Here is a 115,343-nt window from a genome sequence, read left to right on the forward strand (position 1 = left end):
TCCAGCTGGCGCCAGAGATAACGCGAATCTGGAACTATACACAAAAAAATTATTCACTTCAATGACTTAAAGCGTTTTTTATGTAATTTCCGTGGTCTTTTTAAAGGCGTCTACAATCATATCGACGGCTTGGGCGATATTCATTTTCGTCGTATCCACCAACATCGCATCCGGCAATTGTTTCAGGGGTGCTGAAGCGCGTTGCGTGTCACGTAGGTCGCGCTGCCTCAGATCTTCCAGAATCGTATCGTAATCGGCAGTGTCGCCGCGTTGGATGAGTTGATCATAGCGGCGTTGGGCACGGGTCTCAACGCCTGCGGTGAGGAATACTTTTAATGCAGCATCCGGGAAAATGACCGAGCCTATGTCGCGTCCATCTCCCACCAACCCAGGCATTTTCCTGAAATTTCTTTGAGTTTGTAGCAGGGCAGTGCGCACCTCAGGATGTACTGCGACCTCAGAAGCACCTTTACCCATATGTTCGGTGCGAATATGTGGGCTGACATGAACACCATTTAAAAACGCTTCACCGCCCTCAAACTTGATATCCATCGCCGAGACGATGTCTGCCAGTTTAGCTGCGTCTGACCATGACACAGATTGTGTGTGCGCTGCATAAGCCAGCAAGCGATAGAGTGCGCCGGAATCCAGGTAATGAAAGCCAAATACGGCTGCGACACGTTCTGCAACGCTGCCTTTACCGGAAGCGGAAGGGCCATCAATGGCAATCACTGGCCATAAGGGTTGTTCAGTCATAAATTTTGCTTATCGAATACTTAAAAACAATGAATTGGATTGAATAAATAGGGTTTTATATGATGTGCCTAACGATTAAGGAGCACCTCATGATTAAAACATTTTCTTTCGCTATCCTGCATTTCAGCGTGGCCTTTAGCATTGCCTACCTGCTCACCGGCAGCATCCTGATTGGTGGCCTGATGGCGCTGATTGAGCCTGCCATTAATACTGTCGTATTTTATTTCCATGAGCGGGCGTGGAACCACCACCAGCATGGTCATGCCGCCGTTAAAGAGGCGGATGAACATGAGTGGGCTTACGCTGCCTGATTAATGCGCAATACTACTAAATACCTTAAAGTATTCAGGGAAGGTTTTAGCCACGCATTTGGGATCATTGATCGTGACAGGCACACCGGCCAGGCTGATCAATGAAAAGCACATCGCCATGCGGTGGTCATCATAGGTATCGATCACTGCATTTTCAATCAGCTTTGTAGGTGGCGTAATCTCGATAGCGTCAGCCGCTTCTGTGACGGTTGCCCCCACTTTGCGTAATTCTGTCGCCATGGCAGCAATGCGGTCAGTTTCTTTCACACGCCAGCTGGCTATATTGCGCAAGGTGGTTGTGCCTTGCGCAAACACCGCCATCACCGCCAGCGTCATGGCAGCATCAGGGATATGGTTGCAATCCAGGTCAATCGCCTTAAGTGCACCTGTTTTTTCTGCGCGTACATGATTCTCGTCATAGCTGATACGGCCACCCATCAGTTTGGCCGCTTCCGCAAACAGAATGTCGCCCTGAATACTGTGCTGACCAACGCCTTGCACGGTGACATCGCCCGCCAGGATACCTGCCGCAATAAAGTATGAAGCACTCGAGGCATCACCTTCGACGTAAATCTCGCCTGGGGATTGGTAACCAGTAGCAGCTGGAATATGAAAACTTTGCCAGCCATCTCGTTCTACAATGACGCCAAAGCGCTGCATCAGGTTAAGCGTGATTTCAATATAAGGTTTGGAAATCAACTCGCCTACCACTTCAATCGTGGCTGCCTGGCCTGTCATCGGCAATGCCATCAGCAAAGCGGTCAAAAACTGGCTGGAGACATCACCACGGATTTGAATCGGCTGGCTGACATCGAGTGTTGCCGGGGAGATTTGCAGGGGAGGGTAGTGCTCGTTGTCCAAATAACTGATATCGGCCCCTGCTTGCTGAAGTGCTGTGACCAAATCACCAATCGGGCGCTCATGCATGCGCGGTACACCATGTAAATGGTAACTGCCATTTGAAAAAGCCAGTGCTGCTGTCAGCGGCCTGAAGGCTGTGCCAGCGTTGCCAAGAAACAAGTCCGCCTGCTTGTTTGGAAAGTTACCAGCACACCCGGTCACGCGCCAGGCGTTTTCAGCGATGTTTTCCAGCTTAATCCCTAGCGATTGCAGCGCTTCCAGCATGCGTGCAGTGTCATCTGAATCCAGCAAGTCGCGTATCACTGTCACACCGTCAGAAAGCGCTGCCAGCAACAAGGTGCGGTTGGAAATGCTTTTTGAGCCGGGTAGTGTAATCGTGCCGGTGGCTTGTGTGGCGGCAGCTAAATGCAGTTGTTCCATATATATTGAGTCTACTATTGAGTTTTGGATTTAGCCCAGGCATTACGGGCGTTGCTGGCATGTTCAAATAACGCAAACAAACCTTCATCATCATTATTTTCAAGCAATGCCGTCATTTCACTCACCGCTTGTTGATAGGTACTAAGCTCTTGTAATAAGGCCTGTTTATTTGCCAAAGCAATATCACGCCACATTTCAGGATGGCTGCCAGCAATCCGGGTAAAGTCACGGAAGCCACTGGCGGCAAATTTAAACAGTAATTCTGCATTGTCACGCTTGGCTAAATCCTCTACCAGGGCGAATGCCAATAAATGCGGCAAATGGCTGACTGCGGCGAATACACTGTCATGTTCTTCCGGACGCATATTGGACACCAGCGCACCGCAGTTTTGCCATAGCGTAGTCACTTTTTGTACAGCCTCTGTGCTGGTCACACTCGCTGGTGTAAGAATGACGTTTTTGCCTATATATAAATCAGACATTGCCGCAGCTGGGCCGCTTTTTTCAGCCCCGGCGATCGGGTGCCCACCCACAAACTGGTTAAATTTTTCACCCAGTTCGGCCTGGGCATAAGCCATGACATCAGATTTTGTGCTGCCCGCATCGGTGATCACTGTGTGCACAGAAAGATGGGGACGAATAGATTTTAGGATGGCTGGCGTTTGTGCAACAGGCGCTGCGATGAGGACTAAATCTGCATTTTCTAGCGCGCTTGCAACATTCGTTTCTGCAACATCAATCAATCCTAAATGTAATGCTTCCTGCAGGCTTTGATTTGAGCGGCCAACGCCAATTATCTGTGGCGGATTGGGCAGCTTTTTCAGTGCCAAGGCGACTGAACCGCCAATCAATCCCACGCCAAATATTACAATTTTCTTGAACATTCAGGAATTGTATCATGTCATACAAGTGCGTCTGAAGTTTGGCTAGTATGGGTTTCAGGCGTATAATTGAAAGCTTGCTTTGGGGCTGACCAGGTTTCGACGTGGGTTGCAAAGCAGTGCAGGGCATACCGAGGGTTCAGGTTTCCTCGTAAATCCATCTGAAAAAGTATAGTCGCAAACGACGAAACTTACGCTTTAGCCGCTTAATACCGGCTGAACGCTGCCCCGAAGAGTCTCTCGGTCGGGCCGGGTAACCGGCAGCAGCGTCATTTAGAGAGAATCGTGCGTGGTTGGGTTGCTTAATCACGCATTAAATCCAAGGCAACTCGCTTTACCCTTGCTTGCTCGTTGGTGAGTGTACGGTTAAATATAAACAACACAGCTAAGTATGTAGAACTGTCTGTGGAGGGCTTGCGGACGGGGGTTCGATTCCCCCCAGCTCCACCAATCTTAAGTAACTAATGCAGTATATGTCGTCAAAAAACCCGCTCAAGAGCGGGTTTTTTGACGTGTATCCATTCCTCAAAAGTCTGTTTTTAATATACGCGTCAGCGATATTGCATTTTCAAGCGAATACAGAACCTGCGCTTTGCCACCATGCGCAATTGATCAAAAATCATCTGCTTCCAAACAAACCGCGCCCTGATAGTCTGTTCGTCAGTGTCATTGATTTTGAGCTGATTAAGCTGTTTTCGAGGTTTCCTTCTCGTGACGGCAAAAGCATGATGCTTGATACGTTCAAGCTTGTTTGCTGGTGCTGCCAGCGCGCCGGATATCCAGCGATGAAACACCACTGGTTTTACGTTGGCTAGTTTTATCGCTTTTTGCAGATTTAATGTCCCTAAATATTTGCCGATTTTTAAACTCCAATTCAGTGAATGTTGCGTGTGTATTTTCTCAACTCTGCTTTTATTTTGCATGGTTTTATTTTTCATATGATTTCCCTTTTCCTATGATTATTATGACCATAAATTACATTGATAGAAATTAATAACCCATTTAAATCAATACATTAAATAATAAACTTAATGTATTACGACTCTATCAGCGATAGGGCTTTTGTATCAATAGGAATCTTTACTCAGCGCGTGGAAGAAATTTTTTGCAAACTAAATACGTTATAAATTTGTCACAAAAGGAAACCAAGCAAACTGATAGCCATAGAAACAACATGAACCTTACGCATAGCAATGAAGCAAAACTTGTCCAGGACGTAGAAACACTACGCATTCAATTCCCACAAGCAAAAGATTTATATAGAGAAGTCTGCCGACTGATGTTTTTTCGATACGGGATCCAGCCGACCGCGAATAAGCTTTATCAGCTTGTGCGCAAAGGCACCATGTCGATACCTGCGCAGGCAGTAAGTAACTTTTGGTCCGAACTCAGGCTTAAAAACAGGGTGGATATTGAGCACTCTGGTTTGCCGGACAATTTGCGCGAATTCGCTGGCGAAGCCCTTAGTACATTATGGAAATCCGCCCTAGAGGTCGCCAGGCAAAACGTCAAAGAAAAACACTCAGCCATCAATGGCCTGGAAAGCAGTAACAGGCTGGAGTTAGAAAATTGCAAGGCGCAACTCAGGAAGCTGGAGTCGCTCAACATTGAACAGTCTTCAGAGTTGGCCATGCTTAGAAAACAGCTGCAGGAGAGCGAAAAAAGATTCCTGATTGATCATCAGGTATCAGCTACTCACAAAGAATCAGTCAAAACGCTGCAGTATGAGAAATCAGCCTTGGAAGGTTCGCTAAAGAGTATCAATAATGAATTTGATACCGAGCTGAACAAGCTGCATGCTGCCTTGAAGTTTTCAGAAGAACGATTCAGGAAGCTGGAGGCGAAATCATTTCTGGATGTCGACAGGGAGCGGCAGCGTACATATAAGCTGGAATCTGAAATCGCTGAATTAAAAAAAGCATTGCTGACAGAACATGCAGTCAATAAAAGCCAATCAGCCAAGAACCAAAAACTGGTTAATGAGTTACGCGAAAATGTGGGCGTGATCAAAGGGCAATTAAAAGAGTCGCAGCGCCAGCAATTAGTCGCGTCAAACAAGTTAAAGCAAATTGAAAGAAAAAAGGCATTACTTAAATGAGTATGTGCACATGAGACTCTAAATTTAAAACACTTCGCATAATCATTAGCAAGTGCTAAATGCAGGGCTAGAAGCCAGCATAACAGCGCCTGAAAGCATTGCTGTCACTGCTAATAGTGACAAACTAGCGTAGCCTGCCTCTAATAATTTAATTCCGCTTGTAACATCTAATTTTGCCTTTTCCATCAGTTTTAAACTGGTCAATGTATTAGGGTTGCTTTTACCCTTTTTCCAGTTGTTTACCTTCTGCATATCTATATCTAAAGCTTTGCAAAGCTCGTAGTCGCTTTGATACCCGCCTTGGTTTTTTGCCATTTCAAATAATTCATACCCGTTCATAGCTTTTCCTTTCTTAAATCACAATCAAATTATATTTACTAAATATTTATTGACAAGATAAATATTTATTTAGTATATTGCACTTACTAAATATTTATTTATCAGACCGTGCACCTGCCCCCATGGTTCTGTTTATTTCACAGGGGCTATATAAGGGCTTAAATTATGTCAAATCTACTTCAAGTTTTATCAATCGGCCTTCTTGAGTCTGGTAAAAGCCAGCGCGGTACAGAATGGCATCGTCGTATCTTCCAAGTTTATGATTTTGGCTCAAAAGTGGCTGGAAATATCCCTGTATATGGGGAAAAAGAAAAACTCGAAACATATAAAGAGGGCGGCAAGTATGAGCCTGTAATAACAATTAGGGCAGGGGATAACGGTCGCTTGCAGCCATCAATCGTGGATTTAATCCCAGTAAAGGCAGCGTAATAGAAAACAAAAAAGCCAACTGACTGGAATCAATTGGCTTTTTCTAATTTCAACCTTCTCTGATAAGGCCGAAACATGGAAGCAAGTATATACGACAATTTTGACCACTTCAATGATTCCGAGCTTGACCCAAAAGGCCATAGAACTGTTGAAAGTCCTTACGAATTTAAAGTAAAGATAACGACCTTTTTAAACAAAACAGTCGACCTAACTATGAGCCGTATTAAACACATCATTCCAAAGATGCACAGTGATTTAATTCACGGCGAAATCACGACCTACAGTAAGACATTAACGGAAGAAGAAAGGGCTGCTAAAGATGCGGAAAATATTGTTAGGGCTGTCAGGCGTGCTAAACAATCAGTACATTTTGCAATTAGACAAATTGGCGGTGACCACCTTCTTACGCTCACTACGCGTGAAAACATCACAGACCGTGAAACCTTCTTTAAGCACTTTAAAGAGTTTATTAGACTTGTACGCTCAAAGATTCTTGTTAACGGTCAACTTGTTACCGTCCCGCGCAAATCATACGCTTACGTTGCTGTTCCTGAGCTTCAAGAACGTGGTGCTTATCACATGCACTGTGTTGTTGCTGGTCGTCAAGATGTTAAGTTTTTACGTGCTTGTTGGTATGTTGCTCTCGGTGGTTCTGTTAATGATTCATCTGATAATTCGCTTGGCAATATCGACGTTCAATATCGTCAGAAACGCTGGGGTAATACCTCAGAGACATACAGCACCTTCCAGTTGGTACGTTACCTCACAAAATACATTGATAAGGATTTCGAAAAGGACACGGCGCTTGGCAAGCATAGGTATTTAAAAGCTCGCGAAATTCCAAAACCCATTCAATACAGTCAGGTATTAATGTCGTGTAACGCTGGCGGCAAAGACTTTATCGACGCAATGGTCGAGGTATCACAAATTGCTCAATTTATTACAGGGCAACATCCAACACAAATGATTCCATGGAATAGGGGCGAAGACATTTATATCCTCCGTTCAGCCTATGTGGATTAAACCATTAATTGAATTGGCCTTTCTGGCCACTACGCTGGCAGTCGTTTACTGCCGCTTTATTTAAAGGGTGTAATCATGAAAAAAATCAGTTTAGTTTCCTTGTTAATGCTTGTTGCTGCTCAAGCACAAGCTGCTCTGCCAACTGGTGTGACAACTGCTATTGAAGGCGCAACTGCTGACGGTGTAGCACTGGGTGGCGCGTTTTTGGGTATGGCTGTAACTGTGGGCGTTTTGTTCTGGTTGAAACGCAAGGCAGGCTAATCAAAAACTTGACGGGCTTACTTATCAGTAATCCCGTCTTTTTTTAAGGTGATCAGATGAACGAATTTGCAAAACAATTGAATAATGATACTGCCCAAGGTTGGTTGCGCAATATTCTTGATAATATCGAAAAAAACCCGAATTATTTAGAAACAATTTCACCTCTTGAAAAGATCACTTTCACTATGGCGATCGGTTCCCTTGCAATCAAAATTTTGCAAAAAAGCCTTAAATAATGGGCTTTCAACTAAAAGATGTTTGTTATGCAACTGAAGCAATGGCACAAGATGCGCACGCTCAATCGATGCAGCCTGCTTTTGTCGTCAACTCTGAAACAAGCCTTTTCTTCTATCCTGAAAAAGTCTCTGGTTCTTGGTGCATGGGTACTCACACTTTGTCTACTGGTGGCCTTACTCAATGTGCTGCAATCAGCTTTCCTGCTTTTACAACCTGCACAGACCATAGCGACCCAACTGCCCAATTTTTAACTGGGATGGAACTTGGCTCTGCTGTATCCGGTGCGATTGTTATAGCCTTTTTATGGCGCTACTTAAGAGTGAGACATTAATGAATGAACTTGCAAACATTTATCTTTGGGCTGGCTTCCTTATTGTGGTTTTACCTGTTGTCACTCTCACAAAATGAAGCGTCTATTACTGCTTTTCCTCTTATTGGTATGTAGCCAGGTACATGCTGTAACAGTTAAGCCTACCTTCTGGTACAACACAAAAGGCTTAACCTCTTACACTCCTGCCAATGCTGATTCACAATTTTCTACAGTGGATGCTGCCTGTCGCAACTGGTTTGATACTCTCTACGCTAATTCACAAAACCTTGTTTCCGCTAGTGTGAGTAATGCTAGTCCAACCGCCGCTGGTACTTGCTATTTGGTAATGACTGCTAAGTCTTCCGGCGCTGCAACCAACAATAGCCAAGGCATCCAAACTGCGTTTGCTTGCCCTGCAGGATTTACTTTTAATCTAGTAAATACAAATTACGCTCTCTCGACCTGCTCGGCCTCTTCTTGCCCTGCAAGCATGACATCAGTGAACGGTGTGTGCGTCGATGTATGCAACACAAAAAAAGGTAATGATGCGACCATCAATATCAATTGCGCATCATCAAATGCACCATCACTGGTTTGTATGCCTGACAGTTGTGTGGCTCAAATGACTGGTTCGGCTGTCGGCCAAAAGAATGGTTGTTACTTTGGATATGCTTACGGCAAATATAACGGTCAGACCTGTACCGGCCAGCCCAATTCGACTAATTACTCAAACCCAACACAAGCCCCAGTAGAACCTGAACCAAGTCCAGAAACTGACTGTATTAAACAGGGTAAAACCTTTGGTTCTGTTAACGGTGTCACCGTCTGCGTACCAAAGACATCATCCGGCGGTGCGCCAACTACTACCAAGACCGAAACAACTACGACAACTACAAACACGCAAACAAACGGCAATGCCAGCACCAACACTGCGACTACTACAAAGGAAACCACCAAAGACGGTGAAAACATCAAAGAAGTAACTACAAAGCAAAACGCAGATGGCACAAAAACAGAAGAGGTTAAAACCATGCCGGTCGGTGAGTTTTGTGTTCAAAACCCATCACACAGCCTATGTAAGACTGCATCAGAAAAAGAGGAGGAGGGTGCTGACCCTTGCGAAGATAATCCCGACCTTCCCCAATGTATGTCACTCGGTACACCAACTGACGGCGATGCTATAGGTACTGAAACCCGCACTGTCAGCTTCACTGCCGTCGATATCACTTCCGGCGGTTCGTGTCCTCCTGACAAATCATTATCAGTGGCTGGACGGTCACTTACATTTAGCTATTCATGGTTGTGTGAGTACGCCTCCAGTTTTAGACCTTTTATGCTGGCCTTCGCTTACCTATCAGCGGCCATGTTCTTATTCTGGGGTTATAAAGGGGCGCAAACATGATGACTTGGGCGGCATGGATTCTTGGTCTTGTATTACCAATAGCTAAAAAAGTAATGGTTGGCCTTGGCGTTGGCATTCTCACAGTGACAGGCTTTGACCTAGCAATAGGCCAACTCACCAATATGATTAATCAATCGATTGGTGGCACTACGGCTGATATTCTCGGCATTGCGACAATGATGGGTATACCAGAATCAATAGGCATCATACTCGGCGGTGTCTCATCTGCTGCCACAATCATGGCTGTAAAGAGGTTTAACATTTTATGATCACAATCATTACGGGTGTGCCAGGCATGGGGAAAACTGCCTTACTGGTGCAAATGCTTCTAAAGAATGACAAGGCCGCTAACCCGCGGCCTGTTTTTGTTATGGGTATACCAGATCTAAAAATAGAGCACTTCAAAGCGCCGCCAGTGGAAGAGTGGACAGAAAAGCGACAAGATGCCGATGACCCATCTTTAATGCTTGATTACTTCACATTCCCGCCCAACTCCTATTTGGTGCTTGATGAAGCGCAAAGGGTCTATCGGCCACGCGCTGCCGGTACAAAAGTACCTCCGCACGTTTCAGCACTCGAAACGCACCGTCACACTGGTTTAGACATCATCCTGTTAACCCAAAAGCCAAACTTAGTGGACGTGAACGTCAGACACCTCTGCGGCCGCCATATCCATATACGTGATTCAATCATTGGCCGCCGTCTGTATGAATGGCCCGAATATAACGACACGGACAATAAAGCCAATTTAGACGCGGCCATAAAGAGGGCGTTTAAACCTCCTAAAGAATCATTCAAGCATTACAAATCAAGTGAGATGCATACAAAACAACCTAGGCGCTTCCATCAGGTCTGGGTGTATCTGTTTCTGGCCGTCTCATTTTTCGCATATATGAGTTACAAGGCATTCTCAAATATTTATGGAAAGGCAACCGATGAAAAAAGTAAAAGCGTCGAAGTGGTCGAAAAGGGCAAGGCTCCTAATCCGCCTGGACAAACTGGCGGTACAGCGTTACAACAAGGCACCGCCATGGCAGGGCAACGGTCCACCGATAATCCGAAAACCTATTCGGGGCCGGACCCTGCCTTTAATATCTCGAACGAGGTACACCCGTACAGTGGATTCAAGTTTATTTTGGTTGGCCGCGTTGAGGGTAAAGGTAGACAACTTACATACTACAGGCTCGAAAGTGAAGGCTACGGTTTTACGGCCACAAGTAAAGAGCTGGAAGAGTTAGGCTACTCAATCAAGGTTGCTAATCGATGCACTGCTTACCTAATGTATGAGAAGGCGCAAATAGTAGCCATCTGCGCCCTGCCAGAAGCCCCGCAAAAGGCTGAAGTGACTAGTGTGGCATCAGACAGCCCCACGGGGGATATTAGGGGGCGCCAGCCCCTTAATGCAGACAGCATCGATATGGACGCGAGAAGCTGGGATTCTTACCGTGCACCATCGCCAGCCACGAAGTATTAACGCTCTCTGCAAAACAAAGCACCTTTTAGGTGCTTTTTTATCGACCTTTAATTATCTTCAATTGATTACACTTATTAACAATCTATCGTTTCCCAGTGCGACAAGTCGGCAGCGGGCACCGCGGACGGCTGGGCGCTACGTCTGGCGGCCGAGGCCGCCACTAGATTTATATTACGGACGTTTTAGAAAACTAATAAGAAAAAATGCGGTATGAGTTTTGATTTTGAAAGGTTTGTAGATTTGCCCGAATGGTCGGACGAATTGAAAAGTTTGTATTGCGTATTGAGGGTTGAGGCTCGAATGGGTGCTAAACGTCGAAGGTATTACAGACGTGTCGAGAAAGAAAAACTCAGGTTGGCAGAATCTGGGGTATCACAAATAAAAATAGCGGCTGTCTGCCGCTATCTGTCTAACTTTAAAAACTACAAAACGTTACGTGGGATATTGTCCGAAATTGAGCCCCAAATTTCGATAGATTTTCGAGCGGTAGGAGGCTCTCACTTTACGCCTTCCGATTTCGTATAATGTATATTATGTTAAATTGTTGGTGTATCGTAAATAGTAGTCGTATGCGCATTCCCCCTGTTGGGATTTGAGTTACTATCTAGACATATCCATGTCACAAGGTGCTTAAGATGAAAAATGTTTATGTTTGCATTGCTTCCTTGTTTCTAGCGGCATGTACTACGCATCACAGTCACATCACTGCACATCCGCAAGCGCGTGTCAGTCAGTTAACACAGCCTGTGAATATCACGGGTAAAGTTGACCAAGTACTCAGGAGTGGCATTCTGGGAAAAAGTGTGACTAGTACGGTGTTCATTTATTTTGATGATGTGTTGCACATCACCGGAAAATTAGATCGTACTGGCTTTGGTGAACTGCCTGGGATCAGTTATCAGGACAAACGCGTTTCCAGCAGTTGCAACTCGAGGCCGACTGGGCCAAGAACGGCGGAATTAAGTTGCATTGTATTTATTGATAGCCAACGCGTAACGACCTTGGTGATGGATACCAAGAGAAATAAATAATACTTCTGCCTAAACGCCCTATTTTTATGGCGTCTGCCGCTCTAAAAAGATTTAGTTATTAATCAGGCAAGTCTGCATGCTCTTCAAAGATCTCCCTGAAGCGCTCAGCTAGTCTTGCGAAGGCTGCAAGTATCATCGGGTCAAAGTGTTCAGGGCGCGTGCGGCCATCGCCTTTAAGGATGATCTGTAATGCATGGTCATGAGTAAATGCCGGTTTATATGGGCGTTTGCTGCGTAAGGCGTCATATACATCGCTAATCACCATAATCCGTGCAGATAATGGGATGGCTTCCCCTTTCAAGCCATTCGGGTAGCCGGTCCCATTCCAGCGCTCATGGTGATTGAGTGCAATTTCGGCACCCATCATGGTGAAGGGCGAGGTGCTTTTTCCGTGGCCCAGGATGCTGTGTCCCAGGGCAGCATGGGTTTTCATGATTTCCCATTCATCCGGAGTATGGGCACCGGGCTTGAGCAAGATATGGTCAGGTATGCCTATTTTGCCTACATCATGCAAGGGGCTGGCATGGTAAATCGTGTCGATAAAGTCCTGGCTCATGCCTAAATCAGCCGATAGTTCCTTACAGAAAAAAGCAATGCGGTGTATATGGTCGCCGGTTTCCTTGTCGCGAAATTCGGCCGCTCGCAGGATGCTGAACATGGAGTCAAAGTAGCTGGTCAGCAACTGTTCAGTCCGCTCTTCCACTTGCACTTCCAGCGTGCGGCTATAGTTGCTGAGAAAGTCGTTATATTCTTTCAGGCGTAACAGGTTGCGTACCCGGATCCAAAGTTCGGCTCTATCTACCGGCTTGGTGACAAACTCCTCTACCCCACATTGCAAGGCGCGCATTCTTGAGTTTCGGTCTACCAGTGCGGTGATCATAATGATGGGTATCACTTTGGTGGCTTCATTACTTTTCAGCTGTTCGGCCAGTTCAAAGCCATTCAGTACCGGCATCATGGCGTCCAGCAGGATAAGGTCAGGCTGATGCTCATCAATCAGTTCCAGCGCCATTTTGCCATCATGCGCTTGCAAGGTAGCGTAGCCTTCTGAGGTCAGCAGCGTATCGAGATAGGTGCGGTTATTCTCTTCGTCATCGACAATGAGTATGGTCTTGCGCGTGACTTTCATATCCATGGTATCAACCTCTCGCCAGTATTATTTTTATACGTAGATCTGCTTTAAAGTGACATCGTGTTGTTTTAAAGTATGGCATCTATTGTTTCCAGGAATTCTTTGTAGCGGATAGGTTTGGCAATATAGCCATCGCACCCTGCTTTGCGCATTTTCTCTTCGTCGCCTTTCATGGCAAATGCGGTGAGCGCGATGATTTTGATATGGCTGGTCTCACCCTCTTCCTTTAGTATCTGCGCGGCTGTCAGGCCATCCATGCCAGGTAGCTGGATATCCATCAGAATCACTTCTGGTAGCTGGCTGCGCGCAATTTCCAATCCATCCAATGCATTCACGGCTTGCAGAACTTCATGCCCGGAAGTCTCCAGCAACAATTGCGCGAGTTTCATATTGGTCGGGTTGTCTTCGACGATCAGTACTTTTGCCATCTTCGCCTCTAGGTTTTTTCTTTAGGCGCGCGCTTTTTCTTGCCGGCCAGTGCACGATGGACTTCACTGAGGAAGTTGCCATGATTGAATTCAGATTTTTCCAGGACAGCCAGCACGTGCCCTTTCAGGACTTGATGCTCCTGAGGCGTCAGGAATTTGGACGTCACGACAATGATAGGGATTTTCGCCGTGCGTTTATCCAGCTTCAAATTTTCAACCACTTCAAAGCCATTGATTTCCGGCATCATCAAGTCCAGCACGATCAGGTCCGGTTGCTGTAATTTGGCGATATGCGTCGCTTCATTGCCGCCATAGGCGCGCAGCACGGTGTGCCTGGCGTGTTCTAGATAAGAAGAAATGATTTCTACCGCTTTGGGGTCATCATCGACAACCAGCACCTTGGCACCAGGCTGGTTATGCCCTGGTTTGGTAAAGCCCAGCTTGTTCAAGGCTATTTGCAAATCGTCGGCAGAAACCGGTTTTTGCAATACCTGCGCTGCGCCAAGCGATAAACCACGGTTGCTATCGGCCATGATAGAAAGAATCACCACCGGGATATGCGCGAGTTTGGCATCGGTTTTCAGTTTGGTTAAAAATTGCCAGCCGTCCATGCCAGGCAACAAAATATCCAGCGTGATCAAATCTGGCGGATTACCGTCGGCCAATATAGACAGCGCTATTTCGGCAGTGGCCGCACGCGTGACACGACAGTTGTCTGATTCCAGCTGCAGCCTGATCAAATCAGCTGCGCGGTCATCATCTTCCAGCACCAATACGTGCGGTGAATCCGTATGCACAAATTTGCGTATGCTTTCGCCGGTCTGCATGCTGGCTAACGTAGTATCGCCCAAGTTGGTATTGTGTTGCAGCCAGACGGTGAAGGTACTGCCTTTGCCAGGCGTGCTGGTGACTGCCACTGCCCCACTGTGCAGTTCTGCCAGTTTGCGCACCAGGGCCAAGCCTAGCCCGGTACCTTCAAACCGCCGGGAAAGCGTACTTTCTACCTGCACAAAAGGCTGGAAAAGACGGCTGATATCTTGTGCTTCTATGCCTATGCCAGTGTCGGTGATCGATATCTGGATAAACTGGCTGGCGTTGCCTATAGGTGAAAAATGGCTTTGCGGGATATCCCTGGTTTGTTCAAGTACGTTATCCCGCTGCACCAGGCTGGCCTGCAACGTGATCTGGCCGCCCTCTGGCGTAAATTTCACCGCGTTGGATAACAGGTTATAAACGATCTGTTTCACCTTGCGTGAATCCAGCCAGGCATGGCCTAGATCATCTGCCAGGTCAGCCTGCAGCTTGATATGCTGGGTAGAGGCTTTTTCCTTGATGATAGAAAGGCTGTTTTGCAGCAAGCCTTTTACATCTATCATCTCGCCCTCAAGCTCCATGCGGCCGGCTTCAATTTTAGACAGGTCGAGCACATCGTTAATCAATGAAAGCAGGTGTTGCCCGCTTTCAAAAATATCATTGACGTACACTTTCTGTTTATCCGCCAATTGCCCAATCAAACCATCCCGCAGGATCTCTGAAAAGCCAATAATGGCATTCAAAGGCGTGCGCAGTTCATGCGACATGGTCGCCAGGAATTCAGACTTCATCTTGTCTGCTTCCAGTAACTGTTCGTTCTTAAGGCCGATTTCTTCACTGCGCAGATGCAACTGCTCTGCCAGAAGCTTGAGGTCGCCATACTGCTGGATATTATGTAGCGCCACGCCTAATTGCGCCGATAAGCGCTCAATAAAGGTTTGGTCGCGATCTGTGACCGGGCGGCTTGCCGCCAGCACGAGTACCGCCAGGCGTTTTTCCTGGTAAGTGACAGGACAGATAATAATGGCTGCAGGTTTAATAGCGAGCAGCCCTGTCTCTATGGTCAGCGTGGGGAACTCTTCTACGTCGCGCAGTATCAGGGTCTGGTTTTTGTGAATCGCATCACCGATGATGCCATGGCCTAATTTGAATTCATTGAGGATATCTGTAGGCGATGAATGTGTGCTTTCCAGGCGGTAAAAACCGCCCCATTCGTCATAGCCATAAATCGCAGAAACCGGGAAAGCATGATTCCTGGCCAGGATTTCCAGCATGTTAGGCAGGATATGTGCGCGGTCATAATTGGCATTGAACAACCTGAGCACCTCGCTGTGGGTCTGGTCATAAATCGCCGCATTTTTCAGGTCGTATTCAATCTGCTTGAAATCGCTCACATTGCGCGCCACGGTAGATAAGTGCGTAGGCACGCCATTCGCATCTTTGTGTACCACGACCACCTGGGAAACCGGGATAGTGATGCCGGTGCGGCTGATAAAAGCGGTTTCCCCGCCCCACACGCCAGTACTCAATGCCGCAGGGATAGCTTTGTTGTGAATGAGGTCGGTTGCCCAGTCCGGGCGCATACGTGAGATGGCTTGAGTAGCGATGTCTTCATTTTCACCTATCCCCAGGAGTTTGCGCCCGCCTCTGTTCAGGTAAAAATACTCGCCTTGCAGGTTGGCATTGGCGATCAGGTCGGGCGATGCGTCGAGAATATCAGTGAGCCGTTTCTGCTCAGCCGAGGCTTGTTTGCGGATTTTAAGATCGCGCTGGATGCGCCATATCAGTAGCGGAAAAAAGATCAGGATCGCGACCGACATGAAGGTGAACAGAACCAGCAAGTCTTTGGCGTGGTCTTGCTCTAACTTAGTCCTGTCAGTCAGCAGGTTTTGCTCTTCGAGCGACATGGCACTGAATACGCCACGAATCTCGAGCATATCTTCGCGGCGGATGGAGTCCTTGCGCAGGATATCCCTGAGTTTATCGATAGAAACTGCATGCGCAGAATCAATCAGCTGATTAAAGTAGATCAGCCGCCGGTCTATCAGTCTTCTTAATAAGGTGATCTGCTTCTGCTGGAAGCTATTATCTTTGGTGAGTACGGCCAGCTCGGTAATATCTTTTTGCAGGTCGGCCAGAGCAATATCACGGCGATTAATCGAACTGTTGTCACCGGTGAGGAGAAATCCGCGTTGCGAGACTTCCAGCTGGTTGAAGAGTGCCAGGCCTCTATCCAGTTTTGAAATGACTTCGTTGGTGTGGGTGACCCAGCGATTAGTCTCAGAAAAACGCTGCAGGTAGATAATGCTGGTAATGCCTACGATCACCAACAGCGCAAAAAAACTGATGAATCCATAAATAATGATGGATTCCAGCGCCCAGCGCTCTGTACGTTCAGAGCTCATACCGATATAACCTGCTAGCCAGCATTGTGATTCCCTTCTTGTTATTCACATCAAGGATTAATCAGTACAGTTCTTACACCGATTTGAGATTGCGTGTTGCTAAACGTTCAAATACCGCGAAATATTCATGAGGCTGCGCTATGACTGCCATCGGGGATAGTTTTCAACTGCGGTGAAGGCCTTTCAGTAGTGGGCACATCTGAAATACATTTATGCTAATTTATTCGTCCGGCAGTCACCTGTCAATTCTAATTTTTACTTAAATTAAATATTTATCGTTATAAATATTTAATTGTTAATCCAGAGCATGCTTATCAGGCTTCACAACATGAGCGAGCAGGCTGCCTTGGCAGCTTGCCGCGCTTATTTTCCGGGTAATTTGAAGGTCAGGATGCGGTCGCCCTGCTTGAAGCCAAACAGGGAGTTTCCGCCGCTTACTACTGCGATATATTGCTCACCATTGACCTGATAAGTGATGGGGGGCGCATTGACGCCATATTCAGATTGGTAATGCCACAAAGCTTTGCCGTCCTTGCTGGCATAAGCCGTCAAACTACCATTGCCTTCACCGCAGAAAAGCAATCCGCCAGCAGTAGAGAGCACGCCACCTACCAGAGGTTGCTGCGTTTTGTGCTGCCAGGCGATTTTTCCTGTCTGGCTATCAATGGCGCTCAGCAGCCCCCATCTTGCATCATCAGTCGGCTCACTGGCAGCGTAACGCATCGGTTTCTGACCGCTGCTGGCCTCGGTTTCATGCACGGTATATTTGATAGGGCTATGCATCGCGGCGACAAATATTTTATGCTGGCGCTCGTCTACGCTGACAGGTGACCAGTTGGCGCCGCCTAGTATGCCCGGATAAATCACAGTGCCTTCAGGGCCTGGTTTTTTAAACAGGTTATGCTGCGGTACAAAGGCTTCCGATTTGGCGAGAAACTGGCCGGTTGCCCTGTCGTGCACATAGAACCAGCCCGTTTTGCTGGCTTGCCCGACTACCGGAATCGTTTTCCCCTGATGCTGGTAGTGAAACAAGACTGGCGGGCTGGCTAGATCATAGCCCCACAAGTCGTGTGGCACCTGCTGGTAATGCCATTTATAGTGGCCGGTTTCAGTATCCAGCGCGACCAGTGACACGGTATACAGATTGTCACCTGGCCTTGAAACATCATTCATCTGCGGCGATGGATTGCCCGTGCCAAAGTAAAGCGTATTGGTGTCTGCATCAATCGCTGGCGTGCTCCAGGCGGAACCGCCACCAAACCTTGCCGCATCCGGATACGCGTTAAGCGCAGCTTTTTCAGCTGCGATATCCCGCTCGAATACGCTGCCATCCGCCGTTTTGGTGGTGAAACTACCCTCCCAGGCTTTGGCCGGGATCGTATCAAACTGCCAGACCTGGTGGCCGTCATTCACATCAAATGCGGCGAGGAACCCAGGGCGGCCATAACGCCCGGTCACACCGATCACGGCACCTAAAGGCGCATCACTGGTCGGGTTATCAATATGCAATCCATAACCTACGCCAGTGATGCCTATGATGACTTTTTGCTTGTAGACCACGGGCGCCATGGCAATGCCAACGCCGGTGCCGCCAGTGACTTTCCTGGTTTTATTCGGGTCACTGCTATTCAGCGTCGTTTGTTGTTCGGTGTTCACCTGGTTAGCGGCGACATCAATATCCCAAAGCTTTTGCCCGCTACGCGCATCCAGCGCAATGAGCCGCGCATCCACAGTGCCGATAAATACTTTGCCTTCAGACACGGCAACGCCGCGGTTAGCCGGCCCACAGCACATCGGCCAATCGGCTTTGCGGTCATGCGTGTATTTCCATAATTGCTTGCCGCTGGCTGCATCTAAAGCCAATACATGGTTAAACGGCAGGCTGATATACATCACACCATTGACCACAATAGGCGTGGCCTGAAAAGTCGCCTTGACGCCGGTATTGACGGTCCAGGCAGATTGAAGCTGGCTGATATTCTGTTGATTGATTTGCGACAAGGGTGAAAAACGTTGCGCTTGCAGATCCCGGCCATAACTGGCCCAATCGACATTCGCCGATTGGGCAGTGTCTGGTTTGGAGACCTGCGTACAAGCCAGCAACAATGATACTGACGTCAGGCTCAGGTAACTAAATAATTGCCGGATGAAAGGTTTATTCATATTCATAATTATCCAAGGACTATACAGGTGAGTATACATGCGAAATGTGTTTTTGCGTCCAGACGCCATTTGAATCACCACAATATAAAATATATTTCTCACAATGCAACTAAAGGCAGTTTATGATGGACATAAACAACAATTGGTTAATGCGATAATATTTATGAGTTCATCTGCATCTCTTGCCCTGAAAATCGCCGAAAAAGGCTGGTTACCAGATCTACTCATCCGCAAAGGCATACAAAAACTCTGCCAATCCAGATTAGATGAAATCCTGGACAACGATTGCGAAAGCGCACAATCAGCCCTGATTCAATTCATCGAACAGATGCAAACCTCAGACATTGCGCCATTACCTGAAAAAGCCAATGCGCAGCATTATGAAATCCCAGCGGCTTTTTACCAGTATTGCCTGGGCGCCCACCGTAAATACAGCAGTTGTTACTGGCATGTAGAGACCGGAACACTAGATGAAGCCGAACAGCTGGCCTTGTCACAAACCTGCGCCCATGCCCTGATACAAGATGGCCAGCAGATCCTGGAGCTCGGTTGCGGCTGGGGCTCTTTGACCTTGTGGATGGCCCGCCACTACCCGAATGCCACGATTACCGGCGTATCTAACTCAGCTTCGCAACGTGACTATATCTTGCAGCAGGCCAGCCTGCTCGGCCTGGCCAACGTCAATATCATTACCGCAGATATGAATGTGTTTGATACCGAGCAGACCTTTGACCGGATTGTATCGGTAGAGATGTTCGAACACATGCGTAATTACCAGGTGCTGTATGCCAAAGTGGCGCGCTGGCTAAAAGCGGATGGGCTGTTTTTCAAGCATATTTTTGTCCATCGCCACGCCGCGTACGCATTTGATGTCAAAGCAGATGATGACTGGATGAGTCAGTATTTCTTCAGTGGCGGCATGATGCCTAGTGATGATTTGCCACTGTACTTTCAAGATGATTTAAAAATCATTGAAAAATGGCGCTGGAGCGGCAGCCATTATGAGAAAACCGCCAATGCCTGGCTGGAGAACATGGATCAGAATCACGCAGCGCTGACACCAGTGTTGCAAGGCATCTACGGTAAAGCTGATGCCGAGATCTGGCGCCAGCGCTGGCGCATTTTTTTCATGGCCTGTGCCGAACTGTTTGGCTACAACCATGGGCAAACCTGGTGGGTCAGCCATTATTTATTTGCCAAAAAATAAACTTAAATATCAAATATGCCCTCTAATAAATTGATTATATTTAATTTTATTGCTTTCCAGTTGCTTTGGTGGGCATGCGTGCTTTCCGCCAAACCGGGATTGACGCTGACTGTATTTGTCGCCGTTGTGCTCTTCACTGCAGCCCATTTGCAATGGATAGAACGCTGGCAACAGGTTTTGCCTATCTTCATCGCAGCCATGTTGGGTTGCATATTGGACCAAATCGGTTATACCATGGGCTGGGTTGCTTTTGAATACCACCATGCATGGATAAGTCACATTCCATTGTGGATGGTGGCCTTATGGCTGGCATTTGCCACCACCCTGAATGTCAGCATGCGCTGGTTACAGCGCAAACTTGTGCTAGCCGCCGTGCTCGGCGCTATTTTTGGCCCGCTGGCTTATCTGGGCGCCGTGCAATTAGGCGTGGTAAAGCTCCCCTCCCCGATTGCTAGCCTGGCCTGGGTGGCGCTGGAATGGGCCATTGCCATGCCACTGTTGCTTTGGGTCCGCCATGCGTTTAATCACACTGCAAACATAAGGCACACATGATTTATACCTACGCATTGATCGCGATACTGATGTTTGCCTTGAGTGGCTGGCTGCTGAGTTTTGCCACGCATCATTACAGCCATGTCGATAGCATGTGGAGCCTGTTTATGGCGATCACAGCGTATATCAGCGCGATTTTTCTCTATGATCTATCAGCCCGCGGCTGCCTGGTGCTGGCGTTAGTGACATTGTGGGCATTGCGGCTGAGTATTTTCCTCACTTTGCGTAACTGGGGTAAGGAAGATCACCGCTACGACACTATACGCAACAATAATGAACCGCATTTCTGGTTTAAAAGCGTCTACATTATTTTTGGCTTGCAGGCTTTACTGGCCTGGGTGATTTCTTATCCACTGTATGCTGCAGTGACCAGCCAGGCGCCTTTGCAGTGGCTGGATTGGGCCGGTGCATTGTTGTTCGCCCTCGGATTTTACTGGGAAGTGGTCGCAGACTGGCAGCTAACACGCTTTCGCAATCAGCCAGGCGACGACAGCAAAGTACTTAATACCGGGCTTTGGCGTTATAGCCGCCACCCCAACTATTTTGGCGAGTGCCTGATCTGGTGGGGCTTCGCCTTATTTGGCGCCGCGACTGGTGATCATTGGGTATGGCTATCACCCATCATCATGACTATTCTGCTGTTGAAAGTCAGTGGTGTCAGCCTAATGGAAAAGACCATCCATAGCCGGCGCCCCGGTTATGCGGAATATGTCAAAAACACCAATGCTTTTATTCCAGGCATCCCGAAAGCTGGACAGACGCATGAATCGTAAAGGTCAAGCGCTGGGGCTAGTGGCTTTATGGCTAGGCCTGCTGCCTGTAGCACAGGCAAAAGACTGGTCTTTTGAGGTGTGGCTGGACAAACAGAAAATAGGCACCCATACCTTTTCGCTCAACAACCAGCAGTTGCAGAGCCGCGCCAGTTTCGATGTCAAAGTCTTGTTTATCAATGCCTATCGCTACCGGCACCAGGCGGATGAAGCCTGGCAAGACGCATGTTTAAACAGCCTGAAATCGCATACTGAAGAAAACAAAACAGTCACCGATGTCAATGGGCTACTAAAGGATAGGCAATTCGTTATTGATAAACAAGAGGGTAAAAATGCTGAGCAACAAACATTACCTGCGTGCATCATGACTTTTGCTTACTGGAACCCCGCTATTCTCAAACAAACGCGCTTGCTCAACCCGCAAAATGCCGAATACCTGGATGTGACAGTGAGTGACGATGGCGTTAAACCTATCATGGTCAAAGGCCAGGACACGCCTGCCCACCAATATCATCTGCGCGGCCGCTATAAAGGCAAAGACAAGCTAAACATCACATTATGGTATGACCAGCAACAAGATTGGGTGGCGTTAGAATCGGTGACGCCAGAAGGTTATAAAATAATTTATAAGCTCATTTAATCAATATGTTAAAAATTTTAATTAAAGTGATTTGTATGATGACGATATTCGGTCTCACCGCTTGCCAGAATTTGCCGCCTATCCAGACTGTGACCCAGGTGGATGTAGACCGCTTTATGGGTGACTGGTATGTGATTGCGGCTATTCCAACTTTTATGGAGAGTGACCCGTACAACCCTGTCGAACACTATGACAGAAATGCGGACGGCACGATTGCCACCACGTTCACTTTCAACAAAGGTGGGTTTGATGGCAAGTTAAAAGAGTACCACCCGACTGGTTTCGTGGTACCCAACACGGGCAACGCCGAATGGAAAATGCAATTCTTGTGGCCGTTCAAGTCTGAATACCTGATCGCGTATCTCAGCGATGACGCGCAACACACGATTATTGCCAGGAACAAACGTGATTATGTCTGGTTGATGTCGCGGCAGCCTTCGATGGACCAGGCCACGTTTGACAAACATGTCGCAAAAATAAAAGCCATGGGATACGACATCAGCAAGCTGGAAATCTTTCCGCACCTGAATGTTCAACCACCATTAAAACAGCCCCTTTAAAGCAGATGCGCGAGTCTGTGCATGAATCTGCCGAATAAACCAAGCCTGCCCATGCATGAAAAACCCAAGTGAATGAGAGACGCAAGTGATTCAGAAAATAGGTAAGATGCAGCAGCGCGTTTCCGGGTTACTCTGGCGGTTAATCGGCTGGCTGGATAATCGACATTACCAGGCGCCGGCCAGTGCCACCTCAGAAAGCATAGACTGGTGGCGGGTATTGCCATTTGTCGCGCTGCATATCGCGCTGATCGCTTTGTTCTGGGTCGGCTGGAGCGCATTTGCGGTAGGGTTCGCAGTGCTCATGTATGTGTTGCGCATGTTTGCCATCACAGGCTTTTATCATCGTTATTTCGCCCATAAAACCTTTCAAACCTCACGTGCCGGGCAATTTGTCTTTGCCTTGATTGGTGCCACCGCAGTGCAGCGCGGACCACTCTGGTGGGCGTCGCATCATCGCAGCCATCATGTACATGCCGACCAACCGCAAGACATTCATTCGCCGCACCAGCATGGTTTTCTGTGGAGCCACTTAGGCTGGTTTTTGAGCCACGCCAACTTTAAAACTCAGCTTGAGCGCGTGCGCGAGCTGACACGCTTCCGTGAACTCTGCTGGCTGGACAGGTTTGACAGCCTGGTGCCTATTGCACTCGCTGCCGCCATCTATGGCCTGGGTGAATTGCTCAACGCTTATGCGCCGGGCTTACACACCAATGGCTGGCAGTTATTGGTATGGGGTTTCGTGCTTTCCACCATCGCCCTCTACCACGCGACTTTTTGCATCAATTCACTGGCGCATGTCTGGGGCAGCCGGCGTTATGCCACGCGCGACCAAAGCCGTAATAACTGGCTGATTGCCATCTTCACACTCGGTGAGGGATGGCATAACAATCACCATCACTATCCAGGCACGGCGAAACAGGGTTTTTACTGGTGGGAGGTCGATTTCACTTATTATGGGCTGAAAGTATTGGCCGCCCTTGGCCTGATCTGGAATCTCAAGCAAGTGCCGCTGGAAATTCGCAACCAGCATGCAAACGAGGGGCATTAAGCATGGCCTTGAATATCGCCATTATCGGCAGTGGCATTGCCGGTAATACACTGGCCTACCATCTGCATCAACAACACCAGGTCACAGTATTTGAAGCCAACGACTATATTGGTGGCCACACGCATACCCATCAGGTCAGCATCGCCGGCGAAACCCATCTTGTAGACACCGGCTTTATTGTGTTTAACGATAAAACCTACCCCGAGTTTGAGCGTATGCTACGCACCACGGGTGTCGCCTGGCGCGACAGTGACATGAGCTTTAGTGTGCGCAACGAAGTCACCGGGCTGGAATACAACGGTACTTCTATCAACAGCCTGTTCGCGCAAAGGCGAAATTTTCTCTCCCCTGCCTTTTACCGCATGATCCGCGACATTATGCGCTTTAACAAACAGGCACTGGCATTGCTGGCGCCCGGCAATGAAATCACGTTGGGCGAATATTTAGCACAGAACGGCTACTCACCGCAGTTTGTACGCGACTATATTGTCCCTATGGGTGCCGCCATCTGGTCTACCGATGCCGAGCAGATGCTGAACTTCCCTGCCCGCTTTTTTGTGCGATTTTTTCATCATCATGGCATGCTAAGCATCAACGATAGGCCGCAATGGCGCACGATTAAAGGCGGCTCGGCCAATTACCTGGAGAAAATCACTGCTGGCTATCGCCAGCGCATACAACTGAACTGCCCGGTCACCGCCGTGCATAGGGATGTCGATGGTGTCACCCTCACCACAGCACAGGGCAAGCAGCGGTTTGATTATGTCTTTTTTGCTTGTCACAGCGATCAGGCCTTGCGTATCCTGGCCACTGAAGCCACGGCAGCAGAACAGGAAATACTGGGTGCCATCCCCTATCAGGACAACACGGTCTTTCTGCACACGGACGCGACCTTAATGCCCAAACGCAGACTGGCCTGGGCGGCGTGGAATTATCATGTCACCGCCCAGGCGGCTAATAATTCGCAAGCGCCTGGCAAAGTGCAAGTCACCTACAATATGAATATCCTGCAAGGCATACGCTCGGCGCAACCCTTGCTTGTCACACTCAACTACACCGCCGCGATTGATGCGGCCAAAGTCATCAAGAAACTGCATTATCGGCACCCGCTATTCACGCTGGCAGGTGCGCAAGCACAGTTAAGGCATGCAGAAATCAGTGGCCATCACCGCACGGGTTTTGCCGGCGCATACTGGAAAAATGGCTTTCATGAAGACGGCGTGGTCAGTGCACTGGCCGCTATCCAGCACTTCCAGGCAGCAGTTTTATGATTGATAGCGCACCTTCTATCGTCAATCAAAAAATGCCGGGCGAGACAGTCTCAGGTGAAAAGTTACATAGCGCTATTTATACAGGCTGGATCAGTCATCAACGCTTGCAGCCGAAAACGCATGGCTTTCGCTACCAGCTTTTCATGCTTTATCTCGATCTGGAAGAACTTCCTTATTTATTTAAAAATAATAAGTTATGGTCTTATCTTAAACCAAATTGTGCTTACTTCAGACGGCAAGATTACCTGGGGCCGCCTGACCAGCCTTTGGATCAATGCGTGCGTGACCTGGTGGAAACACACACCGGTCATCGTCCGGCAGGCCGCATAGGCTTGCTCACCCATTGTCGCTACTGGGGTATATGCTTTAACCCGGTCAGTTTTTACTACTGCCATGATAGCCAGGGTGAATTGCAGGCCATCGTCAGCCATATCACCAATACACCCTGGAAAGAGCAATTTGCCTATGTGCATGAAGTCAAGCAGGCAAAAGAATTGTTATTCAAACTAGACAAAGACTTTCACGTCTCCCCTTTCATGCCTATGGATATAGACTACCAATGGCAGTTTTCAGCGCCCGCTGACACGCTTAGTGTGCATATGCAAAGCTGGCGGCAGGAGCAAGCCATGTTTTTTGCCACCTTGAAGCTGCAGCGGCAACCCTGGCGGGCCAGTAGCCTGAATCGCATGCTGTTTGGTTACCCGTGGATGACCTTGAAAGTCATTGTTGCCATTTACTGGCAAGCCCTGCGCCTATGGCTCAAAAGAATCCCTTTTTATGCTCACCCAAAACCATACGCCAACCCTGGTGATGAATCATGAATCCAATGCCTACTGTAAAAACGCTACCAGCAGATACCCTGACCAAACCTTTAAAGTCAAAAAGCCGTGCCAAGTGGGTCGCGAAATTGGCTAAAGCCCAGGTACTGAAACGCCTGGCCAGCCTGAAATCAGGTCGGCTGACAGTGATCGATGGCCACGAGCGCCATGAGTTTGGCGATGCGGGCGCGATAGCGACTTCAGCCACCATTACCGTGCATGACCCACGTTTTTATGGCGAAATCGCCTTTGGCGGCAGTATAGGTGCCGGTGAGGCTTATATGCTGGGCTATTGGCAGGCGGATTCCCTGACCAATGTAGTGCGCCTGATGGTACTCAATCAGTCTGTGATGGACACGCTGGAGGGCGGTTACCAGTATTTGAGTAAACCTATCCTCAAAATTTTCCATTGGCTTAACAGTAATAGTGAAGCCGGCAGCCAGAAAAATATCGCCTCGCACTATGACCTGGGCAATGACTTGTTCAAGTTGTTCCTGGACCCGACCATGATGTATTCATCGGCGATATTCGATGATCCAGCCAAGGCTGATACTGGCAGTCTGCAAGCGGCTTCAGAGCGCAAGTTACAGCTGATTTGTGAGAAATTGCAGCTGTCTGCGACAGACCGCGTCATTGAGATAGGCACTGGCTGGGGCGGTTTTGCTATCTACGCTGCTAAACACTACGGCTGCCATGTCACCACGACGACAATCTCTGAACAGCAGTTTGCATTGGCAAAAGAGCGCGTGGCAGCGGCAGGCCTGCAAGACAAAATCGTCTTGCTGAAGCAGGATTACCGCCACCTGCAAGGCCAGTATGACAAGCTGGTATCGATTGAAATGATAGAAGCGGTTGGCCACCAGTTTTACGATACCTATTTCAAAAAAGTCAGTCAGTTGCTTAAATCTGACGGCGTGGCGCTGATACAGGCGATTACCATCAGTGATCAGCGCTACGACAGTGCCATTCGTTCGGTAGATTTTATCCAGCGCTACATCTTTCCTGGCTCGAATATCCCCTCCAATACCGCCATGCTTACCAGCATGACGCGCGCTAGTGATTTACGCCTGGTGGATTTACAGGATATCGGCTTGCATTACGCGACCACTTTGCGCTTGTGGCGGGAAAACTTCTTTGCCAATATCGATGCGGTCAGGCAGTTAGGCTACAGCGATACATTTATCCGTATGTGGGATTTCTACCTGAGCTATTGTGAAGGCGGTTTTGCCGAGTGTGCCTTGGGCGATGTGCATCTGCTGTTGGCCAAACCTGGCTACCGCGCACTTAACAGGGTGTAGCCGCGCAGCAGTCAGCGGGCATGATAAAATTGCCAGCCTATGACTATGCACGCAGCACTGGAGTGGCGCGAGGGCCTGCCCTACTCTACTCAATTTAATGATATTTATTTTTCTGCCAGCCCGGATCAGCCACAGCATGGGCTGGCTGAGACCCGGCATGTTTTTCTGCAGCATAATGATTTACAGCAACGCTGGCAGGCGCTGCCGCCTGATCAGCCCAGTCATTTTGTGATTGTCGAAACCGGTTTCGGCAGCGGCCTGAACTTTCTGGCTGCTTTGCAACTGTGGAGGAAACATGCGCCAGCTTCAGCGCATTTACATTTTCTTAGTATTGAAATCGCCCCGTTTACCCTGCAGGATTTACAGCAGGCACATGCACATTTTCCGGAACTGGCCGAGCTTAGCCAGGCGTTGTGCCAGCAATATCGACTGCTGCAGCCAGGTATCAATCAGTTGGAGTTGCCAGCGTTTTCCACAAGTCTGACTTTGCATATTGCCGACGCGGCACAAGTGTTTCCCGCATTGCATGTGATGGCCGATGCGTGGTTTCTGGACGGTTTTGCGCCATCGAAGAATCCTGAAATGTGGCAGTCACCGTTATTTGACTGCATGGCCAGGTGCTCACGCCAAGGCACCACTTTCGCTACTTTTACCAGTGCCGGCTTTGTACGGCGTGGCTTGCAGGCTGCGGGTTTTATTGCTGAAAAGAAAACTGGCTATGGTGCCAAACGCGAAATGTTAAGTGGCGTGTGGCAATCAGCCGGCATTGAGCAGCAGCCGGCAATGCCTAAAGTGGCAGTGATAGGCGCGGGCATCGCCGGTTGCAGCAGCGCCTGGCACTTAGCCGGGCTAGGTTGCGAGGTGCATGTGTTTGAGCGAGCGGAGAAGGTGGCGCTTGGGGCATCGGGTAATCCACGCGGCATGCTCTACCCAAGGTTAAATGCAGAAAAACCCATGAATGACCAGCTGGCTTTACGTAGCTATAGTTTTAGCTTGCGTCATTATGCAAATCTGGGACTAACTGAAGATGTCTTTAAAGCCTGCGGATTACTGCAATTGGGCGGCAGTGCACGCGAACAAAAGCGAGTGCATAAAGTGGCAGCGCGCTACAGCGATTTAGGTCTGCTCACGCAGGTAGATGCAAGTCAGGCAACGGCATTAGCGGGTGTGACATTAACAACAGACTGCCTGCACTTTGCTGAAGCTGCCTGGGTCAACCCAGGCGAGGCCTGCCAGGTGATGCTGGCGCAAGCCAATATACATGTGCACCTACAACAGGAGATTCAGTCCATCTCCAGGCAAGACACAGGCTGGCAGTTGCAATCTGAGACTCAGGTATATGCAAGATTTGATGCCGTGATTGTGGCCAATGCGGCGGATGCCGCAACATTACTGCCTGACAGCGGTATGTGGCTGAACCCGGTGCGTGGGCAAATGGGCATGATAGCCACACAAGCGGCCTTAGAGCCGCTGAAAACGATTTTATGTGGCGATGGTTACCTGACGCCTTTGCATCAGGGCATGCACGCCATGGGCGCCACGTTTGCCGCAGGCGATGCGGATACCAGCCTGCGTGAAGAGGATAACCAATCAAATTTGAACATGATCAGCAGTCTAAGCCCGCAGTTTGACCAGGCGGGATCTGCAGAAGTGACTTTTGCCCGGGCTTCAAGTCGCTGTGGCTCGCCGGATTATTTACCATATGTTGGGCCATTGCTCCCGATAGCTTCCCTACCCTCAAATACTTCCCCCGGTTTTTCTGATTTGCCCGCCCCACAAGGGTTATACGTGCATGTGGCGCATGGCAGCAAAGGTTTGATGACCGCGCCCTATTGCGCTGCTGTACTGGCCAGGCGCCTGCTGCTTGATGTTGGTTTGCCCTTGCCTCAACTGACTGAAGATAGTTTCTGGGCAGGCCTGCATCCGCAACGTCACCTGTTTAAGCAACTAGGGTGGAAACAGCTGTTGAATCCGTTTAACGAGCAGGTGACATCATGACGCCAGAAATCCAGCGCTTACAGCAGCAATTGGGGCGTGCACCGCAGGATCCGGCCTTGCATTACGAGCTGGGTCGCTGTTACCTGGCACTGAAACAAGCCGAACTCGCACAGCGATCCTTTGCCCAGGCACTGCAGTTGGCTCCCGGCCACCCGCAAATTTTGATGCAACTCGGCAATACGGCCAGCCAGCGTGGTGATGAAGAATTGGCCGCCGATTACTTCAAGCAATCGTTACAACAAGATAACCAGCAAGCGGATGTGCACTTTAACCTGGCAAACAGCTTGCGCAAACTGGGCTTGAATAGCCTAGCCATACAGCATTTCCAGCAGGCATTAGCACTGGATCCGGCGGATGCAGAAACCCATAACAATGTGGGTAATGCCTACAGGGAAACCGGGCAACTTGATCTGGCGGTGGCCGCATATGCGCAAGCGCTTAAACAGAATCCGCAATTACTGCATGCCAAAGTGCACTGGATACACCAGAAGCAGCATATGGCCGACTGGCAAGGCATAGACCACGCCATTGATGAAGTACGCACAGCTTTAAAACAACGGCCACAAGCGCAGATTCCTCCGTTTGCGTTTCTCGCCATGCCTGGCACTAGCAGTGCAGAGCAACTGCAATGTGCGAGTGTGTGGGCGCAGCAACATTACGGGCATATCCAGCCGTTACCCGTGCCAGCTGCCCGCCGCCAAGACCAGAAAATCAGGCTAGCCTATATTTCTTCAGATTTTCGTCAACATCCGTTGGCCTACCTGGTCACCGATGTGATTGCCGCTCACGATCGCAGCCGCTTTGAGGTAAGCCTATATAGCCAGGCCAGGGATGATGGATCAAGCGAGCGCGAGGCTTTTATGTCAGCGGCAGACCACTGGATTGAGATTGCGGCCCTGAATGATGCAGCGGTGGCCGCGCATATACGGGCCGCTGATATTGATTACCTGATAGACCTGACAGGGTTTACGCAAAACAGCCGCAGTGGTGTGGCGGCTTACCGCCCTGCGCGCTGCCATATCAACTGGCTGGGGTATCCGGGCAGTATGGGCGAGGTCAATGGCAACTCCTTGTTTGATGTCATCCTGGTGGATGAGACTGTGCAGCAAGCTCAGTTTTCTGAGCGCACTATCCCCCTGCCTTGTTACCAGCCTAACAATGCGCAACGCCCGCAAGCCGAGGCTGGCACGCGCGCGCAACATGGGTTGCCTGAGCGTGGATTTGTGTTTTGCAGCTTTAACCAGAGCTTTAAAATCACCGCCGACGTGTTTGCCTGCTGGATGCGCATATTGCAGCAAGTGCCGGATAGCGTATTGTGGTTGCAAGCATGTAATCCATGGGCCACCAGCCACCTCAAACAGGCGGCACAGCTGGCAGGCGTACAGCCAGAGCGGCTGATCTTTGCGCCACGTACCAGTGTTAGTCAACATATTGCCCGCCAGCAACATGCAGACCTGATGCTGGACACTAGCCCTTACAATGCACACACCACCGCCAGCGACGCCTTATGGCAAGGCATTCCCTTATTAACCGTGGCTGGTGAGACGTTTCCGGCCCGTGTGAGCGCCAGTCTTTTAAAGCATATTGGCTTGGCGGAATGTATTTGTGATGATTGGGCGCAGCTGGAAAAACAGGCGATTGCACTGGCGAATGCCCCGGCGGCATTACAGGCGCTGCAAATAAAAGTGAAACAACAGGCGAAGATGCTATTTGATCCGCTGACTTTTTGCCAGCAGCTCGAGCAGGTTTATCGCCAGTTATTGCAATAACGCCCTACTCGTTGCTATACCACACCGACAATAATCCGGCAGCCACAATGCACAAGCCGCCGAACATCTCTATCAGCGACATGGTTTCGTTGGCCAGGAAATAAGCAGCGACCGCCGCCACAATCAGCTCAAACATAAATAAAACAGAAGCCTGAATGGCCGGGATCTTGGTGACGCCATATTGCACCAATAAGGTCGCTGATGTGATCATCAGCGCGATGATCAGTAACAAGCTCATGTCGCTGATGCTCACTGAGCGCAGCATGGCAAAGCCAGCCAGCCCCTCCTGCCACAGCAGGACGATCACCGATAAAGAAAATACCCCCAGCCAGACCAACATGGATTTAGTAGCAACGGTGAGATGGGTGGAGAATCGTGTAATCACATTGGTGATCGAGAAGCCTATGCCCGCCGATAAAGCCAGCCAGTCTGAAGTAGATTGCGGCCACGGCAGCCCCCATTGGCCGTCTGTCAGCATCAGCTCTGCCCCGACAAGGGATAATGCGATGGCTAGCAGTTGCGGGCGCTGCCAACGCTCATGCAGCCAGATGCGTGCCAGTAATAATGTCCATAGCGGCGACAGGTAAAACAACAACATGACCCGCATGACTTCACCATCTATGATGGCGAGCACATAGGCCAGGTTGGTCCATCCGGCGACAAGGCTCAGCCAGTAAGCAGATGCTGGCACTTTGGCGATATGTGGATAGCGGCGCCAGAACAGCAGCCCGCCTATCAGCAATGCCAGCCAGAAACTCATCACACTCGATTGCACGCCAGCAATTTCACTGTCATTCAGTAGTCGGTACGGGTACCAGATGAGTCCCCAGCTGATTGCACCGTAAATCAGTGCTGCCAGGGCAAAATATTTTTGCTGATGGGCTTTTTGTTTATGCGCAAGGCTCACTTATAATACAACCCTATGAATCCACATTTAAATTTACTCCAGCCCTACCCTTTTCAGCGTTTGCGTGACTTGTTTGAGGGGATAACGCCGAATCCTGACTTTGCGCCTGTCAACTTGTCCATAGGCGAGCCCAAGCATGCGACACCTGAAATCATTACCCAGGCATTGAGGGAGAATCTGGCCGGGCTAGCCAGCTATCCTACCACAATCGGGGTACCCGCCTTGCGTGTAGCCATCAACGAGTGGTTGCAGCGGCGTTATCAGATCCCGGCACTCAATATCGATAAAGCTATTTTGCCAGTCAATGGTAGCCGTGAGGCCCTATTTGCTTTTGCGCAAGCCGTGGTGGACACCAGCGTGTCTGCGCAACCCGTGGTCATCTCGCCCAACCCTTTTTACCAGATCTATGAAGGCGCCGCTTTTCTGGCAGGCGCGACGCCCTACTTTATCAACACCACCCCGGAAAATGACTATGTCATGGACCTGTCGCAAGTGCCGGTGGAGATACTCAAGCGCACTCAATTAGTGTTTGTTTGCAGCCCAGGCAATCCTTCCGGCAAAGTGATGGATCTACAAGCCTGGAAAACCCTGTTTGAGTTATCTGACCGGTATGGATTTGTGATTGCTTCTGATGAATGCTATTCGGAGATTTACTTTGATGAACTGAATCCGCCTGTGGGTGCTTTGCAAGCCGCCCATCAGTTAGGACGTGATTTTAGCCGTGTGGTCATGTTCAGCTCGTTGTCCAAACGCTCCAACGTGCCTGGCATGCGCTCCGGCTTTGTCGCAGGCGATGCTACCATCGTTGAAAAGTTTGCGCTCTATCGCACTTACCACGGTTGTGCCATGAACCCTGCCGTACAGGCCGCCAGTATCGTGGCGTGGAATGATGAAGCGCATGTGAAACAGAATCGCAGCCTGTATAGCGAGAAATTCAATACGGTCACGCCCTTACTCAAGCAGGTCTGGTCACACACACAGCTGCCTGATGCGGCATTTTACTTGTGGATCAACACGCAAAAAGATGACACGGCTGTTGCCATACAACTCTATAGAGACTTGAATATCACGGTATTGCCCGGTTCTTTCCTGGCGCGTGAAGCACACGGCATCAACCCAGGCGCAGGCTTTATCCGGATGGCATTAGTGGCCTCCACTGAAGAAACCATTGCAGCCGCACACCGTATTGTTGAACACCTGAAATAAAACCAACACTCAAAAACAAAAAAGCCGGATGCTTACGCATACCGGCTTTTTTTACTGCTAGAAAAAATTAAGCAGATTTTCTACGAGCGATAAAACCAATCAGACCCAAACCAACCAACATCAATGCATTGGTTTCTGGCTCTGGTACTGCAGTGATTGTATAGCTACCAGTGTAATCACCACCGCCAAGCAAGTTGAATTTCAATGTGTAGTTACCAGCAGCCAGGTTAGAAGCACTGAAAGTAAATCTGCTCAAATTGAAAATGCTTTGTGGCGCCCAGGTGAACAACTCATCACCATCAACTTCTAATGTAGCGCCAAAAAACAGGCCAGTATTCGCACCATTAAGAACGGTGAAAACAGGATCCAGCACACCAGTCAGATTGAAACTGCCACCCAAATAGGAGATGTCAATTTTCTCAGTTCTGGCTTCTGTTATACCAATGACATCATGACCGCTAAACGTTGTCGTTGTTGCAGATGCCGCGCCCGAAAAGGCTAATGCAGATGCCAGGGCAAATGCATTTACAAATGTAGATACTTTCATATCTTCTCCTCAATTAAAAAATTATTAAAAAAACTCTTTATAAAACGCTTATAAAACAATTGCTTAATACAAATGCTTATTATGAATAATGCGACCTACGTAGTGAGACCCACCCAATCATGGACAAACCCAACAAAAACAGCACAGACATCTCTGGTTCAGGCACTGGCAGTGAAATAGCGTTCGCAGTGAAATTGTAATGACCGCCGTATAATCCGGTTGCGATGCCAGCTATTTTGAACGTATATTCGCCGGCAGATAGAGATGAAGAATCCGTCACCAGGGCACCATCTTCATCATATAAACCGAAATTGAATCCAGCAAGGTCATCCTGAAAGTCATAAATAACGATGGCTTCCTGGTTTTCGCCAAGACTGAAATCCTTGAAGATTTTAGAGATGCTGTAGTCAATACGACTTAAACCAAACAACTCAAAGGTATAGAAATGCTCAAATGAACCCACGCTAGGATTCACATCTAAGTTCACAACACCGTAGTTGAAATCAATCGCTTCAGCATTCGCGCTTGCGGCAAACACCGAAAAAAACAAGCAAAGCGCTAAATTTTTTAGTTTTTTCATCACTACTCCTCGACTCAGCATAAACGGTTTTAATTGCCCGGTTGGACCACCGTTTATCAACTGCTTTTTATATTGTTTTTTTAAATCATGTAGCAATAAATATTCCACAATTTAAATTTAAGGTAATGCATTGATTTTTATATTGTTTTTATTTTTTTCAATGTAAAAATAAATGGCTTAAATTTATTTTATGGCTATTTTGGTGCAAATTGTTTGATTTGGTGCACCCAAAAATACTCAGAACAATTCTCACTACCGGATTATACGTATAAAAAACAAGGATTTGTGAAATATTTATGAAAATGGATAGTATTGAATGTAATTAAATACGAGGGGATATAAATAGAAAATCAGGTTAACTGTCAGAGAAAACAGCTAGCCGGATATCTAGAACTTATCGGCCAGTTCAAAGCTGCTTCCCAGCGCGTCTTTCGCTGATAATAAAGGCTGTGTTTCTATCTGCCAATCGATGGCAAGCGTGGGATCATTCCAGAGTATGCAACGCTCATGCTGCGGCGCATAAAAATCGGTCGTTTTGTACAAAAACTCTGCTGTTTCAGACAAAACGACAAAGCCATGCGCAAACCCTTCGGGCACCCACAGCATTTTTTTGTTTTCATGGCTCAAAACTTCGCCTACCCAGTGACCAAAAGTGGGCGAATTTGATCGCAAATCAACCGCGACATCCAATACCGCCCCTTGCGTCACGCGCACCAGTTTGCCTTGTGGCTGTTGTATTTGATAATGCAAGCCGCGCAAGACGTTTTTTGCCGATTTCGAATGGTTATCCTGTACAAAGCGCGGGCGTAATCCGGTGGCTTCAGCAAAGACGTGCTCATTAAAACTTTCGTAGAAAAATCCCCTGTCATCCCCAAACACTTTCGGTTCAAACACAACAACATCGGCAATAGCAGTTTGATGCGCAATCACTAAAACACCTTCTCATTCACAATCTGTATCAAATACTGTCCATAGCTGTTCTTTTTGTAAAGCTCAGCTTGCTTTAATAACGCTTCGGCAGTGATATACCCCATGCGGAATGCGATTTCTTCAGGACAGGCGATTTTCAGGCCCTGCCGGTTTTCTATGGTTTGGATAAACAGGGAGGCCTCCAGCAACGATTCATGTGTGCCGGTATCCAGCCAGGCGTGTCCACGGCCCATCACTTCGACATTCAGTTGCTGTTGGGCAAGATAATGCTTATTCACATCGGTGATTTCCAGCTCGCCTCTTGGAGAGGGTTTTAAATTCGCAGCAATATCACTGACCTGGTTGTCATAAAAATACAGACCGGTCACGGCATAACGCGATTTTGGTTGCGTCGGCTTCTCCTCCAGGCTGATGGCTTTGCCTGTCGGATCAAATTCAACCACACCATACCGCTCAGGATCATTGACTGGATAAGCAAATACCGTTGCTCCGCTTTCCGAATGATTAGCTTGCTGTAGCGTTGTCGCCAAATCGTGACCATAAAAAATATTGTCGCCCAGCACCAGGGCGCTAGGTGAGTTATCGATAAAGGACTGGCCGATAATAAATGCTTGCGCCAAGCCATCGGGTGAAGGCTGCACGGCATATTGAATATTAATACCCCACTGCGAGCCATCGCCCAGCAACTGCTCGAACCTGGGCGTGTCTTGCGGCGTAGAGATCAGCAAGATATCTGCCACCCCGGACAACATCAGTGTCGTCAGCGGGTAGTAGACCATAGGTTTGTCATAAACCGGGATCAATTGCTTGGAAACCGCCTGCGTGGCCGGATACAGGCGCGTGCCAGACCCCCCCGCCAAAATAATGCCTTTTCTATTTTTTGCCATAATGCGCCCTATAAAATTTGCTGCAACACATGTGCAACGCCCTGTTTCCAGTCAGGTAGGCGTAAATCAAATGTGTGCTGGAACAACGTGGTATCCAACCTTGAGTTAGCCGGACGTTTTGCCGGCACCGGGTAATCTGCGGTTGTGATTGCTTTCACCATGTCTGGTGATACTTTCATTGGTTTACCGAGCTTAATTGCCTGCGCAATCACGAACCGGGCGTATTCGTGCCAGTTCGTCACCCCTGAAGCGACGACATGATACAAGCCATAGGGGAATATTGTGTCCCCAGGCTGTTTGATACGGCCAACTAACTGCGCCGTCACATCTGCCAGCAGTGCGGCTGAGGTCGGTGCGCCAAACTGGTCAGCCACTACACTCAGTGCATCACGCTCACTCGCCAGCTTTAACATGGTTTTTGCAAAGTTGCCGCCATGCGCACCAACGACCCAGCTGGTCCTCATGATCAAACTGCGCGGGCATGCGTTGAGTAAGGCCTGCTCGCCATCTCTTTTGCTGAGGCCGTAGACATTTTGCGGGTTCGTTGCATCAGATTCCTTGTAAAACTGCTCGCCCATGCCCTCGAATACATAGTCAGTCGAGTAATGAAACACAAACGCGCCTGATTTTGCAGCCTCTTCACCCATGATGCGCGGCGCATCGACATTGATTTTCCTGGCCAGGGCTACGTCAGACTCAGCTTTATCCACCGCTGTGTAAGCAGCTGGATTAATGATGCCATCCGGTTTGATCTCTCTAATCAATGCACGCAATGCCGCTTCATCGGCCAGATCACACTCAGCCCGGCCTAGCGCAATCACTTCAGCCAGTGGTGCCAGGCTGCGTTGCAATTCAAACCCAAGCTGGCCGTGACTTCCAGTCAGTAAAAGCTTCATTGATACTGCTTTTCTACCCATTGCCGATATTGGCCGCTGGTGATGTTTTCTACCCAGGATGGATGATCCAGGTACCACTGTACCGTTTTGCGGATACCTGTTTCAAACGTTTCAGCTGGTTTCCAGCCCAGTTCTTTTTCCAGCCTGGTGGCATCGATCGCATAGCGCCTGTCGTGCCCTGGGCGATCTTTGACATAGGTAACCTGCGTGTTGAAGGGCAAGCCATCCGCGCGCGGCTTCAACTCATCCAATATGCTGCAAATGGTATTCACCACCTCAATATTCGGCTTCTCGTTCCAGCCGCCTACATTATACGTTTCACCCAACTGTCCGGCAGAAAGCACACGGCGGATCGCCGTACAGTGATCTTTCACGTACAACCAGTCGCGAATCTGCTGGCCATCGCCATAAATAGGTAATGGCTTACCATTCAAGGCATTATGGATCACCAGCGGGATCAGCTTTTCGGGGAAATGATAGGGACCGTAATTGTTCGAGCAATTCGTGGTGAGCATAGGCAAGCCATAGGTATGGTGATACGCCCGCACCAGATGGTCAGAAGCGGCTTTGGATGCGGAGTATGGGCTGTTTGGTTCGTAACGATTGTGCTCGTTAAACGGCGGGTCGTTCTTGGCTAATGACCCATAGACTTCATCTGTGGAGACATGCAAAAACCTGAAATCTGCTTTTTCATCGCCTTCCAAGGCACTCCAGTAAGCACGCACAGCCTCAAGCAGGTGAAAAGTGCCGACCACATTGGTTTGAATAAAATCTTCAGGGCCATGGATAGAACGGTCTACATGCGACTCTGCAGCAAAATTCAGCACAGCCCTGGGTTGATGTTCGGCCAGCAATCGTTTGACGAGTTCAAAGTCACCAATATCACCTTGCACAAAAATATGGCGAGCATCATTGGCCAGCGATGTCAGGTTATCCAGGTTACCCGCATAAGTCAGTTTGTCCAGGTTCACCACAGGCTCATCCGACTGCGCCAGCCAATCCAATACAAAATTACTGCCGATAAACCCGGCGCCCCCCGTAACAAAAATCATGTAATCAATAACCTTTTTTAAGTGTTCAGATACCAAAAAGGCATATTAGAACGTTTTTGCGATGACGACAATTTTGTTATGAATATTAACCGTGCATCTGGAGCAGCTAACAAGCCAGGATTATGCGAATTTTTTCAGTTGCGCCATGACACTGGCAAGCAATGATTGCGCGGCCAACTGGCTGGTTTCTTCCACATAACACCTGAATTCAGGCGCATTGCCGGAGGGCCGTAAATGTACCACGCTGCCAGATTGCAAGGTCACCCGTAAGCCATCAGTCGTGTCCATATGCGATACCTGCTCTGCAAGTTCCAACGATTGCAACATATCGGCAGGATCAGCCGTCCAGCCAGACAGCAATGCCTTGCTTTTTTCGGTAGGGAAATCCTGCAGGCGGTCACTGGCGGTAAAGCGCTGTGGCAAGGCCGCCACTAATTGTGACAGTGGCTTGCCCTGGGCCTTGACCTGTGCCAGCAAAGTCACCACCGGCAGTACCGCATCGCGGGTTGGCAATGGCTGTAGTGTGGGTGACTGCGGAATATGGCTGCCTAGCAAAAAGCCACCATTCGCTTCAAACCCGGCCACGCTGGTGGCGCCCTCTTTTTGTAATGCTTCCATGCCCGCGATGACAAAAGGTGAGCCTATGCGCGTGCGGGCTACCTGTTGGAAATAACCACTGGCCTCAATTGCGGTATTACAGCTCACAGGCACCGCCAGATGAGAGATCTGCAATGCCTGTGCGGTCAACAAACCCACGATGTCGCCACGCAGCCAGTTACCTTGTTCATCACTGATCAATGGCCGGTCACCATCGCCATCGGTAGAAATAATCGCATCTACCTGATATTGCGCAGCCCAATCCAGGCCGCGTTGCGTATCTTCAGCCGATACCGCTTCAGTATCGATAGGCACGAAGATGTCTGACCGTTCCAGGCAAACAACTTCAGCACCCAAGTCACTCAACAGGCGATGCAGCACATCCCTCGCCACGCTTGAGTGCTGGTAAATCGCCAGCTTTAACCCTGTAAGCGCCTGGTCACCCAATAAATCTTTATAGCGCTGAATATACTCGGCTCTGGCCTGAGGCGTTTCTTCAGGCAAGCTGACGGTAGTTTCGGATAAGGTCTGCAACTCACTGGCCAACATAGCGGCTTCATCAGACTTGGTGATTTCACCATCGGGACGGTAAAACTTGAGGCCGTTGCGGTCAAAAGGAATATGGCTGCCCGTGACCATGATGCCGGGGATCTTACGAGTCTGGGCAAATAAAGCCAAGGCAGGCGTGGGGATAGCCCCACAAAAAATGAGTTCCAACCCAAGTTGCCGCAGCATTTTTGCGCAGGCTTCAGCAATCCGCGGACTACTCGGGCGCAAATCGACCGCAATGGCGACTTGCTTAAATTCAAACGCGCCCTGCACGGTGTTCACAAAAGCCTGGGTGTAAGCGGCACACACCTCATCGGTCATAGCAGCCACCAGGCCACGTGCACCACTGGTACCAAAAGCCACCCCACTCTGCTGCATCACTGTTTGCAAGACTGGCATACCCGACACCTTAACTTCGGCCATAAGTGTCTTCGTAGCGGACGATATCGTCTTCGCCCAGATAACTGCCTGATTGCACCTCAATCAAATGCAATGGCAGTTTGCCCGGGTTTTCCAGCCTGTGGGTAGAACCAATCGGGATGTAGGTAGATTCGTTCTCGGTATACAGCTTGCTCACATCATCAACTGTAATCATTGCCGAACCACTCACCACCACCCAGTGCTCGGCACGGTGATGATGCATTTGTAATGACAATCTCTCGCCTGGTTTCACCATGATGCGTTTTACCTGGAAGCGCTCGCCAATATCAATGCCCTCGTACCAGCCCCAGGGGCGGTATACACGCGGATGCATTTGGTGTTCAGAACGGCCGCTGGCTTTCAAGTGATCGACAATGCTCTTCACATCCTGCGCGCAATCGCGGTGGGCTACTAAAACTGCATCGCCCGTCTCCACAATCAGCAAATCCTCCACGCCCACCGCCGCAACAAAACGGCCTTCAGCACGGATTAAAGTATTTTTCACATCCTTCAGGTAAACATCACCACGCGTCGCATTACCATCTGCATCATTAGGCTGCACGTCCTTCAGCGCAGTCCAGGAGCCAACGTCATTCCAGCCAATACTCGCAGGCACGATGGCCGCCAGCTTGGTTTTTTCCATCACCGCATAATCGATCGAATCCGAAGGCGATTCAGCGAATGACGCCTCGTGTAAACGCACAAAGTCCAAGTCCTTATAGCTTTGCTCAACCGCTTTAGCCACCGCACTAACCATGTTTGGCGCATATTGCGCCAGCTCGCTCAAGAACACGGCTGGTTTAAACAAAAACATGCCGCTGTTCCAGTAAAAATTACCGGCGTCCACATACTGTTGCGCTGTCTCGGCATTCGGCTTCTCTACAAATCGTGCCACATCAAAAGCGCCTTCAGCCCCATTTAAAGCATTACCCGATTGAATATAGCCATAACCAGTTTCAGCGTGTGTAGGCTCAATCCCAAAAGTCACCAGCTTGCCCTGCTCCGCCGCCACGCTGGCTCTACGTACGGCAGCTTCAAAAGCAGCCACATCTGTGATCACATGGTCAGCCGGCAACACCAGCATCAACACATCCTGCTCTTTCAAACTGATGGCTGCCGCAGCAATCGCAGGCGCCGTGTTACGCGCAATCGGCTCCAGCACAATCGATGCCGGGTTTAAATTCACCTGACGCAACTGCTCAGCCACCAAAAAGCGATGGTCATTACCACATACCACAATCGGGTCACTCACATCAGCCCAGCTGGATAACCTGGTCAATGTTTCTTGGAGCATGGTGTTATCAGTCACCAAAGGCAACAGCTGCTTAGGCAATACCGCACGCGAGAGAGGCCACAATCGTGTACCTGAACCACCAGAAAGAACTACGGGAACAATTTTCATTTTAGCCACCACTCAAAATAGTAAAAGAAATCTTTAATACAATAATTAGTTTTTGTTGCGAAGGTATTTCTTTACCTCGAAAAGCAGAGTGACACTCTCTCTGAATTTTGGAATTAATAAAAAGAAAATACTTAATATAACCGACATATAAGTCCAACCTATTAAAAGGTTATAGTTGCCTTGACTTGTTGAATGACTTATCAAATAGTTCGAAATATGTGCCGCTGCGAAATAACAAAAAGCAGTTAACAACGGTCTATAAATCATTTCTTTTACAGGTATGCCAGAATTTTTTAACCAAAAAATTCCATATAACCAATAGACCATTAACGCTAAAGAGTATGCATAAGCAACACCGACTACGCCCGAAAAAAGTCCTAGGGATGTGATCAATATAACCCCTGGTCTGCCTATCGTAACAAGTTTTAAAAGAGACGAAGTCATACCTTTCGTTACATATACTACAAAAACTGTGTGACATAAGACGGTAAAGACACCAGCAAAAGTTAATCCAATAAAAACAGGCACCATTTTTATCCATTGATCCCCCAGAACAAGACTAAATAAAAGTTCTGTTTGACAACTAGCTGCTGCTAAGCCAGCAGTACAAATATGAAAAATGATGTTCTGGCCAAATAGCAGATAACGATTGTATTTACTAATATCTTCAGCGTTCAATCTTGACAACACGGGTACTGCAACCGTTGTAAAAGATCCATTAAATTGATTTATAGGAACCATAAGTAGCTTATTCGCCCTATCAAATATTCCCAAGCTGATTGCTCCAAAATATCGACCTATGAGCATAGAAGGGAGATTGTTAGAGAAGTATGCCAATAGTTGAGTACCAACTAATCCTGCTCCAAATTTGAAAAACTGACTCATTTCCGTGTCTTTAGTTGGAAGGCCTGGTAACCATCGTCCAAAGGCGATATATAGCAATACTTGAACCGATGCTTGACTTAATAGTTGTGCAACGATTGACCAGTAAGAGTAATTTTGATATGCGCAATAAATACCAGTAGCTATACCAACTGAGAAAGCGATAACATCCGTGAAAACTAATTGTTTAAATTTGAGCTCTCGATTTAATTGAGCTTTGTACTGTGCAGAAATGCCATTAAGGATAAAATTCAAGGACATTACTTGAGCAATTAATACAAGTTCGCTACGTCCGTAAAAGGTAGCCAACTCTTCAGAAAAGTTAAAGGAGAGTGTGGCAAATACCAAACCAATTAATACATTAATCCAAAATAAATTACTTATTTGTGATTTGGATATTTTTGCTACTTGAATAGATGCAGTGGCTAATCCAAAGTCTGAAATAATATCGCACACGCCGTATATGGCAACAACCATGGCCACAAGCCCAAAGTCTTCAGGCATTAGCAATCTTGCTAAAACCACGAGATTGATCAGTTGCAAACCAACTTTAAATACTTGCCCCGTCATCATTGTGACGCCACCGCGTGCTGCTTTACCTGATAAGCTCAAATTGTTACACCATATATATAAATGAAGGGGCTGTCCTAAATAACTAGCGATACTTTTTTAACACATTATTTTAAGGGGCAGTCTAATGCTTAATTAGTACATCGCCCAAAGGCCTTCTAGCAGATAATGGAACAACCACATCTTCCTCGGGGTAGCCAATCGCCAAAAATGTCAGAATTCTTTCATTATTTGGAATATTGCCCTGCTCATGTGCTTTGACATCAGTATCTGGATTCACACACCAATTCAGGCAGCAAGACACCATGCCTTGAGATTGTAATGCCAGAATGAAAGCCATAAGGAATAGACCGCCATCCAAATGCGGTTCAAATCTTTCTGTTGAATCAAAAAATGATCCGAGGTCGCAACACATGACTACAAGCATAGGTACTTTGTGGCCAAATCCTGCATTGCCATTCTGTAATGCTAACATTTGGTCAATATCGCCACGCTTGTTATATATGTGAACTTTCCAAGGTTGCCTATTACATGCCGAAGGGCTTAATTGAGCAACTTGGACGGCTCGTTCAACCAATGCCATATCTATAGATTTATCGTCAAAATTTCTGGTGCTACGCCTACTCAATGATAGCTGGTACAGCATTTCAAATGACTGAGCTGGAGGCTTTTCGATAGAAATTGGTGTTTGATATTGAGTAGCAAAATCACGCTCTACCAAAAAATTATTTATTTTTTTTGCGATTGAAGCCGCCTCGGGTTGGGATGCGGAAGTGAGGTTAGCAAATTCCCAGTATGACTTTAGCGTAGCGCATGCGGCTTGATAGATAGGAGCTTCTCTTGGTAGACCAACACTATCCCACTCATTTAAAAGCTCTAATGTTTTTTCTGCAGCGAGGTGACCAAACCATCTTCGGTTTTCAGGAGGTAAGCAAAGCCCTTTTTCAAGTTTATGGAAGTAGAAAATCAGCTCAGAACTCAACTTCCAATAATGAGCGCCTTTACGTTGCCAGCCCAAATATCGCCAATCATCAAGAATATCCTTTTTGTAGTTTATGAATCGGGCAACTCTTACTGCAGAATTCTTGAGCTTTTTCAGATTTTTATGGAGTCCTGGAACCTTCCACAATACTGATTTAAGTCGACTAGCAATGCTATTTTTACTCATCGTGTTCTCTTAGATATTTAGAAATGCGGGCTGCACTAGATAACTAGCAAATATATTTTTTAACCCAATTTTTTAATTTTGATAACTTAATCTGTGTGGTTTGAGTTTTAAACCGCCACTCGCACGCATTCAAGAACAGCACGAGAGTTAGCTTTTGTCTCACCGTTGGGTTTACGCATACCTTGCTTGGCCTGATCCCAGAAGTTCTCTATGCAATTGATATGATTTTGCTTGATTCAATTAATCAACTTAAAGCTTTTAATAAAAACTCTGAAGATAGTGTTCTCAACTCATTAACTTTCGCATTAACCTCTTTGTAATCGATTAAGTTTTCAACCAACTCTTTTGCACTGTGGCTGCCAAGTTGTTTTTCATCGATTAGACGACTTTCCAGATTCAATTGTTTCAACAGAGATGTGAATCTGCTTGCGCCACGATCAGCGTTGATAATTACTACGAATTGCTTATTGAAAATAATACAAAAAACCATGCCATGAAATGAGTCAGTTATCACAAAATCTGAATCATGAATTGCAGTCACCCACTCTGGCACTGTTAAAAATGATTGAAGTCCTAGTGAGGAAACTTGATACTGACTTCCCAGATTTCTTGCAACGTTATCAATAAAATCCTGCTTTTCGCCGTGCTGGTCTAAAACGTACGTAAGAAGTGATTTATTTGATTTATTTTTTAATGAACTGCTGTCAGTTTCGCTGAGAAATTTTGTATAAAAGTTTTTATTTATTAAGAGTGTAGGATCTATTACATGCGTGCAGTTCTTAACTCCTAGTTCATCGCATACTGAAATACCATCAGCCTCTCTAGTTGAGACGGCATAAAAATCATTGAGTAGTGTTGAAATAGCTTGTTTCTTTTCAGAGGCTTGCCAGTGAGACTTTCCAAATGAAGCAGCGTAAGCAATTTTTCTGGTCTTAGTCCCTTTAGCAAAACTTAAAAAATATCTCTCAAATCCATCTTTAATATAATCCCAGCGCCAAACCTGGTCACTGCCGACAACTATTGCATCAAGATTTTCTTGATTAGTAACGAAAGCAAAATCATTCAATGATCTTAAATTGCGTGTTTGATTGGGAAGGTATTTTTTTAAAAATGGTTTATGAAATTGACCTTTTAGATATATATATCTAAGTGTCTTAAAGTTTTGAAATGGAATTCTTTCAATAAATGTTCTAACCCAAAGCTCGAATCTATGTCTGAACGTAGTGTTACTCAAAAAAACAACATCATAGTTGTGCTCTTTTAGAAAGTTGTATAACGCAACCGCTTGTAGCATTCCGCCATAATTCTCATGCAAAGGTAAAGTTAAAATGCCAACTTTTTTCATTTTTATCGCTTTAATTTTCGTGTGATTACTAATTGTTGTTTTATAGACGAGCTACATATTTGTGAAACATACTGGTTTTATTGAAACTGAATTCTTTTATAACCTTGTAGAATTTTAACTACAGCCAAAATCCTAAAGCTTCTCAACAAGGTTTTGAATTCAAGGAATCCAACTTTTAATGGGTTAATTTCAATGTCCGAAGCAAGACCTTTTCTACTATCCGATTCAATAAATTTATCTTGAATTGCAATCGCAGGGCTCACTTGATAGAGAGAGATTGAACTTGGCACGGGAGATTCTTCATAGCAAAAAAGGAAGGCGTCGAGCAACATATAGTTTTTTGGATCTACAGCGAGTAAGTTCTGGGCACACTTTTTACTGATTATATATGCCCCAGCACACCATGCGGTTGAAACTAGCTTAGCCAAATGCCTTTTGTTCTGGCTTACAGACACATCCTTCAAATCTTTAAGTAGTACCTTTGACGTTGAAGTTTCCAATCTTATAATATCGAAGTCATCAGGCATCCAGCTATGATCCGAAAGTAGCTTTTTTGCATCCGCTGAAAAGTGCATGTCGTCCTCGAGAACTAGAGCGTAATCCTCATCTCCATTGGCAACTAATTTCCAGGTTTCAAAATGACTTAAAAAGCATCCAATACCACCGCCTTTATCCCAACTACGGCTACCGATTTTGTTATAAAAATCGTCATATTCTGCATCAGTCATTGACATCCCGTTAACAGCAGATACTCTCTGAAATGAAATTCCAAGCTCATCAAGCTTTTCCCGCATGTGATTAAGGCGTGCTTGAGCTTTATCTAGGTTGATCAGATAGGTTTGCATAAATTGCCCAGTAAGTGAATTGAGAGTTTTATTAAAACTCATGTCATTCAATTTGAAATTGTAGTAATTATAACTTATTGAATTTTAATTAATTTTGATCAGTAACTTTTAAATTTATATTATTCAGCATTTCGTCGAGCACTTCATCCCATGTGAAAATTGGAGCCAAGAGACCCTTTTTTTCATAATTAATTGCTGAAGAGAACGCATTAATAGCAGTCTTTATAGAATTATAAGAATAAAAGCCTGGGCTAGCTGAAGAAGCAAATTCAGGTGCAACTACAGGAAGGTTGCAATATTTATACTGAAGTATCTTCAAGCTAGATTGCGAAAGATACTCACAGTTCGGTGCATTTCTATATGGCGCAAGTGCGATATTTGCATGCTTCATATAGGGAACGATATCATCAAATTTACATTCACCATGTTCAACGACGTTAGGTAATTGAAGTTTCAGCTTTGCGTAACGCCCAAAGAGATGAAATTGCCAATCAGGATATGCTTCAGCAAGACTTGTCACCAACGCTTCGTCAAACAACATATCCCCGACTGAGATAGCATTCATAGATGCAGAATATGGGTTGGGCAACATATTCGAATCAAAAGCAATCTTGCTGATACCTTGTGGGATATATTTCACCGAGATGCGGGTTACATCTTTGAAATCATTTAGCATGACTTCGGCTGGCACACGTATAAAGTCCAGCCAAGCCTTGGCTGCATGTTCTACCTCAATGACATACGGGTGTGCTCCAACTGTTTTCAGGCGATCAGAAGCCTCGTAAATGACTTTTACATTTTTATTGAGCTTTTTGATAAAAGGGATCATCGCTAGCCCAATCCCACTTTCAACGATCACCACGTCTGATGCGGCGATTCTCTGATAGTTACTTTGGCCAAATTGCTGCGGAATTAACCTGAAGAGTGGTGTAAGTATGCAATTGAGCGCTGGTTTATTCAGAATTGGATGCACCCAGCTGACCCAGTTATAAACACTCAGCTTGCTAGAAATGCTGAGCCACGTGTTTTTTATCTCTGGCAGCGGTCTTTTGAAGAAGGGAAACAGATAGCTTTTACCAACTGATACATAATCCACCTCATGACCATTTTCAACCAGATAATCTGCCCAATAATGGAAACCAACCTTGCGTTTGGCATCATATTCGTGGGCAACAATCAATGTCACTTTCATACTTGTGTTACTTTCCCGATTTCAGCCACAGCAAGTTCATAGCCGTTGTTTTTAAGGTAGCCAATTGTCAGAGCATGGGTTTGAGGCTTGCCCTGGGCTTTAATCGCCTTGAAGGCTGCTCTCATTTGTGCGATGGCCGCATCATGCCGCACCTCAGCCCAAGATAAGTTGCCACACCCTTTAAACTCATGGTTATCTGTCACTACCGGCACCAGCGCGCTTTCAACTAGGTAAGCATTTTGGCTATTGCAAAAATCCATGTTGCCCGACCAGTTGGTAGTAATCACTGGGGTATTCAATAGTAATGCCTCTGCCAGAGTAAGGCCGAAGCCCTCTGAGCGATGAAAGGAAGCATACAGATCGGAGGTCTGCGTGAGCCCCAAAATATCTGCCCTATCCCACGACTCATCAATAAGCCTGATTCGCTGATCGTCTCCTATCAGTTCGTTGATGTGTGTTTTTTCATCGCCACTGCCTGAGTTTGACTTCAGCACCAGCATCACATCTTCATTTTGATTGAATGCCTGTTTAAAGCAAGTAATCAGACTTTGCGGGTTTTTTCTCTCAAGCGCAGAGCCAAAACTGAAAATGCTTGAAATCAAAAAAGTCGATGCAGGGATATTCAGCCTGGCTCTGATATCTTCATTTGCGCCCTTCAAGTTATAACTCACTGGATGCGGCACTGTGATTACAGGTTTACTAGTGTGCTTGCGGATGGCGCGACTGGTAAATTCTGAGGGTGTCATTACTGCGTTCATATATTTAAGCGCTGCTTGCCATTCCGCTGGAATATCCTCCAGTTCCCAGGCCCAGTAGCCGATGTTATAACTTTGCTTATAAGCTTTAAAACCCAGTGAGAATATAGCCGGAGGCAGCATTGGCGGGTTTAAATGAAAAATTCTGATGCTGGGCTTGTCGTTGCCATGATAGAAACCATCCAACGGCCATGAAAACGCAGCAGTTTTTCTATAAACAGCTTCAACAGAAGTGCATTTGACTTTAAAGCCCGAATCTCTCAGGGACAATGCACATAATCTCGCAGACTCACCAATCCCACTGTAGCTTTCAAAAAAACCAATGATCTCTATCACTTTCTCATTATCAAACTCAAAGTGAGCATTACTCACTGGAATTATCTTTTGAAGCAATAGTGAGCGAATGGATCTGTATACGAACCTTACAAACTTACCTATCAAAAAACACCTCAACTAACTCTATTAATTCATTACTTTTAAAGTGTCAGATAGCTCTCTCGACCTAGTTCTGAATGGCTTTTCGACATATTGATACAGTAGATGACTAATCAAAAAAATCAGTGCTAGGCTTATTAAGCTTTCCAACTCTAAATACTTTGCCTTTGAATTCACTTTAACCCTTAGCTATATTGTTCTTTTTGATTAATAGTGTACCTAATAAAAACCATGCAATAGGGACCCATTTAAACGAGAAAATTGAATCTCCGCTGATTGCAAGGTTTGCAGCAACTAGTACGCCAAATAAACTTTTAAAAATCCTGCCTTCATTAGTCGCCATATTTAAACGACAAAAACTAAACCACATGATTAGTGGCAATGTTAGACCTGTGAAATGAATCAAATAGGCATAGCCTTGGTCAACGAACATGCTGTAATGATAGTTAGAAAGTCCAAAAAATTCACTCGCCTTGAAATTAAGTATGTAGTATCCAGTAGTGCCGAGGCGTGTTTTAAAGTCATCCATATTTATTGGGGTATATAGATAAAAACAAAATAAAAGTATTAAAAATGGGCTTAAATATGAAGTAATTTCCAAGGCTTTGAGAGGCAATAAAAACCGTAAGATCAACAAAATGGTAATGAGTGTAGATGCAAATCTGGAGTCAGCCAAAACCGCCACAGCAAAGGCTGCTGCAATAAAAAATAGACCAGACTTGATATCTTTTTTAGATAGTCCCCAACATGCGATAAGCACACCAAAATTTCCCATATTGACTGTTTCTAGAAATACAGAAGATGTACGGTGATCACCTAAGAATGGAAGCAAATGTCTACCACCCCAACGCGTACCATTCATAGAAAAACCACCTTGTGAATATTCAATTGCTATATCAGAGGCTCTGCCAGTAGCTACTTGGTATTCAATCACATTAAAAAATATTCGATAAACTGCGGGTAGAATAAATTCAACCAACCCAACAGCTATGACTATATATGTGAAATACTTTAACAATTGGTCAGGGGATATTTTGTTGTTGTATTGAGCCCCTAACCAAATAATCAAGATTGGTATCATCAGGTTGCGTATTGTCTTGGGGTCAAAGTGTTGTTGAAATATGACTAAAAGAAAGGCATTGGCGAATACGAGAACCAATAAACTCAGCATCTTTAGAGAAATTGGCCCCCGGATGAAAAAAGCCACTACTCCGGTCAGTAAAACAATTTCCGTCAACATCAAAAGTGATGGAGTGATCCTAAAAAAATGTGTATTTACAAAACAGAAAAACGCCTGATATAGAAGTGCCGAAAACAACAATAAAATTGCATAATTTGAGAGTGCATCCGAAGAGGCACTCTCATGTTGTTTAAGGTTATATTTCAAACGAAAGCTGCGCATATTTTTTTCAAATAAATGGTTGTTCTTGGTAATTATTTATCTACCAAGTAGTTTTTGATAATGCCAAACTGCGGTGTCTTTTCAGCATCCAGGCTTTGAATATTGAACATATAGTTTCCCCACCATTTTCCAGCCGCCCAATAAGTCCAACCTATCCAAACATTCTGGTTTTGTTTCAAATACTTCAAGGTATTATCTAATGCTTTAAGGCAAACGGGGTCAGCTGATGCACCAAATTCCCCAAGGAATGCACGCTGCCCATTCTCATTTAACCATTTGGTAGCCTTTTCGAGTCGTACAACCCCCACATCTCCACTTACGCAGGTGGAATGAGTGCCGCTTGAGTCACTATCGAAATACTGGTGCATATCAAAGGCATAGTTATTTTCCGGATCTTTGATTGTTTTCAAGGCTTCAGCGTTTCCGCTACCGATCCATGAATGTGCGCCAGTCCAATTTGTACCCGGGACTAGGATAAGCTGCTTTGCACCCGTAGAACGAATTGCATCAATGGCAACTTGCGCTTGCGATGCCCATTCAGATGATTTTTGTTTAAAAGGTTCATTCATCAAGTTGAATATGACGTTAGGTGAGTCCTTGTATCTTTCTGCAAGCCTTTTCCAAAAATCACCGAAGCTAGCCATTGGCACAGCTTCTGAACCAATCAAATTTCCTTGATAACTCCCATAATTATGCGGATCCAAAACTATTTTAATATTGTTCTTTTTTGCTGCTTCTATGACAATATCTAAATACTTAACCTCATTGTTATTTAGAGGCTTATTAAGCTCTAGTTGCATACGCGACCATGTAAATGGTACTCGAATAACGGTAAAACCGGCATTTGCAAAACGCGTAATTTCATCCGCGCTTGGCCAAATATATTCGTGGCCGTGTCGGCCCGGAATCTTTCCTTCATTTAACTCTGCGCCAGAGATATTCACGCCAACTAGTTGTTGCGTTTCTTCCGCGTAAGCGTTGTTAACACTCAATGCACTTATTAGGCAAGTTACCAAAACTGATCGCAATATCATCACTTTTCTCCAATCGCATTGTGGTATTCACGCAGGTACTTTTGGGCAACGTTAGCCCATGCGTAAATGGTTACAGAAGTAATAATGCTTTTTTTATCAATCATTCGTGATTGATGTAGTTGCATTACTTTTTCTGACATCTGAAAAGGATTGTTAGTTTTAATATTGATACCAATATTTGTTTGATTGACCAGTTTTTCAAATGGCGGGATAGCACTAAGCACTGGATATAAGCCGGCACTCATTGCTTCAATGGGTGCAATACCGAATCCTTCATGCTTGGATAAGCAAATATAGTAGCTCGCCTGCCCAATCTGCTCACTTATTTGTTGATTTGTCGGGTTATTCAACACATGGATTCGCTCATCGACCCCTTGTTTTTTTGCGTAGTCTTTTAAATCAGCTTCCGATAGGTCATATGCACGGCCGCAAATAATCAGCCGCCAGGGTTGCGTTGAATCTTGCGATTTGAGCGCCGCAATGACATCAATTGCTTCGTACAGCCCCTTATTGACGGACCAGCGACCAAAGTATATTAAAACGGGCTGCAACGTTTCTGAAGCGGCATTATTAAACTTTTGAATATCTACGCCATTTTCAATCACGCATAATTTTTTGCTTTTGATAATGGCCGAGAATATGTCGCCATCGTTATCGCTGCAGCCAATCACTTTTTTATAAGCAATTGAAGAAAGTCTGGTGATGGTATGGAAATAGATTTTCTTCAGTCTGGATGCAAACCCGGTATGAAAAAAGCCACCGTGCGTAGAAACGACCAGCGGTTTGCCGTGAATCAACCGGGTTAAGGCCAAAAAGTCATAAAAGAAATCGATGGCATGCACATGCACTAAATCTGCCTGCTTCAAATGCTTTAAAACAGAAAAGGCAATCGGGTAGCGATCAGAGCCAAAATATGGAATGCGGATGACCTGCACGCCTTCAATGATTTCCTCAGCAGGCAGCGTTTGGTCAGCTTTTTTAAATACCCTGTCTAGTGTGATGATATAAGGTTGCAAACCTTGTTGCAGTTGCTCCTGCACCAGGTTGCGTACCACTTCTTCCAAACCGCCCAATGACGGTAAATATTGTCTGACCACATGTGCAACGCGCATCACTAGTTTGCTTTCCCTTGCTTGGTTGCGCTTTTATTCTTTAGGCACAAATATAAAAAATAGACGATATCTACGGTATATCGCTTAACTAGCCGTTTAGGCTCCAGCAACATGCGGAATAGCCACTCCAACCTGTATTGACGCACCCATTCTGGTGCCCGAGGCTTATTCCCGGCCAGGAACACAAACAAAGCCCCTACACCCATGAAAAGCTTGGCGTTCAACGCCTGGTAATGGTCAAGTATCCAGGTTTCTTGTAATGGGTTACCCATGCCGACCAGTACGACATCCGCACCGGAAGCATTGATTTTATCTATCAACTGCGGATTTTTAATATCTTCAAATCCATCGCTAGCCCCTACAATTTTTTGCCCTAGCGTATGAGTAAAATAAAAAGCCGCTTTTTCTAGATCCGGCGTTGTGCTGCCGATCAGGTAAATTTTATGCTGTAAGTTGCCCTCGAAATAAAACGGCGTGAAATCTGTGCCATTCAGGTTGTCTTTAAACCTTTGTCCATGCACTAACCAGCTTGCAATATCAACACCAATGCCGTCATTCACAATCATTACATCCGGGCTATGCAAGCGCGAGACAATCGCTTGAGCCTTTACAATTAAATTGGTGTTAGCAAAAAACAGCAGTGTTTTCCTCCCCTCACCCACTCTCTGCATAATGGTATTTTTGAGGGTATCTCTCGTGATATTAAGTACAGGAATGTGGGACAAATTCAGCATTTTTATAGCGCTACCAACCTTGATTTAAAAGCTTACAGCGACGATATTTCAATTAGCATCATCGTTGTTTGAATAAACTGTACATAGTGATTAGCTAAAAAGTACCGTCTTTAACTCCCAATAAACGCTCTCTGGCATCTGGAGCAATTTTATTCATTAAGTCAGTCACAAATTGCTGCTGTACTGAGTATTCATCATCAATGTTATCGCCTATGGTGGACACCCTGAATAACAAGCCATCGGGCACAACACCGGTTAATCCGTAACGTATACGCTCTAGCCGCCATTGAATAGGGTTGACCGCCACCTTATTACCGATTGTCACCCAATAAGTGACAGGCTCTTGCCTTGAACCTTTAACCGCTACCATTTTCCGGACCGTAAAACTTCCAAAATCTGTACTAAATGGCGAGTCATGGCTTTTTTCAACATAAAAACCTTGAGCGGTGTAACAAATCTCAGGTTTATGCACCTGCAACATGTCATTTTGATCGCCGCCATAGGCAATCGCCAGCATGACCCGCTGCCCTTTGCTATTAATGTATGAGCGTGATAATGATTGCAAATAAACTTTATTCACGCTTTCGGCCACGCTAGGATCCACTAACAAGCCATTGGAGGCTTCATCCTCTTTCCAGTCGCCAAACTGCTGAGGAATCATGGCCTCCAGATTGAACTGCTGTTTTTGTTCAGACATTCTTTCGTTAGGCCTTAATGCAAAAGCAGTTATCGAAAGAATCACCATGATCAAGGCCAAGTAAAGACTTAACGGGTGGAATTTAGGCAGTGTTTTAACTAAGTTCATGAGGTTTCTTACGTTTATCTAGCCACCATTGGATGGTATGGTCTACTGCCAAAATCAGGATCAAGGCCACCGTAAATAATACGATGCCGGCGAAGCCATGAATAAAGCCTTGACCAACCTCGTTACCGAAATAATAAGTGATCAGCGTTAAACTGGTGACTCGGATGACATTGGCCGTAAATGAAATGGGCACAATCAGCGTTGCCAGAATCAGGTTTCTTGCAAGCGAATCATGCCTTACCAGGTTTAAATACAGCAGGCCTAATGCTTCTAACGAGATCAGCGTATTCATCCCGGCACAGGCATCCGCGACCATTAACTGGTATTGCCCGATTTGAAGAATCACGCCATCACGTGCAATCGGGTAACCCAAATGAAACAACAGGTTATCAACCACATATGACACTGCGATTTTCATTGGCAATGTAATCGCTGCCAGAAATGCCCCTGGAATCGGTAGCAGGAAAATCATAAAGAAGATCGGAAAAGCAATCACTCTCAAGAATTTGTTGCCATAAGCCATCAGCACCAAACCGATGACAATTGGTATCTGTGAGCCTAAGTCGAGAATCAAAATATCCTGTGAACGACCGATCACATAACAAAATGCACCAATCGCAAAAAGAATGCCGCCAATAATGGGCGATTTTTTAGACTCTTCGAGAACAGCATATAGCTCTTCTTTTCTTGTCCACACCAGGTAGCCAATCAAAAATAGGATGATGGGGCCGTGGGATTGATCATCTGTTGCCCATAGGGTCTCACTGGTGTGCAAATAAGTCGGCACATACATCACCAATAAGCCAATCAGTATAGGTAAGAAATACTGAATGGCTTTTTGGTTTATCTCAGATATGTTCATAACGGCTGCTTCGCAGTTCTCTAAAACTCGTTAAGGACTGAGCCTACAATGCGAACAGACGCCAGGTTTAACTGATCACGTAAGTTCTCAACATGCACGACTTCTGTTGCATCTTTCTTACTAACGATCAGCGCGCCTTGGCTACGTAGAGCCACCGCTTGTGCATCAGAGCAGGATTCAGTCGATGCGTTATCTATAATAATCACATCAAATGCTTCACTGAGTTGATTCAATAATTGTGTGAAGCGGATATTATTCAACAACTCTTGCGGGTTAGGTGGAATAGTACCTGCGCCTAAAATCGTCAAATCAAGTAATGCGTCAATTCTTGAAAATGCATGCTGAAAATCCGCACGGCCAATTAACACATCTGACAAGCCGTGCTTCAATGTCAGGTTAAACAGCTGATGTTGCTTTGGGTTACGCAAGTTCGCATCAATCAATAAGGTCTTTTGGCCCAGCTGGGAGAATACGATTGCCAGGTTGGCAGCAAGGTAGCTAGCACCGGCTCCTGTTGAAGCTGGAATCACAGCCAGCGCTTTATGCCCTTCGCTGAACCAACGCAGGATCAATTGACTACGCAAAGCCCTGAGTGCTTCTACTTGATGCGAGTAAGGAGAGTAAGCCGCGATGAGATCTTTACTGAATAAAGTCTGATTTTCAGACAGGTAAGGATACTCAAATTGCAATGCCAAAGCGTGTTGAATATCAGAGTCATCCAGCAGGCCAAGTTTCTTGGCCGCCTCACCAAACTTTAATCCATCCTCGTTCTGAAGACGCAGAATTTCATTTAAAGATTCGACGCTTAGCTTTCCCATATCGACTAGTACTTTGCCGATAATGTCAAAGCGTTGAGACCGTTGCAAACTTAGGTTTTGATTGTCTACCATACTTATACTTTCTATGCGGAAGGCAATAATTTATTACTGCGGGTAAATCTGGTCAGTAATCGTTTATTTTTCTTACTGTTGCTGATGACAAATACGGGTGCATCGAGCAAATCAACCAGATCTTGTGTCGCACGTACTTTTCTATTCAGTAACTCAGCAAGCATTGCAAACAAAAGCCCTAGGAAAATACCTGCCAGCACCGAGAAGAATGTGTTCATGAAAATTCTTGGCTTGGAAGGGCTAAAAGGAGGGCTGGCAGTATCAAGCAATGCAATATTGCCTTGGTCCGACTGCCCTTCGATGCTGTTTTGTCCATATAATTTGCTCGCATTTTCCATAGCTGCTTGCGCACTCATGACGTCATTTTGCAAACTCATCATCTCGCCACGTGTGTGGTTCAAAGTTAATACTTTCTGCTTTTGCTGCTCAACTTGTTGTTTGAGCACGGCTACGCGTTCTTTAGTGATACTGGCTGTGCCGCCAAGATTGCTCGCTACCTTTGTAATCTCGTCTGCAAGCTGTCGTTTCAGTTTATCAATTTGAGATGTCAATGAGATGTATTGCGGGTGGTTTTTGCTCACTGTCTCGGAAATACTCGCCAGGCTTGCTTCTGCCTTAGACAGTTCCATCTTCAGATTTTGTACCAAGCCACTCTGCGCAACATCTGGTGAATCAGATGCATTTTGTGTGACATCGTGAAAACGGGAATTCGCTTCTACCAATTGCGCCTGCGCCATACTGAGTTGCGCTGACATTTCACTGAGTCTTGAGGACTCAACATCTATCCGGTCATCATTACTTGTCAGACCATGTTCTTTCTGAAAGGAAGTGAATTTTGATTGCGCTTTTCCAAGATTGTCGCGCAACGCTTGTACCTGTTGATTTAAATAGGTAGCAGCTTTCTGTGCGGGCTCAGTTTTCAGTTTGATACTTTTTTCGATGTAAACATCGGTGAAAGTGTTAGCTATCAATGCAGCAAACTGCGGGTCAGCAGCCGAATAAGTAATTTCAATCACATTACTTTTCGTATAAACAACATTCAATTTCCCAGCTAATGCCCTTGCTAGCCAGAGGCTAATTTCACCTTGGCCGCCATTACTGTTCCTAAACCGCTCTTGAACGTTTGGATTGTTTGCCAACCCCAAACGGTTAACAACCTCCAACGCTACAGTGTCACTCTGTAAAACCTGTAATTGGGTAGCCATATAGCTATCCGTCATCTGAGCACCTAAAGAAACTCCCGTTACCGGATCAACTACTTTGTTATTTAGAAGCACCTTCGTAGAGGCTGTGTATTCCTTAGGACTGAGAATATTGAAAATAACAGTGATCAATACCACAGTAAAAAAGGTAATCAATATGATTTTGCGGCGTGCAGCCAATATGGCCAATAATTGTGAAAATGTCATTCTGTCTACCCCTTAAAGCAAGCTTTCCTCAACAAACAAGACATCTTCATCTTGCAAAGTACCATTCAGTTCAGGTTTAAGTTTAATCACTTCCCCTGCAGCATTTTTTCTATGCAGCTTAACGGAACGCTGTGTGCCTCGAACACTTAACCCACCCGCTTTGGCAATGGCTTGCATGATGGTCATGTGTTTATCAATTTTATACATGCCCGGGCGCTGTACTTCACCGTAGATATAAATCTGTGGTGCGACTGGCACATAAATCACATCACCAGGATTTACCTGTTTATTGATATCTGAAGATGGTGCACGAAAAAGTTGGTCAATATTGATCTCTTCAGTGACCGGCGTGCCTGAAACGTTAGTGGTATAAAATAAGGTTTCGCCGGCTGCTTCCGTCGGGCCGCCAGCTTGCGCGATAAAATCACTAAGTTTACGCAGACCACCCTGTATGCCGAATTTACCTGGGCGTGCCAGCTGACCAACAATAGCAACATCACGCATGCCTACATAAATGGTTTCACCGCCTTTAAGAATAATGTCTGCAGATTTAACTTGTTGATTGATGATTTCATGCAAATCATACTCAGAGCGTTTATCTCCTTTAACAACAGTGATCACTTCGGAGCCATCGGATGTTATGCCACCAGCCTCGGCAATTAGATCTTTCACGTCTGATGGGCGAGTAATGGGGTAACGACCTGGCTTTAATACGCCACCCAGTATCGATACAGACTTGCTCATAAACTCAAGCACAAGCACCGACACCTGTGGGTTCGCAATAAAGCCACCTTTTTTAAGCTGCTCTGCAATACGCTTTTCTGTTTCAATGGTGGTTAAGCCGCCAACTTTCACTTCACCAACCAATGGTAATGTGAGGACGCCATCTTCAGACACCCGGGTTTCACGCAACAGATCAGCATCGCCATAGACAGTGACCCTGACATAATCACCAGCGCCAAGCGTGTATTCAGCATGTGATATCAGGCTGAATATCGACAAGATAAAAGCTAACAGGTACTTCATTGATCTAGACATAGATGTGTTCACTTTAATAAAGATGAGAAATTAAAAATCGACAACCTTTAGGGCTTGGTTAAAGGGGGGTTGACAGTATGTGAATGCGATTTATTCGCTAAAGCCATTTCGCTATCTAAAATTTTAATGGTAGATAGCTTTCTTAGCCGAGTAACTTCGCTAGTTATAAACTTTTGTTTTTTATCTTCAGATAACACTTTGGCAGCATAGTTCTTAGCTTCATCGGCACTCATCGGGTTTTCTGTAATGTTTGTAATAGATTTTACGATGACTTTATGACTGTCATGCGTAAACAATAAATTGCCTACAGAGGCAGTTTTCAGCTTATCTGCCCAGATTGACGGCAATGTATCCATCGAAAAACTGCTGGAAACAAGGTTATATTTAATATGCCTGGATTCTAAAATAGCTCGTAAAGAATCAATATCAGTCGCTGAAGACTGTAATGATGTCAGGTCTATTAAAGCGCGATCGTAATTAAACACGATGTCATGTGTAGAGAAAACTTTGCGATGTGCACATGTTTCCGGATGTGCTTCAATATATTGACTTATGTCACCGTCAGTCGGCGGTGATGATTTTGAAATTCTATTTGCCAGATATGCTTGCGCATAAATTTGCGCCTTGGCTGAATTAACCGCTTCTACTACTTCAGGCGCCCTATCCAAATTCAGCTTGCTGGCTTCTTGCACTAACAATTGACGATCAATTATTTTAGTTAAAAGCTGGTCTTTGACCTTAATATCCACTTCATTATCTAGATGCGCTCTATTTATCTCGGCATTGAATTGATTCAGGGAGATTTCATCTCCATTCACTTTGGCTAATGCCTTGGAGCTATTAAGAGAAGCATTACTATTTATATCACTACAGCCACTTAAAAGCGTCACGAATGCTAAAAATGAAATATTCTTTTTATCTAGATTTATTTTTATAGTCTGCATGCGATGCTTCAGCCACTTAAATTCTAAAATCAACGCTCACACTGGTGAGCGTATCATCGAAGTCAAATTGGGCTAAGGTTGAATCACGATTGGATTTTGTGCTTCTTAGTGAAAAACCAATGTTCTTTATCGGTCGCCAACTAATACTCGCACCATAAGCATGTTCTTTGTCAACTCTGCCACTGGTATCAAACCGGCCACGACCTTCAAAGTCTCGTTCGGAGAGACTGAAATAAGTACTTGCTTGAATTTTTGCACTAATTTCATAACTCAACGACGCATTTAATGAGTCCGTAGTGGTGTATGTACTATTATCCGTTTCAAAAGCACCAAAACCTCGTGCTATGCCAACAGTGGATCTTAATTTCCCAGTCCACTCTAACTCATGGTTAAGACTTCCGATTATTCCATTGTAATCACGCAATGAAAAATTATCGTTCTCTTTTTCTACATAACCAATTTTTCCCCTGAGATTGCTTTTCCCCTCATCAGTGGCTAAAAATTCAAGGTCATATTGATAAGTTGTAAAACCAGTATCAAATTGTAGAACGGTATTTAACGGCCGGCCGGTTACGGAGCCTTGTTTTCTATGGCCCATAAATGCAATGTAACTTTTTGAAGGAAAGTTATAGCGGACTCCGTAATCCAATCCTACTTGTTCATTACTAGCAATCGCGTTAAATGCGCGACTATTTTCGGAGGTTAATTCAGAGTAACCGATAATTAAGCTGAGCACTTGGTGCGGTGAGTATTCAGCTCGAAAAACATTCTCTTTAGTCGTAATCAAATTTCTAGTTGGTGTTTGTATGTCCCTAAAGTTTATTTGACGTTCCGATCTTGAGGACGACAAAACACCAGTCAAATTTGGAGTTAAAGACCAATTCCATGCGGCATCATAGTTAGTAGCTGCATAATCAAGGAAATCATTTTCTTGATATTTATTGTCTATGTAAGTGACGTTAGCCATGAAACGCTGAAGTGCATAAGCCTTATTGAACCGTACACCCAGGGTTGAAATCGTAGCTTGATCTGAAACTTCGTTCGTACTGCGCCTGAAGAGGTTGTTATCGTAGGTTTTATTGACGTCTGCAATGAATTGCAACGTATCCAGCTCATCTGCAAATGTCAGGCCTGGAATCACATTGAAAAAACAGCAACACCAAAGAAGTTTGCGCGTGAATAATGCTACTTTTCTATTTTTATATCTTGAAGGCATGAGCCACCCTGAGTTTAAAAGGCCATTTACGCCAATATGTATTCTACTATTAAAAACCAAAGCGATGCAGTAAAACAAGAACTATTCTCAAGCCTTGCTTTATTTAACTTTCAGGCATGAAAGGCGAGTAATCATGCTTGTTTATGATGACATTTTTTTGACAGGTTACCATGTAAATTTAACTTCAGCAGCCACCCTAAAGAACGATTGCTTTATTGTATGATTGGTGCAAATATCATAGATGCGTTAAAATCGTCGTAAATCAAATTATAAGTAATATATGGCCACAAAGAAACCTCCCATCCGAACTCTCTCCGGCCTCTCGTCTGGTGCTAACAGTCCGCTTTACCTCTTGGAATCCATTGTTGAGCCTTTAGTCATGGTGTTCGTGCTGTGGGGGCTTTTCATCTACACCGAAAATCAGATCCCGATGTCGATATTTATCGTATCGATTGTGTTGTTCTCGATTACCTTCCCCAGTGGTGCAAAAATCCGTAAGGGTTTTGCCAAGATGTGCCGCGATGTCATTGCGCAGTGGCTGCTGATCGCGATGTTTGTTCTGATTTTTGCTTATGTCACTCGCTACATCACGCTGTATAGCGAGCAGTTGATTTTACTGTGGCTGGTGTTGACGCCAGTTGCTCAGATTGCCGTGCTGCAACTATTGAAGTGCGCGAGCCCCAAGTTGATCCAGTGGCAAGGCCCGCCGCAAAACACCCTGATTGTCGGCTTGAATGAACAAGGCATTTTGCTGGCGGATAATCTGAAAGAGGATTATTACCAGCGGATTAATGTACTTGGCTTTTTTGAAGACCGCTCGCCTGCCCGTCTTGAACAGCAGGCAGACTACCCCGTTTTAGGCAGTTTGAATGAATTGAGCACTTATTTGAGCTTGCATACTGTCCACAAGCTGTACATCGCGCTGCCGATGTCCAGCCATCCGCGTATTTTAAAAATGCTGGATGATTTGAAAGATACGACGACTTCTATCTATTTTGTGCCGGATATTTTTGTCACCGACCTGATTCAAGGCCGCGTCTCTGAAGTGAACGGCATCCCTGTCGTCTCCGTGTGCGACACCCCTTTTACTGGCATGGATGGCTTTATTAAACGCACGGCGGATGTGCTGTTTTCGCTGTTTGTGCTAATTATGATTTCACCTATTTTATTGATTATTGCCATTGGGATAAAACTGACCTCTCCTGGTGCAATCATTTTCAAACAACGCCGGTATGGTTTGGATGGTCAAGAGATACTGGTGTACAAATTCCGCTCTATGACTGTGACTGAAGATGGCGGCAAAGTCACTCAGGCAACAAAAAATGACCAGCGTATTACGCCATTGGGCGCATTTCTGCGTAAAACGTCATTAGATGAATTGCCACAATTTATTAATGTATTACAAGGACGTATGAGCGTCGTGGGCCCACGCCCGCACGCGGTGGCGCATAACGAAGAGTATCGCAAGCTGATCAAAGGCTACATGGTGCGCCATAAGGTGAAGCCTGGCATTACCGGCTGGGCGCAGGTGAATGGCTTTCGCGGTGAAACGGATACGCTGGAAAAAATGGAGCAGCGTGTGCATTATGACCTGGAATACCTGCGTAACTGGAGCCCGCGTCTGGATATGTTGATTGTGGCCAAAACTGTGTGGTTAACCGCGGTTGGTCAAGACAGCGCTTATTAAGTACTTGTTTAAATTATTGTAGAAAAAGCCGGAATTTTTTCCGGCTTTTTTATTTGCGGATATGTTGTTTGATGGATGTGGAAGCTATATTGATCCAGTCAGGCTTCAGGCAATCAACTACTTGGTTATCACTCATCCCGCGCAACCAGGTTAGTTGACGTTTGGCAAGTTGCCGTGTGGCAAAGACGCCCTGCTCTCCCAATGTTTTAAGGTCAATGTCACCATTCAGGTAGGCCAATGTTTGCCTGTAGCCCACGCAACGCATGCTTGGGTTTTCAGCAGTGAGCTGCGGATATTGCGCAAGCAGGCTTTGGACTTCTTCCACAAAGCCTTGTTTGAGCATCAGTTGAAAGCGGTCGGCAATGCGTTGATGCAATACAGCACGCTCGCTTGGCATCAGCGCGATTTTAAGGATATTAAACGGCAGTTCGTGTTTGGTGGATTGCGCACGCAGCGCGCTCATGGATTGGCCGCTGATACGATAGACCTCTAATGCCCGCTCGATCCGTTGCGCGTCATTAGGCTGTATCTTTGCCGCGACGACGGGGTCAATACTTGCCAGTTGCGCGTGCATGGCTGGCCAGCCTACCCTTTCTGCCTCTATTTCGATCTCTGCCCGTACATCCTGATCAGCTTCGGGAAGCTGACTCAGGCCATGCTGCAAAGCGTTAAAGTAGAGCATGGTGCCGCCAACCAGCAAAGGCACGCGCCCTTTTTCCGTTGCGGCATGCATAAGTGATAGCGCATCTTTGGCAAATTGTGCCGCTGAGTATTGTTCCAGCGGCGTAATCAAATCGATCAGATGATGCGGTGCCTGGCGCAATGTTTCGGCGTCTGGCTTGGCTGTACCTATGTCCATGCTACGATAGACCAGTGCAGAATCTACGCTGATGATTTCCAGCGGCAGTGCCTGGTATAAGGCGATTGTGGCTGCGGTTTTACCGCTGGCCGTCGGCCCCATCAGGAAAATGGCGGGAGGCAGAGAGGTTTTAGCGGGTGCGGTCATACAACTTCAATATGGGCAATCAATTACTTATTACAGAGACTCATCAAAGACAATTTATTTATCATATTTGACATAGCTGAAACGCAGGTCGTCTTGCGGTGTGCCTTCCAGGGCTGAACCGGCTTGTGCATTCGGCTGCCATTGAATGACTTCTTCAATTTTGCGTGCAAGTTCAATGTCTTTCATAGTGATGCCTTTGGCGCTATGTGTGCAGAGTTTCACGATCACAAACGCGTATGAAACAGTCAAATCAGGGTGATGCCAGGCGGCTTCTGCCAAATGACCGACTGTGTTGACCACCATCAGTGTACCTTTCCAGCTATTGGTTTTGTATTTACGGCGGATCCAGCCTTCTTCGTAAAACCAGTGCGGTAAGGATTCAGCAAAATGTTGTTGGATTTCCTGCTCGGTCAAAACCTGTTCAGTCATGGCGTTCTCCTTGTGAGTATGATTGGTCTCATTTAAACAGGCAGTATACCTGAGGCATACATGCCATTTAAACCAATGTGTTTACTTTGGTTGCCTGGGTTCAGCCGAGTATGGCCAGCATGGCCGTGATGACGGTGAGGTCGGCACTGGTGCCAGGGTTGAGTCGCGCTTGCTTGAGCGATTGATCCCATTTGAGTAGTGTCGCCATATAGTGTTTAGGGTTCTCAAGCGCCATAAACTCGGTGGCATGCGTATGTGCGGCTTGCTGCACTTCTTGCGCGGTTGCCGCGCCATATTTACGCGAAATGTGGCTATCCGGCACGGACGATAACCAATAAAAATATACAGCTGTCAGCGCCCAGGCCGGACGCTGCCAACGGTCTATATAGCTCTGATATAAGGGCAGCGCTTGGGAAAACAGTTGCGCATAGCCTTCGCTATACTGGCGTGCAACCATATCATGCGCACTCGCCAGGCGCATGGCCTCCAGCAGGGTGATCCTGGGGGCTTGTGCAACATCGTGCTCATGACGCTCACCCATACCTGCCGGGTTCACCAGCCTGATGCCTTGATAGACTAACCGCGCGTCTTCCAGTGTTGTGTCATTCAACACCTGCTTTAACCCGTCTAACAAGGGCAACTGCGGGTACTGCAACACAGCCTGCACCAGAGGCGCTGCCAATAAAATAATGCCCAGATTGGTATTACAGCCCACTTTCGCGTAGGTGACCTCTAATGCGGCCAGTATGCGTTGGCCCAAGGTGCGATCGCCATATTGCGTATCATCACACAGCACCGGCGCCGAGACTTCTGCGCTATCGATAAAGTGTTGTACCTGCATGCCGTGACCATCGGCAAAGATATGCACATTGCCGGGCTTGAGGGCTTCAAGCTCTGCCAGGCAGGCTTTCAAATAGGCGCTTTGTACGTTCATAGGTGAGGGCGATATGGGTTATTCAGCATCATTTTTATCAGCAAACCGTAACAGATCTGCTACCAGAATGTCGGCAATATTCAAATCCGTAATGGTTTGCAGGCCGCGCCAGGCGGGTATGCTATTTACTTCGATCACCCATAACTTGCCATGTTTGTCGCGCATGATATCCACGCCAGCGTAATTGATGCCAATCGCTGCCGCTGCCTGCACGCCGATCTCGGCCACATCGGCTTCATCACTGGCAGTACATCGCGCACCACGTGCCACATTGTGTAACCAGCCATCGCCTTGCCGGCGCATCACTGCCACCGGCTCGCCATTGACCACAAACACACGGTAATCATGCTGGTTGGCACCGCAATCAATTTTTTCTTGCAGGTAGTAGATGCCATCGACAAACATATCCTGCGGCAAGGCGAATTGCTGTGGGTGTTCAATCAAGCGCACGCCTTTGCCTTGCGAGCCAAACAATGGCTTGATCACCAGCGTTTTGCCATTATCCAGCGCTTGCTGCATCAGGGGGTGCGCGACCTGCCGGTACTCACACACCCAGGTATTCGGTGTCCCGATGCCATGCTCGGCTAATAGCTGCGTAGTCAGGCTTTTATCGACAGTGGTTTCAATGGCGCGGGCATGGTTATAAATAGTCATGCCCTGCCGTTGCAAGGTATGCAGAATATTCATGCGGGTGATGATCTGCTGGGTAGACCCGGCGGCAACGCCACGCACAAATGCAATCGGCGAAGGTTGCGATAAGCCTGGAATATGCACTTGTACATGCTGGTCTACGATACTGACATGGCAGCTATCCAGGCAGACCATATGCGCCTGCCAACCCTGGCGGGCAAATTCTTGCGCCAAGGCTTGCCCATGCCAGCCGCCCGCCTGGGCGACTTCATCGGTGAAGATAGGAACGACTTTCATGCGATCAGGAAAATGGCTGCGGTGTGAGTATCAGTGGGTATTCAAAAGCTTGTTTACTACATCTGCCTTAAAGCTTTTATGTCACGCCCTGCAATCTTCTCACTTATCAGCGGAGGTTTATCCACCAAAAGATTGATTCAGCAGGGCCTCATTGAATTGGCCGGCAAAGAAAGTTTTACCTGATTTCAAATTAGTGACGCTGACTTTGGCAGGTGAAAACAGCATAGGGTCAATCTGGTAGAAATCCATATTCACAGCTTTGAATACTTCAGCGAAAGGACGTCCATAATCTTTGGAAGCAGAAGAAGGTAATTGTTGCGCCAGTTGTTCTGCGGCAGCATCTTCAGCATTTACAAACAACTGTACAAAACCGCCAAACAAGATCGCATCATTGGTGCGGCCCATGCCGGTAATAAAGTCAGGTGAAGGGGCTGGCACAGGAGCCACGCCATAGCCATCGACAATCGCATTCAAATCAAAATGCAGGGTATGGCATTTATGCAGAGCGACTTCCAGCACGCGCGCGGTGACTTGTAGCGAGCCAGCAATACTACGTGTAGGTGTCAGGATGAATGTCAGTTTATTGGCTGGCAAGCCGGTATCCCTGGCGACTTTTGCGATCACTTCCGCTGGCGGGACCTTATCGGTTTCCAGCACTAGCACCGATTGTTCGCCTTTATCACTGTAGTTGATGTCTTTGAACACTTCTTCACGTTGTGCAATGGCGCGGGCCGGGCCGCTGCCTAGCGAAAAGAATTTCTCATGTGATAAGGCCCAACCGGCGTATTGGCTACCCAAACAGGCAATCACCGGCTGTTTGGCGGTCACGACCACACTCAGCGGCCAGTTGGCGAACTGTGGCACTTGCTGCAGGGTGACGCCACCCAGGCCGCCCATGCAGATTTCGGCAATGATGCGCCCGGCTTCCAGACCCCCCGGTGTTTGAATACCGGCATCGATAATCGTCGCGCCACTTTCATGGGTGGTCACCAGGCAGCCCAGGGCTGGTGCGTGGGCAATCAGGTGTGCGACCAGCGGCGCACTGTATTGCTGTACGCTAATGGATGTTGAATTCGATACGTTCACAGACATAAGTCCCCCATAGTTTCTCTAATTGTGTTTTTTTGTCTTGCAATACTTGCTGTACTTCGTTTGTTGAGTCACCTTGTGCATACAGGCTGCACAAGGGTTGCCCGGCAGTCACGCTGCCGCCATCTGGTCGGTCTTCCAACCAGTTGGGGAAGTTCATATCTTCTGTTTCTATCGCCTGCCGTGCATACAAAATACAATGGCTGGCATACTGGGTATTTGCCTGTAACGCAGGCGACACAGCCCCCTGGGTACCAGCAAGGTGGGCTTGTATCAACGGTAATTCCGCATACAAGCGCATGCTGGCACTTAACCTCGGGTTGATCTCCAGCACATGTAACTGGCCATCGTGCCAAATCGTATCCAGGCTGTTGATGCCAACCAGGCCAGCATCAGGCACCAATGCTTCTAATGTTTTTTGCATCGCAGCAGTTAACCGCGCGTCGTGCAGACGTGTCGCGCCTGCATAAGTATAGTCTCCCTGCCGTTGCTTGAGTGCATGCACGCCTAGCAATGTCACTGACCGTTGATTTGCCACAAACAGTGCACCTACAGCCAAACCGGGTTGAAACGCCTGCCAATAACCTTCTGGGCTGACAATTAGCGACTCATCCCAATCACTGACATGCGCCCCACCACTCTGCCCTGCTAGCTTGTATAACCACTGGCCTTGTTGCGGCGCTTGAGATCGCACGGTGGGCGTCAACACGCCATGCGCCTCACAATAACTATTTAACCAATATGGATTTTTAACTTGCTCGAGCACCGAAGGCGCATTGCCTGCCAATGCATAGCGTTGATGCAGGTTCTGATAGCACGCAATATCTGCTTCAAAACCGGAACCTATTATCAGCACTTCAGGTTGCCAGGCATCCAGTTTTTCAAATAAGATATGCGCATCTTCAGCAGTTAGCCGCCCTGCCAACGCCGGCAATTGCCATGTTTGGTGTGCGGCTTGCACTGTATCAATATCTGCAAAGGCATCGATTGCCAATACTTCAAACCCTTCACGTCGCGCCAGCTGTGCATAGATGCGCGCGCTTTGTGACACGATCGCCAGGCGCAAGAATGCAATTACTCCACGTGGGCACAGGCGTATTCATACGCCTGATGGTAATCAATGTGCATGGGTGATTCGCTTTGCAGCATTTGCTCCAGCAATTTATTCTGGGTGACATATTTCAGCTGACCAATCGCAAGCGCGCCAAAGCCGGCCACTTGCGTGCCTTCAATCAAACCTCCGTTAGAAAAGGTATCTACACCTTCAATACCAGAAGGCGGCACGGCATTCACATCGGCCACCACTTTTAAGGATTTGGAATTGGCAAACTGGCGGGTTTCCAATACGCGAACACCGGCTGGCGTGGCACATAAAGCGACAGTCGCTTCGTTCAAAATAGAGACTTTAGCATCTTCGGAACTGCCATCCACCACTTGCAGTTTCACATCGTAACTGCTGGATAATTTGTCGACATAAGCTTGCATGCTGTCTGTGCCTGCATGCGCCACCATCAGTACGGTAGAACCCTGGCGGGCGGCAATCAACGCAGCGGTTGAACCAACCGTGCCACTGGCACCAAAAATGGCGATTTTTTCTTTGCCCACGCCGCTACCGGATTTTTTCAGGTAAAAATCCACTTTTGCCAGCATGGCTGCTGCAGTGGTGAAAGCACCTGAAGGATCAGAGAATGTATGGCACTCAAATGGCTTAAACATGGCGCTACGTGCCTGTTTCTGCATTTCAAGGGCGACTTGGATATCGCGACCGCCAAAGAATAAAGCCTGCTGCTTGAGGCCGCTTGGACTACGCGAAAAAATCGCATCCTGGGTTAAAGCGACCACCTCATTCAGGGTGACGTCGGTATAGGAAATAATTTTTTCATAGCCTGCATCAAACGCCATATTCACATCGAATGGGCTGGCATTTTTAGCGGCTGTGAACAAATGCATAATACTTGTTTTTTTCATTATTCCCCCTGTGGAATCCATTTACTTAATAGTATCACGTAGCAATATACACAATCATGCATAGGTTCAAAATCAAAAGCAGACCTTAAAAACAGTAACTTTTCCTGAATATGTCATTCAATACGCTGGCCATTGTTGAATACGACTTCATTCAATCCGTGCGGGGTCGTTGACTGCAGCGGTCACAATAAAAGAAAGGTGTGTGTGCTGGGCATATTGCTGCGACAGCGCGGCCTGGTGCAGCATAGCCTCATTTTTTGATGGCATTAATACAAAACCGGTCGGTCCCCATGAGGTTTGGCCCAGGCCGCGATATCCTTGCTGATGGAAAGCTTGCAGAATGCGTGCAACTGACTGGCTGGCATAAGGGCCGCCTTGCGCAGGCGCAAAGTAATCAGCATTGTAATTTTGCAGCGCGCCTACAAACCCGGTAAACGCCTGGAAATCCTGCTCAATTAAAGCAGGCAAACCCTGCATCAGTAACCGGTGCTGGATGTCGCGTGTGGCTGCTGTGCCAAGCGGCGGCAATTGTTTGAACGCATTTTTTTCACCACTGCCATGCAAACCATCATGGCTCTGGTCAACAATCAGTAAAAAATGCCATGCCTCGGGGAAAGCATGACGAGCCAACAAAGGCGGCACAATGGTATTTGATCCACGCCCGCCATCCACCACTAACCCGCCATGATCAAAAGTGGCAATGCCTATGCCGGAGCGAGCACCACGCTGATGGGTAGCGGCGATCTGTGCGCTGTTGACGGGGTAATCTAATAAGGTATTTATCCCTGCGCCCACGGCTAGTGCCATTTGCGTGCCTGAGCCCAGGCCGCTGTGCCGGGGAATGGCTTGCACAATGTTCAGGTCAAGCGCTGCATCCACGCCCAAAGACTTTAAATGCCGCTGCAAGGTATCTGCTGCCCAGGGGTCGACCGCGGCTTGCTGAGGTTGTGCTGAAACAGTGAGTGCGGTCTGGTAAGCATCAATGGCCACCCCCACGCTGCCGAAACGTCTTTCGGCTTGCCCACTTAGATCAAAAAAACCTAGATGTAACCGACCATGGGTCTTCACGCTGACCAAGCGTTGCGGGGAGATCACTGCATTCATGAGGGTAAATTATAATGATGCTGAAAAATATGGAATGTCAGCGCGATGCTGACGTGACATTAAAACATGATTTTGGCATAATGCTGGGAGAAAAGTAATTGCAGAAACAGGTTAGCTCAATAGTAAGCCTCACTTTCGAATTCAATCCGTTGCTTCCCGCGATAGATTTTCATCTGATTTAAAACAATTAAGGGTTTTATATGGTAAGTCATGTTATTCCATTTGAGAATCTCAGAAATAGCGATGTGCCGTCAGTCGGTGGCAAAAACGCTTCTTTAGGTGAGATGATTTCTCAGCTCAATGCCAAAGGTGTGCGCGTACCTACCGGATTTGCAACCACCGCGGATGCATACCGTGAATTTTTATCTCAAGGCGGTTTAGATAAAAAAATCAATGACTTGCTCGATAAACTGAATGCTGATGATACGCAAGAACTGGCCAAATGTGGCAGCCAGATCCGCCAGTGGATTATGGAAGCTGAGTTCCCGGACGCTTTACAGAGCGCTATTGCCCAGAACTATGCCAAGCTGATCGATAAATCAGCGCCAGGCACTACTTTCGCCGTACGTTCATCCGCTACCGCAGAAGACTTGCCAGATGCTTCTTTCGCCGGCCAACAGGAAAGCTTCCTGAATATCCATGGCCTGGATAACATCAACCATGCGATTAAAGAAGTATTTGCTTCTTTATATAACGACCGCGCCATTTCATACCGTGTGCACAAAGGCTTTGTGCATGCCGATGTTGCTTTGTCTGCAGGCGTACAACAGATGGTACGTTCTGATATCGGCTGTGCCGGTGTGATGTTTACCATTGATACCGAGTCCGGCCATAAAGATGTTGCCTTTATTACGGCTTCTTATGGCTTGGGTGAAACAGTGGTACAAGGCGCCGTCAACCCTGACGAGTTCTATGTACACAAACCATTGCTTGCTAAAGGCAAGCCTGCGATTGTGCGCCGCACCATGGGTTCCAAGCTGATCAAAATGATCTTCTCTGATGCGACCCAAGCTGGTAAATCTACACATACAGTGCCTGTAGATGCCGCAGAATCCAACCGCTACTCACTGGATGATGCGGATATCCTGGAACTGGCTGGCTACGCCATCACCATTGAGCAGCATTATGGCTGCCCAATGGATATCGAATGGGGTAAAAACGGTTTGGACAACAAACTGTACATCCTGCAAGCACGCCCTGAGACAGTTAAATCTCAGGAAGCCGCTAAAAACGTCACCGAGACATACAAACTGCAGAAACATTCTTCAGTGCCAGTGGTTGCCGGTCGTGCCGTGACACAAAAAGTGGGCGTTGGCCCTGTACGTATCGTGCTGGATCCGGCCGATATGCATGAAGTACAACCTGGTGATGTGCTGGTTGCCGACATGACGGACCCTAACTGGGAGCCGGTGATGAAGCGCGCCAGTGCACTGGTGACTAACCGTGGCGGCCGTACCTGTCACGCAGCGATTATTGCGCGTGAATTAGGTATCCCGGCGATTGTGGGTTCAGTCAATGCGACCGATCTGCTGCGTGATGGTGAGATCGTGACGGTTTCATGTGCGGAAGGCGAAACTGGTTTTGTATACCACGGCGCCCTGGATTTTGAAGTATCTACACAATCCAACTCTGCACTATCCAAACCGCCATGCAAAATCATGATGAACGTTGGCAACCCTGACATGGCGTTTACGTTTGCGCAAACCCCTAACGATGGTGTTGGCCTGGCGCGTCTGGAATTTGTGATTAACAACATGGTAGGCATACACCCGAAAGCGATCTTGAATGTCGATGCTATGCCTAAGGCTATCCAGACCACGATTCATAACCGTGCGCGTGGCTATGCCAGCCCTAAACAGTTCTATATTGATAAAGTAGCTGAAGGCGTGGCAACGATTGCTGCTGCGTTCTACCCAAAACCAGTGATCGTGCGTACTTCAGACTTTAAGTCTAACGAGTACAAAAAACTGGTTGGTGGCGATATCTATGAACCGGATGAAGAAAACCCGATGATTGGTTTCCGTGGCGCAGCGCGCTATATGGCAGAAGACTTTAAAGAGTGTTTTGCCATGGAATGCCAGGCCATGAAAAAAGTCCGTGATGAACTGGGCCTGGTCAACGTCGAGTTGATGATCCCGTTTGTGCGTACCCTGGATGAAGCCAAAGCCGTGACAGAAATCATGGCGGCAAATGGCCTCAAACGTGGTGAAAACGGCCTGCGCCTGATCATGATGTGCGAGATTCCATCCAATGCCTTGCTGGCTGAGCAATTCCTGGAATACTTCGACGGCTTCTCTATCGGCTCGAATGACCTGACACAGCTGACATTAGGCATGGACCGCGACTCCGGCATCCTGGCAGATGGCTTTGATGAGCGTAATGACGCAGTCAAAGTCTTGCTAAAAATGGCGATCAGCACCTGTAACCGTTTAGGTAAATACGTCGGTATTTGCGGTCAGGGCCCTTCTGACCATGAAGACTTTGCTGAATGGCTGGTCGCTGAAGGCATCCAGTCGGTTTCGCTGAATCCGGATACTGTGGTTGCAACCTGGCAGCGTCTGACCAAGAAGTAACTTTTTAAAGCTCTTTCACTCAAGGCACTCGCATGAATCACCGTTCTGTTTTTATTATTTCTGATGGTACGGGGATTACTGCGGGTGCCTTGAGCAAGCTGCTGGAACATTTTCCGAACACCAAATTCACCACCACCCGCCTGCCGTTCACCGATAATGATGAAAAGGTGCAAGCTGGTTTCGAGCATATCCAGAAAGTCGCAGACCAGGACGGCATCCGCCCGATTGTGATCATGTCGGTCGGTAACGGCGAACATCGCAATCGCCTGAAGCAGGCCAATGCCTACTTTATTGACCTGTTCCACCGATTTATCTACCCGCTGGGTTCTGAGCTCAACCAGGAGCCGCTCACAGGCGCCAGTATTGCTTATAGCTCTATGGGCAACAGCTACCATGAGCGTATGGAAGCGATTAACTTCACGCTGAACCATGATGACGGCATGACGAATACCGGCCTCGATGAAGCTGAAGTGATCCTGATCGGTGTTTCGCGCTGTGGCAAGACGCCAACCAGCATCTACCTTGCCATGCAGTTCGGCATCAAAGCGGCCAACTACCCATTGATTCCGGAAGATTTTGAGCGCGGCGCGTTTCCCGCAGCAGTCGAAAAAAACATTGATAAGATATTTGGCTTGACCATCAAACCGGAACGCTTGCATTCAGTGCGTAGTGAGCGCCGTCCGGACAGCTTCTATGCTTCACTGGACAACTGCCGCAAGGAAATCGAAAAAGCAGAAGACATGATGCGTCGTTATGGCATCACCTGGGCTGACTCTACCAGCCGTTCTATTGAAGAGCTATCTGCGCTGATCCTGCAAAAAATTCGCCAGCGCTAAGGCTGGCGGTTTTTTTCCTGTACGCCCTCAGAGAGGACGCAGACTTGCTGTTTAGGCAGCCATCGCCAAAGCGCGCGTTTTGACTTGTGGTTTAACCTGCGCCTGCAACTGCTGCGGTTTCAACATATCCCCACGCCAGAAATAATAAAACTCACGTGCTACACTTAAAAATGCATGTTGTGTGCCCAGTGCATTAAACAATGGCAGGTTTCTATCTACCGTTTGACGGTAGCTATGGGATTGTTTGTGCGGCACCTGACGCAGCGACACTAACAGGCACTTCGCCATGCGCATGCGCTCTTTGAAGGCAGCAGGGTCAAGGCCTTTGGTTTCTGAAGCGCTCAGGAAAGCTTCCATCACGATTTTTTCAGACGTTGACATCATGGTCTTGTCCAGGTCATACCAATGCTTGAACAGTTCGTCCTGCGTGGTGGTCACCATAGGCGCATTGCCGTTAAATACCTTGGCCTGGCTCATGGCGGCAATGGCTTTGATATCGCGCATCCAGAATGAGAAGAACTCACGCACTACCGGCAATACCATAGGGATTTCAGCAGTATCAATGCTGGCGATGAAGCGATCCACCGCTTGGCGGTATTCACTCCCCGCACATGGAATATCTTTTAAAAACGCACTCAGGCGAATGATAGTGAATTCACGCTGGATTAACATGCGCTGGCTCACACCCTGACCGGTAAGCAGTTTAACGTAGGCTTTTTGTGCTTCTTCTTCTCTGGATACTTCCATTGATGCTCCCATCTGCTTTTCTAGTTGATACTGTTGTTTGAACAGTTATTTACACTACTATCTTAAAGGAGCAGCTGGGATTTCAAATACGCGATTAAATCCAGAAAGGCCCGACATTTGCACAGTTTGAGTGCATGGCACCTATACTCAGGCAGCTTTAAAGCGGCGGTGAATCATAAGCATGAGTAGCGTGCTGACCAGCGTCATGCCCAGCATGGCTACCGACATGCTGAGGGTTGAGTGCCAAACGAGAGGTACGATGATCGCTGAACTCACTGTAGAGCACACCATTTGTATAAACGCCTGGGCCGAGGCTGCCGTACCGCGTGATTTCGGGTAAAAATCCAGCGCGGCGATCGAGAGTATAGGCACGACCGTAGCCATGCCCACATTGAATAAAGCAATCGGTAATATCGCCATCCACCAGAGGGGTTCACCGGCATAAATCATTTGTATCACCACATTGAAGATAGCCACCAGCACCATCCAGCCAAATGCCCAGCGTATGGTGCGAGCCGGAGAAAATTTACCGGCTGTGTGTCTGGCCAGCCAGGAGCCTGACATCATGCCTGCCACGGTTGGAATAAATAAAAAACCGAATTGCTGACTGGTCAAATGTAAATGCTCGACCAGGAAAACCGGGCTGGCGAGCACATAGATGAAAAAAGCGGAGAAATTCAGGCCGACGCAGGCAGTCAGGATAAGAAACTGGCGGTTGCCCAGCATCTTGCCGTAAGTCTGTGTGATGTTGCGTACCGAGAAGCGCACTCTTTGGGCGGCAGGCATGGTTTCGGGCAAGTAGCGCAATGCCGCCCATAATGTCACGGCTGCATACAAGGCCAGGAAAATGAAAATGGCTTGCCAGTGTATGCCTAGCAATACGCCACCCAGGATAGGCGCAATGGCCGGTGCAATGCCAAACAGCATTTGCATGGTGGCCATCACGCGCTGCGCTTGCGGACCATCAAATAAATCGCGCACCATGGCGCGGGCAACGGTATTCCCTGCCCCGCCACTCATGCCCTGCAAAGCGCGGAATAACCATAGTGTTTCTACATTGGGAGCAAAAGCACAACCTATACTGGCGAGGATAAAAATAGCCAGCCCCCATTTGATGGTCGTGATACGGCCGACAGCATCTGAGACCGCACCGTGACACAAGGTCATGACTGCGTATGGCAGCAGGTAGAAAGTCAGGCTCTGCTGTATGGAGAGTGGGTCGGCCTGTAATGAATCGGCCATGACATGAAAGGCCGGCAGATAAGTATCTATCGCGAAAGGCGCCAGCGCAGCCAGCGCTGCCAGAACATAGACCAGTAATACCGAATGCTGCACTCAGACTCTTTCAGAAAGGATCTATTTAAAATAGATCAGGAACAATCACAGGCGATGAAATCACGCATGCAAAAAATAACAGGCGCAAAATGCGCCCGCTGATTATAAAGCATATGCCTGATACGGTCAGGGCAAGGCGTGAAATTGCTCGACTCTTTCTTTATCGCCTGCCACATACTTTTTGGAGTTTTTATCGGTGCGGAAAATAATCGGTTGCTCACGCACTAAGGGGTTTTGTGAGCTCAGTAGCGCCTCATCAATCAAATGGCGATTAGGTGACTTGGTACAGACCGGATCGGCCATTTCCGCATCGCCGCTGAGTATATAGGACTGGCAACGGCAGCCGCCCAGGTCATTATCCTGCTCATCACAGCTACGGCAAGGTTCTTTCATCCAGTCCTTGCCCCGATATTTTGTAAACGCTGGTGATTCTTTCCAGGCCCATTCCAGGCCATTTTCACGCACGTTAGGGAAAGTCATGCCGGGTAATACACGCGCAGAGTGACAAGGCAATACATCACCATTGGCAGTGACGATCATGAATACTTCACCCCAGCCATTCATGCATTTTTTCGGGCGGTCGGAAAAATAATCCGGTACCACGAAAAATACTTTCATTTTGTTGCCTACACGCTCCCTGAAGGCATTGGTGGCAGCTTCAGCGTTGTTCAGCTGTTCACGGGTAGGCATCAGCTGGTCGCGGTTGACCAGGCTCCAGCCATAATACTGGGTATTCGCCAGCTCGACATAATCAGCGCCCAGTGCTTCTGCCATCTCCAGTATCCTGCCTACCTGGTCAATGTTGTAGCGATGTATCACCACATTCAGCACCATAGGGTAGCCATGCGCCTTGATCATGGCCGCCACTTTTTTCTTCAACTCGAAAGTACGCGTATCGGTAATGAAGTTACTGATATCTTCAGTGACATCGTGCATGGAAAGCTGAATATGATCCAGGCCGCCTTCTTTAAACGCCTGTATGCGTTTTTCAGTCAGGCCGACACCGGAAGTGATCAGGTTGCTGTAGTAACCAAGCTTGTGCGCCTCGGCCACAATCTCTTCGATATCATCTCGCAACAAGGGCTCACCACCAGAAATGCCTAACTGGATCGCACCCATTTTGCGTGCATCGCGCAGGGCATTGATCCATTGCTCGGTGCTTAATTCATTTTTGGTATGTTTGTCATAATCAGTGGGGTTGTAGCAAAAAGCACAGTGCAGCGGGCAACGGTAAGTCACTTCTGCCAACAACCATAGTGGTTGTTTCTGTGTCACATTTGCTGCCACGCCATTATTTAATTGTGCCATGATGCGCTCCTTACGGATTAATTCACCTTGCGTAACCAGGCTTTGCCTACAGCCAGGTCAAACATGCCGAGAATATCGGCTTCAATACCTTCTGCATCCGGAAAAGCAGTTTTCAACTCGGCGACGATATCACCCACACTCGCCTTGCCATCAACGCGCTTTAAAATCTCGCCCGCCCCGCCATGCAATTTGACCATGCCTTCGGGAAACAGGATGACGTAGCTCTGTTGCGCTTCTTCCCACTGAAACCGATGGTGAAAAGCGATTGCATAGATATCGGCGTGCTGAATATTGTTTTCCATCATTAAACTTTCAAATCTTGGGAGTAAAATCAGCCTTCAATCTTGATCACTGGCTGGCGTAAATAATCACGCCCTTCGGTTTTAATCTCGGTCGAAGCCAGCATGATTGAATCCGCAACCACCCACAATACATTGAGCTTGAATTGCAGGATTTCCAGTGCTTTCAACTGCATTTCGCGCGAGGTACTAAAGTAATCCAGAGTCACGCTTAAGCCCTGCTCTACATCGCGGCGGGCTTCTGTCAGGCGTTTTTTAAAATACATCAGGCCTTCTTCTTTTACCCAGGGATACATGCTCGGCCAGGAGCTGATCCGTTGCTGGTGAATGTGCGGTGCGAATAGCTCGGTCAGGCTGGAACAGACACTTTCCTGCCACGGGCGCTGCTTGGCGAAATTGACATAGGCATCCACCGCAAAACGCACGCCTGGCGACACCAGTTCAAGGCTGGTCACTTGTTCACGCGACAGGCCTACTGCTTCGCCCAGCTTGATCCATGCTTCAATGCCACCGATCTGGTCATCAACACCGTCATGGTCGGTAATGCGCACTATCCACTGCTTGCGTACTTCTTTATCCGGGCAATTGGATAAAATCGCTGCATCCTTCATCGGGATGGCAATCTGGTAATAAAAACGGTTGGCCACCCAGCATTGCAATTGTTCTTTGGTCAGCTTGCCTTCATACATCATCACATGGAATGGATGATAGATATGGTAGCCCTGCCCTTTTTCACGTAGCTTTGCTTCAAACTCTTCACGTGTCCATGGCAACTGCGCCTGCGTCACTGCGTTCATGTTGTTCTCCTAAAGAATGATATCCATACCGTCATACGCGACTTCGATCTTGTGATCGTCAAGTATCGCGCGCTCGGCGGAATCTTCCCTTAAAATCGGGTTGGTATTGTTGATGTGAATCAGCACCTTACGCACTGGCTTAAGCGTACCGAATTTATCCAGTTCTTCTATCATGCCGCCAGGCCCTGATTGCGGGTTATGGCCGATACTGCGGGCAGTTTTGGTCATCAGCCCCATATCCAGCATTTCGGTATTAGTCCAGAAAGTGCCATCAACCATGATGCAATCCGCCTGGTTCATCAATGGTGGCAAGTGCGGTTCTATTTCAGCCAGGCCTGGCGAGTACCAGCATTTTTTGCCGGTTGAGATCTGCTCAATCAACACGCCTATGGTATCGCCTGGGTGCGGATCATTACGGTGGGGGGAATACGGTGGCGCGGCACTCTTGAGTGCAACTGCGGTAAAGCGCAGGTCAGGCACGCCTGGGATTTCAAAGTGATTGGCATGACTCACATCATCGCCATCAATCTCGATTTCGTGGTGATTGACGCCACAGTAATGGCCAAGGATATTCAGGATCTGGTTACCGCTGGTGAGATCTTCATAGACCATTTTGGTACAGTAGATTTCACGTTTTACCTGGCCTTCACGCAGCATGAACAAGCCGGTGGTATGGTCAATCTGGGCATCAATTAAAATAATGGCCTGAATACCGCTATCGCGGATGGCACGGCCAGGTTGCAGGGGTGGGAATTCCTGGATTTGCTGCAAAATATCTGGCGAGGTATTGAACAATACCCAATCAACGCCATTGCTAGAGACACAAATAGAAGACTGTGTGCGACGTGTGGCCTTGATCGTGCCTTTACGCAAGCCATCACAGTTCTCACAGTTACAGTTCCATTGCGGGAAACCCCCGCCAGCACCAGCACCCAACACGTGTATATACATAATCGCTTCTTGTTTTAATGGTTATAGACCTTGCAGGTCATCATACAATAATTACCTGATCGTCGTTGAGAACTCTTCAGGTAACACTGGCGTGGTCAAATGTGCTTACTTGCGACATCGCCACTGCCTTACTGGTATGACTGGCATCATACGCATGGGTTGCAAGAACACCCTGCTACTGACAATGATTCCCTGCTCATGATTTTCATGAGCCCGGTGTTCTGGCCGCTATAAAAACAAAAAACCGCACAAACTTCTGTGCGGTTGATGTATGACTTAAGGCTTGTTATTCCTGCTCGGCCAGCTTGTCGCGGCGTGCTTTGACGGCGGCAGCTAATGCTTCAAGCACTGTCACTGAGTCTTCCCAACCCAGACAGGCATCCGTAATAGACTGCCCGTAGTTAAGTGTGCAGCCTGGCGTGTGGTCCTGGCGACCTTCGTTGAGGTGCGATTCCAGCATCACGCCGATAATCCGGCTATCGCCATTGGCGATCTGCCCGGAGACATCCGCAACCACTGCCATCTGGTTTTTATACAGTTTCTGGCTATTGCCATGACTGCAATCCACCATTAATACTGGCGCCAAACCGGCATCGGCCAGCTGATTGCACACTTCAGAGATGCTTTGTGCATCATAGTTAGGCAATTTACCACCGCGCAGGATCACGTGGCAGTCTTCATTACCCTTGGTCGCAAAAATGCCAGACTCGCCTTCTTTAGTCACTGACAAGAAGTGGTGCGGGCTGGCAGCGGTTTTAATCGCATCAATGGCGACCTTGGCGCCACCATCAGTGCCATTTTTGAAACCGACCGGGCAAGATAAGCCTGAAGCCAGTTCGCGATGGATCTGTGATTCAGTCGTGCGTGCGCCGATGGCGCCCCAGCTGACCAGGTCCGCAGTGTATTGGGGTGAGACCACATCCAGGAACTCAGTCGCTGCCGGCATGCCGATTTCGTTCACTTCCAGCAAAAAACGGCGTGCTTTTTCAAGGCCTGCGTTGATATCGTAAGTGCCATCCAGGTGCGGGTCATTGATCAGCCCTTTCCAGCCTACAGTCGTACGCGGTTTTTCAAAATAAACGCGCATCACAATCAGCAACTCATTACCCAAACGATTACGCACTTCTACCAGCCGCTTTGCGTATTCCAGGCCAGCCTCGGTATCATGGATAGAGCACGGGCCAACAATCACGACCAGGCGGTCATCACCCTGATGCAGGATGTGATGAATCGCTGTACGTGTTTTCAGGATATTCTGGGTGCTGGCAGCGCTTTCCTGCAGACGTGACAAGAGTTCCGCTGGCTTGACCAGTGGTTTGATTTCAAGCACCCGAACGTCGTCGGTAGCTAGTTTTTCGTATGCATTCATGACTTTAAAATCTGTTCCAGCACTTCGAGGAAACGTGCGTTTTCACTAAACAAGCCGATACTTACGCGCAGGTAATCCGGCATTTCATAATTGGCTACCGGCCGCACAATCACACCCTGCTTCAACAAAGCCTGATTCACAGCGCTAGCATTGGTCACTTTAAAGCTGACAAAGTTGCCAAACGAGGGAATAAAGCTAAGCCCCAGCTTTGTTAACCCTTGCGTGACTTGTGTCATGCCAGCCTGGTTCGCAGCATAGCTGCGTGACACGAAATCCTCATCGTGTAACGACACCGTGGCCGCCACTTGCGCCAGGCTATTGACGTTAAAAGGCTGACGTACACGATTCATCAAGTCGGCCAATGCAGTATGCATCAGGCCAAACCCTACGCGCAACCCGGCCAGACCGTAAGCCTTGGAGAAGGTACGCGAAATAATCAGGTGATCAAACTCAGCCAACCAGGTGATGGCTTCTGATTTATCCGCAACCGACAAATACTCATCATAGGCCTCATCGAGCACCACAACGATATGACTGGGCACTTTTTTTAAAAAGGCTTTCAATTCGGCTTTGGCTATCAGGGTGCCGGTAGGATTATTCGGGTTAGCCACAAAAATCAGTTTGGTTTTGGGCGTAATGGCTTTTAAAAAGCCAGCCAAATCATGCCCATACGCAATCGCAGGGACCACCACACCCGTAGCACCAGCAGCCTGCGTGACCAAGGGGTAGACGGCAAACGCGTGCTGCGAATAGATCACTTCGTCGCCTGCTGTTAAAAACGCACGCGCGGCCAATTCCAGAATGTCGTTAGATCCATTGCCAAACACAATCTGCTCTGGCTTCACCCCATATTTATGGCTGACGGCGTCGCGCAAGGCAAAACTGTTGCCATCCGGATAGCGCGCAATTTCATAAATGGCCTCTTCCAGCGCCATTTGCGCTTTTGGGCTCATGCCTAACGGGTTCTCATTGGAAGCCAGTTTGACGATATCGGCTTCGTTCAGGCCCATTTCACGGGCCAGCTCGCTAATAGGCTTGCCACCCTGGTAAGGCGCGATGGCGCGGATATTCGCAGGGGCTAATTGTGACAACTCAGACAGGCGTGATGCATCAGACATAGTTTGGCCAGTTAAATATTGAATAGTTAAATAATGGCGGTTGGGTAAGAACCCAACACTTTAAGAAAGGTGGAGCGGTCAGCCAGTTCATTGAGTGCGGCTTGCACATTAGGCGCTTGCTGATGCCCTTCAATATCGACAAAAAATACGTAGTTCCACAAATTTTGACGCGAAGGCCGGGATTCCAGTTTAGTCATACTGACACCATGGCGAGACAGTGGCTCAAGTAACTGCAACACTGCCCCCGGCTTATTGTGGGCGCTCATGACCAATGAAGTTTTGTCTTGACCTGACGGCGCAACCCCGTGACTACCCAGCACCAAAAAGCGCGTGGTGTTCTTGGGGTCATCCTCGATATTTTCGGCCAGGATATGTAAATCGAATAATTCAGCAGCGCGTTTGCTGGCGATCGCTGCCGCAAAAGTACCCTGGCTGGCCACCAGTTCATGAATCATCTGCGCGGCACGGGCATTACTCACCACCGCCTCACGCTCAACATTAGGCAAGATTTTATTCAGCCACTCATGGCATTGCGACAGTGACTGCGCATGCCCGAATACGTGTGATATCTGCGCAATATCCTGCTGTGCAGACAATAAGCAATGGTGTACTGGCAAAGTCACTTCACCGACGACCTGCAAAGCACTCGCCAGCAACAAATCCAGGGTAATGCCAACAGCACCCTCAGTCGAGTTTTCAACCGGCACAATACCGTAATCTGCCTGACCTGCCTCTACCGTGCGGAATACTTCATCTATGCTGGCACAGACTACCGCCTGGCGCCCTTCACCAAACTGCTTTAAAGCCGCTTCTTCGCTATAAGTGCCTAATGGGCCTAAAAAAGCGATCGACAGTTCTTTTTCCAGTGCACGGCAATTTGACATCACGGCACGGAAAATATGGCTCACCGCTTCCGGAGACAACGGTCCGTCATTCTCAGCCTGCAGGCGACGGATGATTTGCGCCTCACGCTCAGGGCGGTAGATGACACCATCATTTTTTAAATGGCCGATTTCGCGTGCCAGTTTGGCGCGCTCGTTCACCAATGCCAATACCTGCGCATCGATGGCGTCAATCTTATCTCTAAATTGTTTTAATAAATCAGACATTTAAAACTTATACTTAATGTTAATTAAGAATTATTCTTTTCGAATTCCTGCATGAAAGCCACTAATGCCTGCACGCCTTCAATCGGCATAGCATTATAAATACTGGCACGCATACCACCGACTGAACGGTGACCTTTCAATTGCAATAATCCACGTGCGCCAGCCTCTTTGAGGAAGGCATCATTCAGGTTCTCATCACGCAAACGGAATGGAATATTCATGCGTGAACGGTATGCTGGTTGTATAGGATTATAGTAAAACTCGGTTTGATCCACGTAGTCGTACAACAGCTTGGCCTTGGCGATATTGATTTTCTCAATCGCCTCTACCCCGCCCTGCGCCAGCAACCATTCAAATACCAGCCCGGCAATGTAAATGCTGTAGGTAGGTGGCGTATTGATCATGCTCTGGTTTTCTGCCTGCGTTTTCCAGTGGAACACCGCTGGCGTGAGCGGCGAAGCCTGTTCCAGCAAGTCTTCACGCACAATCACCAGGCACAAGCCTGCTGGGCCGATATTTTTTTGTGCACCGCCATAAATCACACCATATTTTGAAACATCGATCGGGCGTGAAAGTATATGCGAAGACATATCCGCCACAATAGGCACGCCGTGCGTATCAGGCACATCGAGAAACTCGACACCGTTGATGGTTTCATTGGTGCAATAATGCACATAGGCTGCATCACGATTTAACTGCCAGTCAGCAAATGCGGGCACATGCGTGAAACCATCTGCCTCAGCCGAGGCCGCGATATTGATCTGGCCATAGGCTTTTGCATCCTTGACACTACGCTTGCTCCAGGAACCAGTGACTACGTAGTCTGCCGATTTGCCATTGAGCAAATTCAAGGGAATGATGGCGTTTTCAGCAATCGCACCGCCCTGCAAAAACAGCACTTTATAATTAGACGGAATCGCCAGCAATTGGCGTAAATCCGCTTCTGTCTTTTCCAGGATACTGGTGAACTCTTTGCCACGGTGTGACATTTCCATCACACTCATGCCACTGCCATGCCAATCTAGCATTTCAGCTTGTGCGCGCTCCAGAACGGGTTTTGGCAATACTGCCGGGCCTGCAGAAAAATTAAAAATCTTTGTCATAGTTCTAGTTACTCTTGGATCTGGTTACTCTTCGTTTCCGTCTTCTTCGCCTTCAACTTCGTCGGTTTCTACAATCTTCTCTAAACCGGAAAGTTTCTCGCCTTCACCCAGGTTAATCAGCGTCACACCTTGTGCCGCACGCCCCATATCGCGGATCTCTTTCACGCGGGTACGGATCAAGACACCACCAGTGGTGATCAGCATGATTTCGTCATCAGCCGTCACCAGTCTTGCCGCAACAGCCAGGCCATTACGTTCGCTGATGGCAATGGCTTTCACACCCTGCGTACCGCGGCCGGAGTGACGGAACTCTGACAGTACCGTGCGTTTACCATAACCGTTTTCAGTAGCCACCAGGACAGATTGCTGGTCATTCTCGGCAATCAGCAAGGAAAGCACGCGCTGTTTAGCCGCCAGTTTCATGCCACGTACGCCACGGGTTGCACGACCCATAGGACGCACATCATCCTCGGTGAACCAGACCGCTTTACCACCATTGGATACCAGCACAATGTCATTCTTGCCATTAGTGACTTCGGCACCGATCAGGTAATCGTTATCATCGAGGTTGATCGCGATAATGCCGGATTTACGTGGGTTGGAGAATTCGGTCAACGCCGTTTTCTTCACTGTACCCATAGAAGTGGCCATGAATACATAATGGTTCTCGTCGAACTCTTTCACCGGCAGGATGGCGTTGATCTTCTCGCCCTCTTCCAGCGGGAACAGGTTCACGATCGGTTTGCCACGGCTGACACGGCTGCCTTGCGGTACTTCATAGACTTTGAGCCAGTAGACACGGCCACGGCTGCTGAAGCACAAGATGTAGTCATGCGTGTTCGCTACAAACATCTTGTCGATAAAGTCATCTTCTTTAGTCGCTGCAGCCTGTTTGCCACGGCCACCACGGCGCTGGGCGCGGTATTCATCCAAAGGCTGTGATTTCACATAGCCAGTGTGCGACAAGGTCACCACCACATCTTGCGGCGTGATCAGGTCTTCCAGCGACAGGTCTTGCGTATTGTGTTCGATCTCGGAACGGCGTTTGTCGCCAAACTGTTTCTGGATCTCGTTCAGTTCTTCGACAATAATGGCTGTGACACGCTCAGGCTTGGCCAGGATGTCCAGCAAATCGGCGATGATATCCATCACTTCTTTGTATTCGGTGACGATCTTGTCTTGTTCCAGGCCAGTCAGGCGTTGCAGACGCATCTGCAGGATTTCCTGTGCCTGCACATCTGACAAGCGGTAGCCATTTGGTGTCAGGCCAAAGTCTACCGATAAGCCTTCTGGGCGTGATGCTTCCATGGCTGCGCGTTGAAGCATTTCTTCCACCACGGTGGAATGCCAGTCACGGGCCATCAATTCTTTTTTCGCTTCCGGAGGCGTTGGCGCAGCCTTGATGATGGCAATCATCTCATCCACATTGGCTAACGCAACAGCCAGGCCTTCCAGTACATGACCACGGTCACGCGCTTTGCGCAACTCGAACACGGTACGGCGCGTCACCACTTCACGGCGATGGCGCAGGAAAGCTTCCAGCATCTGCTTCAGGTTAAGCAGGCGTGGCTGGCCGTCCATCAGGGCGACCATGTTCATGCCGAACGTATCTTGTAACTGGGTTTGCTTGTAAAGATTGTTGAGGATGACTTCAGGCACTTCGCCACGCTTCAGCTCGATCACCACACGCATGCCGGATTTGTCCGATTCATCGCGCAGATCAGAAATACCTTCGATCTTCTTCTCGTTCACCAGCTCGGCGATCTTCTCGATCAGGGTTTTCTTGTTGACCTGATACGGCAGTTCATCAATGATGATGGACTGGCGACCGCCTTTATCCAGGTCTTCAAAGTGGGTACGACCACGCATGACCACACGGCCACGGCCAGTGCGGTAACCCTCTTTTACGCCGACTGTGCCGTAAATAATGCCCGCAGTTGGGAAATCAGGTGCAGGAATATACTCAATCAGTTCATCAATACTGATTTCAGGATTTTTCAGCAAGGCAAAACAGCCGTCCAGCACTTCATTCAGGTTGTGCGGCGGAATGTTGGTCGCCATACCCACAGCGATCCCCGAGCTGCCGTTGATCAGCAGGTTAGGGATACGGGTAGGCATGATCAGCGGTTCTTGTTCGCTGCCGTCATAGTTAGGGCCAAAATCGACGGTTTCTTTCTCGATATCCGCCAGCAGTTCGTGTGCGATCTTGGACATACGGATTTCCGTATATCGCATCGCCGCTGCGTTATCGCCATCCACCGAACCGAAGTTACCCTGGCCATCGACCAGCATGTAACGCAGGGAGAAATGCTGCGCCATACGCACTATCGTGTCATATACCGCCGTATCACCGTGCGGGTGATACTTACCGATCACGTCACCGACAATACGCGCAGATTTCTTGTATGGCTTGTTATAGTCATTGGACAGCTCGTGCATGGCGAACAGCACACGTCTGTGTACTGGTTTGAGGCCATCACGCACATCTGGTAAAGCACGACCAACAATCACGCTCATGGCGTAATCAAGATAACTGCGGCGCATCTCGTCTTCGAGACTGATAGGCAGGGTTTCTTTAGCAAACTGATCGGGAGACTGACTCATTCTTGACCCATTTTATAGTTAAAAGTTATCTCGCGATTTTAGCATATTTAGCTGGCTCTGGCTGGTTTAAACACGGCTAAAAGGGCCCAGATTGTGCCTGCGGGCAAGAAAACGACCACGAGAAACAAGAATTGGAATCTCCGGCTTTTGAAACGCAGCGGTGACGTGATGTAAAACTGTGCACAAATGAAAACGGTTTATCGCAATGCCTACTGATGGCAGTACGATAAACCGCTATTTTTGAAACGAGATTAAGCCTGGGCCAGCAATTTCAAATCGGCTTTTAAATCTTCCACATGCTCCAGCCCTACCGCAATACGCACCAGGTTATCCCTGATGCCAGCTTCTGCACGCGCTTCCGCCGTGACGCGGCTATGCGTCGTCGTGGCCGGGTGCGTGATGGTCGATTTTGCATCGCCCAGATTGGCGGTAATCGAAATCAGCTTTGTCGCATCTATCAATTCCCAGGCGGCTTCCTGCTCACTTTGCCCAGCCCGCGGCTTGACTTCAAAGGTGACGATACCGCCACCCAACCTTTGCTGCTTTTGCGCCAACGCATATTGCGGGTGCGACGGCAAACCAGGGTAATACACACGTGCTACGCGCGGCTGTTGCTCCAGCCATTGCGCGATTGCCAGCGCACGTAATGCGTGTGCTTCCATACGTATCTGCAGGGTTTCCATGCCTTTGACGAACACCCAGGCATTGAAAGCACTCATGGTGACACCAGCCGTGCGCAAAAAGCCATAAACCGGCTCCATCAGTGTCTTGTTACCCAAAACCGCGCCACCCAGCACCCTGCCCTGGCCATCGATGTATTTAGTCGCCGAGTGGATCACAATGTCTGCGCCCAGTTTTAACGGTTGTTGCAATGCCGGGGTGCAGAAGCAATTATCAATCGCCAGATAGGCGCCTGCAGCGTGCGCCACCTCCGCCAGCCTGGCGATATCGCCAACTTCGGTCAACGGGTTTGAAGGCGTTTCGGCAAAAAACAATTTGGTATTCGGTTTGGCCGCCGCTTTCCATGCTTCAACATCTGTCAACGATACCAACGTCACTTCCAGGCCCCAACGTTTGAGGATATTGGAAAACAGTTGTACCGTGGTGCCAAACACACTGCGTGATGCAACCACATGGTCACCAGCGCTGCAAATCCCCATGATGCAGGCCAGGATAGCAGCCATACCGCTGGCGGTCGCCACACATTGCTCTGCGCCTTCCAGCGCGGCCAGTTTATCCTGGAACATGGACACGGTCGGGTTAGTGAAGCGGGAGTAAATATTGCCGGGCTCAGTCCCGCCGAATCTGGCAGCTGCCTGTGCTGCATTCTTAAAGCGGAAACTGGAGTTCAGGAAAAGGGCTTCAGAGTTTTCACCAAACTCAGTTGTCAATGAGCCAGCGCGTACTGCCAGTGTTTCCAAATGGTATTCATCGTTCATATATCTTAATCTTCCAACTATCTTGAATCTTTCAATAAAAACTAAAGACAATAAAAAACCCGCTTTAGCATTGCGCTAAAACGGGTCTTTGGGCTCTCGCTTTAGCAGGATTTATAATGCGCTCGCAAGCTGAGTTCGGCTTCGGTTAAAGTTCGCCACTCAAATCAGCGCATTTTCATTAAACGCCTTTTGCAGGCGCCTGTCAAGGCTTACTCCACGCCCACTAAATCGGTCGATAACAAATTCAAATCCAGCTGGGTGGTGGAGTTTGGCGGTGGTTGTTTTTTATTGAAATCGCTACGTGCTGCCTCTATACGGTTCAGGTACGCTGCATCCACATCACCGGTGACATATTTACCATCAAAACAGCTGCAATCGAACTCAGTCAGATGTGGGTTCGATTTGGTGATGCTTTCTCTCAATGCATCCAGATCCTGGTAGATCAAGGCATCGGCGCCGATTTCAGCACAGATTTCTTCGTCCGTCCGGTTGGTTGCCAGCAATTCATCACGGCTAGGCATATCGATACCGTACACATTCGGGTAACGCACCGGTGGCGCGGCAGAAGCGAAGTAGACTTTATTGGCGCCTGCATCACGTGCCATTTGCACGATCTGTTGTGAGGTGGTGCCACGCACTATTGAGTCATCGACCAGTAAGACGTTTTTACCTTTGAACTCAATACCGATAGGGTTGAGTTTCTGGCGTACAGATTTTTTACGCAATGCCTGGCCAGGCATAATAAAGGTACGGCCGATATAGCGGTTTTTGATAAAGCCTTCACGGTAATCCAGGCCAAGTGAAATGCCTAATTGCAAAGCACTTGGGCGGCTGGTATCCGGGATGGGGATCACCACGTCAATTTGTTTATCTGCCCATTCGCGCTTGATTTTCTCACCCAGCAAAGTACCCATATCCAGGCGTGTCTGGTACACAGACACGCCATCAATGACAGAGTCAGGGCGCGCCAGGTATACATATTCAAAAATACAGGAGGTCAGTTTAGGATTAGTGGCGCACTGACGGCTGAACAAGTTGCCATCCATATCAATAAACACGGCTTCGCCAGGCTCAACATCGCGCAGCAACTTAAAGCCCAGTACATCGAGGGCAACGCTTTCAGAAGCCACGATGTACTCGACCCCCTTGCTGGTTTCCTGTTTGCCGATCACCAATGGGCGTATGCCGTGCGGGTCACGGAAAGCCAGCAGCCCGAAGTTGGCAATCATGGCGACCACGGCATAGGCGCCTTTGCAACGTCTGTGCACACCGGCAACGGCATCAAATACCATATCGCTGTTCAGCAAAGCACTTTTTGAAGTGGCTTCAATTTCGTGTGCCAACACGTTGAGCAATACTTCCGAGTCTGAGCTGGTATTGATATGACGCAGATCTTGCCTGAACATTTCAGACTTCAATTGCTCAGAATTGGTCAGGTTGCCATTGTGGCCAAGCACGATACCAAATGGAGAGTTCACATAAAAGGGTTGCGCTTCTGCCGCACTGGATGAGCCAGCGGTAGGATAACGCACATGGGCGATGCCCACATTACCGGCCAGATTGCGCATATGGCGGGTATGAAATACGTCTTTTACCAGGCCATTATTTTTATGCATATGGAAAGTATTCCCATCGCAAGTCACGATCCCTGCTGCGTCTTGCCCGCGATGCTGTAGCACCAGCAACCCGTCATACAACAACTGGTTCACCGGGTTTTTACCTACAATACCGATAATTCCACACATAGCGACATCCTATCCAAGACTAGATTACAAATTAAATGAGAGACTCATCCGCCTGCTGATGTTCCAAATGCACATGCTCAGCAATACTAGATGGTACCCACGGCAGCAAATTCAAGACCAGCACTTCAACTGGTGCACTCAACATGGCATTAGTCCAGCGTGCGTCCTTGGGAATATCGGTCATCGCAGCCAGCATCGCCAGTATGCAGACGATCAACACCCCTTTGGCCGCACCGGCAAGGCCGCCCAGCACGCGATTGAGGCCGCCTAAACCCACCGCTTTGATCAGCGTAGTGAGTAATAAGGCACACAAGGTGCATAAAAATAGCACCGATAAAAACACGAACAGGAACGCAGCGATCGCTTTCACCGCTTCACCAGGCACTTGCTCCGGGATATAGCTGATGACCTGGCTATTAAACTTGTTTGCCAGATAAAACGCCAGCACCCAGCCTATGACTGAGAAAAGTTCACGGATAGCACCGCGCATCAATCCAACCAGAATGGAAAAGCCAATAATACCCAGGACTAGATAATCAAAAATGGTCATTGCCTGATTCAGGATTTACTCGCCACAATGCCGCTAAACCCGGCCGCTTCCAGCTTTTTCAACGCGGCACCGGCTTCATTACGTGTCGCATACGTCCGCGACCGTAGCCGTAACTTATGGCCGGCAGCATCTACATTATCGGTTGCCGCTTCAAAACCGGCCTGTTTTAACCTGGTTTGCAGCTTTTCCAGATTGCTGGGGTCAGAAAACACGCCAAACTGCACATAGAACTTCCCTGATGTTTTATCGGAAGAAACTGGCTCTTCTTTAACCACAGGCTTGCTCGCCGCCACTTTGGGTTCAACTTTGGGTTCAACTTTGGGTTCAACTTTGGGTTCAACTTTGGGTTCAACTTTGGGTTCAACTTTGGGTTCAACGATTTGAACGGGTTTGGTTGGTGCTGGTTCAACGGCACGGGCAGGTTCTGCTTGTGCTGTTTTAGCGGGTGCGGGCGGGGAAACAGGGGCGGTTGCAGGCACTACTTCAATACGTGCAACGGGTGTTTCTACAGTAGACGTTGTTTTAGCTGAGGTACTCGCCGCAGGGGTCGCCTCTACATCAAGTTCGACATCTTCGTCTGGCAGTTCGAGTATAGGTTCGCGGTTAGCCTGCTGATTGACAACGGTAATTTCAACATCGTCATGTGCAGGTTCTACCACCCTGTCTTTCAATACGAAAGGCAATACAATTAACATCAAAATAACCAGGGTGATGGCGCCCACCAGCCGCCTGCGGGCCGTTTTTTTGAGTACCAGTTCCTTGTCTGTCAAACTATCTCTTGCCATATTGTTTTAAATTCTCACTCAGATCATTTCACATCTATTAAGCCAAATCACTAGCCTAAAAACCTAGTTTGGTGAAATCCATTGGTCAGGTGTTATTTCCAGAATGGCAGCCACGGTAAAGAATGAGCCGAACACGATAATTTTATCATTTTTTGCTGCTTTTTTATAACAGCTTCGCAATGCTGCTGGCAGGTCAGCATGGACTTTCAATTGCTGCTCAGCAACCTGTTGCGCCAGGCATGCCTGCAAATATTCCACACTAGCGGCACGCGGATGTTGAATCGGTGCAATATCCCACTCATCAATCACGTCATGCAAGATGTCGACCACACCGGCGATATCCTTGTCTGACAGCATGGAAAACACCGCAAATACTCTGCTGCCATCTGCACTCAGCTGTTGCAAGTTGCGCCGCAAGGCGCGCGCCGCATGCGGGTTGTGTGCCACATCCAGAATCACATCCGGCGAGCGCTGCCAGTATTGAAAACGGCCAACGACTTCAGTGGCCGTCAGGCCTTGCCGCAAATCATCTTCTGTCACTTGCAGCCTGGCTTGCAAAGCACGCACGGCATAAATCACGCTCGCTGCGTTTTGCCATTGGTAATCGCCAAACAACTTTAAAGAACCGATTGCCAATGTGCCCTGTGCATCCTGGTATTGCGCCTCTTGTTGCTGATTGAAATCTATCCTGTAATCCACGCCCAAGCGTTTTAATGACACGCCCAGTGTTGCTGCGTGGTTCAGAAGTGAGACTGGAGGCTGTACATCACCGCAAATGGCCACCTGGCTTTTACGGTAAATCCCCGCCTTTTCATGCCCTATCAACTCACGCGTATCGCCCAGGAACTCCATATGATCCAGGTCCACATTGGTGACTATCGCACAGTCAGCATCCACGATGTTCACCGCATCCAGGCGGCCACCTAGCCCTACTTCAAGGATCACGATATCCAGCGGTTGTTGCTCAAATGCCCATAATGCTGCCAGCGTCCCCATCTCGAAATAAGTTAAGGAGATATCCTCACGTGCTAACTCGACAGCAGTGAACGCAGCACACAACAACTCATCGCCGATCAAATCTCCATTCAATCGTACACGTTCCTGATACTGCACCAGGTGCGGTGAGGTATAACAGCCAACACGATAACCGGCCATGGCATAAATGCGCTCCAGCATGGCACAGGTCGACCCTTTGCCATTCGTCCCTCCCACCGTGATGACGGTAAAAGGAAATGCCAGCTGCAGGCGCGCTGCGACAGCCTGCACCCGCGACAACCCCATCTCTATTGATTTGGGATGTAATGATTCAATATAGCTGAGCCAACCCTCGACTGTGACAGGCAGCTCGGGCAAGGGAGGCGACATCAGGCAACTTTAGAAATATTCAGGAAACTGGCTAACAGCTGGCTTAACTTCGCGCGCATTTCACGACGGTCAACAATCATGTCAATGGCGCCATGCGTCAACAGGAATTCAGCCCGCTGGAAGCCTTCTGGCAAGGTTTCCCGCACAGTCTGCTCAATCACGCGTGGGCCAGCAAAGCCGATCAGCGCATTTGGTTCAGCCACGATCACATCGCCTAACATGGCAAAACTGGCAGACACGCCGCCCATAGTCGGGTCAGTCAGCACAGAGATATAAGGCAAGCCTGCCTCTGAAAGTTTAGTCAGGGCGGCACTGGTTTTGGCCATTTGCATCAACGACAGCAAGCCTTCCTGCATACGTGCGCCGCCACTGGCGGATACGCAGATAAAAGCAGATTTGTGCTCAATCGCTGCTTGCACGCCGCGGACAAAACGCTCGCCCACCACAGAGCCCATAGAGCCACCCATAAACTTGAATTCAAATGCGGCCACAACCACAGGCACACGTTCAACAGTGCCACGCATGACAATCAGTGCATCTTTTTCTTTGACATCACGCTGCGCAGTACGCATGCGTTCCGCATAAGTCTTGCTATCCTTGAATTTCAAGGCATCCACTGGCGTGACATCGGCGCCGATTTCAACACGATTCTCCGCATCCAGGAACACATTCAGTCGTGCGCGGGCACCCAGCCTGTGATGATGCGCACATTGTGGACACACCTCAAGGTTGGCATCCAGGTCGGTACGATACAACACCGTTTGGCAGGCATCACATTTATGCCAAAGCCCTTCTGGCATATTGCGGCGCTCACCGCTGACCGCACGTTTAATTTTTTGGGGAATCTTATCTAACCAGCTCATATTTTCTCCTGCTTGTCTCGTGTGATGACCCTAAACGGAGTCAATCGCAGTACGTAATTCTTTCATCAAGGCCTGTACATTCGTAATCAGGTTATTCGCATCTGACTGCTCAATGGCAAGTACCATCCGGCTACCCACGACCACCGCATCAGCAATCACGGACACGTCACGCGCTGTGGCTGCATCTTTCACGCCAAAGCCCACGCCAATTGGCAACGTCGTGCTCTTGCGTATTTCTGTCACCCGTTTTTTGACTTCGACGATATCCAGGTTACCTGCACCGGTCACGCCTTTGAGCGAAACATAGTAAAGAAAGCCTGTTGCCTGTTTGACGATCAACTCAGTACGCGCTGACTCTGTAGTCGGAGATAACAGAAAAATACTGTCGATACCCGCTTGCGCCAGTTGCTGGTTGAACTCTTCACACTCTTCAGGCGGATAATCGACTGTTAACACGCCATCGACACCGGCTTCTTTGGCCAGTGTGACGAATTGAGCCGCGCCCATTGCTTCTATCGGGTTGGCGTATCCCATCAATACAATTGGCGTTTTCTGGTTGGTTTCGCGAAAATCCTTCACCATTGCCAGCACTTTACGTAAACCCATTTTGTGTACCAGGGCACGCTCACTGGCACGCTGGATCACCGGGCCATCGGCCATCGGGTCAGAAAATGGCACACCCAGCTCAATCACATCGGCACCGGAAGCGACCAGGGCATGCAGCAAAGGTACGGTCTGATCGGGATGTGGATCACCCGCAGTAATGTAGGGAATCAGCGCTTTTTTACCTTGCGCTTTGAGTTCTGCAAAAACCGATTGAATGCGAGACATAGCTAAGAATTCTTTTTTTAATGGATGAGGCTAAAGCGTAATATTAGAAAGTTTCGCCACTGTATTAATGTCCTTGTCACCCCTGCCTGACAAATTCACTAACACCGCTTGATCCGGTGACATGGTTCTAGCCAGCTTCTCGCCGTAGGCCAAAGCATGGCTGGATTCCATAGCGGGAATAATGCCCTCGGTGCGACACAACTGGTGAAAAGCATTCATCGCTTCGTCATCAGTAATGGCCACATATTCGGCGCGCTTGATATCTTTTAACCAGGCATGTTCAGGGCCCACGCCCGGGTAATCCAGGCCAGCAGAGATAGAATGCGTTTCAACGATATTGCCATCGGCGTCCTGCATCAGGTACGTGCGATTGCCGTGTAATACGCCAATCGGGCTGTTTGCCGTCAATGGCGCAGCATGACTGCCGGTTTCAAGGCCATGACCTGCCGCTTCCACACCAATCAGGCGCACGCCTTCTACGTCGATATAAGGGTAAAAAATACCCATGGCATTAGAGCCACCGCCGACACAGGCAACCACCGCATCTGGCTGGCGACCTATCATCTCCTGCATCTGCTGTTTGGCTTCGATACCGATCACGGCCTGGAAATCACGTACCATCATCGGGTAAGGATGCGGACCAGCGACAGTGCCGATAATGTAAAACGTATTGGAGATATTGGTAACCCAGTCACGCATCGCTTCATTCAATGCGTCCTTGAGGGTTTTAGACCCGCTTTCCACCGGGATAACCGTAGCTCCCAGCAGTTTCATGCGGAATACATTGGGCGCCTGACGCTTGACATCTTCTGCGCCCATATACACCACGCATTCAAGGCCCAGCCTGGCGGCAATGGTGGCTGTGGCAACGCCATGCTGGCCGGCGCCTGTTTCAGCGATCACACGCGGCTTGCCCATGCGTTTGGCCAGTAACGCCTGGCCTATCGTATTGTTGATTTTGTGCGCGCCGGTATGGTTCAAATCTTCGCGCTTGAGGTAGATTTGTGCGCCGCCGATTTTATCGGATAAGCGTTTGGCGTGATAAATCGGGCTGGGACGCCCTACAAAATGTTTGAGGTCGTAAGCAAACTCAGCCAGGAACTCAGGGTCGTGACGATACTTTTCGTACATGACCCGTAATTCTTCCAGGGCTTCTACCAGGGTTTCTGCAACAAACACTCCGCCAAATGGACCAAAATGGCCCCGCTCGTCTGGCATGTCATACACTTGCATGCGCTACTCCGTATATCATTTTGTTATTCAAACCGCCCTATTGCGTACTGCATCATGCTGCAAAACCTGCTGCATGAATGCTGCTATTTTCTCGGGGGATTTAATCCCCTTTTGTGCCTCAACCCCGCCACTGACATCCACGGCATAAGGCTGAACCTGCTGTAATGCCTGCGTGACATTGTCAGGATTTAGCCCACCGGCCAGAATGACCGGCTTTTGCAAGCCTGCTGGAATCAATGTCCAGTCAAATACCTGGCCTGTGCCACCGACTGCTTTTTCTGAAAAAGTATCCAGTAACAAGGCAGAAGCCGACGTAAAATCAAGCTCGCATTGTATCAAATTTACATCCGGTTTAACGCGGATTGCTTTGTAATATGGCAGATTAAATTTCTCGCAATAGTCTGCCGCTTCGTCCCCGTGAAACTGCAGGCAATCCAGTGCAGTCGTAGCTATCACCTGCTGCAGTTCACTGACAGCAGCATTCACAAACAGGCCGACTGTGCTGATATACGGCGGCAATGTTTTGATGATCGCCTGCGCCTGTGCCGCAGTCACTGCGCGTGGACTAGGTGCATAAAACACAAAGCCGAGTGCGTCTGCACCGGCATCAATGGCAGCCCATGCATCCTCTTGCCGTGTGATACCACAGATTTTAACCCTGGTTCTTTTCATCTTTCTCATTCACTTTGTTTAATCCCAGCTGGCTTCGCAGGCTGGCAATTGCCAGGCGGCATCATAGGTCACGCCGGTAAAATACAAGCCATCGGGCATAAATGTCGGCGGCGAAAGCGTCCTGTCCTTTTTTTGCAGCAATGCGCTAAATGCGGACACATCCAGCTTACCCTGCCCTACATAGACCAGCGCCCCCACCACATTACGGATCTGGTGTTGCAGGAAAGCATTCGCCTGAAAACTGAACACGATATACTGGCCTTGCTGGTTCACCTCGGCTTGGTGCATGGTCCGGATAGGAGAACTTGCCTGGCACTCACTGGCGCGAAAGGCGCTGAAGTCATGTTCGCCCAATAGTAACTTGATCGCTTGCTGCATAGGCTCAATATCCAGAGGCCTATGATACCAGCCCACCCGCCCATGCTGGCTGGCCGGTGCCACAGCATGGTTATAAAGCACATACTGGTAACTGCGCGCCCTGGCGCTGAATCTGGCATGGAAGTCGTCAGCCACCTCGCATGCCCAACGCACCCGCACCCAAGGTGGCAGGTGTGCGTTAGTGCCGCGTACCCAGGCTGTTTGCGGCCGCTGTGCCGCTGTCTCGAAGTGGGCAACCTGCATCAGCGCATGCACACCGGAATCGGTGCGGCCAGCAGCGTGTAACCTTACTTTTTCATCGGTGACCAATGCGATGGCACGTTCAAGTGCATCCTGAACGCCACGGCCATTTGGCTGGCTTTGCCATCCCTGAAAATAAGCACCATGATATTCAATGCCAATCGCAATTTTCATGGCGCATAGTATAAGGGCTGTCTGGCATAACACCTAATGATGAGCCCCCTTAACCATGCATCTATATGCATGCCCGGCGTTTACATACTTAACCAGGCATTATCTATCTGAACAAGATCAACCAGGTGAACTCACTTAGTTTTTGACACGCTTGCAAGGCCTGTCAAAAAAGAAAAAGGCCAGTTGCCCGGCCTGATGGTTATGCGACTTTTTCAAGCAGCTCGCTGGCACGCTGTCGCTGGCGCTCGCCGCCTTCGCTAAGCACCTCTTCGATCAGCTCTTTCGCGCCTATCATATCTTCCATATCGATATAGGCCTGAATCAAATCCAGCTTGGTATTCACCTCTTCCGGTTCACCATCGAACTCCGCAACACTCTCTTCTGGCTGGGCACCTACATCAAGTGAAATCTCAGGGAAAGTACTTTCCGTAGTGAAGTTATCTTCAGGAACACGGCTTAACCTATCATCGGCAGCATCCAGGCTGATTTCTTCAATCTCAAGCGCATCCTCTTCTTCCTGCGCAGCATTGAAAGCGGTATCGTTAGGACCACCCAGCTCAAGCGACAACTCAGGCAAAGATTCAAATACTGCATCATCGGATGAAAGTGTCTGTTCGCCAGTAGTTGCTTGCGTTCTATCCGGACGGCGATTTTCAAAACCTGCAATCTCTTCATCCAGATTCAGGGAAGGTAAATCCAATGACTTGGGCGTCAGTTCAGCATCACTTTCTGTATACAACTCAGGAGCAGCTTCTGCTGTGCTAAGCGGCTCAATACTGAAATCACTGTCTTCGGGCACATCTAATACAGAATTACTTTCCAACGGCTCTGCATCCAGCGTCTTTTCTTCTGCCAAGCTTGGCAAAGGCTCTTCCAGTGATGTTTCGGCTAAGGTTGATAAAGTATCTGCTGGCTCATTTTTTTCTAAAGGCTCATCCTTTAATTCAGCATCAGCAGGTATGCTGAAATCTGTCTGCAACTCAGCAACTTTCTCCTGCGCTGGCTCATTCACCGGCTCGATTAATGATTCGCCGTCAGCAATAGAAGGCTCAGTCACGCTTCTTGCTGGCTTGTCAGTTGATTCAAACTCAAGCGCAGGCGCTTCGAAATTAAAGTGATATCCCTGCTCGGCATTTTCCGCTTCAACCACAGGTGATTCAATGACTGTGTTATCCAGCGCGGGCATTTGGTAAAGCGAATTCTCCGGATCCAGTTTTTGCCCCATCACAACCACTTTAGACCATGTCTGGTCGCTAGGGCCGACGTTGGCATACACTTCACTTGCCAGTGATTCAAACGCGCCTTTATTATTGGTATTCTGATAAATTTCAAGCAGCTTCAGTTTGAGTTCCTGGCGTTCAGGGTCTTTCTGGATGGCATCTTTAAGAATCTCCTCAGCCTGCGCATCACGGCCATACGCCATATAGACTTCAGCTTCCGCAATCGGGTCAACATCATGCGAATCAATCATGCCGCCGACACCACTTTGCGAGAAGTCCGTCAGGAAAGAGGTATCGCCCGAGGCCGCTTGCGTATCCCCAAACACGGTATTGTTCTGCATTTCAGTGGCAGGCGAAGTCAGAATCGCATCTTCAAAGGTATCGATTTCTTTTTTACGGCGGATACGGATAAGTGCCCAAACGCAGATCAGTATCGGTAATGCGATCAAGGCCCATGGCAATACAGGGCTGATGTTTTTAAGACGTTGCAGCAACACATGCATAAATGAAGGTTGCTCAGCTTCAATTGTCGGTTCTGCTGCAGTTTCAGGCACAGGCGGTGCTAATTCTGCCGCTGGGGCTGGTTGTGTCTCCGTTGGCACAGGCTTGTTTTCAGCGGCCGGTGTTTGCGCCTCTGGAGTAGCCGGGGCCTCAGATTTTGGCTCTGGAGTAGTCGCTTGCGCAGCGTTCTTCTCAGCCTGTGACAAGGCATTATTCTTCAATTCCATCAGCTTTTTCATGTCCGCTACCTGCTTTTCCAGGGCTGCGGCACGAGATTGCTCTTCCTTGATGGCGTTTTCTTTAGCGGTAGCTTCTTCCTGCGCTGCATTTGCTGAAGCCTTGGCAGCTGCTTTATCGGTCTGCGTGCCAGACTTTTCATCGCCTGCGGATAGCTTCAGTACATCTTTAGCCGCCGGTGCCTGCGGCGCAGTTTTCTCCTGCGCACTGCCGATTTTGCCTGCGGATTGTTGTGTGTTGCCGCCGGTTTCACTGGCGGCAGAATTTTTGACTACGTTAGACAAGGCATTTTTATACGCCAGCCAGTTCGTGTTGTGCTCAGCCACCAGGTTTTTCGCTTGCTGATTGCTGATGGCATTCAAGGTAGCCTGGTCCGGCATGCGGATGATCTTGCCTACTTTCAGGCGGTTGATGTTTTTACCATCGAACGCATCCTGGTTAGAACGGTACAAGGCTGCCAGCATTTGCTCTACGCTGACATTGTCCGGTTTCATTTGCCGGGCAATGGCATATAAAGTATCGCCGCGCTCTGTGGTCAATGGATCTGGTGTGGCGAGATTGTCTGCAGGCGGCTCAGGCGGCGCGCTTGGCTTAGGCGTTGCTGCGCGTTGCGCTACTTGTTTTTTTACGGGTTGTTTGCTTGCTTCAGGTTTTTCAGCCTCTGCAATCGGCGCGGCGGCTTTAGGTGCCTCTGCCGAGACTGGAGGTTGGCCGGTGACCGGCAAGCCTGAAGATTCCGACACATAGTTTGAATTGAATCCGGGCGGGTCCAGCAGTAAGGTATATTCTTTAACCAGTCGGCCAGTCGGCCAATCCACCTGGATCAGCATATCCAGAAAGGCTTCTGTGATTGGTTGTGAACTGCTGAGTTTGAGGACAGGCTGGCCTTTGCTGTTGTTGCCAACCTCGATCTGGATATAAGGGTAAGAAGCAGGTTTTTCCAGCATCTGATCCTGATACACCTGGTCCGCGGCCAATGCCGCCTGGATAGTGCTTAACTCCCCCGGATTAACAGCCAGCAGTTCAATTTCTGCATTCAATGGCTCACCCAGTTTCGAGCTGGACGTCATCGTCCCCAGACCGGCAGCATGTGCGGTGATGACTGCGCTCAAACTCAAGGTTAAGGCTAATTTTTTTAATTGAAATTTATGCACCCGTGTTAACCCTTATCAATTCATGGCGTCTGTGAACATAGCACCATTCAGTAAGCCACGCAAGCGCGCCACCTGCCGTCTGGATGCTACAAAATTGCCTAAATAAAACTCTACCACCCATTAAACTATATTGCATGCAAAATAAAAGCCCGAAAAGACCATGATTTCACTAACAAATCATGGCTTTACGGGCTGTATTTTAAACAATTACTTAAGCTTCAACCAGAATTCGCAACATACGACGTAATGGCTCAGCGGCACCCCACAATAACTGGTCACCAACGGTAAAGGCCGACAGGTATTCACCACCCATAGCCAGCTTGCGCAAACGGCCTACCGGGGTGGTCAAAGTGCCAGTCACGGCCGCAGGGGTCAACTCACGGATGCTTGCTTCACGCTCGTTTGGCACAACCTTCGCCCACTGATTGGCTTCTGCCAGCATTTGGTTGATCTCATCCAGCGGCACATCCTGACGCAGTTTCAAGGTCAGCGCTTGTGAATGGCAGCGCATGGCACCTATGCGCACACACAAACCATCGATCACAATCGGGTTGGCTTCACGGCCCAGAATCTTGTTGGTTTCAGCGCCGCCTTTCCATTCTTCCTTGCTTTGGCCATTGCCCAGGTCTTTATCGATCCATGGGATCAAGCTACCAGCCAGCGGCACGCCAAAATGCTGGGTAGGCAAAGCCTCACTGCGCAGGGTGTCAGCCACGGTGCGATCAATCTCGAGAATGGCAGAAGCAGGGTTCGCCAGCAACTGCGCCGCTGACGCGTTGACCACGCCCATTTGCGAAATCAGTTCACGCATGTTTTGCGCACCGGCACCAGACGCCGCCTGGTAGGTCATTGAAGTCGCCCATTCCACCAGGTCAGCCTTGAACAAACCATTCAAAGCCATCAGCATTAGTGAAACTGTACAGTTACCGCCAATCCAGTTTTTACCACCCTGGTTTAATGCATCTTTAATCACATGCATATTGACCGGGTCGAGAATCACCACCGCGTCTTTGTCCATACGCAAGGTAGAGGCTGCATCAATCCAGTGACCATTCCAGCCACTACTGCGCAATTGCGGAAAAATCTCGCTGGTGTAATCGCCGCCCTGGCACGACACGATCGCATCCATCTTGCTCAGTTCAGCAATATTTTTAGCATCCTTCAAGGCAGGCGAAGTCTTGCCTACTGCAGGCGCAGCACCCCCTGTTTGTGATGTGGTGAAAAACTGTGGCTCGATATCGGTAAAATCATTCTCTTGCACCATGCGTTGCATGAGCACAGAGCCCACCATTCCGCGCCAGCCTACAAACCCTACTTTTAACATGTTATCTCGTTATTCTCGCCGGCCATCCCGGCATCAAAAACATTATTGAGAAGACTTTTTCTGCACGGCCTCACCAGCCTGCTCAAGATCTTTGCCCACCCCGTTCATTGTATTGCAACCTGCCAACACCATTGCGATTACCAGCGTCATCATTAACTTTGACATTTGTTTTCTCCTTAAAAATTAATCCCTGAAATTACCAAATTTCAACGGAAAGTCCGTGACATTCTTTTTAACAAAAGCGATTGCTTCCTGCAACACATCGCGCTTGGCACCATTTACGCGCACCGTATCGCCCTGGATGCTGGCCTGCACTTTCATGCCGCTGTCCTTGATCATCTTGGTCAAGCGTTTGGCCAGGTCGGAATCAATGCCTTCGCGCACGACCAAATCCTGCTTGACCTTATTGCCAGAGACCTTCTGCACATCCTTGTGTTCCAGACGCTTGGAAGATTCGGCCTCTTTTTTCTCCATGGAAGGCAACAAAATATCTTTGACCTGATCCAGCTGAAAGTCATTGTCGCCATGCAGGGTAATGACTTTATCTTTTTCATTAAAATCAATCTTGGCCGAGGTGCCCTTGAAATCATAGCGATTGACGATCTGCTTGCTGGCAGCATCCATCGCATTTTTCAGATTGACCATATCGACTTCAGAACTGATATCAAAACTTGGCATGTTAAAAACCTTTCAAGCGATGGCAGGTCAAGGCGTTAGCGCGCAGGCAGTACATTCAGTACGGCAAGCGCTCGCAACGCAGCCCTGCCGAGCAATCACAATTATTCGTTCCAACTAGAAATTGCGCAGCTTGAGCAAGGCATACAAGCGCAGCCAGTACACATAAGTACGGCAAGCGTGCATAACGCCGCTCAAGCAAGCAGGTTTGGTTGGCGCTATTCGAAATGGCAGACGTAGTCTACTGTTTCAGTCACTTCAATGTCAAAAGACGAATTACCCGGCACGGTGAATTTTTCACCTGCTTTATAAGTGGTCCAGTTTTCTTCATCTTTCAAGCGCACGTTACAGACACCATCATTGATTTCCATCAACTCTGGCGAGCCGGTATTAAAGGTCAATGTGCTGGGGAAAATCACACCCACGGTACATCGTGTCCCATTCGGGAACAGCACGGTGTGGCTGACGCACTTACCATCAAAATAAACGTTTGCTTTCTTTTTTACGCTGACATGATCAAATTGTGCCATTTTAAATTCCTGATTAATTTCAATGTGTCGCCAATAAAAGCGCGACTATATCACACCTGAAAACTGCGCGAGCGGGATGCAATACAACTTGCCCGCGCAGCATGCTTACATTGCGGCGACGATCTGGTCACCCATTTCGGAACAGGAAACACGCTTGGTGCCCTCTTCGTAAATGTCACCGGTACGATAACCAGCCGCCAGTACTTTTTTCACTGCGTTTTCAATACGGGTAGCTGCTGCCTCGTTATCAAAACTGTAGCGCAGCATCATGGCCGCCGACAGGATAGTCGCAATCGGGTTAGCCAGGTTTTTACCTGCGATATCCGGCGCTGAACCGTGTGACGGCTCATACAGGCCTTGTTTGCTTTCGTTCAGGGAAGCAGAGGCCAGCATGCCTATCGAGCCAGTCAGCATCGACGCTTCGTCAGACAAGATATCGCCAAAGATATTGCCGGTCACCATCACATCAAACTGTTTCGGGTTGCGGATCAATTGCATGGCTGCGTTATCTACGTACATGTGGCTCAATTCCACTTCTGGATATTCTTTCGCCACATCAATGACGATTTCTTTCCAAAACTCAGTCGTCTCTAATACGTTGGCTTTATCCACTGAACACAGTTTTTTGCCACGCTTCATGGCGATTTCAAACGCCACATGCGCAATACGGCGCACTTCCGGCTCGCTGTAAATCATGGTGTTAAAGCCTTCGCGTACGCCTTCATCATTGGTGCGTATGCCACGCGGCTGGCCGAAATACACATCGCCGGTCAACTCACGCACGATCATGATATCCAGGCCGGCTACCACTTCCGGCTTCAAGGTAGATGCATTCGCCAGCTCAGGGAACAACACCGCCGGACGCAGGTTGGCAAATAAACCCAGTTCTTTACGGATAGCCAACAAGCCACGTTCCGGGCGCAATGGACGGTCCAGCGTGTCATATTGCGGGCCGCCCACGGCACCAAGCAAAACGGCATCCGCGGCCCTACAGATTTTTTGCGTGAATTCAGGGTATGGATGACCGAATTGATCATAAGCCTGGCCGCCCAATGGCGCTTCGGTGAAGGTCATATCCAGACCATCTTTTTTCAATACTTCCAGCACGCGCAAGGCCTGTGCAACGATTTCCGGGCCGATGCCATCACCGGGTAAGACTGCGATATTTAATGCCATAGGGTTAATCCTAAATAGTAATGTTCAATAATGATGAGAAGCCATCAGAAATCGTCGCAAACAAGCGGGTAAACAGCTATGCGCAGCACAGAAACCCGAGTGTACATTGAGCACACGAGGGTTCATGCGCGCCTGGATTAAAACGATGTCAATCAGTGGCGAAACAGGTTTTTATGCAAACAACCAGGGCTGTGACTGCTTATGCTTTTCTTCAAATGCCTTGATCTGATCCGCATGCTGCAAGGTCAGGCCGATTTCATCCAGGCCGTTGAGCAGGTTGTGCTTGCGGGTCGGGGTGATCTCAAAACTGAATGACTGGCCCGAAGGCGTCGTCACGGTTTGAGAGACCAAATCAACGTTCAGCGTGTAGCCTTCATTCGCCAGACACTCTTTGAACAGGCTATCCACTTGCTCGGCAGAAGCCACGATAGGCAAAATACCGTTCTTGTAACAGTTATTGAAGAAAATATCGGCAAAGCTAGGCGCAATCAGCACACGAAAGCCCTGATCCTCAATCGCCCATGGCGCGTGTTCACGTGAAGAACCGCAACCGAAGTTATCACGTGCCAGCAGCACTTGTGCGCCCTTGTATCGTGGCTGGTTCAGTACGAAATCCTTATTCAAAGGACGTGTGCTGCAATCCATGCCTGGCTCACCGTAATTGGTATAACGCCACTCATCAAACAGGTAAGGGCCAAAGCCAGAACGCTTGATCGATTTCAAAAACTGTTTCGGGATAATGGCATCGGTATCGACGTTGGCTCTATCCAGGGGACAGACCAGACCATTTAAAGTACTAAATGCTTTCATGCTGCTCTCCTTTATACACTGCGCACATCGACAAAATGCCCGGCGATCGCTGCCGCCGCGGCCATTTCCGGGCTCACCAGGTGCGTACGTCCACCCGGACCCTGACGGCCCTCAAAGTTGCGGTTTGAAGTCGAAGCGCAACGTTCACCCGGCTCCAGGCGATCAGCATTCATGGCCAGACACATGGAACAGCCTGGCTCACGCCACTCAAATCCTGCATCGATAAATACCTTGTCCAGCCCTTCCGCTTCAGCCTGGCGTTTGACCTGGCCGGAACCCGGCACCACCATGGCCAGTTTGATATTGCCTGCAACCTTTTTGCCCTTGGCAACACCTGCAGCTGCACGCAAATCTTCAATACGAGAGTTGGTGCAAGAGCCGATAAATATCTTATCCAGCTTGATCTCATCAAGCGGCGTATTGGCATTCAGGCCCATGTATTTCAGGGCATTTTCAATGCTGGTGCGCTTGGTGGCATCGCCTTCCTGTGCAGGATCAGGCACGGTTGAGCCGATAGGCAGCACTTGTTCTGGTGAGGTACCCCAGGTCACTTGCGGTGCGATCTCAGCGCCTTTCAGCTCAACCACTGCGTCATAGGTGGCATCTGCATCAGATTGCAGGGTTTTCCAGTAATCCACGGCTTTGGCCCAGTTTTCACCTTTAGGCGCATGCAGGCGGCCTTCGAGGTAAGCCGCGGTTTTTTCATCAGGCGCAACGATACCTGCACGTGCCCCGGCTTCAATCGCCATATTGCACAGCGTCATGCGGCCTTCCATAGACAAGCCACGGATGACTTCACCACCAAACTCAATAGCGTAGCCGGTACCACCAGCAGTACCTATCTTGCCGATAATCGCCAGCGCGACATCTTTAGCAGTCACACCTTTGCCTAGTTGGCCATCGACCCTGACCAGCAAACATTTGGATTTTTTAGCCACCAGGGTTTGCGTCGCCATCACATGTTCCACCTCGGACGTGCCGATACCATGCGCCAGCGCGCCAAACGCACCATGGGTAGAGGTATGGCTATCGCCACAGACTACCGTCATGCCAGGCAGTGTGGTGCCATTTTCAGGTCCGATGACATGGATAATGCCCTGGTCCTTGTTTTTAAACGGGAAGTAAACAAGCGCACCAAATTCTTTGATATTGCTATCCAGCGTTTCGACTTGCAGGCGCGAAATCGGGTCTTCAATACCCTTATCCCAGTCTTTGGTCGGCGTGTTATGGTCAGGATTGGCCACGATGGAGCTATTACGCCAGGGTTTGCGCCCGGCAATACGCATGCCTTCAAATGCCTGCGGGCTAGTCACTTCATGTACCAGGTGGCGATCGATGTAAATCAAACAGGTACCGTCTGGTTCCTCACGCACCACGTGCGAATCCCATAATTTGTCGTACAGTGTTTTGCCTGCCATGACCGTTCCTTTCAAATACTACGTATCAAATATACTAAATTGATAAAACATGCGCAGAATACCTAAGTTTCAATACCCTTACAAGAATATCATTTATACTAGTATTAAGACTAATAGGATAATGAAATCAAATGGATACGAGACGTCAGGAACTAGCTGAATTTTTACAGGCCATGCGCCAACGTGGCAGCCCAGAAGCGTTTGGTTTCCCCTCCGGTTCCCGCAGGCGTACACATGGCCTGCGAAGGGAAGAAGTCGCACAATTAGCGGGCATCAGCGCCACCTGGTACACCTGGATAGAACAGGCACGCGAAATCAATGTGTCGGCCGATGCACTGGATAGATTGGCCACCGCTTTAAAGCTCAGCAAATCAGAGCGCAGTTACCTGTTTGATATGGCGGACAGGCGTGATCCACAAGCACATCAAACTGAAGTCGATACTGCACCGGAAACCTTGATCAGCATTCTAAGCAAGATAGAGGTACCCGCCTACATTATGGGTCGTACCTGGGATATCCTTGCCTGGAATCAGGCGGCGACAAATCTATTTAGCGGATTGCTAGACATTGACTGGCCTGAAGGTGCGCACCCTAACTTGCTTAGATTTGTGTTTTCTCACCTGACAGCTAAAACATTTGTCGTTAATTGGGAAATGCGTGCAAGAAGACTAGTCGCAGAGTTCAGGGCAGATTGCCGCTCTCGCTTAGAAGAGCCTGAGGTCAAACAACTAGTCAATGAATTGAGTATTGCCAGCGAGGAATTCTCATTCTACTGGAAACAACATGATGTGCTGGAACGACAAGGCGGGCAAAGAGAGTTCCAGCATCCACAGTCTGGGTACATAAATTTCCAGCAAGTGACTTTAAGACTAGTTGAACAGGAGCAACTTAAACTGGTGTTGCTGGAACCTGCATCATTAGCAATGAGACAAACATGATGTAGAGCCAAAATAGCATGGCTACTTGATTGCGCCTTCTACATAAAAGTCACTGATAGTGACCATGTTGTTATTGCTTTTTATTCATGTTAGTTTTTAATTGATTAAGAGGGCTGACACTGCACCATGACCCTGACTCGCTAAAAGCTTTTTTAAAATCCATCAAAAGCACTTCTTCCTCTCTTTTGACACTAAAATCATTTGCTACTGAAGATTCCAGCAACACGGTGTTACAGCCATTCTTTTTAGCCCTGTAGTAACGCCCAGCTTCAGGTGTAAAGTTAAATGTCGAGATACAAGCAGGACTCATCGTACTGCCGTGAATTGAAATCGAAATAGGTTTCCCCGCCTCAATCTTCTCAACGCTTGCTGTTATATCACCTGGAATATATCTCCCTTGTTGTAACCATAACCGCTGCTTACAGCTCTCAGCTTCTTGGTATGTGGCAATAAAGGCGGTTTTATCCGGCTCGTTATTAGCGTCAACGACATGAATATATGCTGTGCTCTTTTCTGCAGGTACTGTGTATTTTGTTGAGCAACCGCTCAAGGTGACAGCAGCACATATGCCAACTGTAAAAAGGAATGGAAAAACCGGCTTCAGCATCATGAATATCTCTTCTATCTATTATTTTTTGATAATACGCTGAGCAATATATTTTGATCGCTTCGGCGCTTCCGACTAAACCCTATCCTCGCATCAACTTATATTCCACCGCATCTTTCAATGCCAGCCACGAAGCTTCAATAATATCAGACGACACACCAACAGTAGTCCAGTTAGTTTGCTGGTCGGTTGATTCGATCATGACCCGCACTTTAGCCGCCGTGGCCAGGTTTGAGTCCAATACCCGCACTTTGTAATCAACCAGTTTGATCTCTTTAATGATGGGGTAAAAAGGCTCAAGGGCCTTACGCATCGCCTTGTCTAATGCATATACCGGGCCGTCGCCATAGGCAGTGACTTCCGATTCCTGGTCGTTCACATACAGACTGATCGTGACCGCAGAGTTAATGCCATTGACAGAAGGTTCATGGATATATACGCTATATTGTTTCAGCCGGAAGTAAGGCTGAAACTTACCCAGCAGCTTGTGCATCAGCAGATGAAACGAGCTTTCCGCACTCTCAAACTGGTAGCCTTCATGTTCCAGGGCTTTTAAATGCTCAAGTATCTGGATGGCCGCTTCAGACTCCTTGGTCAGGGTCGGGTCGATTTGCTGCAATTTATTTAAAATCGCCCCGCGCCCTGCTACTTCAGACACCAGGATATGGCGCTCATTACCAACAATGTTAGGGCTGATATGCTCATAGGATGAAGGATTCTTATTCACCGCATCAATGTGCATGCCGCCTTTATGCGCAAACGCATCGTGGCCGACATAAGGCGCTTTATCGTTAAACGTCACGTTCGCCACTTCACTGACAAAGCGTGCGGCGGCAGTCAGTTCAGCCAGTTGCGCAGCAGAAATACATTCCAGGCCAAGCTTTAATTGCACGTTGGGAATGATAGATACCAGGTTGGCATTACCGCATCGCTCGCCTATACCGTTAATGGTGCCTTGCACCTGTACTGCGCCTGCCTGTACTGCGGCGACTGAATTAGCCACCGCCATTTCGCAATCATTATGGCAATGGATACCGATGTCCAATGTTGGGAAACGTGCCACCACGGTTTGGGTGATTTCAAAAATCTCGTTGGGAAAGCTGCCACCGTTGGTGTCGCACAGGGCTAGAACATCAGCACCGGCATCGGCAGCCGCTTGCAACGTGTTCAGGGCGTATTCAGCATTGGCTTTGTAGCCATCATAAAAGTGCTCGGCATCAAACACCACTTCTTTGCCCTGTGATTTCAGGTAAGCAATGGTGTCCGCTATCATGGCCAGGTTTTCGTCCAGCGTGGTACGCAGGATATCGGTGACCTGGTAATCCCAACTCTTGCCAAAAATGGCGACGGCGTGGGTATTGGCAGAAAGTAAGGATTGCAGGTTTTTGTCTTCAGCAGCAGTGATGCCGATGCGGCGTGTGCTGCCAAAGGCAATGATCTTGGCGTGCTGTAAATCCAGCTCGCCGACGCGTGCGAAAAACTCTAAATCTTTCGGGTTGGAGCCGGGGTTGCCGGCTTCGATATAGCCTATGCCCAGTTGATCCAGGCGCTGTACGATCTTGAGTTTATCCTCGACTGAAAATGAAACACCCTGCGCTTGTGCTCCATCGCGCAGGGTAGAATCATAAGCAATCACATGTTGCCTGGGCATAAGGGTTATTTTTTGCGGTTATGCAAATTCGCCGCAATACGCATTCTTAATGCATTCAGTTTAATAAAGCCGCCAGCATCTTTCTGGTCATAAGCGCCTTTGTCATCTTCAAAAGTCGCAATGGTCGAGTCAAACAATGAATCTGTTTTACTGTCACGGCCCACCACGATGACATTGCCTTTGTACAACTTCACGCGCACCCAGCCATTGACTGTGGCTTGCGTGTGGTCTATCAGCGTTTGCAAGGCCAGGCGCTCCGGGCTCCACCAGTAACCGTTGTAGATCAGGCTGGCGTAGCGTGGCATCAAATCATCTTTCAGATGCGCGACTTCGCGGTCCAGCGTGATGCTTTCAATGGCACGGTGCGCTTTCAGGATGATGGTGCCGCCCGGTGTTTCGTAACAACCACGTGACTTCATGCCAACATAACGGTTTTCTACCAAGTCCAGACGGCCAATGCCGTGCTTGCCACCGATACGGTTCAACTCGGCCAGAATCTCGTGTGCTTTCAGGGCTTTGCCATTCAAGGCAACGATGTCACCGTTCTTGAATTCGATATCCAGATACTCTGCGGCATCCGGCGCTTTTTCCGGTGACACTGTCCAGCGCCACATATCTTCTTCCGCTTCGGCAGCCGGGTCTTCCAGATGACGGCCTTCGTAAGAAATGTGCAGCAGGTTAGCATCCATGGAGTATGGGCTACCGCCTTGCTTGTGCTTCATTTCCACCGGGATGCTATGTTTCTCGGCATAGGCCAGCAGTTTTTCACGGGACAGCAGATCCCACTCACGCCATGGGGCAATGATCTGGATATTCGGGTTGAGTGCATAAGCGCCCAGTTCAAAACGTACCTGGTCGTTGCCTTTGCCGGTCGCACCATGCGAAATCGCATCGGCTTTGGTTTCGTTGGCGATTTCAATCAGGCGCTTGGCGATCAAAGGACGTGCGATAGACGTACCCAGCAGGTATTCGCCCTCATACACGGTATTGGCACGGAACATCGGGAACACGAAGTCACGCACAAACTCTTCGCGCAAGTCATCGATATAGATTTCCTTAACGCCAAACTTTTGCGCTTTTTCACGCGCAGGCTCCAGCTCTTCACCCTGGCCCAAGTCTGCGGTAAATGTCACCACTTCACATTGATAGGTGTCTTGTAACCACTTCAAGATCACGGAAGTATCCAGTCCACCGGAGTAGGCCAATACTGCTTTTTTAATATCGCTCATTAATGCATGTTTCCTTAAAAACGTTTACCAGATTGGCACGCAGTCACAGAGAAAAATCTCTGGCATCGTGCCGACAAGGTCAATCAATTTTGCCCAATAACAAATATTCCATCAGCGCCTTTTGTGTATGCAGGCGGTTCTCCGCCTCATCCCACACCACGCTCTGCTTGCCATCAATCACTTCTGCAGCCACTTCTTCACCCCTGTGGGCTGGCAGACAATGCATAAACACCGCATCTGCTTTCGCTACCTTCATCATGTCGGCATCGACTTGCCAGTCGGCGAAATCTTTACGGCGCTCTTCATTCTCAGCTTCAAAGCCCATGCTGGTCCAGACATCGGTGGTCACCAGGTCGGCGTCACGCGCGGCTTCCATTGGGTCGGCAAACGACTCGAAGTGATCCGTACCATACAGGTTGGCACGTTCAAATTCGACTTCATAGCCAGGCGGCGTAGACACATGCACGTTGAAATCCAGCACTTCTGCCGCTTGCAGCCAGGTATTGCAGACGTTGTTGCTGTCACCGATCCAGGTCACGGTTTTGCCCTGGATAGGCCCACGGTGCTCAATAAAGGTAAAAATATCTGCCAGTATCTGGCACGGGTGATATTCATTGGTGAGGCCGTTGATCACCGGTACACGCGAGTTTTGCGCAAAGCGTTCAATAATGCTTTGCTCAAAGGTACGGATCATGACGATGTCGCTCATGCGTGAAATCACTTGTGCTGCATCTTCCACCGGTTCACCGCGACCCAATTGTGAATCACGCGTGTTCAGGTAAATCGCCGAACCACCCAGTTGCTGCATGCCCGCTTCAAAAGACAGACGGGTCCGCGTGCTGGCTTTTTCAAAAATCATGACCAGCGTGCGATCAGTCAACGGCCAGTATTGCTGGTAATTCTTAAACTGCGATTTAATCCATTTGGCGCGGGCAAAAATATGCTCTATTTCATCCCGCTTCAGATCGTTAAACTGCAAAAAGTGTTTGATACTCATGATAATCCGGCGCAGTTAACTCACGCGCTTGCCTTTAAAAAATTCAAAATCAGTGGGGCCAGTCTGTTGACCAGTTCTTCGGCCTCTTGCTTGTTCATCACCAGCGATGGCAACAAACGAATGACCTTTTCGGAAGTCACATTAATTAATAGCTTGGCAGCCAACCCTTGTTTCACTAGGTCAGCACAAGGCCTGTCCAGCTCTATACCTATCATCATGCCGGCATTGCGAATCTGCACGATACCCGCCTGCCCTTTGAGTGCTTCAGTCAGTAACTGGTTGATATAATCACCAACGGTTTTTGCGTTTTCAAGCAGGTTTTCCTCGGCGATAATATTGAGCGTTGCCAGACCTGCGGCAGTCGCCAATGGATTACCACCAAAAGTGGAGCCATGCTTGCCTGGGGTGAATGTTTCAGCGGCGACACCACGCGCGACACAAGCACCGATAGGCACGCCCGAGCCCAGCCCTTTGGCCAGTGTCATCACGTCCGGCACAATGCCAGTGTGCTGGAAAGCAAACCAGGTACCTGTTCTGGCAATACCAGACTGCACTTCATCCAGCATCAATAACCAGCCATTGGCATCACAGATCTCACGCAAACCCTGGAAATAAGCATTCAGGCTGGCTGGAATATGCACGCCACCTTCGCCCTGGATTGGTTCAACCAGAATCGCAACGACGTTATTTTTATGTGAAGCAATGGTTTTAATCGCTTCCAGGTCATCAAACGGCACGCGCAAAAAGCCGCTGACCAGCGGCTCGAATCCGGCTTGTACCTTGCGGTTGCCGGTTGCAGACAAGGTCGCCATGGTCCGGCCATGGAAACTCTGGTCCATCACGATGATTTCAGGATGGTCTATGCCTTTGTTGTGGCCATGCAGGCGGGCCAGTTTGATCGCCGCTTCGTTCGCTTCGCAACCAGAGTTACAGAAAAATATCCTGTCCATGCCAGAAAGCTCAGCCAGTTTATCGGCCAACGCTGATTGTTCAGCGATCTGGTAAATGTTGGAAACATGGATCAACCTGGCGATTTGCGCATTCAGAGCGGCGACAAATTTCGGGTGGGCATGACCAAGGCCATTGACTGCCACGCCTGAGAGTGCGTCCAGATAGCGATCACCGGCAGTGTCTGTCAACCAGACACCTTCGCCTTTGACAAACGTCACAGGCTGTCTACCATAGGTGTTCATTAAATGTTCGGAATGCATTTCAAAACCCTTTATCAAAAAACAAAAACGGCGGCTCAAGCCGCCGTAACCGTCTTAAACCGTTTAAAACCCTAATACTGCCCTATGACTCAAACCATTCGCCATGAAAAACAACATGGGAATAGACAGCATCATATTGGTGCGGGATGCCAGCATCGCCACACGTCGGGCAGTATTTTTGGCCGCATCATCTGCAGGCACCAGGCCTAAAATCTTTTTCTGGTTAGGCCAGATCAGTACCCAGACATTGATCAGCATAATGGTGCCCAGCCAGGCACCTACGCCTATCACTTCAAAACCATTGCGCAGCATAAATGCGTCATGCATATGTGCACCTAGCAAAGCCGACCCGGCTAACCATGTCACCACAGCAGACCAGCGGAACCACAGCAAGGCCCGGGGTGCCACATGCTTGCTGATCCCAGCAGCAGTGCCATCGGCCGCCGCAGCTTTCAAGGCTGACATTTGCACCAGGTTAAAATAATAAAGCAGGCCTACCCATGTAATGCCTGCCAGAAGATGAATCCAACGCGCGAGTGCCGGGACCAGCTCCATGATTAGGCTCCGACCGTCACAAAATTTTTCAGGAAAAACACCAGCGCCACGGTCAACAAAACGCCTGACAGAATGGTGCCTGCGATAGATTCCAATGGATTTTTCATGCTTCCCCCGTTCATGTAGCCAAAATCATGCATGCGATTGCGGTAAACCATTCGGTGCACGCTTGAGTGATTTCACCAGCCCTTAAGCGGGATTTTTTTGTTGTGAAATCACAATATTGGCGAATGCTGGAGATTACCGCAAAAGTCTTTATTTGACAAGTTAACGGGGCTGCCACAGCCCTGCATGACCCTATACTCGCTTTCGCAGATGATGGTTGGTCTTTTTCGTTTTATAATGCGCGGCGGCATTATGATTGTGCGTTTGACATTCAAGCGCCTCACTACGAGGAATTCACACACCATGGCAACAACCGATATCGATGTACTGCTGGTTGGCGGCGGCATTATGAGCGCCACGCTGGCGATTTTGCTACATCGGCTGGATCCCGATTTACATATCTGCATGGTCGAAAAGCTGGAGGATGTGGCCCTCGAAAGTTCAGATGCCCTGAATAACGCCGGTACCGGCCATGCCGGTTATTGCGAACTGAACTACACCCCAAAAGCCAAGAATGGCGGCATTGAGATTCGCCGTGCCCTGGAAATCAATGCAGCGTTTGAAGTCTCGCTGCAATGCTGGTCAACCCTGGTGAAAGAAGGCGTATTGAACGCCGAGGACTTTATTCAGCGCGTGCCGCACCTGAGCGCAGTGTGGGGCGAACACAACAGTGCATTTTTGCGCCAGCGCCATGCCCTGCTAAAAGCCCATCCGTTGTTCGCTGAAATGCAGTGGAGCAACAAACCAGCTACCCTTAACGACTGGATGCCATTGATGATGGCTGGCCGTCAGCAGGCAGACGGCATGTCTGCCACCCATGTGGCGCATGGCTCGGATGTGAACTTTGGTGCGCTGACACGACAACTGGTAGCTTATTTGAAAACGCGGCCCAACTTCACCTTGCTCACGCAATCACGCGTCAGCAAACTGAAACAGCAGCCTAAACACAATACCTGGCAAGTGCAGATCCAGAACCTGGCGTCAGGACAATCCCAGTCATTTAACGCCAGTTTCGTATTCCTGGGCGCTGGCGGCGGCGCTTTGCCACTATTGCAGCAATCCGGCATTGCCGAAGCGCAAGGTTACGGCGGCTTCCCGGTCAGTGGGCAGTGGCTGATCTGTGACAACCCCGCGCTGATCAATCAGCACCATGCCAAAGTTTACAGTCAGGCAGCCGTTGGCGCACCGCCGATGTCGGTCCCGCATCTGGATACACGCATGATCCATGGCAAACCGTCGCTGATGTTTGGCCCGTATGCAGGGTTCACTACCCGCTTTCTCAAACAAGGCTCGCGTTTTGACCTGGCCAAGTCAGTCAAATTCAGAAATATCAAAAGCCTGCTCGGTGTGTGCAGGCACAATGTGGACCTGACAAAATACTTGATCAAAGAAGTGTTTCAAGGCCATGAGCAACGTATGCATGCCTTACGTGTTTTTCTGCCTGAGGCGAATAGCCAGGATTGGCGGCTGGCACATGCAGGGCAGCGCGTGCAGATTATCAAACGCTGCCACCAGCATTGGGGCAAGCTCGAATTCGGTACCGAAATTGTGGCCTCTGCCGATGGCAGCCTGGCAGCATTGCTAGGCGCATCACCGGGCGCATCGGTCAGCGTGAAAGCCATGCTGGATGTACTGGAACGCTGCTTTGGCAGCCGCATGCAAAGCCAGGCATGGCAAGACACGTTAAAATCGCTGATCCCCTCTTATGGTGAGTCACTGATAGACGATGCTACCCTGTTGGCGCGTGTTCGCCGCGACACATTAAGCACATTAAATCTTTCATCATAAGCAATTGATTTTATAGTCATAAAGCCGTCTTACGAAGGTATGGCAACCCACCATCGCAAGAAAAAAAATGAATTTCATAGGCAAAAGTATGGTCCAGCCTACAAATATTTAAAACACTGAAAGCTTTTTGTTTATGTCTCACTGTTCATTTGGTCACCATGATACGCGCACGTTTAATTTACCAACTTCAGGCTTGCCTGCTGCCACGGCTTTAGTGGCAACCCTGGTACTGGCAGGCTGCCAGGCAACCGAGGTGCAGAACAAGCCAGTGGAAACGCCAGACTTTGGCGAGCATGTCATCATCATGGATCCCTCCATGCCTTCCAATGAAGTGCAAGACAAGCTGGATGCCATATTCAAACTGCAGGAAAGCAACCAATTCGGCCCCGAGCGCTATGCCGTGCTGTTTAAACCTGGCGTTTACCACAACAAAGTCAGGCTTGGTTTTTATACCCAGCTATTAGGGCTGGGCCAATTTCCGGACGACGTCATGCTGCAAGGCGGCATCCAGGTTGAAGCTTCCTGGCATGGCGGGGATGCCACGCAAAACTTCTGGCGCAGTGTAGAAAACCTGTCTGTCACGCCCGATAACGGCACCATGCAATGGGCCGTGTCCCAGGCCTCTCCCCTGCGCCGTATCCACGTGCGCGGCAATATGTTGCTGGATGACAATGGCGGCTGGTCCAGTGGCGGATTCATTGCGGACAGCCTGGTAGATCAGGAAATCAATTCCGGCACGCAACAACAGTGGCTTACCCGCAACTCGACTTTAGGCAGCTGGACTAACGAAAACTGGAACATGGTATTTGTCGGCGTTAAAAATGCGCCTGACGGCCAAGGCTGGCCTAATCCGCCGTATACAGTGGTTGAGCAAACGCCTGTGGTCAGTGAAAAGCCGTTTTTAACCATTGATAGCGCGGGTCATTACAGCGTGTTTGTCCCGGCCTTGCGTAAAAACAGCCAGGGCGTGAGCTGGCAAGATAAGCACCTCTCTGGCGAAAGCTTGCCTCTGGATAAGTTTTACATCGCTAAAGCGGCCACGGATACTGCCAGCACGTTGAATGCTGCGCTCAATGCAGGCAAACACCTGCTGTTTACGCCTGGTATTTACCAGCTGGATGCACCAGTGCAAATTAAAAACCCGAATACCGTGGTGCTAGGCCTGGGTATCGCCACCCTGCTACCCACGGCAGGCAATGTGGCGATGACGGTGGCAGATGTCGATGGCGTAAAAGTCAGTGGCCTATTGTTTGATGCCGGTGAAAAAAACTCTGAAGTACTGCTACAGGTAGGCGACAAGAAAACCACACTAAGCCATGCGCAAAACCCGATCACCCTGCACGACGTGTTTTTCAGGGTGGGCGGTGCCAGTGTAGGCAATGCCACACATAGTGTCATTATCAATAGCAATCACGTGATTGGTGACAACTTGTGGGTATGGCGCGGTGACCATGGCAATGGCATAGGCTGGGGCCTCAATAAAACCAAACACGGCATTATCGTCAATGGTGACGCTGTCACCATGTATGGTTTATTCGTAGAGCATTTCCATGATTACCAGACCTTATGGAACGGTGAAAATGGCGAAGTCTACTTTTACCAGAGTGAAGCGCCCTACGATGTGCCCAATCAGGAAAGCTGGATGAATGGCAGTACCAACGGCTATGCGTCATATAAAGTCGCTGACCATGTCACGCATCACAAAGCCATAGGCATGGGGGTTTACTGTTTCTTTGATACCAATACCAGCGTCAAGCTCAACAGTGCGATTGAAGCCCCGACAGGCCCGGATATACATTTTGAACACGTGACCAGCGTGTCACTGGGCGGAACCGGAGAAATCACCCATGTACTGAACGCTCAGGGTGATAAAGCCTACGACAAAAACTATGTCGCCAGGATCATCAAACAATAAATAACATCTGCAACACTTCACGCAGAGCAATGAGCCGAAAATCAAGCATATTTTCGGCTCATTGCTTTTTAGCGTTTGATTTTACGATCAAGGAAATTGCGCATCAGTTTGCCGATTTCCTCGCCATCTTCTTCCAGCGCAAAGTGCCCGGTATCAAACAGGTGTAACTCCGCATCAGGCAAATCACGCAAGTAAGGCGTCGCCCCGGCAGCAGGGAAAATCTTGTCGTTCTTTCCCCAGACGATCAGCATAGGTGGCTGATGTTTGCGGAAGTACGCCTGCCAGGCTGGGTAAAGGGGAGGATTTGTGCCATAGCTGTAAAACAGTTCCACCTGAATGTCCTTGTTACCTGGGCGATCCAGATAGGCCTGGTCTAGCATCCAGGTGTCAGGGCTGACATGCTTGGCCGGGTCACGAA

General features: G+C 48.4%; 108 protein-coding genes and 1 other RNA gene (1 of these 109 running past the window's edge). 30 read left to right on the plus strand and 79 right to left on the minus strand.

The genetic code is table 11. From position 1 onward, the window contains the following. Positions 1-78 precede the first annotated feature (78 nt). Entirely contained in the window at positions 79-756 is a 678-nt protein-coding gene (gene cmk / locus ACSSVF_RS11375) for a (d)CMP kinase (protein ID WP_492403574.1), read from the minus strand. Positions 757-845: 89 nt separating this feature from the next. Between cmk and ACSSVF_RS11380 the strand changes: the two genes are divergently transcribed. Next, positions 846-1,067 carry a DUF2061 domain-containing protein gene (locus tag ACSSVF_RS11380; protein WP_442586448.1) on the plus strand — a complete coding sequence of 74 codons (222 nt, stop codon included), beginning with the start codon at positions 846-848 and terminating at the stop codon, positions 1,065-1,067. On the opposite strand, the gene aroA is transcribed toward ACSSVF_RS11380, so the two are convergent. Then, positions 1,068-2,348 (minus strand): 3-phosphoshikimate 1-carboxyvinyltransferase, encoded by a 1,281-nt coding sequence (gene aroA, locus ACSSVF_RS11385; RefSeq protein ID WP_492403575.1) that lies wholly within the window; start codon positions 2,346-2,348, stop codon positions 1,068-1,070. Positions 2,349-2,362: 14 nt separating this feature from the next. Then, positions 2,363-3,232: a prephenate dehydrogenase gene (locus tag ACSSVF_RS11390; protein ID WP_492403576.1), complete on the minus strand. Its 870-nt coding sequence runs from the start codon at positions 3,230-3,232 to the stop codon at positions 2,363-2,365. 81 nt (positions 3,233-3,313) lie between these two features. Here ACSSVF_RS11390 and ssrA point away from each other — a divergent pair. Continuing rightward, positions 3,314-3,679: a transfer-messenger RNA gene (gene ssrA / locus ACSSVF_RS11395) on the plus strand. A gap of 101 nt (positions 3,680-3,780) precedes the next feature. Here ssrA and ACSSVF_RS11400 read toward each other — a convergent pair. Beyond that, complete coding sequence (locus tag ACSSVF_RS11400) at positions 3,781-4,167, minus strand: hypothetical protein (protein WP_492403578.1); 387 nt, start codon at positions 4,165-4,167, stop codon at positions 3,781-3,783. 341 nt (positions 4,168-4,508) lie between these two features. Here ACSSVF_RS11400 and ACSSVF_RS11405 point away from each other — a divergent pair, with 341 nt between their 5' ends. Beyond that, entirely contained in the window at positions 4,509-5,327 is an 819-nt protein-coding gene (locus tag ACSSVF_RS11405) for a DNA-binding protein (RefSeq protein ID WP_492406352.1), read from the plus strand. Positions 5,328-5,372: 45 nt separating this feature from the next. Here ACSSVF_RS11405 and ACSSVF_RS11410 read toward each other — a convergent pair whose 3' ends face one another. Beyond that, positions 5,373-5,666 carry a hypothetical protein gene (locus tag ACSSVF_RS11410; RefSeq protein ID WP_492403580.1) on the minus strand — a complete coding sequence of 98 codons (294 nt, stop codon included), beginning with the start codon at positions 5,664-5,666 and terminating at the stop codon, positions 5,373-5,375. A 165-nt stretch (positions 5,667-5,831) separates the two neighbouring features. Here ACSSVF_RS11410 and ACSSVF_RS11415 point away from each other — a divergent pair, with 165 nt between their 5' ends. From ACSSVF_RS11415 to ACSSVF_RS11455, 9 genes are all read left to right on the plus strand, one after another. Next, entirely contained in the window at positions 5,832-6,095 is a 264-nt protein-coding gene (locus ACSSVF_RS11415; protein ID WP_492403582.1) for a hypothetical protein, read from the plus strand. Between the two features lie 75 nt (positions 6,096-6,170). Continuing rightward, on the plus strand, positions 6,171-7,118 hold the full coding sequence (locus ACSSVF_RS11420; protein WP_492403584.1) for a rolling circle replication-associated protein: 948 nt from the start codon (positions 6,171-6,173) through the stop codon (positions 7,116-7,118). Positions 7,119-7,193: 75 nt separating this feature from the next. Further along, positions 7,194-7,379 carry a major capsid protein gene (locus ACSSVF_RS11425; RefSeq protein WP_492403586.1) on the plus strand — a complete coding sequence of 62 codons (186 nt, stop codon included), beginning with the start codon at positions 7,194-7,196 and terminating at the stop codon, positions 7,377-7,379. Positions 7,380-7,435: 56 nt separating this feature from the next. After that, a complete protein-coding gene (locus tag ACSSVF_RS11430) occupies positions 7,436-7,615 on the plus strand; it encodes a hypothetical protein (protein WP_492403588.1) in 180 nt (59 codons plus the stop codon). Continuing rightward, entirely contained in the window at positions 7,615-7,947 is a 333-nt protein-coding gene (locus ACSSVF_RS11435; RefSeq protein WP_492403589.1) for a hypothetical protein, read from the plus strand. The genes ACSSVF_RS11430 and ACSSVF_RS11435 overlap by 1 nt, the downstream gene beginning before the upstream one ends. A gap of 73 nt (positions 7,948-8,020) precedes the next feature. After that, positions 8,021-9,328, plus strand: a complete 1,308-nt coding sequence (locus ACSSVF_RS11440) for a virulence factor TspB C-terminal domain-related protein (protein WP_492403590.1) — start codon at positions 8,021-8,023, stop codon at positions 9,326-9,328. Beyond that, complete coding sequence (locus ACSSVF_RS11445; RefSeq protein WP_492403592.1) at positions 9,325-9,597, plus strand: DUF2523 family protein; 273 nt, start codon at positions 9,325-9,327, stop codon at positions 9,595-9,597. Before ACSSVF_RS11440 ends, ACSSVF_RS11445 begins: the two co-directional genes overlap by 4 nt. Beyond that, the gene (locus ACSSVF_RS11450) at positions 9,594-10,802 is read left to right on the plus strand and encodes a zonular occludens toxin family protein (protein ID WP_492403594.1); all 1,209 of its coding nucleotides are present in this window, start codon (positions 9,594-9,596) and stop codon (positions 10,800-10,802) included. The genes ACSSVF_RS11445 and ACSSVF_RS11450 overlap by 4 nt, the downstream gene beginning before the upstream one ends. 635 nt (positions 10,803-11,437) lie before the next feature. Then, positions 11,438-11,833: a hypothetical protein gene (locus ACSSVF_RS11455; protein ID WP_442586420.1), complete on the plus strand. Its 396-nt coding sequence runs from the start codon at positions 11,438-11,440 to the stop codon at positions 11,831-11,833. 58 nt (positions 11,834-11,891) lie between these two features. On the opposite strand, the gene ACSSVF_RS11460 is transcribed toward ACSSVF_RS11455, so the two are convergent. The 4 genes from ACSSVF_RS11460 to ACSSVF_RS11475 all read right to left on the minus strand — a co-directional run bounded on the left by ACSSVF_RS11460 (position 11,892) and on the right by ACSSVF_RS11475 (position 18,774). Further along, positions 11,892-12,968, minus strand: a complete 1,077-nt coding sequence (locus ACSSVF_RS11460; protein ID WP_442586419.1) for a response regulator — start codon at positions 12,966-12,968, stop codon at positions 11,892-11,894. A gap of 65 nt (positions 12,969-13,033) precedes the next feature. Then, positions 13,034-13,393 (minus strand): response regulator, encoded by a 360-nt coding sequence (locus tag ACSSVF_RS11465; RefSeq protein ID WP_442586418.1) that lies wholly within the window; start codon positions 13,391-13,393, stop codon positions 13,034-13,036. 8 nt (positions 13,394-13,401) lie between these two features. After that, on the minus strand, positions 13,402-16,611 hold the full coding sequence (locus ACSSVF_RS11470) for a response regulator (protein WP_442586417.1): 3,210 nt from the start codon (positions 16,609-16,611) through the stop codon (positions 13,402-13,404). Positions 16,612-16,974: 363 nt separating this feature from the next. Then, positions 16,975-18,774 (minus strand): pyrroloquinoline quinone-dependent dehydrogenase, encoded by a 1,800-nt coding sequence (locus tag ACSSVF_RS11475; protein ID WP_442586416.1) that lies wholly within the window; start codon positions 18,772-18,774, stop codon positions 16,975-16,977. Between the two features lie 163 nt (positions 18,775-18,937). On the opposite strand from ACSSVF_RS11475, the gene ACSSVF_RS11480 reads away from it, so the two are divergent. The 11 genes from ACSSVF_RS11480 (at position 18,938) to ACSSVF_RS11530 (ending at position 30,705) form a co-directional block, all read left to right on the plus strand. Beyond that, positions 18,938-19,981 carry an SAM-dependent methyltransferase gene (locus tag ACSSVF_RS11480; protein ID WP_442586415.1) on the plus strand — a complete coding sequence of 348 codons (1,044 nt, stop codon included), beginning with the start codon at positions 18,938-18,940 and terminating at the stop codon, positions 19,979-19,981. Between the two features lie 78 nt (positions 19,982-20,059). Further along, positions 20,060-20,533: a DUF2878 domain-containing protein gene (locus ACSSVF_RS11485; protein ID WP_492403597.1), complete on the plus strand. Its 474-nt coding sequence runs from the start codon at positions 20,060-20,062 to the stop codon at positions 20,531-20,533. After that, positions 20,530-21,306: a DUF1295 domain-containing protein gene (locus ACSSVF_RS11490; RefSeq protein WP_442586413.1), complete on the plus strand. Its 777-nt coding sequence runs from the start codon at positions 20,530-20,532 to the stop codon at positions 21,304-21,306. The genes ACSSVF_RS11485 and ACSSVF_RS11490 overlap by 4 nt, the downstream gene beginning before the upstream one ends. Next, positions 21,296-21,943: a DUF6134 family protein gene (locus ACSSVF_RS11495; protein ID WP_442586412.1), complete on the plus strand. Its 648-nt coding sequence runs from the start codon at positions 21,296-21,298 to the stop codon at positions 21,941-21,943. Before ACSSVF_RS11490 ends, ACSSVF_RS11495 begins: the two co-directional genes overlap by 11 nt. Positions 21,944-21,978: 35 nt before the next feature. Beyond that, positions 21,979-22,503 (plus strand): lipocalin family protein, encoded by a 525-nt coding sequence (locus ACSSVF_RS11500; protein WP_442586411.1) that lies wholly within the window; start codon positions 21,979-21,981, stop codon positions 22,501-22,503. A gap of 106 nt (positions 22,504-22,609) precedes the next feature. Beyond that, positions 22,610-23,551 (plus strand): acyl-CoA desaturase, encoded by a 942-nt coding sequence (locus tag ACSSVF_RS11505; RefSeq protein ID WP_442586953.1) that lies wholly within the window; start codon positions 22,610-22,612, stop codon positions 23,549-23,551. A gap of 8 nt (positions 23,552-23,559) precedes the next feature. Beyond that, entirely contained in the window at positions 23,560-24,822 is a 1,263-nt protein-coding gene (locus tag ACSSVF_RS11510; protein ID WP_442586952.1) for an NAD(P)/FAD-dependent oxidoreductase, read from the plus strand. Next, entirely contained in the window at positions 24,819-25,643 is an 825-nt protein-coding gene (locus ACSSVF_RS11515; RefSeq protein ID WP_492403598.1) for a DUF1365 domain-containing protein, read from the plus strand. Before ACSSVF_RS11510 ends, ACSSVF_RS11515 begins: the two co-directional genes overlap by 4 nt. A gap of 5 nt (positions 25,644-25,648) precedes the next feature. Beyond that, positions 25,649-26,938, plus strand: coding sequence for a class I SAM-dependent methyltransferase (locus tag ACSSVF_RS11520; protein WP_492403599.1), 1,290 nt, complete (start codon positions 25,649-25,651; stop codon positions 26,936-26,938). 45 nt (positions 26,939-26,983) lie between these two features. Next, complete coding sequence (mnmC, locus tag ACSSVF_RS11525) at positions 26,984-28,936, plus strand: bifunctional tRNA (5-methylaminomethyl-2-thiouridine)(34)-methyltransferase MnmC2/FAD-dependent 5-carboxymethylaminomethyl-2-thiouridine(34) oxidoreductase MnmC1 (RefSeq protein WP_492403600.1); 1,953 nt, start codon at positions 26,984-26,986, stop codon at positions 28,934-28,936. After that, entirely contained in the window at positions 28,933-30,705 is a 1,773-nt protein-coding gene (locus ACSSVF_RS11530) for an O-linked N-acetylglucosamine transferase, SPINDLY family protein (RefSeq protein WP_492403602.1), read from the plus strand. Before mnmC ends, ACSSVF_RS11530 begins: the two co-directional genes overlap by 4 nt. A 4-nt stretch (positions 30,706-30,709) precedes the next feature. Here ACSSVF_RS11530 and ACSSVF_RS11535 read toward each other — a convergent pair whose 3' ends face one another. Next, positions 30,710-31,612, minus strand: coding sequence for a DMT family transporter (locus tag ACSSVF_RS11535; protein ID WP_442586406.1), 903 nt, complete (start codon positions 31,610-31,612; stop codon positions 30,710-30,712). A gap of 15 nt (positions 31,613-31,627) precedes the next feature. Here ACSSVF_RS11535 and dapC point away from each other — a divergent pair, with 15 nt between their 5' ends. Then, positions 31,628-32,818 (plus strand): succinyldiaminopimelate transaminase, encoded by a 1,191-nt coding sequence (gene dapC / locus ACSSVF_RS11540; RefSeq protein ID WP_492403604.1) that lies wholly within the window; start codon positions 31,628-31,630, stop codon positions 32,816-32,818. 67 nt (positions 32,819-32,885) lie between these two features. Here the strand turns inward: dapC and ACSSVF_RS11545 are convergent, their stop codons facing one another. The 25 genes from ACSSVF_RS11545 to epsL form a co-directional block, all read right to left on the minus strand. Beyond that, positions 32,886-33,365: an FxDxF family PEP-CTERM protein gene (locus ACSSVF_RS11545; protein WP_442586404.1), complete on the minus strand. Its 480-nt coding sequence runs from the start codon at positions 33,363-33,365 to the stop codon at positions 32,886-32,888. Positions 33,366-33,444: 79 nt separating this feature from the next. Next, the gene (locus tag ACSSVF_RS11550; RefSeq protein WP_442586403.1) at positions 33,445-33,945 is read right to left on the minus strand and encodes an FxDxF family PEP-CTERM protein; all 501 of its coding nucleotides are present in this window, start codon (positions 33,943-33,945) and stop codon (positions 33,445-33,447) included. A 387-nt stretch (positions 33,946-34,332) separates the two neighbouring features. Continuing rightward, positions 34,333-34,875: a dTDP-4-dehydrorhamnose 3,5-epimerase gene (gene rfbC / locus ACSSVF_RS11555; protein ID WP_442586402.1), complete on the minus strand. Its 543-nt coding sequence runs from the start codon at positions 34,873-34,875 to the stop codon at positions 34,333-34,335. Beyond that, positions 34,875-35,762: a glucose-1-phosphate thymidylyltransferase RfbA gene (rfbA, locus tag ACSSVF_RS11560; RefSeq protein ID WP_442586401.1), complete on the minus strand. Its 888-nt coding sequence runs from the start codon at positions 35,760-35,762 to the stop codon at positions 34,875-34,877. The genes rfbC and rfbA overlap by 1 nt, the downstream gene beginning before the upstream one ends. Positions 35,763-35,770: 8 nt before the next feature. Then, positions 35,771-36,658, minus strand: a complete 888-nt coding sequence (gene rfbD / locus ACSSVF_RS11565) for a dTDP-4-dehydrorhamnose reductase (RefSeq protein ID WP_442586400.1) — start codon at positions 36,656-36,658, stop codon at positions 35,771-35,773. After that, positions 36,655-37,710, minus strand: coding sequence for a dTDP-glucose 4,6-dehydratase (gene rfbB, locus ACSSVF_RS11570; protein ID WP_442586399.1), 1,056 nt, complete (start codon positions 37,708-37,710; stop codon positions 36,655-36,657). Before rfbB ends, rfbD begins: the two co-directional genes overlap by 4 nt. Before the next feature lie 120 nt (positions 37,711-37,830). Further along, the gene (locus ACSSVF_RS11575; RefSeq protein ID WP_492403607.1) at positions 37,831-39,279 is read right to left on the minus strand and encodes a phosphomannomutase; all 1,449 of its coding nucleotides are present in this window, start codon (positions 39,277-39,279) and stop codon (positions 37,831-37,833) included. Beyond that, the gene (locus ACSSVF_RS11580; RefSeq protein ID WP_442586397.1) at positions 39,266-40,678 is read right to left on the minus strand and encodes a mannose-1-phosphate guanylyltransferase/mannose-6-phosphate isomerase; all 1,413 of its coding nucleotides are present in this window, start codon (positions 40,676-40,678) and stop codon (positions 39,266-39,268) included. The genes ACSSVF_RS11575 and ACSSVF_RS11580 overlap by 14 nt, the downstream gene beginning before the upstream one ends. Positions 40,679-40,723: 45 nt before the next feature. Further along, positions 40,724-42,172, minus strand: a complete 1,449-nt coding sequence (locus ACSSVF_RS11585; RefSeq protein WP_442586396.1) for a lipopolysaccharide biosynthesis protein — start codon at positions 42,170-42,172, stop codon at positions 40,724-40,726. An 82-nt stretch (positions 42,173-42,254) separates the two neighbouring features. Next, positions 42,255-43,298, minus strand: coding sequence for a nitroreductase family protein (locus ACSSVF_RS11590; RefSeq protein WP_442586395.1), 1,044 nt, complete (start codon positions 43,296-43,298; stop codon positions 42,255-42,257). Between the two features lie 244 nt (positions 43,299-43,542). Next, positions 43,543-44,643, minus strand: a complete 1,101-nt coding sequence (locus ACSSVF_RS11595) for a polysaccharide pyruvyl transferase family protein (RefSeq protein WP_442586394.1) — start codon at positions 44,641-44,643, stop codon at positions 43,543-43,545. Between the two features lie 77 nt (positions 44,644-44,720). Beyond that, positions 44,721-45,530 carry a glycosyltransferase family 25 protein gene (locus ACSSVF_RS11600; protein WP_492403610.1) on the minus strand — a complete coding sequence of 270 codons (810 nt, stop codon included), beginning with the start codon at positions 45,528-45,530 and terminating at the stop codon, positions 44,721-44,723. 46 nt (positions 45,531-45,576) lie between these two features. Beyond that, positions 45,577-46,680 (minus strand): GumK N-terminal domain-containing glycosyltransferase, encoded by a 1,104-nt coding sequence (locus ACSSVF_RS11605; protein WP_442586392.1) that lies wholly within the window; start codon positions 46,678-46,680, stop codon positions 45,577-45,579. Further along, on the minus strand, positions 46,677-47,807 hold the full coding sequence (locus ACSSVF_RS11610) for a glycosyltransferase family 4 protein (protein ID WP_442586391.1): 1,131 nt from the start codon (positions 47,805-47,807) through the stop codon (positions 46,677-46,679). Before ACSSVF_RS11610 ends, ACSSVF_RS11605 begins: the two co-directional genes overlap by 4 nt. Positions 47,808-48,048: 241 nt before the next feature. Further along, complete coding sequence (locus tag ACSSVF_RS11615) at positions 48,049-49,272, minus strand: hypothetical protein (RefSeq protein WP_442586390.1); 1,224 nt, start codon at positions 49,270-49,272, stop codon at positions 48,049-48,051. A gap of 32 nt (positions 49,273-49,304) precedes the next feature. Then, entirely contained in the window at positions 49,305-50,264 is a 960-nt protein-coding gene (locus tag ACSSVF_RS11620; protein ID WP_442586389.1) for a glycoside hydrolase family 5 protein, read from the minus strand. Between the two features lie 41 nt (positions 50,265-50,305). After that, positions 50,306-51,418 carry a glycosyltransferase family 4 protein gene (locus ACSSVF_RS11625; protein WP_492403612.1) on the minus strand — a complete coding sequence of 371 codons (1,113 nt, stop codon included), beginning with the start codon at positions 51,416-51,418 and terminating at the stop codon, positions 50,306-50,308. Between the two features lie 2 nt (positions 51,419-51,420). Then, complete coding sequence (locus tag ACSSVF_RS11630; protein WP_442586387.1) at positions 51,421-52,152, minus strand: WecB/TagA/CpsF family glycosyltransferase; 732 nt, start codon at positions 52,150-52,152, stop codon at positions 51,421-51,423. Between the two features lie 94 nt (positions 52,153-52,246). Further along, a complete protein-coding gene (gene epsI / locus ACSSVF_RS11635) occupies positions 52,247-52,957 on the minus strand; it encodes an exosortase-associated protein EpsI, B-type (protein WP_442586386.1) in 711 nt (236 codons plus the stop codon). Continuing rightward, positions 52,944-53,819, minus strand: coding sequence for an exosortase B (gene xrtB / locus ACSSVF_RS11640; RefSeq protein WP_442586385.1), 876 nt, complete (start codon positions 53,817-53,819; stop codon positions 52,944-52,946). Before xrtB ends, epsI begins: the two co-directional genes overlap by 14 nt. 20 nt (positions 53,820-53,839) lie before the next feature. Further along, on the minus strand, positions 53,840-54,709 hold the full coding sequence (epsG, locus tag ACSSVF_RS11645; RefSeq protein ID WP_442586384.1) for a chain length determinant protein tyrosine kinase EpsG: 870 nt from the start codon (positions 54,707-54,709) through the stop codon (positions 53,840-53,842). An 11-nt stretch (positions 54,710-54,720) separates the two neighbouring features. Beyond that, the gene (gene epsF, locus ACSSVF_RS11650) at positions 54,721-56,118 is read right to left on the minus strand and encodes a chain length determinant protein EpsF (protein ID WP_442586383.1); all 1,398 of its coding nucleotides are present in this window, start codon (positions 56,116-56,118) and stop codon (positions 54,721-54,723) included. Positions 56,119-56,130: 12 nt separating this feature from the next. After that, positions 56,131-57,156 carry an SLBB domain-containing protein gene (locus ACSSVF_RS11655; RefSeq protein ID WP_492403614.1) on the minus strand — a complete coding sequence of 342 codons (1,026 nt, stop codon included), beginning with the start codon at positions 57,154-57,156 and terminating at the stop codon, positions 56,131-56,133. A gap of 47 nt (positions 57,157-57,203) precedes the next feature. Continuing rightward, positions 57,204-58,100, minus strand: a complete 897-nt coding sequence (locus ACSSVF_RS11660; protein ID WP_492403615.1) for an EpsD family peptidyl-prolyl cis-trans isomerase — start codon at positions 58,098-58,100, stop codon at positions 57,204-57,206. Positions 58,101-58,116: 16 nt separating this feature from the next. Continuing rightward, positions 58,117-59,316 (minus strand): XrtB/PEP-CTERM-associated polysaccharide biosynthesis outer membrane protein EpsL, encoded by a 1,200-nt coding sequence (epsL, locus tag ACSSVF_RS11665; protein WP_442586381.1) that lies wholly within the window; start codon positions 59,314-59,316, stop codon positions 58,117-58,119. Between the two features lie 379 nt (positions 59,317-59,695). On the opposite strand from epsL, the gene ACSSVF_RS11670 reads away from it, so the two are divergent. Beyond that, on the plus strand, positions 59,696-61,003 hold the full coding sequence (locus tag ACSSVF_RS11670; protein WP_442586950.1) for an undecaprenyl-phosphate glucose phosphotransferase: 1,308 nt from the start codon (positions 59,696-59,698) through the stop codon (positions 61,001-61,003). Positions 61,004-61,052: 49 nt separating this feature from the next. On the opposite strand, the gene miaA is transcribed toward ACSSVF_RS11670, so the two are convergent. From miaA to ACSSVF_RS11710, 8 genes are all read right to left on the minus strand, one after another. Beyond that, positions 61,053-62,009, minus strand: coding sequence for a tRNA (adenosine(37)-N6)-dimethylallyltransferase MiaA (miaA, locus tag ACSSVF_RS11675; RefSeq protein WP_442586380.1), 957 nt, complete (start codon positions 62,007-62,009; stop codon positions 61,053-61,055). A 54-nt stretch (positions 62,010-62,063) separates the two neighbouring features. After that, complete coding sequence (locus tag ACSSVF_RS11680) at positions 62,064-62,438, minus strand: 4a-hydroxytetrahydrobiopterin dehydratase (protein ID WP_442586379.1); 375 nt, start codon at positions 62,436-62,438, stop codon at positions 62,064-62,066. A gap of 100 nt (positions 62,439-62,538) precedes the next feature. Next, the gene (locus tag ACSSVF_RS11685; protein ID WP_442586378.1) at positions 62,539-63,372 is read right to left on the minus strand and encodes a triphosphoribosyl-dephospho-CoA synthase; all 834 of its coding nucleotides are present in this window, start codon (positions 63,370-63,372) and stop codon (positions 62,539-62,541) included. Between the two features lie 18 nt (positions 63,373-63,390). Beyond that, on the minus strand, positions 63,391-64,299 hold the full coding sequence (locus ACSSVF_RS11690; RefSeq protein ID WP_492403618.1) for an ATP-grasp domain-containing protein: 909 nt from the start codon (positions 64,297-64,299) through the stop codon (positions 63,391-63,393). A 117-nt stretch (positions 64,300-64,416) separates the two neighbouring features. Then, positions 64,417-65,391 carry a methenyltetrahydromethanopterin cyclohydrolase gene (mch, locus tag ACSSVF_RS11695; protein ID WP_442586376.1) on the minus strand — a complete coding sequence of 325 codons (975 nt, stop codon included), beginning with the start codon at positions 65,389-65,391 and terminating at the stop codon, positions 64,417-64,419. Then, positions 65,357-66,439, minus strand: coding sequence for an ATP-grasp domain-containing protein (locus ACSSVF_RS11700; protein WP_492403619.1), 1,083 nt, complete (start codon positions 66,437-66,439; stop codon positions 65,357-65,359). The genes mch and ACSSVF_RS11700 overlap by 35 nt, the downstream gene beginning before the upstream one ends. Positions 66,440-66,462: 23 nt before the next feature. Then, positions 66,463-67,356: an NAD(P)-dependent methylenetetrahydromethanopterin dehydrogenase gene (locus tag ACSSVF_RS11705; RefSeq protein WP_442586374.1), complete on the minus strand. Its 894-nt coding sequence runs from the start codon at positions 67,354-67,356 to the stop codon at positions 66,463-66,465. 147 nt (positions 67,357-67,503) lie between these two features. After that, the gene (locus ACSSVF_RS11710) at positions 67,504-68,460 is read right to left on the minus strand and encodes a beta-ribofuranosylaminobenzene 5'-phosphate synthase family protein (RefSeq protein ID WP_492403620.1); all 957 of its coding nucleotides are present in this window, start codon (positions 68,458-68,460) and stop codon (positions 67,504-67,506) included. A gap of 200 nt (positions 68,461-68,660) precedes the next feature. Here ACSSVF_RS11710 and ppsA point away from each other — a divergent pair, with 200 nt between their 5' ends. Together ppsA and ACSSVF_RS11720 are read left to right on the plus strand one after the other, a co-directional pair. Further along, complete coding sequence (ppsA, locus tag ACSSVF_RS11715) at positions 68,661-71,033, plus strand: phosphoenolpyruvate synthase (protein WP_442586372.1); 2,373 nt, start codon at positions 68,661-68,663, stop codon at positions 71,031-71,033. A 32-nt stretch (positions 71,034-71,065) separates the two neighbouring features. Beyond that, complete coding sequence (locus tag ACSSVF_RS11720; protein ID WP_442586371.1) at positions 71,066-71,869, plus strand: pyruvate, water dikinase regulatory protein; 804 nt, start codon at positions 71,066-71,068, stop codon at positions 71,867-71,869. A 51-nt stretch (positions 71,870-71,920) separates the two neighbouring features. Here ACSSVF_RS11720 and ACSSVF_RS11725 read toward each other — a convergent pair whose 3' ends face one another. The 29 genes from ACSSVF_RS11725 to leuC all read right to left on the minus strand — a co-directional run bounded on the left by ACSSVF_RS11725 (position 71,921) and on the right by leuC (position 103,929). After that, positions 71,921-72,616, minus strand: coding sequence for a hypothetical protein (locus ACSSVF_RS11725; protein ID WP_492403622.1), 696 nt, complete (start codon positions 72,614-72,616; stop codon positions 71,921-71,923). A 147-nt stretch (positions 72,617-72,763) separates the two neighbouring features. Then, entirely contained in the window at positions 72,764-73,951 is a 1,188-nt protein-coding gene (locus ACSSVF_RS11730) for a multidrug effflux MFS transporter (protein ID WP_492403623.1), read from the minus strand. Between the two features lie 126 nt (positions 73,952-74,077). Then, on the minus strand, positions 74,078-75,259 hold the full coding sequence (pqqE, locus tag ACSSVF_RS11735; RefSeq protein WP_492403624.1) for a pyrroloquinoline quinone biosynthesis protein PqqE: 1,182 nt from the start codon (positions 75,257-75,259) through the stop codon (positions 74,078-74,080). Between the two features lie 17 nt (positions 75,260-75,276). Further along, positions 75,277-75,561: a pyrroloquinoline quinone biosynthesis peptide chaperone PqqD gene (pqqD, locus tag ACSSVF_RS11740; RefSeq protein ID WP_444702319.1), complete on the minus strand. Its 285-nt coding sequence runs from the start codon at positions 75,559-75,561 to the stop codon at positions 75,277-75,279. 29 nt (positions 75,562-75,590) lie between these two features. Beyond that, positions 75,591-76,355, minus strand: a complete 765-nt coding sequence (gene pqqC / locus ACSSVF_RS11745; RefSeq protein WP_492403626.1) for a pyrroloquinoline-quinone synthase PqqC — start codon at positions 76,353-76,355, stop codon at positions 75,591-75,593. 9 nt (positions 76,356-76,364) lie between these two features. Further along, complete coding sequence (pqqB, locus tag ACSSVF_RS11750; RefSeq protein WP_442586366.1) at positions 76,365-77,306, minus strand: pyrroloquinoline quinone biosynthesis protein PqqB; 942 nt, start codon at positions 77,304-77,306, stop codon at positions 76,365-76,367. A 286-nt stretch (positions 77,307-77,592) separates the two neighbouring features. After that, positions 77,593-78,675: a 3-deoxy-7-phosphoheptulonate synthase gene (locus tag ACSSVF_RS11755; RefSeq protein WP_492403628.1), complete on the minus strand. Its 1,083-nt coding sequence runs from the start codon at positions 78,673-78,675 to the stop codon at positions 77,593-77,595. Then, on the minus strand, positions 78,672-79,793 hold the full coding sequence (hisC, locus tag ACSSVF_RS11760; protein ID WP_492403630.1) for a histidinol-phosphate transaminase: 1,122 nt from the start codon (positions 79,791-79,793) through the stop codon (positions 78,672-78,674). Before hisC ends, ACSSVF_RS11755 begins: the two co-directional genes overlap by 4 nt. 26 nt (positions 79,794-79,819) lie before the next feature. After that, on the minus strand, positions 79,820-80,902 hold the full coding sequence (gene pheA, locus ACSSVF_RS11765) for a prephenate dehydratase (protein ID WP_492403631.1): 1,083 nt from the start codon (positions 80,900-80,902) through the stop codon (positions 79,820-79,822). Between the two features lie 23 nt (positions 80,903-80,925). Beyond that, entirely contained in the window at positions 80,926-82,005 is a 1,080-nt protein-coding gene (serC, locus tag ACSSVF_RS11770) for a 3-phosphoserine/phosphohydroxythreonine transaminase (RefSeq protein WP_492403633.1), read from the minus strand. 24 nt (positions 82,006-82,029) lie between these two features. Then, the gene (gyrA, locus tag ACSSVF_RS11775) at positions 82,030-84,609 is read right to left on the minus strand and encodes a DNA gyrase subunit A (RefSeq protein WP_442586361.1); all 2,580 of its coding nucleotides are present in this window, start codon (positions 84,607-84,609) and stop codon (positions 82,030-82,032) included. Between the two features lie 251 nt (positions 84,610-84,860). Further along, positions 84,861-86,048: an O-succinylhomoserine sulfhydrylase gene (locus ACSSVF_RS11780; protein WP_492403634.1), complete on the minus strand. Its 1,188-nt coding sequence runs from the start codon at positions 86,046-86,048 to the stop codon at positions 84,861-84,863. Positions 86,049-86,257: 209 nt separating this feature from the next. Beyond that, complete coding sequence (gene purF / locus ACSSVF_RS11785) at positions 86,258-87,793, minus strand: amidophosphoribosyltransferase (protein WP_442586359.1); 1,536 nt, start codon at positions 87,791-87,793, stop codon at positions 86,258-86,260. 31 nt (positions 87,794-87,824) lie between these two features. Then, positions 87,825-88,343 carry a CvpA family protein gene (locus ACSSVF_RS11790; RefSeq protein WP_492403636.1) on the minus strand — a complete coding sequence of 173 codons (519 nt, stop codon included), beginning with the start codon at positions 88,341-88,343 and terminating at the stop codon, positions 87,825-87,827. 8 nt (positions 88,344-88,351) lie between these two features. Continuing rightward, the gene (locus ACSSVF_RS11795; RefSeq protein ID WP_492403638.1) at positions 88,352-89,128 is read right to left on the minus strand and encodes an SPOR domain-containing protein; all 777 of its coding nucleotides are present in this window, start codon (positions 89,126-89,128) and stop codon (positions 88,352-88,354) included. A gap of 63 nt (positions 89,129-89,191) precedes the next feature. Further along, positions 89,192-90,493, minus strand: a complete 1,302-nt coding sequence (folC, locus tag ACSSVF_RS11800) for a bifunctional tetrahydrofolate synthase/dihydrofolate synthase (RefSeq protein WP_492403640.1) — start codon at positions 90,491-90,493, stop codon at positions 89,192-89,194. Further along, complete coding sequence (gene accD / locus ACSSVF_RS11805) at positions 90,493-91,356, minus strand: acetyl-CoA carboxylase, carboxyltransferase subunit beta (protein WP_442586355.1); 864 nt, start codon at positions 91,354-91,356, stop codon at positions 90,493-90,495. The genes folC and accD overlap by 1 nt, the downstream gene beginning before the upstream one ends. A 30-nt stretch (positions 91,357-91,386) precedes the next feature. Further along, complete coding sequence (gene trpA, locus ACSSVF_RS11810) at positions 91,387-92,187, minus strand: tryptophan synthase subunit alpha (RefSeq protein ID WP_492403641.1); 801 nt, start codon at positions 92,185-92,187, stop codon at positions 91,387-91,389. Between the two features lie 30 nt (positions 92,188-92,217). Beyond that, the gene (gene trpB, locus ACSSVF_RS11815; protein ID WP_442586353.1) at positions 92,218-93,420 is read right to left on the minus strand and encodes a tryptophan synthase subunit beta; all 1,203 of its coding nucleotides are present in this window, start codon (positions 93,418-93,420) and stop codon (positions 92,218-92,220) included. A 27-nt stretch (positions 93,421-93,447) separates the two neighbouring features. After that, positions 93,448-94,092: a phosphoribosylanthranilate isomerase gene (locus tag ACSSVF_RS11820; RefSeq protein ID WP_492403643.1), complete on the minus strand. Its 645-nt coding sequence runs from the start codon at positions 94,090-94,092 to the stop codon at positions 93,448-93,450. Positions 94,093-94,110: 18 nt separating this feature from the next. Next, positions 94,111-94,884 carry a tRNA pseudouridine(38-40) synthase TruA gene (truA, locus tag ACSSVF_RS11825; protein WP_492403645.1) on the minus strand — a complete coding sequence of 258 codons (774 nt, stop codon included), beginning with the start codon at positions 94,882-94,884 and terminating at the stop codon, positions 94,111-94,113. 199 nt (positions 94,885-95,083) lie between these two features. Beyond that, positions 95,084-97,960 carry a motility hub landmark protein FimV gene (locus tag ACSSVF_RS11830; RefSeq protein ID WP_492403647.1) on the minus strand — a complete coding sequence of 959 codons (2,877 nt, stop codon included), beginning with the start codon at positions 97,958-97,960 and terminating at the stop codon, positions 95,084-95,086. Between the two features lie 247 nt (positions 97,961-98,207). Continuing rightward, the gene (gene asd / locus ACSSVF_RS11835) at positions 98,208-99,320 is read right to left on the minus strand and encodes an aspartate-semialdehyde dehydrogenase (RefSeq protein ID WP_492403649.1); all 1,113 of its coding nucleotides are present in this window, start codon (positions 99,318-99,320) and stop codon (positions 98,208-98,210) included. Between the two features lie 42 nt (positions 99,321-99,362). Further along, complete coding sequence (locus ACSSVF_RS11840; protein ID WP_492403651.1) at positions 99,363-99,485, minus strand: entericidin A/B family lipoprotein; 123 nt, start codon at positions 99,483-99,485, stop codon at positions 99,363-99,365. Between the two features lie 18 nt (positions 99,486-99,503). Then, positions 99,504-99,998: a YajQ family cyclic di-GMP-binding protein gene (locus tag ACSSVF_RS11845; RefSeq protein ID WP_442586347.1), complete on the minus strand. Its 495-nt coding sequence runs from the start codon at positions 99,996-99,998 to the stop codon at positions 99,504-99,506. 215 nt (positions 99,999-100,213) lie between these two features. Further along, positions 100,214-100,525, minus strand: a complete 312-nt coding sequence (gene ppnP, locus ACSSVF_RS11850; RefSeq protein WP_492403654.1) for a pyrimidine/purine nucleoside phosphorylase — start codon at positions 100,523-100,525, stop codon at positions 100,214-100,216. 105 nt (positions 100,526-100,630) lie between these two features. Next, positions 100,631-101,701 carry a 3-isopropylmalate dehydrogenase gene (gene leuB, locus ACSSVF_RS11855; RefSeq protein WP_492403656.1) on the minus strand — a complete coding sequence of 357 codons (1,071 nt, stop codon included), beginning with the start codon at positions 101,699-101,701 and terminating at the stop codon, positions 100,631-100,633. A 171-nt stretch (positions 101,702-101,872) separates the two neighbouring features. Further along, positions 101,873-102,511: a 3-isopropylmalate dehydratase small subunit gene (gene leuD / locus ACSSVF_RS11860; protein ID WP_442586344.1), complete on the minus strand. Its 639-nt coding sequence runs from the start codon at positions 102,509-102,511 to the stop codon at positions 101,873-101,875. Positions 102,512-102,522: 11 nt separating this feature from the next. Then, on the minus strand, positions 102,523-103,929 hold the full coding sequence (gene leuC, locus ACSSVF_RS11865; RefSeq protein WP_492403658.1) for a 3-isopropylmalate dehydratase large subunit: 1,407 nt from the start codon (positions 103,927-103,929) through the stop codon (positions 102,523-102,525). 131 nt (positions 103,930-104,060) lie between these two features. Here leuC and ACSSVF_RS11870 point away from each other — a divergent pair, with 131 nt between their 5' ends. Continuing rightward, positions 104,061-104,867 (plus strand): helix-turn-helix transcriptional regulator, encoded by an 807-nt coding sequence (locus ACSSVF_RS11870; RefSeq protein ID WP_492403660.1) that lies wholly within the window; start codon positions 104,061-104,063, stop codon positions 104,865-104,867. A gap of 70 nt (positions 104,868-104,937) precedes the next feature. Here the strand turns inward: ACSSVF_RS11870 and ACSSVF_RS11875 are convergent, their stop codons facing one another. From ACSSVF_RS11875 to ACSSVF_RS11900, 6 genes are all read right to left on the minus strand, one after another. Next, positions 104,938-105,477, minus strand: a complete 540-nt coding sequence (locus tag ACSSVF_RS11875) for a hypothetical protein (RefSeq protein WP_492403661.1) — start codon at positions 105,475-105,477, stop codon at positions 104,938-104,940. A 79-nt stretch (positions 105,478-105,556) separates the two neighbouring features. After that, entirely contained in the window at positions 105,557-107,125 is a 1,569-nt protein-coding gene (gene cimA, locus ACSSVF_RS11880) for a citramalate synthase (protein WP_492403662.1), read from the minus strand. Between the two features lie 5 nt (positions 107,126-107,130). Beyond that, on the minus strand, positions 107,131-108,354 hold the full coding sequence (locus ACSSVF_RS11885) for an argininosuccinate synthase (RefSeq protein WP_444701724.1): 1,224 nt from the start codon (positions 108,352-108,354) through the stop codon (positions 107,131-107,133). A 79-nt stretch (positions 108,355-108,433) separates the two neighbouring features. Next, entirely contained in the window at positions 108,434-109,351 is a 918-nt protein-coding gene (argF, locus tag ACSSVF_RS11890; protein ID WP_492403663.1) for an ornithine carbamoyltransferase, read from the minus strand. Between the two features lie 20 nt (positions 109,352-109,371). Then, positions 109,372-110,562, minus strand: coding sequence for an aspartate aminotransferase family protein (locus ACSSVF_RS11895; protein ID WP_492403665.1), 1,191 nt, complete (start codon positions 110,560-110,562; stop codon positions 109,372-109,374). A 63-nt stretch (positions 110,563-110,625) separates the two neighbouring features. Further along, entirely contained in the window at positions 110,626-111,117 is a 492-nt protein-coding gene (locus ACSSVF_RS11900; RefSeq protein WP_492403667.1) for a urate hydroxylase PuuD, read from the minus strand. Positions 111,118-111,525: 408 nt separating this feature from the next. Here ACSSVF_RS11900 and mqo point away from each other — a divergent pair, with 408 nt between their 5' ends. Next, the gene (mqo, locus tag ACSSVF_RS11905) at positions 111,526-113,010 is read left to right on the plus strand and encodes a malate dehydrogenase (quinone) (protein ID WP_492403668.1); all 1,485 of its coding nucleotides are present in this window, start codon (positions 111,526-111,528) and stop codon (positions 113,008-113,010) included. 133 nt (positions 113,011-113,143) lie between these two features. Beyond that, positions 113,144-114,925, plus strand: coding sequence for a pectate lyase-like domain-containing protein (locus ACSSVF_RS11910; RefSeq protein ID WP_492403670.1), 1,782 nt, complete (start codon positions 113,144-113,146; stop codon positions 114,923-114,925). 68 nt (positions 114,926-114,993) lie between these two features. On the opposite strand, the gene ACSSVF_RS11915 is transcribed toward ACSSVF_RS11910, so the two are convergent. Beyond that, positions 114,994-115,343, minus strand: the final stretch of a protein-coding gene (locus ACSSVF_RS11915) for an alpha/beta fold hydrolase (RefSeq protein ID WP_492403672.1). The gene runs 652 nt beyond the window's last position; 350 of the gene's 1,002 nt are visible here — the last part of the coding sequence; its start codon lies beyond the right edge, outside the window; the stop codon is at positions 114,994-114,996.

The sequence above is a fragment of the Methylophilus sp. E2MeOHC9 genome, assembly GCF_058744375.1.

What these genes read in the sequence shown, in the direction of transcription:
- cmk (WP_492403574.1), bottom strand. Translation starts at nt 756, where the DNA reads ATGACTGAACAACCCTTATGGCCAGTGATTGCCATTGATGGCCCTTCC.
- ACSSVF_RS11380 (WP_442586448.1), top strand. Translation starts at nt 846, where the DNA reads ATGATTAAAACATTTTCTTTCGCTATCCTGCATTTCAGCGTGGCCTTT.
- aroA (WP_492403575.1), bottom strand. Translation starts at nt 2,348, where the DNA reads ATGGAACAACTGCATTTAGCTGCCGCCACACAAGCCACCGGCACGATT.
- ACSSVF_RS11390 (WP_492403576.1), bottom strand. Translation starts at nt 3,232, where the DNA reads ATGTTCAAGAAAATTGTAATATTTGGCGTGGGATTGATTGGCGGTTCA.
- ACSSVF_RS11400 (WP_492403578.1), bottom strand. Translation starts at nt 4,167, where the DNA reads ATGAAAAATAAAACCATGCAAAATAAAAGCAGAGTTGAGAAAATACAC.
- ACSSVF_RS11405 (WP_492406352.1), top strand. Translation starts at nt 4,509, where the DNA reads ATGTTTTTTCGATACGGGATCCAGCCGACCGCGAATAAGCTTTATCAG.
- ACSSVF_RS11410 (WP_492403580.1), bottom strand. Translation starts at nt 5,666, where the DNA reads ATGAACGGGTATGAATTATTTGAAATGGCAAAAAACCAAGGCGGGTAT.
- ACSSVF_RS11415 (WP_492403582.1), top strand. Translation starts at nt 5,832, where the DNA reads ATGTCAAATCTACTTCAAGTTTTATCAATCGGCCTTCTTGAGTCTGGT.
- ACSSVF_RS11420 (WP_492403584.1), top strand. Translation starts at nt 6,171, where the DNA reads ATGGAAGCAAGTATATACGACAATTTTGACCACTTCAATGATTCCGAG.
- ACSSVF_RS11425 (WP_492403586.1), top strand. Translation starts at nt 7,194, where the DNA reads ATGAAAAAAATCAGTTTAGTTTCCTTGTTAATGCTTGTTGCTGCTCAA.
- ACSSVF_RS11430 (WP_492403588.1), top strand. Translation starts at nt 7,436, where the DNA reads ATGAACGAATTTGCAAAACAATTGAATAATGATACTGCCCAAGGTTGG.
- ACSSVF_RS11435 (WP_492403589.1), top strand. Translation starts at nt 7,615, where the DNA reads ATGGGCTTTCAACTAAAAGATGTTTGTTATGCAACTGAAGCAATGGCA.
- ACSSVF_RS11440 (WP_492403590.1), top strand. Translation starts at nt 8,021, where the DNA reads ATGAAGCGTCTATTACTGCTTTTCCTCTTATTGGTATGTAGCCAGGTA.
- ACSSVF_RS11445 (WP_492403592.1), top strand. Translation starts at nt 9,325, where the DNA reads ATGATGACTTGGGCGGCATGGATTCTTGGTCTTGTATTACCAATAGCT.
- ACSSVF_RS11450 (WP_492403594.1), top strand. Translation starts at nt 9,594, where the DNA reads ATGATCACAATCATTACGGGTGTGCCAGGCATGGGGAAAACTGCCTTA.
- ACSSVF_RS11455 (WP_442586420.1), top strand. Translation starts at nt 11,438, where the DNA reads ATGAAAAATGTTTATGTTTGCATTGCTTCCTTGTTTCTAGCGGCATGT.
- ACSSVF_RS11460 (WP_442586419.1), bottom strand. Translation starts at nt 12,968, where the DNA reads ATGGATATGAAAGTCACGCGCAAGACCATACTCATTGTCGATGACGAA.
- ACSSVF_RS11465 (WP_442586418.1), bottom strand. Translation starts at nt 13,393, where the DNA reads ATGGCAAAAGTACTGATCGTCGAAGACAACCCGACCAATATGAAACTC.
- ACSSVF_RS11470 (WP_442586417.1), bottom strand. Translation starts at nt 16,611, where the DNA reads ATGAGCTCTGAACGTACAGAGCGCTGGGCGCTGGAATCCATCATTATT.
- ACSSVF_RS11475 (WP_442586416.1), bottom strand. Translation starts at nt 18,774, where the DNA reads ATGAATAAACCTTTCATCCGGCAATTATTTAGTTACCTGAGCCTGACG.
- ACSSVF_RS11480 (WP_442586415.1), top strand. Translation starts at nt 18,938, where the DNA reads ATGAGTTCATCTGCATCTCTTGCCCTGAAAATCGCCGAAAAAGGCTGG.
- ACSSVF_RS11490 (WP_442586413.1), top strand. Translation starts at nt 20,530, where the DNA reads ATGATTTATACCTACGCATTGATCGCGATACTGATGTTTGCCTTGAGT.
- ACSSVF_RS11495 (WP_442586412.1), top strand. Translation starts at nt 21,296, where the DNA reads ATGAATCGTAAAGGTCAAGCGCTGGGGCTAGTGGCTTTATGGCTAGGC.
- ACSSVF_RS11500 (WP_442586411.1), top strand. Translation starts at nt 21,979, where the DNA reads ATGATGACGATATTCGGTCTCACCGCTTGCCAGAATTTGCCGCCTATC.
- ACSSVF_RS11505 (WP_442586953.1), top strand. Translation starts at nt 22,610, where the DNA reads ATGCAGCAGCGCGTTTCCGGGTTACTCTGGCGGTTAATCGGCTGGCTG.
- ACSSVF_RS11515 (WP_492403598.1), top strand. Translation starts at nt 24,819, where the DNA reads ATGATTGATAGCGCACCTTCTATCGTCAATCAAAAAATGCCGGGCGAG.
- ACSSVF_RS11520 (WP_492403599.1), top strand. Translation starts at nt 25,649, where the DNA reads ATGCCTACTGTAAAAACGCTACCAGCAGATACCCTGACCAAACCTTTA.
- mnmC (WP_492403600.1), top strand. Translation starts at nt 26,984, where the DNA reads ATGCACGCAGCACTGGAGTGGCGCGAGGGCCTGCCCTACTCTACTCAA.
- ACSSVF_RS11530 (WP_492403602.1), top strand. Translation starts at nt 28,933, where the DNA reads ATGACGCCAGAAATCCAGCGCTTACAGCAGCAATTGGGGCGTGCACCG.
- dapC (WP_492403604.1), top strand. Translation starts at nt 31,628, where the DNA reads ATGAATCCACATTTAAATTTACTCCAGCCCTACCCTTTTCAGCGTTTG.
- ACSSVF_RS11545 (WP_442586404.1), bottom strand. Translation starts at nt 33,365, where the DNA reads ATGAAAGTATCTACATTTGTAAATGCATTTGCCCTGGCATCTGCATTA.
- ACSSVF_RS11550 (WP_442586403.1), bottom strand. Translation starts at nt 33,945, where the DNA reads ATGAAAAAACTAAAAAATTTAGCGCTTTGCTTGTTTTTTTCGGTGTTT.
- rfbA (WP_442586401.1), bottom strand. Translation starts at nt 35,762, where the DNA reads ATGGCAAAAAATAGAAAAGGCATTATTTTGGCGGGGGGGTCTGGCACG.
- rfbD (WP_442586400.1), bottom strand. Translation starts at nt 36,658, where the DNA reads ATGAAGCTTTTACTGACTGGAAGTCACGGCCAGCTTGGGTTTGAATTG.
- rfbB (WP_442586399.1), bottom strand. Translation starts at nt 37,710, where the DNA reads ATGATTTTTGTTACGGGGGGCGCCGGGTTTATCGGCAGTAATTTTGTA.
- ACSSVF_RS11575 (WP_492403607.1), bottom strand. Translation starts at nt 39,279, where the DNA reads ATGGCCGAAGTTAAGGTGTCGGGTATGCCAGTCTTGCAAACAGTGATG.
- ACSSVF_RS11580 (WP_442586397.1), bottom strand. Translation starts at nt 40,678, where the DNA reads ATGAAAATTGTTCCCGTAGTTCTTTCTGGTGGTTCAGGTACACGATTG.
- ACSSVF_RS11590 (WP_442586395.1), bottom strand. Translation starts at nt 43,298, where the DNA reads ATGAGTAAAAATAGCATTGCTAGTCGACTTAAATCAGTATTGTGGAAG.
- ACSSVF_RS11595 (WP_442586394.1), bottom strand. Translation starts at nt 44,643, where the DNA reads ATGAAAAAAGTTGGCATTTTAACTTTACCTTTGCATGAGAATTATGGC.
- ACSSVF_RS11600 (WP_492403610.1), bottom strand. Translation starts at nt 45,530, where the DNA reads ATGAGTTTTAATAAAACTCTCAATTCACTTACTGGGCAATTTATGCAA.
- ACSSVF_RS11605 (WP_442586392.1), bottom strand. Translation starts at nt 46,680, where the DNA reads ATGAAAGTGACATTGATTGTTGCCCACGAATATGATGCCAAACGCAAG.
- ACSSVF_RS11615 (WP_442586390.1), bottom strand. Translation starts at nt 49,272, where the DNA reads ATGCGCAGCTTTCGTTTGAAATATAACCTTAAACAACATGAGAGTGCC.
- ACSSVF_RS11625 (WP_492403612.1), bottom strand. Translation starts at nt 51,418, where the DNA reads ATGCGCGTTGCACATGTGGTCAGACAATATTTACCGTCATTGGGCGGT.
- ACSSVF_RS11630 (WP_442586387.1), bottom strand. Translation starts at nt 52,152, where the DNA reads ATGCTGAATTTGTCCCACATTCCTGTACTTAATATCACGAGAGATACC.
- epsI (WP_442586386.1), bottom strand. Translation starts at nt 52,957, where the DNA reads ATGAACTTAGTTAAAACACTGCCTAAATTCCACCCGTTAAGTCTTTAC.
- xrtB (WP_442586385.1), bottom strand. Translation starts at nt 53,819, where the DNA reads ATGAACATATCTGAGATAAACCAAAAAGCCATTCAGTATTTCTTACCT.
- epsG (WP_442586384.1), bottom strand. Translation starts at nt 54,709, where the DNA reads ATGGTAGACAATCAAAACCTAAGTTTGCAACGGTCTCAACGCTTTGAC.
- epsF (WP_442586383.1), bottom strand. Translation starts at nt 56,118, where the DNA reads ATGACATTTTCACAATTATTGGCCATATTGGCTGCACGCCGCAAAATC.
- ACSSVF_RS11655 (WP_492403614.1), bottom strand. Translation starts at nt 57,156, where the DNA reads ATGTCTAGATCAATGAAGTACCTGTTAGCTTTTATCTTGTCGATATTC.
- ACSSVF_RS11660 (WP_492403615.1), bottom strand. Translation starts at nt 58,100, where the DNA reads ATGCAGACTATAAAAATAAATCTAGATAAAAAGAATATTTCATTTTTA.
- epsL (WP_442586381.1), bottom strand. Translation starts at nt 59,316, where the DNA reads ATGCCTTCAAGATATAAAAATAGAAAAGTAGCATTATTCACGCGCAAA.
- ACSSVF_RS11670 (WP_442586950.1), top strand. Translation starts at nt 59,696, where the DNA reads ATGGTGTTCGTGCTGTGGGGGCTTTTCATCTACACCGAAAATCAGATC.
- miaA (WP_442586380.1), bottom strand. Translation starts at nt 62,009, where the DNA reads ATGACCGCACCCGCTAAAACCTCTCTGCCTCCCGCCATTTTCCTGATG.
- ACSSVF_RS11680 (WP_442586379.1), bottom strand. Translation starts at nt 62,438, where the DNA reads ATGACTGAACAGGTTTTGACCGAGCAGGAAATCCAACAACATTTTGCT.
- ACSSVF_RS11685 (WP_442586378.1), bottom strand. Translation starts at nt 63,372, where the DNA reads ATGAACGTACAAAGCGCCTATTTGAAAGCCTGCCTGGCAGAGCTTGAA.
- ACSSVF_RS11690 (WP_492403618.1), bottom strand. Translation starts at nt 64,299, where the DNA reads ATGAAAGTCGTTCCTATCTTCACCGATGAAGTCGCCCAGGCGGGCGGC.
- mch (WP_442586376.1), bottom strand. Translation starts at nt 65,391, where the DNA reads ATGTCTGTGAACGTATCGAATTCAACATCCATTAGCGTACAGCAATAC.
- ACSSVF_RS11705 (WP_442586374.1), bottom strand. Translation starts at nt 67,356, where the DNA reads ATGAAAAAAACAAGTATTATGCATTTGTTCACAGCCGCTAAAAATGCC.
- ACSSVF_RS11710 (WP_492403620.1), bottom strand. Translation starts at nt 68,460, where the DNA reads ATGAATGCAGTGATCTCCCCGCAACGCTTGGTCAGCGTGAAGACCCAT.
- ppsA (WP_442586372.1), top strand. Translation starts at nt 68,661, where the DNA reads ATGGTAAGTCATGTTATTCCATTTGAGAATCTCAGAAATAGCGATGTG.
- ACSSVF_RS11720 (WP_442586371.1), top strand. Translation starts at nt 71,066, where the DNA reads ATGAATCACCGTTCTGTTTTTATTATTTCTGATGGTACGGGGATTACT.
- ACSSVF_RS11725 (WP_492403622.1), bottom strand. Translation starts at nt 72,616, where the DNA reads ATGGAAGTATCCAGAGAAGAAGAAGCACAAAAAGCCTACGTTAAACTG.
- pqqE (WP_492403624.1), bottom strand. Translation starts at nt 75,259, where the DNA reads ATGGCACAATTAAATAATGGCGTGGCAGCAAATGTGACACAGAAACAA.
- pqqD (WP_444702319.1), bottom strand. Translation starts at nt 75,561, where the DNA reads ATGGAAAACAATATTCAGCACGCCGATATCTATGCAATCGCTTTTCAC.
- pqqC (WP_492403626.1), bottom strand. Translation starts at nt 76,355, where the DNA reads ATGAACGCAGTGACGCAGGCGCAGTTGCCATGGACACGTGAAGAGTTT.
- pqqB (WP_442586366.1), bottom strand. Translation starts at nt 77,306, where the DNA reads ATGTATATACACGTGTTGGGTGCTGGTGCTGGCGGGGGTTTCCCGCAA.
- ACSSVF_RS11755 (WP_492403628.1), bottom strand. Translation starts at nt 78,675, where the DNA reads ATGAATGCATACGAAAAACTAGCTACCGACGACGTTCGGGTGCTTGAA.
- hisC (WP_492403630.1), bottom strand. Translation starts at nt 79,793, where the DNA reads ATGTCTGATGCATCACGCCTGTCTGAGTTGTCACAATTAGCCCCTGCG.
- pheA (WP_492403631.1), bottom strand. Translation starts at nt 80,902, where the DNA reads ATGTCTGATTTATTAAAACAATTTAGAGATAAGATTGACGCCATCGAT.
- serC (WP_492403633.1), bottom strand. Translation starts at nt 82,005, where the DNA reads ATGACAAAGATTTTTAATTTTTCTGCAGGCCCGGCAGTATTGCCAAAA.
- gyrA (WP_442586361.1), bottom strand. Translation starts at nt 84,609, where the DNA reads ATGAGTCAGTCTCCCGATCAGTTTGCTAAAGAAACCCTGCCTATCAGT.
- ACSSVF_RS11780 (WP_492403634.1), bottom strand. Translation starts at nt 86,048, where the DNA reads ATGAACGATGAATACCATTTGGAAACACTGGCAGTACGCGCTGGCTCA.
- purF (WP_442586359.1), bottom strand. Translation starts at nt 87,793, where the DNA reads ATGTGTGGAATTATCGGTATTGTAGGTAAAAACCCGGTGAACCAGTTG.
- ACSSVF_RS11790 (WP_492403636.1), bottom strand. Translation starts at nt 88,343, where the DNA reads ATGACCATTTTTGATTATCTAGTCCTGGGTATTATTGGCTTTTCCATT.
- ACSSVF_RS11795 (WP_492403638.1), bottom strand. Translation starts at nt 89,128, where the DNA reads ATGGCAAGAGATAGTTTGACAGACAAGGAACTGGTACTCAAAAAAACG.
- folC (WP_492403640.1), bottom strand. Translation starts at nt 90,493, where the DNA reads ATGTCGCCTCCCTTGCCCGAGCTGCCTGTCACAGTCGAGGGTTGGCTC.
- accD (WP_442586355.1), bottom strand. Translation starts at nt 91,356, where the DNA reads ATGAGCTGGTTAGATAAGATTCCCCAAAAAATTAAACGTGCGGTCAGC.
- trpA (WP_492403641.1), bottom strand. Translation starts at nt 92,187, where the DNA reads ATGTCTCGCATTCAATCGGTTTTTGCAGAACTCAAAGCGCAAGGTAAA.
- trpB (WP_442586353.1), bottom strand. Translation starts at nt 93,420, where the DNA reads ATGCAAGTGTATGACATGCCAGACGAGCGGGGCCATTTTGGTCCATTT.
- ACSSVF_RS11820 (WP_492403643.1), bottom strand. Translation starts at nt 94,092, where the DNA reads ATGAAAAGAACCAGGGTTAAAATCTGTGGTATCACACGGCAAGAGGAT.
- truA (WP_492403645.1), bottom strand. Translation starts at nt 94,884, where the DNA reads ATGAAAATTGCGATTGGCATTGAATATCATGGTGCTTATTTTCAGGGA.
- asd (WP_492403649.1), bottom strand. Translation starts at nt 99,320, where the DNA reads ATGTTAAAAGTAGGGTTTGTAGGCTGGCGCGGAATGGTGGGCTCTGTG.
- ACSSVF_RS11840 (WP_492403651.1), bottom strand. Translation starts at nt 99,485, where the DNA reads ATGTCAAAGTTAATGATGACGCTGGTAATCGCAATGGTGTTGGCAGGT.
- ACSSVF_RS11845 (WP_442586347.1), bottom strand. Translation starts at nt 99,998, where the DNA reads ATGCCAAGTTTTGATATCAGTTCTGAAGTCGATATGGTCAATCTGAAA.
- ppnP (WP_492403654.1), bottom strand. Translation starts at nt 100,525, where the DNA reads ATGGCACAATTTGATCATGTCAGCGTAAAAAAGAAAGCAAACGTTTAT.
- leuB (WP_492403656.1), bottom strand. Translation starts at nt 101,701, where the DNA reads ATGGCATTAAATATCGCAGTCTTACCCGGTGATGGCATCGGCCCGGAA.
- leuD (WP_442586344.1), bottom strand. Translation starts at nt 102,511, where the DNA reads ATGAAAGCATTTAGTACTTTAAATGGTCTGGTCTGTCCCCTGGATAGA.
- leuC (WP_492403658.1), bottom strand. Translation starts at nt 103,929, where the DNA reads ATGGCAGGCAAAACACTGTACGACAAATTATGGGATTCGCACGTGGTG.
- ACSSVF_RS11870 (WP_492403660.1), top strand. Translation starts at nt 104,061, where the DNA reads ATGGATACGAGACGTCAGGAACTAGCTGAATTTTTACAGGCCATGCGC.
- ACSSVF_RS11875 (WP_492403661.1), bottom strand. Translation starts at nt 105,477, where the DNA reads ATGATGCTGAAGCCGGTTTTTCCATTCCTTTTTACAGTTGGCATATGT.
- cimA (WP_492403662.1), bottom strand. Translation starts at nt 107,125, where the DNA reads ATGCCCAGGCAACATGTGATTGCTTATGATTCTACCCTGCGCGATGGA.
- ACSSVF_RS11885 (WP_444701724.1), bottom strand. Translation starts at nt 108,354, where the DNA reads ATGAGCGATATTAAAAAAGCAGTATTGGCCTACTCCGGTGGACTGGAT.
- argF (WP_492403663.1), bottom strand. Translation starts at nt 109,351, where the DNA reads ATGAGTATCAAACACTTTTTGCAGTTTAACGATCTGAAGCGGGATGAA.
- ACSSVF_RS11895 (WP_492403665.1), bottom strand. Translation starts at nt 110,562, where the DNA reads ATGCATTCCGAACATTTAATGAACACCTATGGTAGACAGCCTGTGACG.
- ACSSVF_RS11900 (WP_492403667.1), bottom strand. Translation starts at nt 111,117, where the DNA reads ATGGAGCTGGTCCCGGCACTCGCGCGTTGGATTCATCTTCTGGCAGGC.
- mqo (WP_492403668.1), top strand. Translation starts at nt 111,526, where the DNA reads ATGGCAACAACCGATATCGATGTACTGCTGGTTGGCGGCGGCATTATG.
- ACSSVF_RS11910 (WP_492403670.1), top strand. Translation starts at nt 113,144, where the DNA reads ATGTCTCACTGTTCATTTGGTCACCATGATACGCGCACGTTTAATTTA.